Genomic DNA, 113,985 nt, shown 5'->3' on the forward strand with positions numbered 1-113,985 from the left:
CCGTCGGTCACTCCAGTCCGGGAGCCGAGGCGATCCGTCGGTCACTCCCCGGGAGTCGGAGGTCCGTCGGTCTCCCCCCTCGTGAGTCGAAGGTCCGTCGGTCACCCCTCGGGGGTCGAGGGGTCGGGCGGTGCGCCCCAGGGCATCTCCAGCACGGCCCGCAGTTCCGCGACGGACCGTTCGCCTATTCGCTCGGCCAGGACGCGCTCCAGGCTCTCCAGGACGCCCGTCGCCCGCTCATGGGCGCGCCGGCCCTTCGGTGTGCGGCGGATCAGCACCTGGCGCGCCGACGCGGGGTGCGGTGCCTGCTCCAGCAGGCCCATGGCGATCAGGGTGTGCGCGGTCTTGTGCGCGGTCTGCCGGGTGACCCCCATGCGCCGCGCCAGCTCGGACACCGTCGTGCCCCGCTCGTCCAGGGCGGCGAACAGCTGCAACTGGGTCGATGACACCTGCTCCGCTCCGGCCGCCTCCAGGGCCGCGAGCAGGGCGTCCTCCAACCATCTGCGTGCCTCGCCCAGCAGTTGCGGCAGGCTGCGGCGTCCGGCGTCCATGAGCTCCTCGGCATCGGAAGGGGAAGGGAAAACGTCAGCGAAGTCTTGCACATCCCCCGACTCGTATGTCAGCCTCACTGACATTCGAGCCGAATCGAGGAGACCCATGACCTTCGAGTACGCGACGCCCTACCGCCGTGCCTCGCAGATTCCCCCAGAGCCGGGCAAGCCGTACTTCATCGAGCGGGGCATGGGCGACCGTGCCCACCTGTTCACGGACCTGTTCACCGTCTACGCGGGCGGGGAGCAGACGGAGAACACGTTCAACTTCTTCACCTGTGAGGGCCCCAAGGGCGACATCATCCCGGCCCACTCCCACCCGGACACCTACGAGGTCTTCTTCATCACCGACGGCGCGGTGCGGCTGTTCGTGGAGGACCTGGAGGGCGAGCAGTACGAGAAGCTGCTGACGGCCGGCGACTTCGGTTTCGTCCCGAAGAACTGCCCGCACGCCTACCGCATCGAGCGCCACCACAGCCGGATCGTCGGTGTGGCCGCGGGCCCGGGCGGCACGTTCGAGCGGTTCTTCGAGAACCTCGGCACGCCCACCGAGGAGCTGGGCCTGCCCCAGAAGCCGTACGTCCCCGAGCCGCAGAAGTTCGGCACCGTGCCCCAGCGGTACGACGTGAACTTCCTCCCCGGCCACAAGTGGCGCACCCATGAGTCCTGAGCCGGACCTGCGGTCCCTGATCGCGGCGCCCCACCCCGACGAGGCCCCGCTGCCGCCCGCCGCGGTCCTCGCCGACGGCGTCCGCCTCCTGCGCGGGGTCCCCTACGCGGACGTGCCGGGTGTCCGCCCGCCGGAGCTGGACCTGTGGCTGCCGGCGGAACGCCCCGACGGGCGGCCCTCGCCCCTGGTGCTCTTCGTGCACGGCGGCGGCTGGCGCCGGGGCCGGCGCGAGGAGATGGGGTACCGGATGCGCCAGTGGGAGCCCGGCCCGTTCGCCAGGCTCGCCGCCGCCGGCCTGGCGGTCGCCTCCGTGGACTACCGGCTCAGCGGCGAGGCGGTCTTCCCCGCCCAGCTGGACGACCTGACCGGCGCCCTGCGCTGGCTCGTCCGGCGCGCCCCCGAACTCGGTACGGACACCGGCCGCACCGTGGTGTGGGGCGAGTCGGCCGGCGGGCACCTCGCCTCGATGCTCGCCCTGTCCGCGGACGCGCCGCCGGTGCACGGTGCCGTCGCCTGGTACGCGCCGAGCGACCTCACCCGGTACGGCGACGACCCCCGCACCCCCGAGGCGCTCCTGCTCGGCGGGGCCCCCGCCGACGTGCCCGACCGCGCGCGGGAGGCCAGTCCCGTCGCCCACGTCGGCCCGGACGCTCCGCCCTTCCTCCTGGTGCACGGCGAGAAGGACTCCATGGTCGACTGCGACCACAGCCGTCTGTTCGCCGCCCGCCTCGGTGAGGCAGGGGTCCCGGTGGAGCTGTGGACGGTCCCGGGCGCGGACCACGTCTGGTACGGGCTGTCCGACGACGAGGTCGAGGACGTCTTCGGCCGCACCCTGAGCTGGATCCAGCGGCTCGTCGGGTGAACCACGGCCCCGTCCACGCCCCGCCGGCGCCCGCCGGCACCGGGCGTGGACGGGGGACCACGACGCGCCCGCCCTCCCCCCGGAAGGCGCGGCGGGACCAGCCGGCCGCCGTCCGTGAGACGGGCGGAGCCGCGCAGCCGCCCGCGCGCGATTTCGTGCGGCTCCGTGCGGCTCCGCGCGACTCCGCGCGGGTCGGTCAGAGGCCGTAAGCCGCGGCGGGCAGCCCGCGCGGTGCCGACGGCATTCGCGTCCAGATCGTCTTACCGGTCGACGTGTAGCGCGTTCCCCAGTGATCGGTCATCTGCGCCACGAGGAACAGGCCCCTGCCCCCTTCGTCCTCCGTGGCGGCCCTGCGCAGGTGCGGGGAGGTGTGGCCACCGTCCGACACCTCGACGATCAGCCCCCGGTCCCTGATCAGCCGCAGGCGGACGGGGGTGCCGCCGTACCTGATCGCGTTGGTGACCAGTTCGCTGACGACGAGTTCGAGGACGGACGACGTCTCGTCCGGCAGGCCCCACCGGGCGAGCCGGTCCCGGGTCCATGACCGGGCTCGGGCCACCTCCTCCGAGTCGGCGGGGATGTCCCACGTCGCCACCAGGTCCTCGGCCAGCGCGTGAACGCGCACGAGCAGCAGTGCCGCGTCGTCCTCGGGCGACCGGGACAGCAGTGCACCGACGACACCCTCGCAGGCTTCTTCCAGAGAGCCGGACCCGACCTCGGCCAGCGTGTCGCACAGGGCACTGATGCCGGTGTCGATGTCCCGCCGCCGGCATTCGACGAGCCCGTTGGTGAAGAGAGCCGGCACGCTGCCCTCGGACAGGTCGAACTCGGTGCTCTCGAAGGGGAGGCCGCCCAGGCCCAGCGGTGGTCCGGAGGAAAGGTCCATGAACTCCGTGCGGCCGTCGGCCGTGACGAGTGCCGGGGGCGGATGACCTGCCCGCGCCATGACGCAGCGCCGGGAGACGGCGTCGTAGACGGCGTACAGGCAGGTCACGCGCAGCGCCCGGTCCTCGTCCGCGAGGTCCGCCGAGGGCGGTGCCCCGGCGCGGGCCACGAGGTCGTTGAGGCGGGCGAGCAGTTCGTCGGGCTCCAGGTCGAGTGCCGCCAGGGCGGCGACCGTGGTGCGCAGACGGCCCATGGTGGCCGCGGCCCCCAGACCGTGCCCCGCCACGTCCCCCACGACCAGTCCCACCCGGGCGCCGGAGAGCGGAATTACGTCGTACCAGTCCCCACCGACGCCGGCCGGTCCCGCCGCGGGCAGGTACGGTGCGCGATCTCCACCCCCGTCGGCCGGGGCAGACCGTGCGGCAGCAGGTCGCGTTGCAACGTCAGCGCGGTGGCGTGTTCGCGTGTGTAACGGCGCGCGTTGTCCAGGCACACCGCGGTGCGGGAGACCAGCTCCCCGGCGACCGCCATGTCATCGGTGTCGAAGGGATCGCGCGGCGCGGTCCGTACGAGGACGGCCACGCCGAGCACGACGCCCCGCGCCGTCAGCGGTACGACGAGCGCGCCGGTCGCGGGGTCGACGAGCGACGCGGCGCCCGACAGGCAGCGCAGGCGCGCGTCGTGCACGGCGTCCGCGACACCGCCTGCCGCCTCGTCGTGCGCGCGATGCGCCACTCGCCGCAGCTCCGGGGCGGTGCCGAGGCCGACGGAAGGCGGCTCCTGGCCGCTCAGCACGGGCTCCAGCACGTCCACGGTGATCGCGTCCGCGAACTCGGGAACGACCAGCCCCGCCAGGTCCTCGCCCGTACGCCGAACGTCCAGGGTCGTGCCGATGCCCCCGCTCGCCCGGCTCAGCAGGGACAGACGGCCCCGTGCCGCGTAGCGGTCGGTGATGTCGAGGCCGACCTCGCACACCCCGATCGTCCGTCCGGCGTCGTCGTGCAGACGGAAGTATCAGCCACAGGTCCCGGGGGAGCGGGCCGAGGCTGAGCGCGACCGGCAGGGCACGGCCGTCCCGGTGGCGTATCGACCGGATCCCGTACGCCCCGGTCGGGCCCGGTGCCTCCCGGCCGTCGACCGCGCGCGGCGTCGCTCGGGTGAGGTCCTCCCCGAGGACGTCGTCGGCGGTCCGCCCCAGCACCTCCTCCGGCCGGTACCCCAGAAGGGTCTCCGCTTCGGGGCTCCATCCGACGAACCGGAATCGGGCGTCCAGTACGGCCGTCGCCCGCCCGGTCAGGAGAGAGCCGGGTCCGAGACCGTGGGCAGGTCCTTGGCCGGGGCGGTGGGAGCTCGCGTGACCTGTCATCGCCGGCTCTCGAGTGTGATCGGAAGGCCCTCGACCAGTTCACTGTAATGCCGAGACGTCCGGTCTGCTCCGCGGACGGAGGTGGCCTCCTGGAACGGGCCGGTCACCAGCGCGTCGCCGTCCGCACGTCCGCCGTCCAGGAGGCCGCCCGGCCGGCCCGGAGTGCCCCACCGCCGGTGGCCGCGGACCGGCCACCGGCGGTTGCGGACCGGGCCGCCCGGCGGCCCGGGCGGCCCGTCAGCGGGGAACGGCGGCGGCGTCCGCCGGCGCGGTGTGCCGGGCGCCAGGGGCGGCGAGGGCCCCGGCGCCGAGGAGGGCGACCGCGGCCACGAGGGCCGTGCCGGACCAGCCGAGCGCGGAGAGCAGCGGGGCGGTGGCGGCCGTGCCCAGTGCGCCGACGGCGAAGTACAGCACCAGGTAGACGCCGGTGAGGCCGCCGGCGCGGTCGGGGTCGACGGCGACGATCCGGCTCTGGTTGGCCGCCTGGGCGGCGAAGCAGCCGGCGTCGAACAGGGCCAGCCCGAGCACGGTGACCACGGGGTGGTGCAGACCGGTGGCCAGCAGGGCCGTGCCGGCCGCCGCGACCGGCATCGACGCGGCCATGACCCGGTGCGGCGCGTACCGGTCGACCAGGCGCCCGGTGAACGGCAGCGCGACGAACCCCAGGAGTCCGGCCAGCCCGTACAGGCCGATGGCGGTGGCGTCGAGCGCGTAGGGCGGGCGCGCGAGCGCGAGGGCGAGGCCCACCCAGACGACGTTGAAGGCGAAGTACCACAGTCCGCCGGTGAGCACGGCGTGGCGCAGCGGGCGGTGACGGCGCAGCAGGGGAGCGAGTCCCGCGAGCGTCGCCAGGTAGCCGCCCCGCGCACGCGGGCGCTCGCGGGGCAGGAGCCGGACGGTGGCGAGCGCCCCGAGCAGGACGAGGCCGGCGAAGACCAGCAGCATGCGCCGCCAGCCGAGGAGGTCGGCGAGGGTGCCTCCGGCCCAGCGGCTCAGCAGGATGCCGGCGGACAGCCCGGTGGCGACGGTGGCCATGGCCGTGCCGCGCCGGCCGGGCGCGGCGTACCGGCCCGCGAGGGCACCGCACTGGGCCGCGACCCCGGCCGTCGCGCCGATGAGCAGGTAGGCGGTGAGCAGGACCGCGGCGTGCCGGGCGGTGGCGGCGAGGGTGAGGGCCCCGGCGAGGGCGCACAGCTGGACGCCGACCAGCCGGTGCGGGGCGACCCGGTCGGTGAGCGGCAGCAGCAGCGCGAACCCGGCCGTGCAGCCGAGGAGGGCGGCCGTCGGCACCAGCCCCGTCACCGCGGCCGACAGCCCGAGGTCGGCCGCCACGTCGGTCAGGGCGGGCTGGAGGGCGTAGTTGTTGGCGATCGCCGTCGCCGCCGTCGCGGCGAGCAGCAGGGTGCCGTGGCGGGGCAGGGCCTGGCCGCTCACGGCCGGTCGGCCTGCGCGCGGATGACCACGTACCGGCACTCGGCGTCGCCGTCGTTGGCGAAGGTGCACGGCGCGGGCTCGCCGAGTTCCACGGTGTCGCCGGGACCGAGCGCGTGCGCGGTGTCTCCCTCGTGGAAGGTCAGGCGGCCCTCCAGGACCCAGACGACCTGCCGGGCGAAGGCGAAGGAGGCCGCCGGGTAGGCCACGCGCGCCCCGGCGGGCAGCCGGATCTCCGCCGTCTCGGCGGGAAAGCCAGGGCCGGTGATCTGGCGCCGCCGGTAGCCGGTGCCGGGGTCGCGCCACTCGGCGGTGTCCTCGTGGCGGCGCACGCCCCCCGGCCCACCGGAGGCCGGCCGCGTCTCGCCCTCGGCGAGCGCCAGCAGGGAGGAGACGCTGAGCCGGAAGGCGGCGGACAGCTTGCCGAGCACGACGGCCGTGGGGCTGCTGTCGCCCCGCTCGATCCGGTTGATCATGGCCCGCGAGACACCGGAGGCCTCGGCCAGCTGGGTGAGGGTCCAGCCCCGCCGCTCCCGCTCGGCGCGGACACGGGCGGCGATCCGCTCCACCAGGGGATCTACTATGTTGGACATGGCGACAATATATGAGAAGGGCGAGGCGGTGCGGGTCCGCCGGGCGTCCGAAGCCGACGGTGAGGCCGTCCGCGCCATCCGCAACCACGCGGTGGCGACCTCCACGGCGCTGTGGACCCAGACCCAGCAGTCCCCGGCCGACGCGCGGGCCTGGCTCGCCCCTCACCTCGCGCGCGGCTCGGCGCTCGTGGCCGAGGCCGGCGGCCAGGTCGTCGGCTTCGCGGTCTACGGCCCCTGGCGCCCGCTCGACGGGTACCGCGACACCGTCGAGAACTCCGTCTACGTCCGTGCGGGCAGCCAGGGTCTGGGCATCGGCGGCGCGCTGCTGTCCGCGCTGATCGACGCGGCGCGCGACGCGGGCCACCACAGCATGATCGCCGGAATCGAGTCCGGCAACGCGCCGTCGGTCCGGCTGCACGAGCGGTTCGGCTTCACCGAGGTGGGCAGGGTGCCCGAGGCGGGCCGCAAGTTCGGGAAGTGGTTCGACCTCACGCTCATGCAACTGCTGCTGCGGGACTGAGGGCAGGGCTGTCCGCACCTCACGGGGGCTGGGGTACGGGGGCGTTCCGCCGGTCCGGGCGGCACGTACCATCGGGGCTACCCGTGAGTAAGTTCGTGCGTCCACCGGAGGAGCCCCGTGGCGGCCCGCATCTTCACCGTGACCCGCAGCATCCTGATCGACGTCCCGCCGCGGACGGCGTACGAGGCGGTCAGCCAACCGGCCGACATGGGCCGGTGGAGCCCGGAGAACCTCGGCACGTCGGAGCGGACGCCCAGGGAGCGGGCGGTGGCGGGGACCAGGTTCGAGGGCCGCAACAAACGGGGGCCGTTCCGCTGGACCACGCTGTGCACGGTGACGGCGGCCGACCCCGGGCGCCGGTTCGCGTTCCGGGTCCATGCCATCGGGCTGGACCGCCCCCGGCTGCGGGGACCGATCGCCACCTGGGAGTACCGGTTCGAGCCGGAGGGACAGGGGGTGCGGGTGACGGAGTCCTGGACGGACGACCGGCGGGCCTGGCCGACCGTGCTGGCCCACGCCTTCGACCGGGCGGTCACCGGCGGCCGCACCTTCGCCGACTTCCAGACCCGCAACATCGACGTCACCCTGCGCAACCTGAAGCGGGAACTCGAGGCGGCCGCCCGGCCGTGAGTCGGCCGTGAGGTGAACGGCGCGTCGGGCGGGCCCGCACCGGCTGGCGGGCCCGCACCGGCTGGACCGGCGCCGGTGGAGCGGCGGGCGGGCGCCCGTGGAGCGGCCGGTGGGCGGGCGCCCGTGGAGCGGCCGGTGGGTGCGGGTGGAGCGGCGGGCGGGCCGGTCAGCCGGTCAGCTTGGCGCGGACCGCGCCGGCGGTGGCCGCCGGACGGGCGGTGGCCCGCACCGACCGCCGCACCAGCCGGGCCTCGCGCCGGACCTCCCGCGCCGCGTGCCGTCCGCGCCACGCCAGGGACGGGTGGCCGGCGGTGTCAGCGGACGCGATCATCAGTCCGCCCAGCATCGAGGCGTTCTTCAGGAAGTGGATGCGCTGCTGGGCGCGCTCGTCGGCGTCCTCGATCTCCCAGAACCGGTGGGCCGCGAGGGTCGTGGGCACCAGGGTGGCGGCCAGGGCGAGCGCGGCCACCCGCGGGACGCGGCCGGTGGCGAGCAGCAGGCCTGCCGCCACCTGCGCCGCCCCGTTGAGCCGCACGACGTCCTCGGTGCGGTCGGGAAGCGCCGCCACCCGTTCGGTGACGGGCCGTACGACGGACTCGGCGGCCGGCGCAAGCTGCCCGGGCGCTCGCAGGGAGTGCAGGCCGCCCGAGACGAACATCGAGGCCAGCAGGGGGCGACCCAGCAGACGCAGCAGACTCATGGTCCTCTCCAGACAACGGTTGACCGGACACGGGACAGCGGCCCCCGGGTTCCCCGCCGGAGGGCGGCTCATGCGCAGGACGCGCCGTGCCCCGGCCGGCGATCGGACCGGACCCGCCGCGTGCTGACACGTCGGGGAGCCGTCATCAGGCCAGGGTGGGTGCCGGTCATCAGGACGGGTGGGTGTCGTCGCCAGGACACGGCGGGTGCCGTCGGCTGGGCTCGGCGGGTGCCGTCACCAGGACACGGCGGTGCCGTCGTCACCAGGACACGGCGGTGCCGTCGCCAGCAGGACACGGCGGTGCCGTCGCCGGCGGGACACGGCGGTGCCGTCGCCAGGACTCGGCGGGTGGCGTCAGATCGCGGCGTGTGCCGGGCGGGTCTCCCGGCCGCCGGGGTGGCGGTGGCGCCAGGTCCAGAAGACCGCGCACGACACCAGCGCCCATCCGGCCAGCACGAGGAACGGGAACGCGTGCTGGTACCCGGCGAAGTACACCGCCGTGTGCTGGGCGTTCACCGAGGCGCCGGGCGGCAGCCAGCGGCCGATCAGGCCCAGGGGTGAGGGGAGCAGGGGCCACGACACCGCACCGCCCGACGAGGGATTGCCCAGCAGGACCATCAGCCCCCAGGTCGGCAGCATCGCCCAGCGGCCCACCAGCGTGTTGAACATGGTGAAGACCATTCCGCTCGTGAACAGAGTGAACGCCAGGATCAGCCACGACTCGACGAACGGCAGGTCCAGCGCGCCCAGCAGCCAGTCCACGGTCGCGGCGATGGCGAACCCGCCCAGCAGCGCGTACAGGGCGGTGAAGGCGATGCGCTCGAACGGCGTGAGGGCCCGCGCGTGCACGCTCAGCTGGATCGCGCCGACGAAGCCGATGATCACGGCGGCGAGCGAGATGTAGAAGATCGCCAGCCCTCGCGGGTCGCCCTCCTGGAGGGGGTTGATGTCCTGGACGGTGACGGAGATCCCGGTCCGCCGGCCCACGGCGGGGGCCGTCTCGGCCAGCACCTCGGCGACCGAGGCCCCGGACGCCGCGGAGAGGTCGAGCGTCACCCGGTCGTCGTCCCGCACGTCGAGGATCGCGAAGACCCGTTGCTCCTCCACCGCCGTCCTGGCCTCGGCCGCCGTGTCGTAGACATGGACCTTCACCGCCGCGTTCAGCGACTCCTCCAGCCCGTCGAGGAACCGCCGGCCCACAGCGGCCTGCCCGTAGTCGCGGGTGACCGCGGTGGGGATGGAGCGCGGCGTCGGATCGGCCATGGAGTAGGTGTAGGAGCCGGCGAACAGGGCCGCGGCAGCCGTCAGGATCAGCACGAGCACCGCCGCGGGCAGCAGCGGTGACTCCTTGAGCCGGGCCCGCCGCTGCGCGGGCGTCGGTGACGTACCGTGACCGGGATGTGACGTATCGGACATACCGGTCACGTTAACCGTGCGGCACCCGCGGGTCACTCGGTCGCGGCGTGACCGATCCTCATCGCCTCGACCAGGCGCACCAGCGCCTTGAGGACCCACTCCCGGTCCTCCCCGAGACTCGCCAGCAGGGCGACCTCGGCGGCGAGCTGGCGGGGGAAGAGGTCGTCGACGGCCAGGGCGCCGGCCTCCGTGATGGTGACCAGGGCGGCACGGCGGTCGGCCGGGTGCGGCGTGCGGGTGACGAAGCCGCGTCTCTCCAGCTTGGCGAGGGTCTTGCTGACGCCCGCGCGGGACAGACCAAGGTCGGCGGCGAGGCGGCGGGCGATCAGCGGGTCGGTGGCATGGCGGAGCGGGACGAGCATGTCGACCTCGGGTGCCGTGAGGGGGGCACCCTCGTAGAGGGGCTCGACGGCTCGGTCGAGCAGGCCGGTGGCGCGTTTGAGGAGCGCCACCAGCTCCATCGGGGAGGTGTCCAGGTCCGGGTTGCCCCGGGCCCACTGGGTGCGGACTTCGGCAGGGGAGGGAGGCATGCGGCTCGGCCTTCCGGAATTGTTAACGGGTGAACTATCGGATACCTTTGTGGGCATGGTATCGCCGCCCTCGACCCGACAGCCCGCCTCGCACCGCTCCACGGAGGCCGACCCGACCGTCCCCGCTCCGCTGCCCCGGCGGGCCGCCGTCGCCCTGGTCGCCGTGCTGGGCGCCCTCACCGCGGTCGCCCCGCTCGCGACCGACATGTACGTCCCCGGCTTCCCCGCCATGGGGGAGGCGCTCGGTACGAGCTCGTCGGCGGTGCAGCTGACGATGACCGCCTTCCTGGCCGGCCTGGTCGTCGGCCAGTTGCTGATCGGCCCGCTGAGCGACGGGCTGGGGCGGCGCCGGCTGCTGCTGTCCGGAGCCGCCGGGTTCGTCCTCTTCTCCGTCGTCTGCGCCGTCGCGCCGGACGTCACCGTGCTCACCGGCGCCCGCTTCCTCCAGGGCGTGGCCGGAGCGGCCGGGATGGTACTGGCCCGGGCCGTGCTCACCGACCGTTTCCACGGTGCCGAACTCCCGCGCTACTTCGCGGTCCTCTCCCAGGTCATGGGCGTGGCCCCGGTCGCCGCTCCGGTCCTCGGCGGGGTGGTCCTCGGCCTCTCCACCTGGCGCGCCGTGTTCGCCGTGCTCGCCGTGCTGGGCGCCCTGCTGCTGTTCGCCGTGGTGCGCGCCGTCCCCGAGTCCCTGCCGCCGGAGCGGCGCCACGGCGGCGGCTTCACGAGCACCTTCCGCGCCATGGGCGCGCTGCTCGGCCGCCGCTCCTTCATGGGCTACGTCCTCGTCATCGCCTTCGTGTCGGCGGCGCTGTTCGCCTACATCAGCGGCTCCAGCTTCGTCTTCGAGAGCCTCCACGGGGTCTCCGCGACGACGTACTCCCTGATCTTCGCCACCAACGCGGTGGGCATGCTGCTCAGCGGTGCCGTCTTCTCCCGCCTTGCGGGAAGGCTGCGGCTCAACACCCTCCTCTCGGCCGGTGTCGGTGTCTGCCTGCTGGGCGCGCTGGCCCAGGTCCTGCTGGTCGTGACCGTCGGAGAGACCCTCGCCGGCACATGGATCACCCTGTTCGTGACCGCCGCCGGCATCGGCCTGGTCTTCCCGGCCGGCATGAGCATCGGCCAGGCGGTGGGCCGGTCGGCCCCGGGCGCGGCTTCCGCGCTCCTGGGCGGGCTCCAGTTCCTCTTCGGAGCGCTGGCCTCCCCCCTCGTCGGTCTGTTCGGGGAGCACAGCTCCCTCCCGATGGCACTGGTCATGCTGATCGCCGTGGCCGCCGCCGCGGCCGCCCTGGCCGGTCTCGCCCGGCCCTGGGAGGGGCACGGCGAACCGGACGACTCGGTGATCCGGGCCGCCGGCGGCCCGCGCCGGCACGCGGGCTGACCGACACGCGCGGACAGCGCCCCGGGACGACGGGGAGGGGCCTCCGTCCGGCCGCACGGCTGGGGAGCGGCACTCGTCGGCAGGCCCGTCGGCGAGTGCCGCTCCCCAGCCGCTGTGCGGGACGCTGACCGGGTGGGACGGGGACCGGGACAGGGACGGTGAAGAGGGCGCCCGGGCGACGGTGGCCCGTGCGCCGGTGGGCGGAGCCGCACACCGCGCGGGACCCGCTCGTGTCGTGGGCCGCGTTCGGTGATCCACTCGCCGGAGCCGGAGCCGGAGCCGGAGCCGGAGCCGGAGCCGGAGCCGGGGTGCAGGTCGGCGCCGAGTGCCTACGGGCGTCCGGTCCGTACGTACTGGTCGGGGACGGGCCTCCGCTCCTCCGGTGCAGCCGGCCGGGACGGGCGGGTGCCGGGGAGGGGACGAACGGCGTGGACGAGGGAGGAGAGCCGGAGAGAGCCGGAGAGGGAGCCGCCTTCGGAGCCGACCGGCCGCCGCGGGTGGCGCGATGCCGCCGCGGTGCCGCGGTGCCGCGTGCGGCTGCGGCTGCGGATGCTTCGGCGCGGCCGAGGTGCCGTGGAGCCTCAGCGGCTCCGGATGGCGGTGGTGGCGAAGAACCCGGTGGCGGCGGCGGTGATGAGGGCGCAGACGGAGAACAGAAGCGTGCGTCGCATGGAGAAACCTTTCCTGATGATGACGGATGGGTCCTGCACAACGTCGGTCGGGCCGAAGTCGGTGCGCCGGCCGGCCGACGCCACCCGGACGGACGCGACCGTGCGGGGACGGGTGCGCGTGCACGCGTGTTCGTCGGGCGGCCGTACGCCGGCGATCGCGTACGGGTGAATACGGGCTGATCGCCCCGACCCGGCGACGTGCTCCCGGCACTCTGCTGACCGGCGGTGGGGGAACGCGCGAGGCGGACGGAGGGCGCCGTGACGGTCATGAGGAGCACGTGTGACTGACGAACGGGCCGGCGGCGCTCCGGCCGGCCGGGCGGTCCCCGGTCCCCGCCCTGGCGCGGACGGCGAGGGCGGGGACGGCGAAGGCCGGGGCGGGCGGGCGAAGGCCCCGCGGCACGTCGCCTGCGTGATGGACGGCAACGGCCGCTGGGCGGCACAGCGATCCCTGCCCCGGACGTCGGGCCACCGCGCGGCGGAGAGGACGGTGATCGACGTCATCGAGGCGGCGCGCGCGGCCGGCGTGGAGTGGCTGACCTTGTACGCCTTCTCCACCGAGAACTGGCGCCGCCCCGGCCACGAGGTCGACTACCTGATGCGGCTGGTGCGCCGCGTGGTGCGCAAACACGCTCCGCTGCTGCACGCGCGGGGAATCCGCTGCCGCTTCCTGGGCGTCGCCGACCCCCGTATCCCGGCGCCGCTGACCCGGGACTTCGCGGACCTGGCGACCCTGACCGGCGGGAACCGGGGGATGACCCTGACCGTCGCGTTCGATCACGGCGGACGCGGTGACATCGTCGAGGCGGCACGCGCGCTCATCCGGCGCGGCGTGCCGGCCGACGACGTGACCGAGGACAGCTTCGCCGCCCACCTCCCCCTCCCCGACACACCGGACGTCGACCTCGTCATCCGGACCTCCGGTGAACAGCGCATCTCCAACTTCATGCTGTGGCACGTCGCCTACGCCGAATGGATCTTCCCGGAGGTCCTCTGGCCCGACTTCCGGGCGACGGACTTCCTGGAGTGTCTGCGGACCTACCAGCGGCGACGGCGCCGTTTCGGCGGCGTGGCGCCGCAGGTGAACCAGGAACCCCGACCGTGAACGGAGAGGCCATGACCGACCGCACGACGACCGGCGACCCCGACGACGACGCCACCCCCCGCAGCGAGTCCCCCCGCAGTGAGTCCCACAGCAATGAGTCCCACAGCAATGAGTCCCACGACGAGGGCTCCCGCGGCGCCGGTTTACCGCTGTTCGGCCCGGGCTCGCAGTTCCACGAGTTCTTCGACGACCCGCGCTGGGCGCTGGCGGTGGTCCGGGCGACGGTGCTGGAGGCCGCCCACCCGCAGGTCGGCGCGGCCCTGATGGACAGTTCGACGTTCGTGACGCATCCGTGGCGGCGGTTGCGCAACACCCTGCTCAGCCTCCAGCGCATGTTCGGCGCCGAGGAGGACGTCCGGCAGCGGGAGGCGGCACGGCTCAACCGGCTGCACGCCCGGCTGAACGGCGTCGACGAGCAGAACCGGCCCTACGACGCCCTGGACCCCGGGGCCCGCGCCTGGGTGGTGGCCACGCTCTTCGAAAGCACCGTCACCATGTGCCGGTTGAGCGGGCAGCCCCTCGAACAGGCCACCATGGAACGGCTCTACACCGAGTTCCGGGCGTTCCACGCGGCCCTCGGCGACGATCCCGGCCGACTGCCCGCCACCGTACGCGAGTTCTGGCCGTACTACGACCGGGTCGTCGAGGAGGAGCTGGAGAACACGGAGGCCCTGCGCATCATCCTCTACCGGCTCTTCGACCACCTCCCGGCGCCGCCCCTGCTGGGCAACCTGCCCACGCTCTGGGCGGCCGGCCGTGCGCTCGCCGGCCCCGTGATCGGCGCCATCACCGTGGCGTCCCTCCCGGAGTCCTTCCGCCGCCGGGCGGGGCTGCCCGAGATCCCCGGCGCCCGGACCCTCACCCAGGGCGCCTACCTGACGGTCGGCCTGGCGCGCTTCCTCCCCGACGGCTGGCTCCAGGTCCGAGCCGTGTCCGACCTGCTCTCGCTCTCGCCCGACAGCGACGATCCCCGGGCCAGGACCCTGGCGGCCCTGGGCGAGCGGATGAAACGGGCCGGCGCCCTGCTCAGGCTGATCACGCCCCTCACCGATCCCGCCGATCCCGCCGATCCGGCCGATCCGGCCGATCCCGCCGATCCGGCCGATCCCGCCGATCCGGCCGATCCGGCCGAGGACGGCGGACCCGCGCGGCGCACCGCCGAGGAGTTCTTCGACGAGGTGCTCGACCAGACCGGGGACGGCTACCTGGACTGGCCCGACCTGGCGGCCATGGCCCGCGAGATCTCCGGCCGCCTCGACCTGGACGAACCGGAGGAGACCAGGCTCTACGACGCGTACGCCGACTGGTGGCGGGAGCTCCAGGCGGCACTCGACGGCGACGGCGACGGCCGCGTCAGCCGCCACGAGTACGCGGCCGCCGTTCCGTCCCTCGCCGGTCCCGCCCTGATCAGGGTCGCCGAGGTCCTCTTCGACGTGACGGACGCGGACGGCAACCTGTCCATCGACGCCGACGAGTACCGCGCCCTGTTCCGTACCGCGTTCCGGCGCGAGATGACCGACGCCGACGGCACGTACGCGCGGGGCGCGTTCGTCCAGGACTTCCTCTCCTTCATGTCCGGCCGGCGGCGCTCGACCGATTACGACCCGCTGCTGGCCGAGGCCTGAACCCCGGTGCGGCCGGGCGCCCGGCCGCACCGACAGGATGCCGCCCTCCCGCGCGACGACGCGGAGGGCGGCTCGCATGGGCGGCTCCACAGCCGGCTCGGTGACCGGCTCGGTGACTGGCTTGGTGACCGGTTCGGTGACCGGCTTGGTGACCGGTTCGGCGGCGGCCGGCCCGGCGTCTCCGGTCCGTCGTGACGGCTTCCGACGGACCGTAACTCCTGTGTCGCCCCCCGCTTTTCACTCCCGACCCGACGAATGTGACCGCTCCCATTGCGGTGACCGGTCCGGTACGGCGACCCTCTCCTCGCACGATTTTCCGAATAACTGTTATCCAGGGCTTCCTTCGGGATCTCCCCCTGTGACGGACAGCACCGTTCGGCGTCGACGACAGGGAAGCTGCAATGAGTACACGGCACGAGGTGGGGACGGCGGCACTGGTGACCGCCGCCCGAGCGGGTGACACACAGGCCCAGGACGCCCTGGTCGGGATCCATCTGCCGCTGGTCTACAACGTCGTGGGCCGGGCCCTGAACGGGTCGGTGGACGTCGACGACGTGGTGCAGGACACCTTGCTGCGGGCCCTCGGCTCACTGCACGACCTCCGCGACCCGGCCAGCTTCCGGTCCTGGCTGGTGGCCATCACCATGAACCAGGTCCGGGTGTACTGGCGGGACCGGCAGTCCGCCCCGGGCCCCGTCGAGCAGGCCTTCGACGTCGCCGATCCGGGCGCGGACTTCGTGGACCTGACCATGGTGCAGCTCCAGTTGTCGGGCCAGCGCCAGGAGACCGCGAGGGCGACGCGCTGGCTGGAGCCCGACGACCGGGGGCTGCTGTCCCTGTGGTGGCTGGAGTGCGCGGGCGAGCTGAGCCGGACGGAGGTCGCCGCGGCCCTGGGGCTGTCCCCGCAGCACACGGCGGTCCGCGTGCAGCGGATGAAGGCCCAGTTGGAGGCGGCACGCGTGGTGGTGCGGGCACTCGACGCGCAGCCGCCGTGCGAGGAACTGCGCGGCGTGCTCGCCGACTGGGACGGAGTTCCCTCCTCGCTGTGGCGCAAGCGGACGGCCCGGCACGCTCGGGGCTGTGTCCGCTGCTCCGGTCTGTGGAACGGCTTGATGCCCGCGGAGGGGTTGCTGGCCGGCTTGGCGCTGGTGGCGGTCTCGCCCGCGCTGCTGGCGAGGTTCGGCTCCGGCTCCGGTTCCGTCGCGCTCGCCGCGACGGCTTCGGCGTCCCGGCTCGGGGACGACGGGTCCGGCGCCGACGACAGGTCCGGTGCCGACGACGAGTCCGGGGCCGGCGGTGCGGACGGCGCCGACGAGGCGGTGCGGCTGGGTGGCCACCGCGGCCCGGGCCGGCAGGGTCCGTCCCGCGGTGCGGCCCGCCGTCGGCGGCGCACCAGACGGCGCGTGATCGGCGCGGCCGTCGTGGTGGTGTGCGTGGCCGGCGGCGGCCTGTACCACGTCGTCACACGGCCGGAATCCGGGGCCGGGGGAACGACCGCGGCCCAGGTCGCCGACGATTCCCGGGTCACGGGACGGCCGACCCCCGACACCGCCCGGGAGAGCTCCGCGTCCGCTTCCCCGTCCCCATCCGCGTCCGCGTCCCCGACGTCGTCGCCGTCGGCATCGGCGTCGCGGAGCGCGAGTGCCTCCCCGAGTCCTCGCCCCTCCACTCGTACGACGGCTGCGAAGGAAGCGACGACGACGCAGCGGCCGGCGTCGAGCACACCGGAGGCCGAGACGGCCGCCACCGGCACCGCGGCCCAGGTGATCGCCCTGGTCAACGAGGAACGAGCGGCCGCCGGTTGCGACCCCGTCAGCGAGAACTCCAAGCTGCGCGCGGCCGCCCAGGGCCACTCCGACGACATGGCCGCCCGCGACTTCTTCGACCACACCAACCCCGACGGGGACGGTCCCGGCGAGCGGATCACGGCCGCGGGCTACCGATGGGCCACGTACGGGGAGAACATAGCCATGGGCCAGCAGACCGCCGAAGCGGTGATGACCTCCTGGATGAACAGCGAGGGCCACCGCGCGAACATCCTCAACTGCGCCTTCGAGGAGATAGGCGTGGGCATCCACGAGGACGGCGGTGGCCCGTGGTGGACCCAGGCCTTCGGCACCCGGCTCTGACGCGAGCGGACGGTCTCGCGCCCGGTAGGAGCACTTCGGTCAGCCATGTTGACTCCACTGCCTGGTGACTGCACATTACTTATCGGTAGAACCATGCGGTAACCGACCATCAGGCACTACAGGCACTACAGGCACTACAGGGACTACAGGCACTTCACGTACGTCACGCCCTTCCCGCATTCCTCTCACGGCCGCGCACGCGTGGGCTCCCGCGCACGCGCGGCCGTCGGCACCCTCCTCCGCTCCGAGCCGCCGAACCTCGTGACCAGTACGCCCGCAGGCGTCCCCATGGCCGGCCGTGTGCCCGCCCGCCCAGCGTCCGCACTCCCGAGAATCGAGAGCACATGCCGAAGCACGCTCCCCGTCATGTCATGATCGCGTCAGCAGCTGCCGCCGGCGCGCTGGCCCTCACCCTCACCGGCGCCCAGGCGCAAGCCGCCACGCCCCTGGACTACGTCGCCCTCGGCGACAGCTACAGCGCCGGTTCCGGTGTCCTCCCCATCGACACCTCCAACCTGCTCTGTCTGCGCTCCACGGTGAACTACCCCCACGTCATCGCCTCCAGAACGGGCGCCCACCTCAAGGACGTGACCTGCGGCGCCGCCGAGACCAAGCACTTCACCCAGGCCCAGTACCCGGGTGTCGCCCCCCAGGTGAACGCCCTCGACGCGGGCACCGACCTGGTGACGCTGACGATCGGGGGCAACGACAACGGCACCTTCATCAACGCCGTGACGGCCTGCGCCACCGCGGGCGTCCTCAGCGGGGGCAAGGGCAGCCCCTGCGAGGACGCCAACGGCACGACCTTCGACGACCAGATCGACACGAACACCTATCCCGCGCTCAAGGCCGCCCTCGCAAGCGTGCGCGCCAAGGCGCCGAACGCGCGCGTCGCGGTCCTGGGCTATCCGTGGATCATGCCGGCCACCGCCGCCCCCTCGTGCTTCGCCAAGCTGCCGGTCGCCTCCGGCGACGTGCCTTATCTGCGCGCCCTCCAGGACCACCTCAACGCGGTCGTCCAGCGGGCCGCCGAGGAGGCGGGCGCCGTCTACGTGGACTTCGCCCGGTCCTCCGACGGCCACGACGCCTGCGCCGCCGCCGGCACCCGGTGGATCGAACCCCTGCTCTTCGGCACCAGCGTCGTTCCCGTCCACCCCAACGCGTTCGGGGAGAAGCGCATGGCCGAGGAGGCGATCGCGGTCCTCGGTCTCGGCTGACCGGCGACCACCCGGCGGCCCGGTCCCGTCGTACGTCCCGGGCGCCCCGCGACGGCGCCCGGGACGGCGGGCCCGGCCGGCGCGCCGTGGTCAGTACACGGCCTCCGGCTTCTCGTAGGGCGTCCACCAGCTGGTCAGCCCCCACACGCCCAGGGCGAGCACCGCGACGCCGGCCACGGCCGCCGCCCACGGGCGCTCGCACCACCGCAGGGTCAGTAGCCAGGTGACGAGCGGCAGCAGGGCCCCGCCCAGGGCGATCAGGGGGAGGTCGACGTAGAGGACGCTCAGATCACGGTGCATGTCCTCGAACCCGCCGTCGATGTTGACCCGCGCCTTCGGCGCCCAGGCCAGCACCGCGACCGCGGCGCCCAGCGCCGCCAGCAGGACGGCGGCACATCCCTTGCTCTCTTCCCTCATGATCGTGTCTGACGCGCCGCCTCCCACCACGGTTCCCGACCGCTCTCCTGGCCCGACCCGGCGCGACCTGGGCCGGCCGGGCCGGCCGGAGGTGCTCACCGGGCCGGAGGGCCGCGACCCCGTCCCTCGCCGACGGCGGATCAGTCCTCGCCCAGGTACGCCCTGCGCACGCTGTCGTCGTGCAGCAGGTCCGCACCGGTGCCCGACAGGACGATCCGGCCGGTCTCCATGACATGGCCCTGGTCGGCGAGGGCGAGGGCGGCCCGGGCGTTCTGCTCGACGAGGAGGATCGTCGTCCCGGCCGCCTTCAGCTCCGCGACCGTGGCCATGATCTTCTTCATCATCAGCGGGGACAGGCCCATCGACGGCTCGTCGAGCATCAGCAAGCGCGGCCGGCACATCAGCGCCCGCCCCATGGCGAGCATCTGCTGCTCACCGCCCGAGAGCGTGCCCGCCGGCTGGTCCCGGCGCTCGCGCAGCCGCTCGAAGAGGGTGTGGACCCGCTCCAGGTCGTCCGCGACGGCGGGGTCGTTCTTGCGCAGGTAGGCGCCGAGCAGCAGGTTCTCCCCCACCGTCAGCCGGGGGAAGATGTGCCGCCCCTCGGGGGAGTGCGCCAGCCCGAGCGCCACGACGCGGTGCGCGGGCATGCCGGTCAGGTCCCGACCGGCGAACCGCACCCGCCCCGCCGAGGGCGTCAGCAGCCCGCTGAGGGTGTGCAACGTGGTGGTCTTCCCGGCGCCGTTGACGCCGATCAGCGTCACCACCTGGCCCTCCTCCACGGTGAAGGAGACGCCCTTGACGGCCTCCACCTTCCCGTAGGCGACCCGCAGGTCCTCCACTTCCAGCAGGGCGCTCATACGGTCCTCTCCCGGTCGGTGCCGACGGGGTCGGCGTTGTCGGGCGCGCCGAGATAGGCCTCCACGACCCGTGCGTCGGCCTGTACGTCCGCGGGGGCGCCCTCGGTGAGCTTGGCGCCCTGCACGAGGACCGCCACCCGGTCGCACAGGTTCATGATGAAGCGCATGTCGTGCTCGATGACCAGGACCGCGATGCCCAGGTCCCGGACGGCGCGCACCAGCGCCTCGGTCTCCCGGGTCTCCCGGGGGTTCATGCCCGCCGTGGGCTCGTCCAGCAGCAGCAGCTTCGGTTCGCTGGCCAGCGCCCGGGCGATCTCCAGCCGCCGCTGGGCGCCGTAGGGCAGGTTGCGGGCGAGCAGCGGGGCCTCGTCGGGCAGGCCGACGAACTCCAGCAGCTCCCGGGCGCGTTCGCGGGACTCCCGCTCCTCACGCCGGTAGCGCGGGCCCCGGCCGAGGGCGGCCAGGACACCGGCCCGGGTGCGGGTGTGGCGGCCGACGATCACGTTCTCCAGCGCCGACATGTTCGCGAACAGCCGGATGTTCTGGAAGGTACGGGCCACCCCGGCCCGGGTCACCCTGGCCGGCCTCGGCGGCAGGACGGCGCCGTCGAGCCGCACCTCGCCCTCGGTGGGGACGTACAGGCCGGTCAGACAGTTGAAGAAGGTGGTCTTGCCGGCGCCGTTGGGGCCGATCAGGCCGACGATCTCGTTCGGCCCGACGGTCAGTCCCACGCCGTCGACGGCGGTCAGGCCGCCGAACCGCATGGTGACCCCGCGGGCTTCCAGGACGGGTACGGGTGTGGCGGTCATACGGCGTTCGCCTCCGCTGCGGCCGACCGCGCCTCGGCGCGCGCCGCCTGTTCGTGGTGGAACTCCAGCTGGTGCCTGCGGTCGGGGACCAGCCCCTCGGGCCGGAACCGCATCATGAGGACCAGCGCCAGGCCGAACAGCATCATCTGGTACTTGCTGAAGAACTCGAACTTCGCCGGGATCAGATAGAGCAGGGCCGCGCCGACCAGCGGACCGGAGACCGTGCCCATGCCGCCGAGGACCACCGCGGCCAGCAGGAAGGCCGAGTTGGGCGGGGCGGTGTCGGCGAACTTGTAGTTGTCCGGCACGGCGTTGGTCTGCAGGTGTGCCATCACCGTGCCGGCCAGTCCGGCCAGCGAGGCGCCGAGACCGAAGGCGAGCAGCTTGTACCGGAAGCCCTCGATGCCCATCGCGGTGGCGGCCTTCTCGTCCTCGCGCAACGCGATCCAGGCCCGCCCGATCCGGGAGTCGCCCATCCGCGCGTAGACGAACACCACCAGCGCGACCACCGCCAGCAGCAGCACGTAGTAGTTGGCGAACCGGCCGAACTGGACGCCGAGGACGGTGTGCGGCTCACCCAGGTCGAAGCCGAACAGCCGCAGGTTCGGCACCGAGTTGATGCCGTTGGGGCCGCCTGTGACCAGCGGTCCGGACGTGCCGTCGAGGTTGTTGACGGTGATGCGGAAGATCTCGCCGAAGCCGAGGGTGACGATGGCGAGGTAGTCGCCGTGCAGCCGCAGCGTCGGAGCGCCGATGACCAGGCCCGCCACCAGCGAGACGGCCATGCCGAGCAACGCCGTCGCCCAGAACGGCCACGGCCCGACGTCGAGCGTGGAGAACGTCGACCCGGACACCAGGGCGGCGGTGTAGGCGCCGGTGCCGAGGAAGGCCACGTACCCCAGGTCGAGCAGCCCCACCAGGCCGACGACGATGTTCAGACCGAGCGCGACGGTCGCGAAGACGAGGATGTTGTCGGCGATCGCCGTGTACTGCTCGCCGGTCTGGGTGAAGGGGAAGACCAGCGCGGCGGCGAACGCGGCCACCGCGACGGCGGTGCGGTTGCGGGCGTTCATCGCCGTGATCCGGCGGGTCAGCCCGGCCGCGGCCAGGGCACGGGCGCCGAACCCGGCGGCCGGCAGGAACGCCAGGAAGTCCTGTGCCGACTCGGTCGTGATGCCGTACGCCAGCACGGACATCGCGGCCAGGAACACCACGGTGATGACGGCGACCTCGAGCGGCCGGGCCAGCGGACGGTCCGGACGCGGGTCCGGGGCGGTGTCGTCGGGCAGGGCGTGCGCGCCGGCCGCGAGGAGCAGCACGCCGACGCCGGCCAGCCAGTCGCCCGGTTCCAGGTTGACCGCTCCGCCGAGGGTGACGGCGATGGCGACCACGGTGACCCAGGTCGCGGTGAGCGCGGCCAGGGCGGCGGCGCGCAGCGCCCGCACCGCGCCGGCCGGCGCCACCCGCCGGGCGCCGGGCGCCCGCAGGACGGCGGCCGCGAACACCGCGGCGGCCACCCCGCACACCAGGGTGACGACCTGGCTGCCGCCGGGACACCCGGTGAGCGTCAGGTTGCCGGGGTAGGCGGAGGTCCAGGTCCAGGGCAGGAAGGGGGCCACGACCGTCAGGGCCGCGCCGAGCACGGTCAGCACCCGGGCGACGGGGACGGGGATGCGGAAGGGGACAGCGGGTGTCTGCTTCGTCGTCTTCATCGTCGTCGGCTCCTCACGCCCGGTCCGCCACGCGTTCGCCGAGCAGGCCCTGTGGTCGCACCAGCAGCACCAGGATCAGGATCACGAAGGCCCACACGTCCTTCCACACCGAGCCGCCGAACATGTCCAGCGCGGGCAGGTGCGGCAGCGCGCCGGAGGCCAGCGACTCGGCGACGCCGAGCACCACACCGCCGAGCATCGCGCCCTGGATGTTGCCGATGCCGCCCAGCACCGCGGCGGTGAAGCCCTTCAGGCCGGCGATGAAACCCATGTTGTAGGAGACCGTGCCGAGCCTGAGGCCCTGGGTCAGGCAGGCCACGGCGGCCAGCGCGGCCCCCACCGCGAACGCGATCACGATGATCCGGTCGGTGTCGATGCCCATCAGCCGCGCCGTCTTCGGGTCCTGCGCGGTCGCCTGCATCGCCCGCCCGGTGCGGGTCCGCCGGACGAACCAGGTCAGTCCGACCATCGCCGCCGCGGCCACCACGACCGTGAGGACCGCCGCGTACGACACGCTGACCGAGCCGATGTGCAGCGGTTCGCCGGGCAGTTGGGGGAAGGGCACGGGGGCGCTGACGCCCATCGACCTGCCGGGCCGGGTGAAGAAGTTGAACACGATCTGCTGGAGGAGGAGCGACAGGCCGATCGCGGTGATCAGCGGGGCGAGGCGGGGCGCGGTGCGCAGCGGCCGGTAGGCGAGCCGTTCGGCGGCCACCGCTGCGGAGACGGAGACGAGCACGCCGGCGAGCAGCATCACCGGCAGCGCCGCCCACAGCGGGATCTCGTGCAGCGCCGGTACCCACACGTAGACGAAGAGGGCGCCGAAACCGCCGAGCATGAAGATCTCGCCGTGCGCGAAGTTGATGATCTGGAGGATGCCGTAGACCATCGTGTAGCCCACGGCGATCAGGCCGTACATGGTGCCGAGGACGATGCCGTCGGTCAGCAGCTGGAGGAGGTCGGGGAGGGTCACCTCGGGCCCTTCGGTGGTGCGGCCGGGGAGGGCGGACCGGTTCCGGCCCGGTCGATCGGGCGGGCGCCGCGGGGCGCGGCCGGGCGGGTGCGGAACCGGTCCTCGGGTCAGGTCAGTCCTTGACGGTGACGACGTCGATGCCGTTGACCCACGTGCCGTCCTGGACGCCGTTGACGCTGATGACCTGGTTGACGCTGTCGCCGTACTCGTCGAAGCCGACCTTGCGGGTGGCGCCGTCGAAGGTGACGTCCTGGAGGGCGTCGACGACCTTCGGCCGCAGCTCCGTGACCTTGCCGGCCTTGCCGCCGTTCCCCTCCACCGCGGCCTTCACGGCCTGGACGAGCGCGGTGGTGGCGTCGTACACGTAGGCGCCGAAGACGCCGTAGGGCTGCTCGTAACCGGCCGCCTCGTAAGCGGAGATGAAGTCCTTCGCCGAGTCCAGCTTGTCGATCGGGGCCCCGTCGGAGTGCGCGTAGGTGCCGTTCGCGGCCGCGGCGCCGGCGATCGACACCAGCTCGTCGTCCTTCACCGCGTCGCCGCCGCCCAGCGGGCCGTCGAAGCCGGCCGCGACCAGCTGCTTCTTCAGCGAGCCGGCCTGCGGGTACTCGCCCCCGTAGAACACGCCCTGCGCGCCCGAGGACTTGACGCTGTTGACGACCGCGGCGTAGTCGGACTCGTCGGGGTTGAGCGACTGGTGGACGACGACCTTGCCGCCGAGCTTCTCGTACGCGTCGGTGAAGCTGTCCACGATGCCGACGCCGTAGGTCTTCTTGTCGTCGACCGTCGCCAGCTTCTCGACCTTCAGGTCGTCGAAGAAGTACTCCGCCATCACCGGGGCGGCGACCGCGTCGGTGCTGATGGTGCGGAAGTAGTTGTCGTACTCGCGCCGGGGGGCCGTCTCGTAGTCGGCGCCCTGGGTGAGCGCCGCGGCCGTGTTGGCGCCGGAGATCTGCGCCATCCCCGCGTCGCGCAGGGTGGACACCATGGCCGCGGAGACGGAGGAGTTGTAGGCGCCCACCACGCCGATCACGCTCTCGTCGGCGACGAACGCCGCCGCGTTCTGCTGGCCGATGTTCGGCGTCGCCTGGTCGTCCTTGGCGACCAGCTCGAACGTGACACCGGGCACGGTCTTGTCCTGATTGGCCTTCTTCACCGCCAGCTCCGCCGAGTTCTTCATGCCCAGGCCGACGGCTGCGAGGTCCTTCGACAGCGGCGCGTCGAACCCGATGGTGACGGTCGTGGTGCCGTCGCCGGACGCGCCGCCCCCGGTCCCCTCGTCACGGGAGCCGCAGGCGGCGAGCAGGAGCGCCGAGGCCAGGACGGACGCGGCGACGGCGACCGGACGACGGCGCCCGGCCCTTCGGGTGGTGCTGGTGGTGTGGGACGTACGGACGTGGTGCACAGGTTCCTCCCCGGACGGATCCGCATGCCGCAGCCGAGACGGGCCGCCGTACGGCGGGGCGGGCTGGGCTTCGCGCAGTGGCTGAAACCTAGATCCGCGGCGACGCCCCGCCGCTTGTCCTGGCGGCAGATTTCCGGGGCCGCCGATTGTCCGGCAGGACAACGGGCGGTAGCACCCGCGTCAGGTGGCAAGTCGGTTGCCATTGAAATGAGTTGACTGATCATCAGGGCCGGGTACGGGCGTCCTGGTACGTCGCCACCTCGCGGCCCGGGTCGTGCGCGACGACGTCCAGGATGCGGTCCGCCTCGGCGCGGGCGGCCGGGGCGTCGGCCAGCCGCCTCGGCGGGGACACCGCCGCCTGCACCGGGGTGCCCAGATGCCGGCGCAGCGTCGTGACGAGGTCGGTCGTCCAGCCCGCCGGAGTGGCCCGGCCGGCCGGGGCGGGAGCGTCCGCCGGGTGCGGCGCCGCGTCCGGCACCAGCACGTACAGACGGCCGTCCAGCCGGGTCGCCACCGCCGTGCGCCGGTGTGCGGCCGCGTGCAGCGCGATCGTGTCCACCGCACGGGTCCGGCGCAGCTCCGCCTCGGGGCCGCCGTCACCGGCGGGCTCGTTCAGCTCGACCGCGATGGCCGTGGCGCAGGTGCGGGCCGCGATGCCCAGGTGCCCGGCGAGCGACGTGGCCAGCAGCCGGCCCGCCAGCAGCCCCGCCGCCAGTTCCTGGCGCACCCCGCCGTCGGAGCCCGCGCCGCCCGGCTGCCGGATCAGCATCGGCGCGGCCAGCCGGGCCGCGCCGCGCAGCGCCTGCAACGCCCCCTCGGTGAGCGGTGCGCCGGCCTCCTGCACCCAGATCGTGCCCAGCAGGCGCCCGCCCGCCGTGATGCCGGCCGCGAGCCGCCGCCGTGTCCCCAGATCGGGCCGGGCCCCCACCTCCACGACCTCCTCGGTGCGCAGCCGCTGGTAGACCCCGGCCTCGTGGAGCACTTCCAGGTACGACGGCGGACAGGACTGCCCGAGGATGGACAGCCGCCGCACCTCGTCGACCTGGCCGTCGGAGCGGGAGTAGGCCAGGACCCGGTGCGCCGGATCCTCCACCGAGACCGCGCCGCCGGTCAGCGCAGCCAGGGTCTGCACCAGCGAGAACAGGTCCCCGTGCGCCTACGCCCGCCCCAGGCCCGGCGCCTGCCGCACGCTGTCCACGACGGTCCGCGCCACCGAGTCGACCCGCTCCCACCGCACGTCGTCCCGCACCCCCAGGAGCGCGGTCCCCGACTCGGCGGCCGCCTGCCGCAGCGCCTCCACCGCGTCCGCGTCCGTCCCGGCCCGTACGGCGACGGCGGTGGCCCCGACCGGGCCGCCGCGATCAACGGCCCCAGCGCCGCCCGGCCGCGCGCCCCGATGAGCAGCACCAGGCAGTCCCGGTGCTCCGGCTCCGGCTCGCCGTCCGGTTCGGCGATGACCACCCCGGCCACCACCCGGTCCAGGCCGTGCGGCGCGGCGAGCAGATCGGCCAGGGGCCCGGACAGGGCGGGCAGCACCTGGCCCAGCAGCACGGCGGAGCCGGCGGGGGAGACCGAGGGGGAGGGGCGCGGGGGCCGGGGGCCGACGGACATCGAAGGCGTTCTCCGAACTGAACGGGACAGGGTGTGCCCCGGAACCTAGGCCGCGCACGGTACGGCGGCCCTTGTCGGCTCGGACGAAACATGAGGGGAGCGGGTTGTGCGCACGGCCAAGGCGCGGTGCGCCACGGCACGGACCGCCCTCGTGGGCGGCGGGGTGGTTTCCGGCCGCGTCGGCGGTCGCGTCACGGCCGTTCACAGGTGTACTGCCGGTGTGCGTCCGGCCGGTGCCCTGTCCTGCCGACAGCGCGTCGGTTGGCCAGTCTGGTTGTTGAAGCCGTAGCCGCCGTCAAACCAGACGTCGAGGTCTGCGTGGTAGCCCGCTGCCTGCCTGCGGGCGGCCATGAACAGGCTGTCATTCAGGAGCGGTTCCGGGGTTCGGGACGAATCCGTCAGAGCTGGTCATGGACCTTTTTCCTTTCACGGCAAGGTCAGGTCTGCAGGACCGGAAAGGTGACGCCGGCCAGCCGTTCGCTCTCGCGCCACAGCCAGGCTCCCAGGTCGGGGTCGTCAGCCCCGGCGGGCAGCCGGACCGGCTTGGGCGTGCCGGAGGTCTGGTCGCGTCCGGCCGGGCCGAGGTAGGCCCCGCCGACGACCTCGGGGTGGGTCGCGGCATACAGGGACGGCCAGGCTGCGCCGTCGGGGGAGCCCATCAGTGTGCGGGAGGCGAGGGCCACGAGCAGGCGCCCCATTCGGCTGGTGGAGGTGTGGCGCTGCAGGTTGGTGACGGCCGAGCCCGGGTGGACGACTACAGCGCGGTGCGCACTGCCGACAAGGCGGCGGGCGAGTTCCTGGGTGAAGACGACGTTGGCCCGCTTGGACTTCGCGTACGCGCTCATCGGGCGGTAGCCGTGCTCGCTCATCAGATCTGCGAGATCACCGGAGCGCCAGGCGGCGGCGACGGCGCTGACCGTGACGACGCGGGCAGCCGCGGAGCGCTCAAGGGCCGGCATCAGGTGCGCTGTCAGCGCGAAATGGCCGAGGTGGTTGGTGCCCACCGTGAGTTCCAGTCCATCGCGGGTCAGTCGTCGCTCCGGGATGTCCATCACGCCGGCGTTGTTGACGAGGAGGTCGAGGGTCTCGCCCGCGGCGAGCGGGGCGGCCGCCTCACGGATCGCGGCAAGGTCGCCGAGGTCGAGTTCCACTGTCTCCAGGCGGGCACCGGGCACGTCCGCGCGCAGGCGGCGGGCGGCATCCGCCAGGGATTCAGGGCGCCGGCCCGCCAGCAGGACGCGGGCACCGTGCTCCGCCAGCACCTGGGCGGTGCGGTAGCCGATGCCGCTGTTGGCGCCGGTGATCAGTGCGGTCCGGCCCTTGAGATCCGGGATGTCGGCTGGGGTCCAGTGTGAGGTGACCATGAGCGGCCTTCCTGAATGAATGTTCATTTACTTCAGTCAGCATGCGGACGTCGATCCGAGTTGTCAAATGAACGTTCATTAGAAAGGCTGAGTGCATGGCAACACGTGACCCCGACCGCAAGCGCCGGCAGCTGATGGAAGCCGCTCTCGCCGAGTTCGCCGAGTTCGGCGTGGCAGGAGCCCGCGTGGACCGGCTCGCAAAACGGGCCGGCATCAGCCCTGGCCTGGTGTACTCCTTCGCCGCCGGCAAGGAGGGCCTGTTCGAGGCCGTCTACGAAGCGATCGCCGAGCAGACTGTGAACGCGGTCCCTGTCGACGCCGACGACCTGGCCGAATACGCCGGCCGCCTGCACGACGCCGGGCAGCAGCACCCCCAGGTCATGCGCTTCCTCACGTGGTACGCACTGGAAAGCGCTGAACGGCCGGCGCCCGACATCGTGGCCCGCTCGATGCAGGACAAGATCGCCTCTATCGAGGCCGCCCAGCAACGCGGCAGCGTCCGGCGGGACAAGCCGGCCGCGGAGATCCTGGCGCTCGTTCTGGCGCTCGCGAACATGTGGCAGCACCAGACGGAGGACGTCAACGTCCTGGTCCCACCCGCACGTCAGCGCGCAACGATCACTGATGCCGTACGCCGCCTCGTCGCCCCGGACTGTCCCGCTGATCGCTGAGGGCGTCACCGCAAGCCCTCGACGTCTCGCCCTTCCTGACTGCGCACGTGATGTTGCACAACTGGCCAGGTATCGCACCCACCGGCCGACTGAAGCGCTCAGTCACCAGTCCGGGCTCACAGGCTGTTCGGGGAGCAGCGCCTACAGGTCGAACTCCAAGTGCTCGATGTCCGTGAAACGCACCTCTTCCAGCTCCCCGGCACGGCGGCCGTCGTCCTGGAAGTACACCTCCTTGAGCGCCTCAGCGGCGATCTCCTTTCACCCTCGACGCGTACACGCCCAGGAGCCGGGCGAGGTCCGCCGGCGCCAGCTGCCCGGCCTCGCCCCAGTGGCGGGAGTCGAGCGCGTGCCAGGACGGGATGCACAGCTGCACGCAGTTGCGCTCCGAGCCCTGTCCTCGACGTCCGACGAGCCCCCGCCCCACTTCGGCGGTCGCTGGTGTCCTCCCGCGACTGCGCTCCGACAAATCGGTTGCCTGCCGGTGCTCAGCTTCACGATCTTGTCTTCATGCCATTGGATGAGGAACTGATCGAGCTCCGCCGGGAGATCCATCGCCGACCCGAACTCGCGGGCGAGGAGCGGGAGACAGCCGGGCTGGTCGCGGAGCAGTTGCGTGCGGCGGGGCTGGAAGTGACGACCGGCGTCGGCGGGCACGGGGTCGTCGCCGTGCTCGACGGTTCTGCGGACGGCCCGACGGTGGCGTACCGGGCGGACATGGACGCCGTGGACGTGACGAGGAATATCCTGCCGTTCCCGCTCTCGGGCCGGATGCATGACGAGGGCTTCGCCTCGCGCGTCCCTGGTGTCGCGCACCTGTGCGGGCACGACCTGCACACCGCGATCGGTGTCGGCGTGGCGAGGAAGCTGGCCCAGTGCTCCGAGCAGGTACGTGGGCGGGTGGTGTTCGTGTTCCAGCCGGCCGAGGAGCCCCTGCAGGGCGCACGCGCGATGCTGGACACGGGGCTGGTGCAGCGGCTCGCGCCGCGCGAGTTCTACGCACTGCACTGCAGCCCGTTCCCCACGGGCACCATCGCGGTGTCCCCGGGCCATGGGCTGCCCGGGCTCGACCAGATCCGGATCCTACTTCCGGGTGGCGAGGACGCGGCGGCCGCCGTCGCAGCCGAGGTCGCGGAACTCGGCACGGTCGGCTTCCCGCAGAACCTCGCCGAGTACCACGCGGGCTTCCATGCCCTGCTGGATCCCGAAGTGGCCGCGTACAAGCAAGAATCCGTGTCCGTCGCCACGTGGATCGAACCAGGGTCTGGCGGGCAGCCGGTCGTCGGCATCCTGCTGCGCGTCTGGCCGCAGGAACGACTGCCGGAAGTACGCGCGCAGGTCGAGCAGCTTGCGGTGGCCGCCGGCGGACACACCGAGTTCCAGGACGTCCCGTTCCCCGCCCTGGTGAACTCCGCGGAGCTCAGCACGGCGGCCGGCGACCACCTGAGCACGGCGATGGGGCCGGAGTCCGTCCTGTGGGCCCGTGCATCGTGGCCCTACAACTGTGAGGACTTCGCGCTGTTCCTCAACGAGGCTCCAGGCGCGCAGCTCTACCTCGGCGTCGCAGACGCCGATTCGGGGATCAACGGTGCGCCGCACTCTCCTGAGTTCGCGGCCGACGAGCGCGCGATCGGCCACGGTGTGCGCGCCATGAGCGGTCTCCTGACTCATCGGTTGGCGGCCCAGCCCACTGCTCCCCAGCATCGTTCCTGACGGAGTCGCCATGCCGCCGGGGCGCGGAAGAAGGGGACCTGCAGAAAGAGCCGCCCGGCGGCATCACCGTCGAGCCGGACGGCCACGGCCTCGGACGGTCGCGCGGTGGCTTGACCACCAAGCTCCATCTCGCCGCCGAGCAGGGCCGGCGGCCCATGTCCGTCGTGATCACCGCCGGACAGTGAGGCGACTCCCCGCAGTTCGAGCCCGTCCTGAACAAGGTCCGCGTCGCCCGCCGAGGTTCGGGGCGGCCGCGGGCCCGGCCTGACCGGGCTCGCGCCGACAAGGCGTACGCCTCCCGCAGGAACCGTGCCTACCTGCGCCGACGCGGCATCCGCTGCACCATCCCGGACAAGGCCGACCAGGCCCGCAACCGCACGAAGCATGGCCCGGGCGGCGGCCGGCCACCCAAGTCCGAGGCCGAGGACCACAAGGCCCGGCACGCGGTCGAGTGTGGCGTCAATCGCCTCAGAAGGCACCGTGCCGTCGCCACGAGACACGACAAGCGCTCGCGGTCCGCTACGAGGCGACCGTCCTTGTCGCGGCCCTCAACGAGTGGTTGTGACCAGCACATTCGATACACGCCCCAGGGCCACCGCGATCACCGCCGCCAGGCCGAAGACGGCGCACATCGCCCAGACCGCGGTGTAGCCGCCCTCGCTCGGCGTGGCCCCGCCGAGGGGCGTCGCCGAGGCCAGCAGGGAGGCGATGGCACCGCCCGCGACCGCGCCGCCGACGGTCTTGGCGTTGTTGTACAGCGCGGAGGCGACCCCCGTGCGGTCCACGGGCGTGGCCTCGACGATGACCGTGGGCATGGCGCCGAGCGCCGCGCCGGTGCCCGTACCGCACAGCAGCAGGGCGGCCACGACCTGCCAGAGCGCGTCGTGCAGGACCGCCAGGGCCACGAACCCGGCGGTGATCAGGGAGAACGCGGCGATCAGGGTGGGGCGGTAGCCGATGCGCCGGGCGATCAGGGCGGTGCAGCTGGAGGTGGCGAGAGCGGCGAGCGTGGCGGGCAGACCGACCAGGGAGATGGCCAGGGCGTGCAGACCGAAGCCGTAGCCGTCGGTGCCGGCGTCGGCGGCGAGGAAGGTGGCGTTCGGGGACTGGCTGCCGAAGTACAGGACGCCGAAGAAGAACGAGGTCAGGTAGAAGGGCGCCACGGCGCGTCCGCGCAGGGCCCGCAGGTCCACCAGCGGGTCCTCGGTGCGCAGTTCGACCCGTACCCAGACACCGGCCAGGACCGCGCAGGCCAGGAGCGGCAGCAGGACCTGCGCCGAGAGCCAGCCGCCGTGCTCGGCGCGCGACACCCCCGCGAGCAGGGTGACCAGCGCGGCGCCGAGCAGGCACGCGCCGGGCCAGTCGGGGCCGCCGGCCGTGCGCGGCACGCTCTCGGGGATGCGCCAGAACGCCACGGGCACGCACGCCAGCGCCAGGAGCGCGGGCACCAGCAGCACCAGCCGGAGGTCGGCCACGGCCTGGCTGATCGCGCCCATCGCGACGGCGCCGACGAGGCTGCCGAGGGTGAGGGCGCCGACCAGGCGGGCGATGGCGGCCCGGGCCTGCTCGACCGGGAGCCGGTTCCTGACGAGCGCGATCTCCAGCGGGAGCAGCGCGACGAGCGCTCCCTGGAGGACGCGCGCGAGCAGCAGGGCGGTGAAGTTCGGGGCCAGGGCGAGCAGCAGGGTGCCGGCCGCGACCGAGACGAGGGCGACGCGCAGCATCCGGCGGTGGCCGTGGAGGTCGCCGAGCCGGCCGAAGACCGGCACGAGGACCGCTCCGGAGAGCAGCTGCACGGAGATCACCCAGTTGACGGCGGAGTCGCCGACCCCGTGGTGGTCGCCGAGGTCGGGCAGCAGGGGGGCGATGCCGGTCTGCAGGAACCCGCTCATGAGCTCGAACAGGACGAGCAGCCCCACGACCGTCCGGGCGGAGGCCGCGGGCCCGGCGGGAGGGGCCGCCGCCGGTCCGCCCGGCGCGGCGGCGGTGTCGGTCACGCGCCCTCCCCGGCGGTGGTCGTGGCCGCGGCGGTGCCGGTGGCCGGCGGGGCGGGTAGCAGCGCGGTGGCACCGGGGGCGGCCGGGTCGGCGGCTGTCCCCGGCCGGTGCAGGGCCAGGCGCCGGGCGGCGAGGGTGGCCAGCAGCAGCGCCTGGTCGGGCAGTACGCCGTCGTCGTACACGGCCTGCGGTGAGTGGTTGACGGGCGCGGTGGCCGGGTCGCGGTCGGGCGGGCAGGCGCCGACGGCGAGGAAGGCGCCGGGGACCTGTTGCAGCACGAAGGAGAAGTCCTCCGACCCGGAGACGGGCCGGGGCGCTTCGAAGACGCGGGTCGGCCCGAACAGGTCGAGCGCCGTGCCGAGCGCGAACGCCGCCTCGGCGGGAGGGTTGACCGTGGCCGGGTACTGACGGCTGTAGTCGACGCGCACGTCGACGTCGTGGGCGGCGGCCACACCCCGCAGCGTGCGCTCCACCAGGGCCTGGACCTGGTCCCGGACGGCGTCCGAGTAGGTCCGTACGGTGGCGCTGAACTCGGCGGTGCCGGGCACCACGTTGCGGGCGGTGCCCGCGTGGAAGACGCCCACGGTGATCACGGCCGGGTCGTGCACGTCGATCTCGCGGGCGATCCGGGTCTGGAGCGCGGTGACCATGTCGCAGGCGGCGACGACCGGGTCACGGGTCAGATGCGGCATGGATCCGTGGCCGCCGCGGCCGGTGACGGTGACGTCGAAGGTGTCGCTGGCGGCCAGCAGGGTGCCGGGGCGGGTGGCGACGATGCCCTTGGGGACCTGGGTGGAGAACACGTGCAGGCCGTAGGCCGCGACGACGCGGGAGCCGGCCGCGTCCAGGACCCCCTCCTCGATCATGATCCGGGCCCCGCCGTCGCCCTCCTCGCCGGGCTGGAACATGAAGACCACGTCGCCCGCCAGCTCCTCGCGGTGCGCGGCCAGCAGGCGGGCCGCACCGACGAGCCCGGCGGTGTGCAGGTCGTGACCGCAGGCGTGCATGACCCCGGGGTTCTCGGAGGCGTACGGCAGACCGGTGTCCTCGGTGACCGGCAGCGCGTCCATGTCGGCGCGCAGCAGTACGGCGGGACCGGGCCGCCCGCCGCGCAGGACGGCCGTGACGGAAGTCAGTCCCCGGCCGGTCGTGATCTCCAGGGGCAGGCCTTCCAGGGCTTCGAGGACCCTGCCCTGCGTACGGGGAAGGTCGAGGCCGAGTTCGGGGTCACGGTGCAGCCGGCGGCGCAGTTCGGTCAGCTCGTCGGCGAGGGCGGTGGCGTCAGCATGCTGGAACATGGCGTGTATCGTGCGCTCACCGCCCGCACGCTCGGCCGGCAACGCAGTGATGAGGCAATTCACCAAGATCATTCGCAGGAATCGGCCGTGGCCGGTTCATGGGCCGCTCCGGCCCGGCGTGAGAAGGGGGACGGTGTGCTCGACGAGATCGACTACCTGCTGATCACCGCCCTCCAGCACGAGCCCCGGGCCGACTGGCAGCGGATCGGCGCCCTGCTGGACGTGGACGCCACGACGGCGGCGCGGCGCTGGGCCCGGCTCACCGACGCGGGACTGGCCTGGCTCGGCTGCCATCCGTCCCCGGCCGCCACGGGAGAGCTGATCGTGGCGTTCATCGAGGTCGACTGCGAGCCCGGCCGGCTGCACACGGTCTGCGAGCACTTGGTGGACGACGCAGCCCTGTTCAACATCGAACACGCCACGGGCTCCCGCGACCTCCTGCTGACGGCGGTGTTCCGCAGCCAGACCCAACTGGCCCGCTACGTCGGCTTCCGCCTCGGAGCACTGCCGGGCATCGCCGCGACCCGCACCCAGATCGCGACCGCCCTGCACACCGAGGGCAGCCGATGGCGTCTGGACCGGCTGAAGGAGAGCGGCAGACCGGACGGCCCGCGGGCCCGCCCCGCCGCCCCCGCCGCGACCCTCGGCCCGGCCGACCTCGACCTCGTCCTGCTGCTCGGGGAGGACTGCCGGCAGAGCGTCAGCCGCCTCGCCGAACGAAGCGGCCTGAGCGCCGCCACCGTACGGCGGCGGCTGGCGAGGCTGGAGGCGGCGAACGCCATCGCGTACCGCTGCGAGGCGGCGCGCTCGGTCTCGGGCTGGCCGGTGAGCGCCACCCTGTGGGGCGCCGTCCCGGCTGCCGAGACGGCGCGCGTCACGGCGCAGCTCTCCGGGATGCGGGAGACACGTCTGTGCGCCACGCTGACCGGTCCGCACAATCTGCTGTTCACCGTGTGGCTGCGGTCGGTGGGCGACATCCAGCCGTTCGAGGCGGCGCTCGTGCAGCGCTTCCCCGACCTCACCGTCGCCGACCGGGCGGTCACCCTGTGGCGGCTCAAGCACGCCGGGCACATCCTCGACCCGGAGGGGCGGCGGCTGCGGACCGTCCCGTTCACCGGGATGTGGAACGACGGCGACACGAGCGTCGCCGAGAAGGCGCTGCTGGACCGGTTGCGCACGGCGGGCGGCGGCACACCGGTCTGACACCCGGGGGCCGCCCGGCACCGCCCGGCACCGACCGGCGCGAGCCACACCCGGCGCGACGCGGCCGCCGCACCGCGCGGACCGGGTGGAGCGGACCGGCAGGAGCGGACCGGGAGGAGAGCGGACCGGGTGGAGTGGACCGGGTGGAGCGGAGAGGGAGGAGAGCGGACCGGGAGGACCGGACCGGGTGGAGCGGAGAGGGAGGAGCGGACCGGGAGGAGCGGACCGGTCAGGAATCGAGAAGCAGCCGGAGTCGCGCCCCACCTAGCATGACCGCGGACGGAACCGGGCGAGCCGGGGCGAGGCCGCGACGACGGCCCCGCCCGACAGAGGGAGAAGACCACGATGAGCAAGGCCACGACGGCGAACCAGCAGTCGCCCGCGCCGCACGCCGCCGACAGCCACGAACTGATCCGCGTCCACGGGGCCCGTGAGAACAACCTCAAGGACGTCGACGTCGAGATCCCCAAACGCCGGCTGACGGTGTTCACCGGTGTCTCCGGCTCGGGCAAGAGCTCGCTGGTGTTCGACACGATCGCCGCCGAGTCCCAGCGGCTGATCAACGAGACCTACAGCGCCTTCGTCCAGGGCTTCATGCCCACGCCGGCGCGGCCCGAGGTCGACGTCCTCGAAGGGCTGACGACCGCGATCATCGTCGACCAGCAGCGGCTGGGCGCCGACCCCCGCTCCACGGTCGGCACCGTCACCGACGCCAACGCGATGCTGCGCATCCTCTTCAGCCGGCTCGGCACGCCGCACATCGGCCCGCCCGGCGCGTACTCCTTCAACGTCGCCTCGGTCTCCGCGAGCGGTGGGTACACGGTCGACCGCGGATCCGAGAAGACCCGGACCGAGAAGGTGACCTTCAGCCGGACCGGCGGCATGTGCACGCACTGCGAAGGCCGGGGAACGGTCACCGACATCGACCTCACCCAGCTCTTCGACGACTCCAAGTCGCTCTCCGAGGACCCGTTCACCATCCCCACCTACACCGGGGACGGCTGGGTGGTGCGGGTCATCACCGAGTCGGGCTTCTTCGACCGGCGCAAGCCGATCCGCGAGTACACCAAGAGGGAGCGGCACGACTTCCTCTACCGCGAGCCGACCAAGGTGAAGATCAACGGCGTCAACCTCACCTACGAGGGGCTGATCCCCAAGCTCCAGAAGTCGATGCTCTCCAAGGACCGGGAGGCGATGCAGCCGCACATCCGGGCGTTCGTGGACCGGGCGGTGACCTTCGCCGACTGTCCCGAGTGCGACGGCACCCGGCTGAGCGAACTCGCCCGCTCGTCGCGGATCGGGGAGCTCAACATCGCCGACGCCTGCGCCCTCCAGATCAGCGACCTGGCCGACTGGGTCCGCGGCCTGTCGGATCCGTCGGTGGCGCCGCTGCTCACGGCGCTCCAGCACACCCTCGACTCGTTCACGGAGATCGGCCTCGGCTACCTCTCGCTGGACCGGCCGTCGGGCACGCTGTCGGGCGGCGAGGCACAGCGGGTGAAGATGATCCGCCACCTCGGGTCCTCGCTCACCGACGTCACCTACGTCTTCGACGAGCCCACCATCGGCTTGCACCCGCACGACATCCAGCGGATGAACGGCCTGCTGCTGCGCCTGCGGGACAAGGGGAACACGGTGCTCGTCGTGGAGCACAAGCCGGAGGCGATCGCGATCGCCGACCACGTGGTGGACCTCGGGCCCGGGGCGGGTACGGCGGGCGGCACCGTCTGTTTCGAGGGCACCGTCGAAGGGCTGCGGGCGAGCGGCACGGTCACCGGCCGCCACCTCGACGACCGGGCGGCGCTGAAGAAGACGGTGCGCGAGCCCACCGGCGCACTGGAGATCCGCGGCGCGTCGACGCACAACCTGCGCGACGTCGACGTCGACATCCCGCTCGGCGTGCTGTGCGTGGTCACGGGCGTGGCCGGCTCGGGCAAGAGCTCGCTCGTCCGCGGCTCCGTGCCGGCCTCGGCGGGCGTGGTCTCGGTGGACCAGGCCCCGATCCGCGGCTCGCGCCGCTCCAACCCGGCGACGTACACCGGGCTCCTCGACCCGATCCGCAAGGCGTTCGCCAAGGCCAACGGCGTGAAGCCGGCGCTGTTCAGCGCCAACTCCGAGGGAGCCTGCCCGAACTGCAACGGCGCGGGCGTCATCTACACCGACCTGGCGATGATGGCCGGCGTCGCCACCACCTGCGAGGAGTGCGACGGGAGGCGGTTCCAGGCCTCGGTGCTGGAGTACCGCCTCGGCGGCCGTGACATCAGCGAGGTGCTGGCGATGCCGGTGACGGAGGCGGAGGAGTTCTTCGCCACCGGCGAGGCGCGTACTCCGGCCGCGCACCGCGTCCTCGAACGGCTCGCCGACGTCGGGCTCGGCTACCTCACCCTCGGCCAGCCGCTCACCACGCTGTCCGGCGGCGAGCGGCAGCGGCTCAAGCTGGCCACGCACATGGGTGAGAAGGGCGGCATCTACGTCCTCGACGAGCCGACCACCGGCCTCCACCTCGCCGACGTCGAGCAGTTGCTCGGACTGCTGGACCGGCTGGTCGACTCGGGCAAGTCGGTCATCGTCATCGAACACCACCAGGCGGTCATGGCACACGCGGACTGGATCATCGACCTCGGTCCCGGCGCCGGCCACGACGGCGGCCGGATCGTCTTCGAGGGCGCCCCCGCCGACCTCGTCGCCGCCCGCTCCACCCTCACCGGCGAGCACCTCGCGGCCTACGTGGGCGCCTGACCGGGGCACCCGCGACGGTAGGCGACAGCCGCCCCCGACGGCTGGGCGACAGCCGCCCCCGACGGCTGGGCGACAGCCGCCCCCGACGGCTGGGGGACAGGCGTCCGCGACGGCTGGGGGACAGGCCCCGCGACGGTGGGAGAGCAGGGTGGCCGCGGCCCTGCTGCCCCACCGTCGTGTGTGGCAGGATCGCGTGGGTGACCAGCAGACCCGCCGCGGCTCCGCACCTGCGCACCCTCGCGCTGCTGCGCCGCGTCCGCGACCGCATCGACCGGGAGTACGCGCAGCCGCTGGACGTCGAGGCACTGGCCCGCGGCGTGAACATGTCGGCGGGCCATCTCAGCCGCGAGTTCCGCCTCGCCTACGGGGAATCGCCGTACTCCTACCTGATGACGCGCCGGATCGAGCGGGCGATGGCGTTGCTGCGCCGGGGCGAACTCAGCGTCACCGAGGTCTGCTTCGCGGTCGGCTGCGCGTCGCTGGGCACCTTCAGCACGCGCTTCAGCGAACTGGTCGGCATGTCCCCCAGCGCCTACCGGCGCCTGGCGGCGAGCGGGACGGAAGGGATCCCGTCGTGCGTGGCGAAGCAGGTGACCAGACCGGTCAGGAACCGTGAGGCGCGGTCGTCGGACCGCGCCTGAACGGGACCGCCCCGGACGCGGTGGTGGGCCGGTCTCCCCGCCGGGCGGCGCCGGCGGGGAGGGCAGGTGGCGTCAGGCCGTGAAGTAGTGGCCCTCCTCGAGGTCCGTCACGAGGCCGGGACGGACCGGCTGCCATCCCGTCCGCTGCCGGGTCAGGGCGCTGGACGCGGGGAGGTCGATTCCGGCGAAGTGGCGGAGCCGGCCGAAGTGCGCGTCGGCCTCGTCGCCGGACAGGCCGACCACCGGGAGGTCCAGGTGGCGTCCGATGACGGTGGCGATGTCACGGAAGGGGACGCCCTCGTCGGCGACGGCGTGCAGCCGGCTGCCGGCGGGCGCGGTCTCCAGGGCCAGCCGGAACAGGGGAGCGGCGTCGAGCCGGTGCACCGCGGGCCAGCGGTTGGCGCCGTCACCGACGTAGGCCGAGGCCCCCGTGCCCAGGTGTCGGGGAAGAGGCGCCGGCCGGCGCTGCGTCTCCGGGCGAAGGCCTCGCCCCGGTCGTCCAGGATCACCGCGCCGACGGTCCGGAGCTCCCCGTCCGCGGGTACGGGTACGTCGACACCCGCGTCCACCGTGACCGGCTGATCGTCTCCCGGCATGGGCGTCGGACGGGACGGCACCGGCACGGGGCGGAACGCGATCAAGGGGCCCGGCTGCTGCCGGACCCCTTCACATCCTGGGCGTCCTGTCGCGGGACGGGAGCCGAACCCGGGCTCTCGTGGGTGAGAGCCCCGGGCCCGGGATCCCTGTCAGCCGCGGACGATGTTCTCGGCCTGGGGGCCCTTCTGGCCCTGGGTCACGTCGAAGGTGACCGCCTCCCCCTCTACCAGCTCCCGGTAGCCGTTGCCGGAGATGTTGGAGTAGTGCGCGAAGACGTCCGGCCCCCCGCCGTCCTGGGCGATGAATCCGAAGCCCTTCTCGGCGTTGAACCACTTCACGGTGCCGCTGGCCATGCTGTTGTGTCCTTCGTTCTCGCCGGTCACCCGGCTGGAGTGGAATGTGGGAGCCTTCCACGAGCATGGGCGGCGTCCCAGAACCCTTCCTACCCCACAGGTCGCCGAATTATCCGATCTTTCTGCGCGAGGTCTTCTTCGTGTTGCGCGGGCCGTACGCCGGTCGGCGCACGACCGACGCCGGCACCCTCGTGCGGCGCCCGCCCCGGGGGTCAGTCGCCCCCGCCGCCTCCGCAGGAGGAGCCACCCCCGCAGGACCAGCCGCCCCCGCACCCGCCCCCGTCGCCTCCCCCGTCGCCTCCCCGGGACCGTCCCCGCGACGACCCGCCGCCCCGGCCCGTCCGTGCCGCCGCCGCGCACACCGCGAGCACGACGATCCCCACGACGATCAGGTATTCCATGGTCTCCACCCCGTCACTGTCCGTTCGCCGGTGCGGGGGGCATGCCCGGCGGGGCAGGTGCGCCAAGCACGTCTTGAGCAACTCCAGAGGTTCAGTCCCGGCGATCGGCGACGGCACCGGTGACGCAGGCGCTCGCGATCAGCAGGGCCACTGCGACGGCCGCGCACCCCGCCGTCGAGGACAGCAGGTCGGGGGCGTCCGGCGAGTACGACAGCAGGCGGATCAGCCGGTTGATCGGAGGGAGGCCCCGGGGGAAGCTGAGGACCGACATGAGCACCAGGGCCGCGACGAGCGAGTAGCCGGTGCGGCGCATCACCAGGCGGGAGACGACCAGACCGATCGCCACGCCGGTGCTCGCACCCGTCAGCTGGGCCAGCACGCCGACCAGGATGTCTTCCGTGGTGACCGCGTGGTCGCCCAACACCGTCGGCAGGAACAGCAGCAGGCCGGCCACGAGCAGGCTCGTGGCCAGGGCCACCAGCACGGTCGCGACGAGCACCGGAGTGGACCGGCCGGCGTGGACCACCGCGATGACGCGCCGCACGGGCTCCTCGGCGTTGACCAGCGCGACGGTCAGCCAGGTCGAGGTGACGAAGAGCACCCCCGCGACGGGCCCGTAGATCGCCACCACCGGCACCGACTCGGAACTTCCGGTGAAGACGAACGCCGCGGCGACGAAGAGGAACAGCGGCGGGACGTAGCGCTGGGAATGCAGCATGACCGCCATCGTGTAGCGGAACAGCGCGATCACGGAGTACCGCCGTGGACCGTGGCCCGAGGGATGCTCACCGGTCCCGCCTCGATCAGGGACCATCCGTCGCGCAGCGCGGCCAGGACCAGGTCGTCGGCATGGGCGCTGGTGGCATGGATCGTGGCGTACGCGCCGTCCGTGTGCGCGGTGACCACGCCGGTGAAGGCGTGCCAGTCCGCGGTGCGGGGAATCCCGTACGCGTCGACGGGTGCCTTGAACACGATCCGGGTCCTGCTCGGCCGCGCCGCACGCGCGGAAGCCTCGTCGAGGGTCACCCTCCCCCCGGCGACACGGTGGATCCGTGTGGCGTTCGCCCGGACCACCGACTCGCGGTGGTCGGTGAACACGACGGTGCCGCCCGCTCCGGTCGTCTCTCTCATGATCTCCGCCAGGACGCCGTGCGCCGAGCTGTCCAGCCCGGACCAGGGCTCGTCCAGGACGAGCAGGTGCGGTGGAACCATCAGCGCCTGTGCCAGGGCGACCTTCTGCGCGTTTCCCTTGGACAACGTGCCGAGAGGCGTGTCGTCGCCGCCGACGAGCGCGAGCCGCTCCAGCAACTCTTCCGCGCGTCGGCTCGCCGCCGCGCTCCGCAGGCCGCTGACACGTCCCATGTGGGTCAGGTAGCCGTGCGCCGACATCCGCTCGTCGGGCGGGAACCGGTCGGGCACGTAGCCGACCCGGGCAGGCCGGTCCAGTATCCGACCCGTGGTCGGCCGCGTCACACCGACCAGGATCCGCAGGAGCGTCGACTTCCCCGACCCGTTGCCGCCGCTGAACGCGATCAGCTCGCCGGGCGGCAGGTCCACGTCCACGTCGGTGAGAACCCACGTCTGCCGTCGGTAGCGTTTGCCGACGCCGCGCAGCCTCACGCCCGTCATCTCCCCTCGCCGGCGCCGTGGGCAGGTCCCCGCACAGGAAGCTGAGCGGTGGCCGCACGGTGGTGCGGCTCAGTCAACCACGGGTGATCGAACGACAGGGCTGGTTCCCGGTGGCGCCCGTCAGGTCGCCGTACGGCGCGCCGTGTTGCGGCCACGGCGGGGGGCGGGCGCCGGGGCGTCCGCGGAGGCCCTCGCCGCTGCGCCACGTCAATTCCCTTACGGACACGGGTCGTTGGTGTACACCCGACACGACAATTCCTATCCTGCACACAGGTTGCTGCCAGGCTCCCTTTAATCATCGACGAAATTGTCGACGATGTGAACGACACCAACCATGGACACAAGCCCCGCACCCCGGGAACCCACCGCTCACGCCGGTGGTTCATGAACAAGGCCCTGCTCGCCGGCGGCGTCTCCGCCGTCGCGGTCATGGGCGGCTACGCCGCCACCACGGCCGGCGCCGAGACGACGTCGACGACCGACGCGACGGCGAGCGCGTCGCCCTCGGGCCCGCCGGCCGGCGGCGGCTTCGGCCAGACGATCGCCTACGACGACTTCGTCGGCGTCACCACGGACGGAACCGTCCTGGACGACCTGTACGCGATCCACTCCACCGGCGTCTCCACCACCCCGGTGATCCGCGCCGCGCAGGCCTTCGTCGACTCGCTCACCGACGACCAGAAGTCGGCCACGCTCTTCGATGTCGACGCCGACCAGTGGCTGGACTGGACCAACGTCGACTCCAACGACCGCGAGGGCGTCGCCCTGCGCGACCTCACCGAGAAGCAGTACGCGCTCGCCCTGAAGCTGCTGAAGTCCTCGCTGTCGGCCCGCGGCCTCAAGCAGGCCAACAGCATCCGCAAGCTCAACCACTTCCTCGGCGAGTACTCGGGCGACACCTCCAAGGCGCTCAACGAGGACGCCTACTGGTTCACCGTCATGGGCACCCCGTCGGCGAAGGACGCCTGGGGCTTCCAGTTCGAGGGCCACCACCTCGTCATCAACTACTTCGTCCTGGGCGACCAGGTCGTGATGACCCCGACCTTCATGGGCTCCGAGCCGACGAAGATCACCTACGACGGTGTGGACTACCACCTCTTCCGCGAGGAGACCGCCGCCGGCCTCAAGCTGCTGCGCTCGCTGGACAGCACTCAGCTCGCCACCGCGGTCTCCACCGCCGCGAAGACCGGTACCGACCTGATCGCCGGAGCCGGCCAGGACAACGCCGTCATCCCGTACGCGGGCCTCAAGGGCTCCGAGCTCGACCGCAAGCAGCAGCAGCTGCTGCTCGACCTGGTCGAGGTCTACGTCGGCTACCAGGACGAGGGCCATGCGCGGGTGCGGCTGCGGGAGATCGAGAAGCACCTCGACGACACGTACTTCTACTGGATCGGCGAGTACGAGGACGACTCGGCGTTCTACTACCGCGTCCACAGCCCGGTCGTGCTGATCGAGTACGACGCCGAGTCCCCGCTCGCGTACCACGAGGACGAGGACGGCAGTTCGGCCTCGGCCACGCCGTCCGCCTCCGCCTCCGCTTCCCCCTCCACCTCGGCGAGCCCGGGCGGCGCCCCCGGCGGTGGCGGTCCCGGCGGAACCCCCACCCAGCAGCACATCCACACCATCATCCGCACCCCCAACGGCAACGACTACGGCGTGGACCTGCTCAAGCTCCACCTGGCGACCGACCACTGACGGTCGCTCCGCCGCCCGCGTCACCTCGGGCGCCCCGGCTCAGGCCGGGGCGCCCGTCGGCGTCCGGCCGGGCGTGCCGCCCCCCGGCCCCTCACCCGCCGAGGTTCTCCTGGCGCAGGAGCCGCGGTGCGCAGACATGGCCGTCGCGGAGAACCGAGGCCTCCACGAGCACGGCGACATCAGCCCCCAGGGAACGGCCGTCACCGCTTTCCACGAGCCAACGGGCGGCGGCCACGGTGCCGTAGGTCGACCAGCCCCCGACCAGTACGACCCGCTTGGCCGGGTTGAGGGGGTTCGGTGCCCTGACGACGTAGCCACTGACCCGGCTCACATCGCCGTCCGTGACCTCACCGGTGCAGGCGGTGTCTCCCCAGGTGATGGCGTCCCCGCGCAAGTGGATGGGCAGCGCCTCCGCCCGCGTAGCGCCATGTGCGACGTGCGGGCAGTCGGCGGACCGCCGGCCAGTGGACCATGCCCATGACAGCAGTGAGTGCGGCGGCCACCACCGCGCTGAAGATCTGCGAGCCCACGGCTTCCGCGACGGCGTCCATGGTGCGTCCCCCTTCGCCCGGCTGACCCTTGACCGGCGCGGGGCGTCCCGAGCCGTCACCATTGGATCACGGCGGGCGGTAACGTCACCCGTATGACGGCCGAGGGCGGGGCGGGAGACGGTGAAGTGCTGACCGGCGGCATGGTGAACGCGGGTGCGGTGTTCCGCCGCGGCGGCCTGGTGGACCGCCCGGCGCCGTGTACCGCGCGCGCCCTCCACGCCCACCTCCGGGCGCTCGAGGAGCACGGCTTTGACGCGGCTCCGAGGCCGGTCCGGCTCACCCCGGACGGCCGTGAACAGCTGACCTACGTCCCGGGCGACGTCCCGCTGCCGCCATTTCCGCGCTGGGCGATGACCGAAGGCGCGCTGAGGTCGGTGGGCGGTCTGCTGCGGCGGCTGCACGAGGCCTGCGCGGCCGTCGCGGTCGACACCTCCGCCGCATGGCCCCGGGCACTGGCCGACCCGGAGGGAGGGACGATGCTGTGCCACAACGACGTGTGCCCGGACAACGTGGTGTTCCGCGACGGCCGTGCCGTGGCCCTCATCGACTTCGACCTGGCGGCGCCCGGCCGGCCCCTGTGGGACGTCGCCATGGCCGCCCGCTACTGGGTCCCCCTGCTCGACCCCGTGTCCGCGGCGGCCCTCTACCCCGCCGGGCTGCACGCCCCGACACGGCTGCGGATCCTCGCCGACAGCTACGGCCTCTCCCGGCACGAGCGCGCCGAACTGCCCGCGGTCGTCGAACAGGCGACCGCGTCCTGCCGGGCCTTCGTCGCCGACCGCGTGGCCGACGGCGATCCCGTCTACACCCGGACGCTGGCCGAGCGCGGTGGCTGGCGTCGGTGGGACCGAGTGCAGGAGTGGCTCGGGGACCACCGCGACGGGTTCACGGCCGCTCTGCTGGACTGACCGTTCGCCCGTACGGTGTGGGGCCGGTCAGCAGGCGGCCGAGTGGCTGCCCAGGCGGACCGGGGCGTCGGTGCGGGACGTGATGTCCTCGACCGTGACGCCCGGAGCCGTCTCGACCAGGGCGAGGCCGTCGTCGGTGACGTCCAGGACACCCAGGTCGGTGATGACGCGGTGCACGCACCGCTCGCCCGTGAGCGGCAGGGTGCAGTCCTTCAGGATCTTCGGGCTGCCGTCCTTGGCGGTGTGCTCCATCAGGACGATGACCCGGCGTGCGCCGTGCACGAGGTCCATGGCACCGCCCATGCCCTTGACCATCTTCCCCGGGATCATCCAGTTGGCCAGGTCGCCGGCGGCCGACACCTGCATGGCGCCGAGGACCGCGGTGTCGATGTGGCCGCCGCGGATCATGCCGAAGGAGAGCGCGGAGTCGAAGAAGCTCGCCCCGGGCAGGACGGTCACGGTCTCCTTGCCGGCGTTGATCAGGTCCGGGTCGACCTGATCCTCCGTCGGGTACGGGCCGGTGCCCAGGATGCCGTTCTCGGAGTGCAGCACCACGTGCACCCCGGGCGGGAGGTGGCCGGGGATCAGGGTCGGCAGGCCGATGCCCAGGTTGACGTAGGAGCCGTCGGTGAGCTCGGCGGCGGCGCGGGCCGCCATCTGGTCGCGGGTCCAGGCCATCAGGAACGCACCGTCCCTCGGGTCGAAGATGTCGAAGATGTCGAAGACGCGGAAACAGTGAGGCGCTCGATCCGCTTGTCGGCGGCCTCTTCGGCGCTGAGCCGGACGACCCTCTGCACGTAGATGCCGGGCAGGTGCACCTCGTCGGGGCGCAGCTCGCCCGGCTCGACGAGTTCCTCGACCTCGGCGACGGTGATCCGGCCGGCCATCGCGGCGAGCGGGTTGAGGTTGGCGGCCGCGAGGCGGAAGCACAGGTTGCCGTGGCGGTCGCCGCGCCAGGCCCGTACGAGGGCGAAGTCGGTGGTGATGCCCTCCTCCAGTACATGCGGGCGGCCCGCGAAGTCGCGGGTCTCCTTGGCCGGGGAGGCCACGGCGACGGAGCCGTCGGCGGCGTAGCGCCAGGGCAGGCCGCCGTTCGCGACCTGGGTGCCGACGCCGGCCGGGGTGTAGAAGGCGGGGATGCCGGCGCCGCCGGCGCGCAGGCGTTCGGCGAGCGTGCCCTGGGGGGTGAGCTCGACCTCCAGTTCGCCGGAGAGGTACTGGCGGGCGAACTCCTTGTTCTCGCCCACGTAGGAGCCGGTGACCCGGGCGATGCGGCCGGCGGCGAGCAGGACGCCGAGGCCGCGGCCGTCCACGCCGCAGTTGTTGGAGACGACCCGCAGACCGGTCGCCCCCTGGGTGTGCAGGGCACGGATCAGTGCCTCGGGTACGCCGCTGAGGCCGAAGCCGCCGACGGCCAGTGACGCGCCGTCGGGGATGTCGGCGACGGCCTCGGCGGCGCTGCCGCGGACCTTGTTCACAGGGGGAGTCCTTTCAGGTGGTGGCGCCGGGCAGCACGGCGGACCAGCCGCCGTCCACGACGAGGTTGGCGCCCGTGATGTACGCGGCCTCGTCGCAGGCCAGGAACACGGCCGCGTTGACGACGTCGTCGGCCGCGCCGAGCCGCCCCAGCGGGATGTGCCGGGCGATGGAGCGCATCGGGTGGTCGTCGGCGAGAAGGTTGCCGCGGGAGCCGTCGGTGTCGATCATTCCGGGGCTCACGCAGTTGACCCGGATGCCGTGCGGGGCACCCTCCGCGGCCAGCTGGCGGGTCAGCGCGATCACCGCGCCCTTGGAGGCGCTGTGCGCGGTGCGCGCGTTGGTGAGCGAGCCGGTCAGCCCGGCCGTCGAGCCGATGGTGAGGACGCAGCCGCGGGCGGCGACCAGGTGCGGCCAGGCCGCGCGCACGGTCAGCCAGACCGAGTCCAGCTCGGCGCGCATCGTGAACGCGAAGTCCGCGTACGGCTGGCTGTCGATCGCCCCGAAGCGGACGGCGCCGGCGTTGGCGTAGACGATGTCGACACCGCCGAACGCGTCGACGGCCTCCGCCACCCAGGAGCGGACACAGTCCTCGTCGGTGACGTCCAGCGGGTGAGGGGTGAGGGCGGTGCCGCCCTCGCGGGCGATGAGCCGCTGGGTCTCGACGGCCTCCTCGTGCAGCAGGTCGCCGCCGACGACGAGCGCGCCCTCGGCCGCGAACCGCAGGGCCGCCGCCCGGCCCTGGCCGCGCGCGGTGCCGGAGATCAGTGCGACCTTCCCTTCGAGCCGCTTCATCCGGTCACCTCCGCGCGCAGGGCGTCGGAGACGGACTTGACGCCGCCGTGCGCGGTGAGCCCGCCGTCCACCGGGATCTCGGCGCCGGTGACGAAGGACGCCTCGTCGGACAGCAGGAAGACGACCAGGCCGGTGACCTCGTCGACGGTGCCGGTGCGGCCCAGCGGGGTCTCGCGGACGTTGGCCTCGCGGAAGGCCGGGGCGGCGGAAGCGGTCATGTCGGTCTCGATGTAGCCGGGGTGGACGGTGTTGACGCGGATGCCGCGCGGGCCGAGCTCCAGGGCAGCGGTCCGGGACAGGCCGCGCAGCGCCCACTTGCTGGTCGTGTAGGCGATCGGGTAGTGGGCGGTGAGGGCGGCGGAGGAGCCCACGTTCACCACGGAGGCGCCGGCGGGCATGAGGGGCGCGAGGTGCTGGATGCCCAGCAGGGGGCCGGTGACGTTGACCGCGTGGACGCGCGCCATGTCCTCGGGGCGCACGTCGCCGAGGCGGGCGCGCCAGGTGACGCCCGCGTTGTTCACCAGGCCGTGCACCTCCCCGTACGCCTCGCGCAGGTCGGCCGCGAGGTCGGCCCAGTCCTGCTCGCTGGTGACGTCGAGCCGGCGGCAGCCGTCCCCGGGGTCGACGTCGGTGGCGATGACGCGGGCGCCCTCCCGGGTGAGCGCCTCCGCCTCGGCGGCGCCCTGGCCGCGGGCCGCGCCGGTGACCACCACGACCTTGCCCAGGAGCCGCCCCGGGTGCGGGGCGGTCACGGCCGCTCCCGCGAGCGGCGCCGGCCGGCCGGCAGCGGCACGGGCTGGATGCCGGGGACGACGGTGTTGGTGAGCGTGCCGATGCCCTCGACGGTGAGGGTGACGGTGTCGCCGGGCTTCAGCGGCGGCGGTGACTGCTCGCCGCGCAGGCCCCACAGCTCGGCGAGGCAGCCGCCGTTGCCGCAGGTGCCGGAGCCGAGCACGTCACCCGGCACGACGCGGGTGCCGCGCGAGGCGTAGGCGACCATCTCCTCGAAGGTCCAGCTCATGTTGGACAGCAGGTCCTCGCCGACCACCTCGCCGTTGATCTCGGCGGTCAGCGCCAGGCGCAGGAAGCCGTCGGCGTCCCGGTGCGGTTCCAGCTCGTCGGCCGTGACCAGGTAGGGGCCGAGGGTGGTGGCGGTGTCCTTGCCCTTGCAGGGGCCGAGGCCGACCTTCATCTCGGCGGACTGGAGGTCGCGGGCGGACCAGTCGTTGAAGACGGTGTAGCCGACGATGTGGTCCCGGGCCGCCTCGGGCGTCAGGTCGCGGCCCTCGCGGCCGATGACGACGCCCACCTCGAGCTCGAAGTCGAGCACCGACGACCCGGGCGGCACCGGGATGTCGTCGAGGTGGCCGTAGACGGCGTGCGGGTTGGTGAAGTAGAAGGTCGGCGCCGCGTACCACTGGTCGGGCACTCCTGAGGCGCCGTCGACGGAGCGGCGTACCCCTTCGACGTGTTCCTCGAAGGTGACGAAGTCCCTGACCGAGACGGGCTGGAGGGGCGGCAGCAGCCGCACCTGGGAGACGTGCGGACCCGGCGGCACGTCGAGGGCCGCCGCGCCGGCGGCGAGCAGTCCGGGCAGCCCGTCGGTCTCCGCGAGCAGCGCGGTGAGGGACTGCACGCCGGGCAGCGGGAGGAGCGTGCCGTCCTCCTCGACGACGGCCACGCGGCGGCGCTGCCGGTGCTCGTAGGCGGCGAAACGCATGGTGCGGCTCCTGGGAGGGGGAGGGGTGACGGAAGGCTTGCGGACCGGGGGCGCGGCGGGCAGTCAGGGCATGGCAGGACGTGCCGCGCCCCCGGAGTCGGCGGGGAGGATCAGACCGGCGGGGCGACGAACACGCCGCGGTCGGGGTCGTTGAAGGACTCCTTGGCGACGAGTTCGTTCATCGGGTTCGCCGTGCCCCACTGGTCGGTGACCTCGGGCTGGGAGAAGTCGTAGACGTGGGGGTGCCAGGTGTCCTCGTCGAGGAGCTCCAGCTCGGTGGTGTACTCGACGGTGTTGCCGTGCGGGTCGAGGAAGTACGTGAAGGTGTTGTCCCCGGCCATGTGCCGGCCGGGGCCCCAGATCTTCTGGAACCCGGCGCGGATGACACGGCCGGAGCCGCGCATGTACTCGTCGATGCCGCGCATCTCGAATGAGATGTGGTGCAGCGAGGTGTGCGGGCCCTTGGCCAGCGCCATCGAGTGGTGCTGGTTGCTGATCCGCATGAAGTGCATGACCTCGCCCATGTGGGGCGAGCTGAGGGTGTCCGAGAGGGCGAAGCCGAGGTGGCGCTCGTACCACTCGCGGGTCCGGTTCAGGTCGGGCGAGTTGAGGACGACGTGCGACAGCTTGACCGGGATCGACTCCTTCTCCTCTATCTTGCGGTGCTGCCGCACCTCCACGTCGGCGGAGACCTCGATGGTGCGTCCGTCGACGTCGAAGAAGCGGAAGCCGTAGCCGCCGCCGGGGGTGTCGATCTTGCCGGGCTGCGAGATCAGCTGCACGCCGCCGGCCAGCAGCCGCTCGGCGAGCGTGTCGACGTCGGCGGCGGACGCGGCGCCGTAGGAGACGAGGTCGAGGCGCTTCTCGTCGGCCTTGCGCAGCCGGACGACGTACTGCTCGGGGGAGCCCTCGGCGGCCAGGAAGGAGACACCGGAGTCCTCGGCGACCTTGGTCAGGCCCCAGACGCCGGCGTAGAAGTCCAGCTGTTTGTCGTAGTCGGGCACGGCGAGGTCGACGTGCCGCAGGTGGGTGAGCAGGCGCATGGTGTCAGTCCTTCCGGAGGAGGGCGGCCGCGTTGCCGCCCCGTACGGCCTCGACATCGGCGTCGGACAGCCGCGCGGCGCGCAGGGCGCCGACCGGGTCCTCGCTGCCCATGTCGAAGGGGAAGTCGGAGCCGAGGAGCACCCGGTCGGCCCCGGCGGCGCGGACCAGTTCCCGCAGCACGTGCGGGTCGTGGACCAGGGAGTCGAAGTACAGGCGCTTCAGGTAGCTGCTGGGCAGGTGGGCGCAGCCCGCGCCCGCGTCGGAGCGGGCCGACCAGGCGTGGTCGGAGCGGCCGATGTGGGTGGGCAGGTAGCCGCCGCCGTGCGCGGCGATCAGCTTCAGCCCCGGATGCCGGTCCAGGACGCCCGAGAAGATCAGATGGGAGAGGGCGACGGCGTTCTCGGTGGGCTGGCCGACGGTGTTGGACAGGTACCACCGGTCCAGGCGCTCGTCGAGCGTGCAGCCGAACGGGTGCAGGAACAGGATCGCCCCGGTCTCCTCCGCCCGCGCCCACAACGGCTCGTAGGCGGGGTCGGACAGCTCACGGCCCGGGGCGTGGCTGGAGATCTCCACGCCCAGCAGCCCCTGCTCCAGGGCGTGGTCCAGGGCCGCGACCGCGAGGTCGGGGTGCTGGAGCGGCACCAGGCCGAGCCCGCGCAGCCGGTCGGGTGCGGCGGCGCAGTGCGCGGCCGTGGCCTCGTTGGCCAGCCGGTACACCTTCTCGGCCGTGTCCTCGTCCGCCCAGTAGTGGTAGTGCGACGGGGAGGGGCTGACCAGCTGCACGTCCACGCCCTGCGCGTCCATCGACGCCAGGCGCACGGCGACGTCGGTCAGCTTCGGGATGCGCGCGCCCACCATGGGGCCGTTGACGGCGAGGGCGGCGGGGCCGTTGCGGCGGGCGTCCAGCGCCTTGGCCTCGGCGTGGCCGGGCAGGCCCGCCACGAGCGCCTCGATCTCGGGCAGCAGGACGTGGGCGTGCACGTCCACGGTCGGCGTGGTCACGGCAGCTCCCGGAGCATCGTCATGGTGCGGGCCATCAGGCCCGGGACATCGGCGTCGCGCACTCCGTCCAGCTGCCACTGCCCGATCTGCACGGACGCCTCGACGACCGGCCGGACGCGGTTGATCCGCCGCTCGTAGAACGCCTGGAGCAGCGCGTCGTCCCAGGTGTCGGCGCCGGTCAGCAGCTGCGCCAGCACCCACGCGTCCTCCAGGGACAGCGCGGCGCCCTGGGCGAGGGTGGGCGGGCAGCAGTGGGCGGCGTCACCGATCAGCACGACGCGGCCGCGGTGCCAGGACCCCCCGACCAGCATCCGGTCGAACCAGGTGTAGTTGACCTGCGCGGGATCGGTGATGTGCTCGGTGATCTCCGGCCAGACACCGCCGTACGCGGAGGCCAGGCGGCGCATCTCGTCGGCGTAGGACTCCGCCGGTATGGCCGCCCGGTCGCGGTTGGCCTCGACGACGTACGCGTAGATCGTGGTCTCGCTGGTGGGGCAGTAGCCGGCGATGTAGGCGGGGCCGCCGTAGGCGAGGTCGGTGCGGGTCACCCCGGCCGGGCGGGGCGCGGCGATGCGCCAGATGGCCATCCCGGTCGGCTCGGGCCGGTCCGGGACGCCGATGGCGGCGCGGGTGGCGGAGCCGAGGCCGTCGGCCGCGATCACCAGGTCGTACCGGCCCTCGGTGCCGTCGGTGAAGCGCACGCTCACACCGTCGGCGTCCTGGTCCAGGGACTCGGCCCGGGTGCCCAGCCGCACCCGGGCGCCGCTGTCCCGGACGGCGTCGATGAGGATGCGCTGGAGCTGCGGGCGCTGCATGCCGACGGTGGCGGGCAGGTCGTCGCCGCCGGTGCGCAGGTCGTCCTGGACGTGCAGGACGGTCCCGTCGGGGGCGGTGATGCCGACCGAGCCGAAGCCGAAGCCGGACGCCTCGACCTGCTTCCACACGCCCAGTTCGCGCAGGACCCGCAGGGCGTTGCCCTGGAGGGTGATGCCGGAGCCGGCGGTGGCGTTCCAGTCGTCCTTCGCCTCGACGAGGTCCACCGTCAGGCCGGCCCGGCGCAGCAGGATCGTCACGGCGTTGCCGGCCGCGCCACCGCCGATCACCAGGACCGTACGGGCATTGCTCATGGGGAACTCCCTTGCTCCTCTGGTTACTTGACGGCGATCGGGTTGACGGGGGAGCCGACGGCGCCGGTGATGGGCAGGGGCGCGGCGGTCAGCCAGAAGTCGTACCGGCCGTCGGCCGCGCAGTCCTCGGCCAGCGCCTCCAGGTCCCACATCTCACCGATGAGCAGCCCGGTGTTGGGGATGACGACCTGGTGCAGCGGCTGGAAGGCGTGCTCGAACTCGTTGGGCCGCACCTCGAAGCCCCAGGTGTCGGTGGCGATCGCGGCGATCTCGGTGCCGTGCAGCCAGCCGGCCGTGGTGAAGGACAGGCCGGGCGCGGGACCGCCCGCGTAGTCGCCCCAGCCGTCGCGGCGGACGCGGGCGAGCTGACCGGTGCGCACCAGCACGATGTCGCCCCGGCCGACGGTCACCCCGTGCGCCTCGGCGGTCGCCGTCAGGTGCTCCTCGGTGACCGGGAAGCCGTCCGGCAGCTCACCGTCCTCGCCGATCACGCGGCCCACGTCGAGCAGCACACCGCGTCCGGCGACGTGCGGGGCCATGTGCTCGATGCCCGTGACCAGGTCGCCGTCGGAGGTGACGACCTTCTCGGCCGGACGCCCGTTCCACGCCTTTCCGTGGTCGAAGATGTGCCCGAGCCCGTCCCACTGGGTGGAGCACTGCAACGGCATCGCGATCACGTCGTCGGCGCCGCCGATGCCGTGCGGGAAGCCCTGGTTGCCGAGGGCGGCGTCGGTGCCGGTGTCCAGCATGGTGTGCACCGGGTTGGTGCGCCGGCGCCAGCCCTTCTGCGGGCCGTCCATGTCGAACCGCTGGGAGAGGGAGAAGCTCACCCCGCGCCGGATCAGGGCCGCGCCCTCGCGCCGCTTGGCCTCGTCGAGGAAGTTGAGGGTGCCGAGCACGTCGTCCTCGCCCCAGCGGCCCCAGTTGGAGTACGCCTTCGCGGCGCTCGCGATCGCGCCCTCGGGGTCGTGGCGGTCCAGGGTCACGACGTCTCCTCCGCCCGACAGCGGGTGCGCTGGACGCCGAGCCCGGTGATCGAGCTCTCCATGACGTCGCCGTCGCGCAGCAGCCGGCCCCAGTGCATGCCGTTGCCGGCCGGGGAGCCGGTCAGCACCAGGTCGCCGGGGAGCAGACGGGCGGTCTGGGAGGCGTACGCCACCATGCGCGCCACGTCGAAGATCATGTCCTTGGTGGACTCGTCCTGCATGGTCTCGCCGTTCAGCTTCAGCACCAGCCGCAGGTCGTTCGGTTCGGCGATCGACTCGGTCGGCACGATCCAGGGGCCGAGCGGGGTGAAGCCGGGGGCGTTCTTGCTGCGCAGCCAGTCGGTGCCGATCTGCGGCATGTCCCGGCGGAAGACGGTGGCGCGGTCGGTCAGGTCGTTGGCGATGGTGTACCCGGCGACGTACTCCAGCGCCTCCTCCACGGACACCCGGTGGGCGGGCCGGCCGATCACGGCCGCCAGCTCCAGCTCCCAGTCCGGCTGCTCGGTCCAGGCCGGCAGCACGACGTCGTCGCCCGGACCCGTGATCGCGCTCGGCAGGCCGATGAACACGTACGGCAGGTCCTCCGCCGCCCGGCGGTCCATGATCTCCGCCGCCTCGGCGCGCCGTTCGCCCTCGGGCCGGTCGTCGCCGGGGGCGCGGTGGGCCACGTGCAGGTCGATGACGTGCTGCCGGTAGTTGGCGCCCGACTGGAACACCTGGCGCGGCTCGACCGGCGCGTGCACCCGCAGCCCGGCGAGCGGGGTGCGGGGGAGCGAGGTGTCGGCCGCCAGCGCGCGCAGTCGCGGCAGGGTCGTCTCCCAGTCGTCCAGCAGATCCCGGACGGTCAGCGATTCCCCGCCGAAGGGGGTGCGGAGATCGAGCGCCTGGCCGTCCGGGGTGACGAGGGCGGGGAAGGCGGGCCCGTCCGGGGCCGAGAGAGTGCCGAGGGCGAACGGGCCGGCGAAGAGCGCGGACGCGGCTTCAGGTTTCACGAACATGTCCTCCTGATTGCGGTGTGACTAATCTGGACCCCGCACCCGCAATCGGGGAAATAGATTGTGTGGATGATCGGCATCCAGCGCGTTTATCCCTCCCCGGTCGGCGCCGTACCGCAAGGGGAGTCCCGTGAACCTGGCCCGCCTGGACCTCAACCTCGTCGTCGCGCTGCGCGCCCTCCTGGAGGAGCGCAACGTCACCCGCGCCGGACAGCGCGTCGGCCTCAGCCAGCCCGCCATGAGCGCCGCCCTCGCCCGCCTCCGCCGCCACTTCGACGACGATCTGCTCGCCCGCGTCGGCGGCCACTACGAACTCACCGCCCTCGGCCAGGTCCTCCTGGACCGCACCTCCACCGCCTACGACGTGCTGGAACGCCTCTTCGCCAGCCAGGCCGACTTCGACCCGGCCAGCGAGCGGCGCGAGTTCAGGCTGGTCGCGTCGGACTACGCCGTCGCCGTCTTCGGGACCGAACTCGCCCGCGTCGTGCACGAGGAGGCCCCGGGCATCCGGCTCCGCTTTACCCACACCCCGCCGACCGTCGTCGACGACACCGCCACCCTGCTCAGCGCCTGCGACGGTCTGCTGATGCCGCACGGGGTCGTCAGCGACTTCCCGGCCACCGACCTCTACGACGACCGCTGGGTCTTCCTCGTCGCGGACGACCATCCCAGCGTCGACGACCGGCTCACCCGCCAGGACCTGGCGCGGCTGCCGTGGGTCACCTACCAGCGCACCTACGACGCCCCTGCCGTACGCCAGCTCGGCATGCTCGGCATCGAGCCGCGCGTGGAGGTCTCCGTCAGCAGCTTCCAGCTGCTGCCCCTGCTGGTCGCCGGCACCCGGCGGATCGCCCTGGTGCAGGCACGCCTGGCCCGGCTGTTGGCGCCGGTCGCCGCCGTCCGCGTCGTGGAGCCGCCCTACGAGGCGGTCCCGCTGCGGGAAGCCCTGTGGTGGCACCCGGTCCACACGCACGACGCCGCCCACATCTGGCTGCGCGACACGGCCGCGCGGGTGGGGGCGCGGCTGCCTCGGGAGGGGGAGGAGTGAGGGAAGGCGGCTGAGGGGGGCGGCTGAGGGGGTGCGGGTGAGGGGGGCGGGTGAGGCGGGCGGCTGAGCGGGGCGGTTGAGGGGAAGGCTGAGCGGGTCGGCTGGGAGAGACGGCTGATCGGGGTGGCCAAGGGGGGCGGCTGAGCGGGGCGGGCGCCAGGTCGTGGGGCGGGCAGCACATCGTCCGATCACGGCTGGGGCGGGCAGCACATCGTCCGATCACGGCGACGACGGGGCCATCCACCCGCTGGATCGACGGCATCGGCAACTCGGATCACGCGAGGGCTGGGCAGGCCGCGTCCGCGCCCGCATAGTCGTGGCACGTCACCGCGCCCGTACGCCGAGGTCCGAAGGGCCGTCGCTCCCTCCCCGCCCCCGGTCCCCGCGCCGCGCCACTCTCCCGCACCGCGCCCTGGAGTGCTGCCATGCCCGCATCCGCCGCCCCGCCCGCCCACGACCAGGGTGACTCCCCGGCCGTCCGCAGCCGGCTGCCCACCATGCTGTTGATGGCCGGCAGCTGCCTGCCGATCCTCGGCGCGGTCCTGATCGCCCCCGTCCTGCCCCGCCTCCAGGACCACTTCGCCCACGTCCCCGGCGGCGCGGCCCTCGTCCCGCTCGTCCTCACCGTCCCGGCGCTCGCCCTGGCCGTGCTCGCGCCGTTCGCCGGCGTCCTCGTCGACCGGCTCGGCCGCAAGCGCCTGCTCGTCGCGGCCACCGTCCTGTACGCCCTGTTCGGCACCGCGCCGCTGTGGATCGACTCGCTGTACGGCATCGTGCTCAGCCGCGTCCTGGTGGGCGTCGCCGAAGCGGCCGTCATGACCTGCTGCACCACACTGATCGGCGACTACTGGACCGGACGCGAACGCGACCGGCTCCTCGCCCTGCAGACCATGTGCGCGTCGGTGTCCGCCACGGCCTTCCTCGTGCTCGGCGGAGCCCTGGGGTCCACCGGCTGGCGCACGCCCTTCTGGCTGTACGCGGTCGGCCTGCTGCTCGCCCCCGCCATGGCCCGGGCGCTGCCGGCCCCCGCACCCGCCGCACCGCGTCCGGCGGCCGTCCCCCGGCCCTTCCCCGCCCGGCGCATGGCGGGCATCTGCCTGCTGACCGTCTTCGGCGGGGTCGTCTTCTACGCCGTGCCCGTCGAGATGTCCTTCCTCCTCGACGACCTGGGCGTGACCTCCACCGGCGTCATCGGGGCCGTCACGGCGCTCGCCAGTGCCGCCACCGTCCTCGGCTCGGTGCTCTTCACCCGGCTCACCGACCGGTCCGGCCGCCGCCTGCCCGCCCTCTTCCTGCTGTGCGCCGCCGGTTTCCTGCTGATGGGCACGGCCGGCCAGCCCGCCCTGCTGGTCGCCGGTGCCGTTGTGAACTGCGTCGGCACGGGGCTGCTCCTGCCGTCGCTGCTGACGCTGGCGATGTCCCGGCTGGACTTCGCCGACCGGGGGCGCGGGACCGGGCTGTGGACGGCGGCGTTCTTCCTCGGCGAGTTCCTCTGCCCGCTGGCCCTCCTCGCCGGCGAGGGCGCCGTGGGCGATCTGGCCTCCTCCGTCGGCCTGCTCGGTCTGCTCACCCTGCTGGTCTCCGCCGCGCTGCTGCCCGTCACCCGCCGGGCGGCCGAGGTGCCGCCCGCGCAGGTTCCCGAGGGGCCGTGACCCGGCTTCCCGGGCAGGTTCAGAGGGGCTGTGACTCGGCGGGCCGCCCCGCCCACCCGAGCTCGCCCCGCCCACCCGAGCCGCCCCGCCCACCCGTTCCGGCCCGGTGGTGGCACGACTGCCCGCGGCCGTTCCGGCCCGGTGGCACGGCTGCCCGCGGCTGCGGGCGCGGGCGCGGGCGACGGCGGGTGGACGGACCGGGGCGGGCGGGGGGCCGGTGATCATCTGTGACGCGGGCCATACGGTGGATGCCTAGCGAACACTAGGCATTGGGGGACATCATCGACACCCGCCGTCGTCGTGCGCCCGGGTGCGGCGCCCCGGTCGAGAAGCCGAGAGACTCCCGTGAAACTCCCCGTCCAGCCGGTCGTCCCCGGCTTCCATCCCGATCCCAGCGTCTGCCGCGTCGGGGACGACTACTACCTGGCCTGCTCCAGCTTCGAGTACGCCCCGGGCGTGCCCATCCACCACTCGACCGATCTGCGGACGTGGCGCCGGATCGGCCATGTGCTGGACCGCCCCGCGCAGTTGCCGCTGGAGGGGGTGGACCCCTCGGCCGGCATCCTGGCGCCGACCCTGCGCCACCACGCGGGCCGCTACTGGATGGTGACCACCCTGCTGTCCGCCGGCCCCCGGGTCTTCCTGGTCACCGCCGACGACCCGGCCGGCCCCTGGTCGGACCCGGTCTGGATCCCGGAGGCCCGGGGCATCGACCCCGACCTCGCCTGGGACGACGACGGGACCTGCCTGCTCACCTGGACCCGCTTCGGCGAAGGGATCGTGCAGGCCGCACTCGATCCGCGGACCGGTGAACTGCTCGGCGAGCCCCGCCGGCTGTGGCAGGGGACGGGCGGGAAGTTCCCCGAGGGCCCCCACCTCCATCGCGTCGGCGCGTACTGGTACCTGCTGCTCGCCGAGGGAGGGACCGAACGCGGACACGCCGTCACCATCGCCCGCGCGCCCTCACCGGCCGGGCCCTTCGAGGCGTGTCCGCACAACCCCCTCCTCACCGCGCGGGGGACCGGCGCTCCCGTCCAGAGCACCGGTCACGCCGATCTCGTCGAGCGGCCCGACGGCACCTGGGCGATGGTCTACCTCGGCACGCGGCCGCGGGGCAGCAGCCCCGAGTGGCACGTCCTGGGACGCGAGACCTTCGCGGCGGAGGTGAGCTGGAGCGACGGCTGGCCCGCCGTGGCGGGGCCGATCGAGCCCGACGCGCCCGCGGAGGCCGTCGAGGACCTGCCGGACGGGACACTGCCGCCGGCGTGGGTGGCGCCCGGAGCCTTCCCGGACGCGCTGCTCAACTGGAGCGACCGGGGCTGGCGGCTCAGCGCGGCGGACGGACCCGCCTTCGTGGGCCGCCGCCAGGAGCACCTCCACATGCGGGCGCGGGCCGTGGTCGCCCCGCCCGGGGAACGACCGGAGGAGGCGGCAGGGGCCGGGGGACTGGAACTGCGCATCGACCCCCGGCACGCCGTCCGCATCGAGGTGCGGGGCTCGCGCGTGCGCGCGCTCGCCCTGATCGGCGGGGCGAGCGTGTTCCTGGGCGAGACCGCCGCCACGCCGGAGACGGTGCTGGAACTGCGCGCCGAGCCGCACAGCGCCGCCTCTCCCTTCGGGGTCGCCATGGGACCCGACGAAGTCGTGGCCGGAGTGTCCGGACCCGAGAGTTTCCGCGAACTCGGCCGCCTCGACGGCCGGTACCTGTCGACCGAGGTCGCCGCGGGCATGACGGGCCGGATGATCGGGCTGGTGTGCTCGGAGGGCGACATGCTGTTCCGGTCGTTCACCTACAGCGGCGCGGACGACCCGAAGGCGCTGTTCGAGGACTGACACCCGGCGGCTCACGCCCGACCGAACGGGTCCGTGTGCGGGGCGACATGACGCTCCGTCATGCTGGGGGACGGGGTGCGGACGGATCGCACCCCCGGTCTCCTGACAGGCGTGAGGACGGGCAAGCGCGTGGACGTCACTGAACGAGAGCTGACCGACCCGTGGCAGGGCGTACTCCTCACCCCCGCGCGCGGCACCGATGCCGGCGTTCTGGTCCTGGGCGGATCCAGCGGGCGCGTCGAACGGGAACGGGCGCGCCTGCTCGCCCGGCAGGGGGTCGCCGCGCTGGCGATCCGCTGGTTCGGCGGGCCGGGGCAGCCCCCGGGGATCTGCGAGGTCCCCTTGGAGACCTTCACCGCCGCCGTCGACCTCCTCCGATGTGCCGGAGCGCGACGCATCGGCATCCTCGGCGCCTCCAAGGGGGCCGAGGCGGCTCTGCTCACGGCGGTGCACGACCCGCGCGTGGACGTGGTCGTCGCGGTGTCGCCCACCTCCCGGGTGTGGTGCAACATCGGTCCCGGCCGCGACGGAGCGCAGCGCCCGTACCGCTCGTCCTGGACGTGGCGGGACCGGCCGCTGCCCTTCGTCCCGCTGGACGACTCCTGGCATCCCGACGAGCCGGACGGCGTCCCCGTCGCGATCCGCGGCTGGTACGAACGCAGCGAACGGACGTTCGCCTCCCTGCTTCCGGCGGCCGAGATCCCCGTGGAGGCGGCCCGGGCCGAGCTGGTGCTGGTCGCGGGCGGCGACGACGCGATGTGGCCGTCGCTGCCCTTCGCCGAACACCTGGCACGACGACGGCGCGCGGCCGGGTCCGCCGTGCGTCTGGTGGCCCGGGACGACGCCGGTCACCGCCCGCGCTTCCCCGGCGAGGGCCCCGCACCGGCGTCCCCGAGCTTCCGGTACGGAGGCACGCGCGAAGCCGACGCACTCCTCGGCGAGGCCGCCTGGCCCCATGTCCTCGACGCGCTGGGCGGCGGACGCTCGACCGTCCCTTCCGGCCGCCCGCGGACCAGCCCGTAAGACGCCCTCGCCGCCCGCGGACCAGCCGGTAAGACGCCCTTGCCGCCCGCGGACCCGCCCGTCGGACGGTCTCGCCGCCCGCGGACCAGCCCGTCGGACGGTCTCGCCGCCCACGGCACCCGCACCCCGCGCGGGTCCGGCCGACGGCTGCTGCTGCCGGCCGGCACCGGTCGGGTCCTGGACGGCGGACGGGACGGGGGCAAGCCCGGGACGGATGCGAGCCCGGGGCGGATGCGAGCCCGGGGCGGATGCGAGCCCGGGGCGGATGCGAGCCCGGGGCGGATGCGAGCCCGGGACGGATGCGAGCCCGGGGCGGATGCGAGCCCGGGGCGGATGCGAGCCCCGGGGCGGATCCAAGCCGGCCTTAACCACCGGCTGGGCGTTCAGCCGCTGTTCGCCGTTGCCGATGGGCTGGAACGGATGCGAGCCGCCGCCGTCACCGGCCCGGCCCAGACGGCTGAGGGGACGGAGCCGCGCCCCGGCCTGGCCCCGGCTGGGCCTGGCTCGGCTCGGCCTGCCCCCGGCCTGGCCCCGGCTGGGCCGGCCCCCGCTCGGCCTGCCCCAGCCTGGCTCGGCCTGCCCCGGCACACGGCACGGCCTGCCCCAGCCTGGCTCGGCCTGCCCCAGCCTGGCTCGGCCTGCCCCAGCCTGGCTCGGTCTGCCCCGGCACGGCTCGGCCTGCCCCGGCCCGTGGAGTATTCCGTGGCCGGCCGAGGCCGGTGCCTGACACGCTCTCACCATGACCCCCGAGTCCCGCACGGTGTCCGGCACCTCCTGGCTGGGCGAGCCGATCGACGCCCGCCCCCTCTTCGGTCCTGAAATGGCGGCGCTCCTCGAGACCTTGCGCGGCCTGCGCCCCGAGGACTGGGGGAGGACCGCGGTCCCGGGCTGGACCGTCCATGACCTCGCCGCCCACCTCCTCGGCGACTACGACGGACGCCTCGGCCGCACCCCCGGCGGACACCGGCACGCACGCAGGCCGGGGGAGACGCTCGCGGCGTTCGTCCACCGCACCAACCAGGCGTGGGTCGACCTGCACGCCCACGACAGTCCCGCCTCGCTCGTCGACGCGCTGGAGGTGTCCGGGGCCCGTGTCGCCCGTCGGTTCGCCGCCGCCGACCTCGATGCACCCGCCCTGGGCGTGTCGTGGGCGGGAGCCGATCCCGCGCCGGGATGGCTGGACACCGCCCGGGAGTTCACCGAGTACTGGACGCACCGCCAGCAGATCCGCCATGCCGTCGGCCGCGACACCGACCAGGAACCCCACGCGCTGTCGACGGTCGTGGACACCTTCATGCGGGCCCTGCCCCACACCCTGCGGCATACGACAGCACCCGTGGGGACCCGGCTCCGCGTGACCGTCGACGGGCCGGCCGGCGGCAGGTGGACCGTCACCGCCACCCCGCAAGGCTGGTCCCTGGCCGAACCTCCGGCCGGCCCGCCGGCCGCATCGGTGCTGCTGGACACGGAGACCGCCTGGCGGCTGTGCACACGCGGCATCGATCCCGCCACCGCCCTGGCACGAGGTCGCGTCGAGGGAGAGCGCCGGCTCGCCGAAGCCGCGTGCCGGATCGTGTCGATCGTCCGCTGAGCACCCTCTCCGCGCCCGAGGCCGGACCGTTCACCGCAGGTTCCACCTACCGCAGGTTCCACCTACCGGAGGCCCACCCACCGGAGGCCCACCCACCGGAGGCCCACCCACAGGAGGCCCACGGACAGGAGGCCCGCCGACGGGAGACCCGCGGACAGGAGGCCCGCGCGCCCACAGCAGGCCCGCCCCCGGCAGGCCCGCGGACGCACAAGCGCCCCCCTCCACGGCGACGGTGCGTGGAGGAGGGCGGGGGAGAGGGCGTCGAGCGGGAGGTGGGGCCGGGTTCTCGGGCGGGCGGCCCCGGCCCCGCCGCTGTCAGGTGGCCGGGGCCGGGGTCCGTCCGGTTCAGGCGGGCCGGGTCGCCTCCGCCTCGGCCCGGCCGTCGTCGTCCTCGGACGTCTCCTTCAGGGGCGGAATGAACAGGGAGAGCAGCAGGGCCACCACGGTGACCAGGGCGCCGAGCCAGAACACCCAGGAGTACCCGGTGTCGTGGTAGAAGGCCGTGCCGTCGACGACGGTGCTGTCGGCGGCGAGGGCGGCGTACGCGCCGGCGGTGACGATGGCGCCGAACAGGCTGATGAGCATGTTGAGCATGCCGCTGCCCAGACCCTGCTCGTCACGCGAGACCACGCCGACCACGAGTGCGGGCGCACCCGCGACGACCACGCCGGCTCCGAGGTTGGCGACGCAGGAGGTGAGGATGAGTTCGAGTTCGTTGCCGTGGTAGAAGCCCACGAGCGTGTAGCCGACGGCCATCACGACCAGGCCGGCGCACCACACCTTGCGGGTGTCGAAGAAGCGCAGGTAGCGGCTGACGAGCAGGCCGGTGCCGAACATCACCAGGTTCCAGCTCACGCTGACGACGGCGTTGTGCTGGGCCGTCCAGCCCAGGCCGGCGGAGACACCGGGGATGTGCGGGTAGAGGGCGAGCAGGATGGCGAGGCCGGGCATCGTGAAGGCGACCGTCTGGGCGAGGCCGCCCGCGGTGAGCGCCAGGGCCACCGGGCGACGGCGCAGGACCCGCAGGTCCAGGATGGGGTGGGCGCTGGACCGCTCGACGAACAGGAAGACGACCAGGGCCACGACGCCCGCGCCGAGCCAGCCCAGGGTCCGCGCGTCCGACCAGCCCCAGCTCTGTCCCTGACCGGTGGCGTAGACCACCGCGGTCAGGCCGCCGCCGAGGACCACGCCGCCCAGCCAGTCGAAGCCCGAGTCGAAGGCGTGCCGCGGCGTCTCCGGGACCAGCAGCGCGACCAGCGCGAAGGCGGCCGCGGTGGCGGCGGCGAGGAACCACAGAGCGCCGCGGTACCCCCAGGTGTCGACCAGCCAGCCCGCCAGGAACGGCGAGACGAGGGCCACCAGGCCGACGCTGCTCCCCATGATGCCGCTGGCCGACTTGACCAGCCGGGGCGGGAAGACGTCCCGCACCGCGGCGAACGACAGGGCGCCGAAGGGGCCGTAGAAACCGGCGATCGCCCGGCCCGCCAGCACCAGCCAGAAGCTTCCGGCCAGGGCGGCGAGGGCCTCGCCGAGAGCGCCCAGCGCCGTCATGGCGAGCATGACGCGCCGCTTGCCGTACAGGTCTCCCAGCTTGATCACGAAAGGCGTGAGCAGCGTGGACACCAGGGTCAGCGTCAGTCCGAACCACGCCACCTGGGTGGTGTGGAAGGTCTGGGCGACCCCCGCCATGGCGTTGGCGCCGAGGATCCCGCCCGCGGCCAGCAACTGGGTCGGCCAGGCGAGTGCGATCAGCAGCAGGACGAGGCGGGGGGTCCACCGCCCGTCCGCCCGTGCGCCGGGCGCGAGGTCGAGTTGCGGGCTTGATGACGTCGGCGTCATGCCAGCCCTCCTTTCACGGAGGTGCCGAAGGAGTGGGAGGCGCGGTGGGGGGTGACGCGGAAGAGTGGCCTGCTGTTTACACGGCTCTTACGGGGAGGTGACAGCGTGGCAATACGTCGTTCGCGTGACGTCGATGATGACCTGAACACCTAGTGCTCGCTAGGTATCCAGCTTATGACCCACGTCACATAGGGGAGCGACAGGTGGCCGGGCGCCGGCCGCCGCCGTTCCCGCCGCCGGTACCGTTCTCCCATGGCGACACCCAGGGGGCCGCGCGGCGGCTACACGACGGGCCGGGCGCGGCGCACGCAGATCCTGGAGGCGGCGTTGCTGCGCTTCGGGCAGGACGGCTACCGCAAGACCTCCCTCGCGCGCGTCGCCCGGGACGCCGAGATCACCGACGCCGGGCTGCTGCACCACTTCCGCGACAAGCAGCAGCTCCTGCTCGCGGTCGTCGAGTACTGGCACGAGCGGGCGGACGTGCGGTGGGAGCGGGTCTCGGACTCCGTCCGGGACGCCTTCCGCTGCCACCTGGAGGACACCGCCGAGACGCTCGCCATGCCCGGCATGGTCGAACTGGCCGTCGTGATCGGTGCCGAGTCCACCGCGCCCGACCATCCGGCCCACGAGCACTTCACGGGCTGGCAGGAGAAGGGGGTCAGGGAACTCGCCGACCGGCTGCGGGCCGGCAGCCGCAGCGGCGAACTGCGGGCCGACCTGGACCACGAGGGCATCGCCCGCGAGTGTGCGGCCCTGGATGCGGGCCTCCAGCAGCAGTGGCTGGCCGGCGGGCGTTCCTTCGACGTCATCGCCATCATGCGTGACCATCTCGACCGCCTCATGTGCTCCATCTCCTCCGACGGGCGGGGGTTGTAGGGCGGGGGCTTCGGGTGCCGCGAGCCGTCGCGGGGGCGGGTGCGCGGACGTATGTGGCATGAGCATGACGTACAGGGCAAGTGGAGTGACGCACCTCACACCCGTGAACGCCTAGTTTTCACTAGGTATTGGTCGCATGATCGAGGCTGCTCATCCAGGCGCCGAGAAAGGCCGTCATGCACCACCACTGGACCGCCCGGGTCGTCAGCCCCCGCCCGACCGGCACCCCCTCCGCCACGGCGGCCCGCCCGGCCGCCCTGCTGCGCGGGGAGTTCACCGCGCGCGCGGCCGTACGGTCGGCACGGCTCCTGGTCACGGCTCTCGGCGTGTACGAGATGCAGATCAACGGAGCCGTCGTCGGCGACCACGTCCTCGCCCCCGGCTGGACGAGCTACCGCCACCGCCACCGCTACCAGTCCTTCGACGTCACCGCCCTGCTCCGCGACGGCCGCAACGCCTGGGGCGCCCATCTGGCCGACGGCTGGTACCGGGGCCTGCTCGGCTTCAACGGCGGCACCCGGGACATCTACGGCGACCGCACCGGCCTCCTGGCCGAACTGCGCATCGAGTACGCCGACGGCACCTGCGAGACCGTCACCACCGGGGAGGACTGGAGCTGGGCCCCCGGCCCCGTCCTCGCCGCCGGACTGTACGAGGGCGAGGAGCACGACGCCCGCCACGAGCGGACGGGATTCTCCGAGCCCGGCTTCGACGACCCGGCCTGGGAGCCCGTCGACATCCTCGATTTCGACACCTCCGTGCTCTTCCCGGCCGACAGCCCGCCGGTGCGCCGCACCGAGTACGTCACCCCCGTCGCCGTCACCACCTCACCGACCGGCCGCACGATCCTCGATTTCGGCCAGAACCTCGTCGGCCGGCTCCGCATCCGCGTCCGCGGCGAGGCCGGCCGCACGATCACCCTCCGGCACGCCGAGGTGCTCCAGGACGGCGACCTGTGCGTCCGTCCGCTGCGGCACGCCACCGCCACCGACCGCTACACCCTGAGCGGCGCCCCGGACGGCGAGGAGTGGGAGCCCCGCTTCACCTTCCACGGCTTCCGCTACGCCGACGTCGAGGGCTGGCCCGGCGACCTCGACCCCGCCGACGTCACCGCCGTCGTCCTCCACAGCGACCTGCGCCGCACGGGCACGTTCTCCTGCTCCGACGCCTCCCTGAACCGGCTGCACGAGAACGTCGTGTGGGGCATGCGCGGCAACTTCGTCGACGTCCCCACCGACTGCCCGCAGCGCGACGAGCGGCTCGGCTGGACCGGCGACGTCCAGGTCTTCGCCCCCACCGCGTCCTTCCTCTACGACGTCCGCGACTTCCTGCGCTCCTGGCTGCGCGACCTGGCCGCCGACCAGGGCACCGACGAACGGCGCGTCCCCCCGGTGTTCAGCCCCGACATCCCGGTGATCACCCCCGTGCCGATCCCGCCCGGCAACCCGCCGATGGCCGGCTGGTGCGACGCGGCCGTCATCGTCCCCTGGGTGCTGTACGAGCGCTACGCCGACACCGAGGTGCTGCGCACCCAGTACCCCTCCATGCGGGCCTGGGTCGACGCCGTCGACCGCATCGCCGGCCCCGGCCACGTCTGGGGCGAGGGCTTCCAGTTCGGCGACTGGCTGGACCCGACCGCGCCCGCCGACGACCCCGGCCGGGCCATGACGTCGTCCGCCCTGGTCGCCACGGCGTACTTCGCCCACTCCGCGCGGCTGCTGGCCCGTACCGCCGAGGTGCTGGACGACAAGGACAGCTCCGCGCACTACGACGCCCTGGCCGACGCGGTCCGCGACGCCTTCCGCGACCGCTTCCACGCCGGCGGCGGACGCCTGACGGAGGAGACGCAGACCGCCTACGCCCTCGCGCTCTGCTTCCGCCTCCTACAGGATGACGCCGAGCGCGCCGAGGCCGGACACCGCCTCGCCGCCCTGGTGGCCGGCCGCGGCCACCGCGTCGGCACCGGATTCCTCGGCACACCCCTGGTGTGCGACGCGCTGACCGACACCGGACACGTCGACACCGCCTACCGGCTGCTGACGCAGCGGGAGTGCCCGTCGTGGCTGTACCAGGTCGACATGGGCGCCACCACCGTCTGGGAACGCTGGGACAGCATGCTCCCCGACGGCGACGTCAACCCCGGCGAGATGACCTCCTTCAACCACTACGCGCTCGGCGCGGTCGCCGACTGGATGCACCGCACCGTCGCCGGCCTGGCCCCCGCCGGGCCGGGCTACCGCCGCCTCCTGGTGCGGCCCCGCCCCGGCGGCGGCCTCACCTGGGCCCGCGCCGAGCACGACACGCCGTACGGGCGGGCCGAGACCAGCTGGCGCGTCGAGGGAGGGCGGCTGCTGGTGGACGTACTCGTACCGCCGGCCGTCACCGCCCTGGTCGACCTGCCCGGCGCGGAACCCGTCGAGGCCGGGCCCGGCCGGCACGCCTTCCACTGCCCCCTGCCGGCCGCGCCGGAGCGACCGGCCCGCCCCACCTCCTCCCCCTCGGCGCACACCTCCCGGGAGCAGCGGTGACCCTCCCCCACCAGGACCCCCGGCACGACGTCGCACGGCGCGTGGCCGACCTGCTGCCCCGGACGACTTCCTCGGCGGTGTCCACCCTGCCCCGCTCGATGGCAGAGGTCGAGGCCGGACGCCCGGACGCGCCCCGGGACGGCGCCGACCCCCTCTACCCCTTCGGGCACGGCCTGGACTACGCTGCCGACGTCTGACCGGCCCGACGCCGCCGCGCGCCGCACCCGCGCCCCGCGCTCATGGCCCGGACCCGGGCCGCGCACAGGCGTCTCCCAGCGGGTCCCGCCATGATCGGCTCATGTCTGCTGTCTGCGGGGCCCGCGAGGACGCGGTCCGTGTCCTCATCGTCGACGACGAGCCCGAACTCACCGAGTTGCTCTCCTGGGCGGTCACCGAAGCGGGCTGGCGGCCCTTCCGCGCGGAGGACGGACACAGCGCACTTACCCTCGCGCGCGGCTGCGCCCCGCACGCCGTCGTCCTCGACTGGATGCTGCCCGACCTCGACGGCGTGCAGGTGCTGCGACGCCTGCGGTACGAGAACGCACGGCTGCCCGTCCTCATGCTCACCGCCCGCGACGCCCTGGAACACCGTATCGACGCGCTGTCCGCGGGCGCCGACGACTACGTGACCAAACCCTTCTCCCTGGAGGAGGTCATGCTGCGGCTGCGCGGACTGCTGCGCCGCTCCGGCGTGGAGGAGACGGCGGCGGACGAACCGGTGCGGGTGCTCGGCGATCTCGTGCTCGCCGAGAAGACCCGCCAGGTGCAGCGCGGCGGGACACCCGTCTCGCTGACCGCCAAGGAGTTCGACCTGCTCCGCTTCCTGATGAGCCACCCGCGCCAGGTCCTCAGCAAGGCCCAGATCCTCGACCACGTCTGGAACAGCTCCTTCGACAAGGAGGGCAACCTCGTCGAGGTCTACGTCTACGGTCTGCGCGGGAAGATCGACAAGGGGCGGGCCCCGATGATCCACACCGTGCGCGGCGCCGGCTACGTCATCAGGGCGGCGGGGGACGGCGCATGAGACCGCGCCGGACGCGTGGCCTGCCCGTCGCCGCCGGCCTGCGCGGGCTGTCCCTGCGCGCCCGCCTGGTGCTCTTCACCACCTCGACCCTGGTGGTCGTGTGCACCGCCATGGCGGTGGCCACGGTCCTGGTCCAACGTCACCAGCTCGTCGCGGACATGGACGCACGCGTCCGCGAGGCGGTGGCGCGTATGCAGGGCTACGTCCAGTACGGGGCGCCGGACGCCACGGATCTCGGTTTCCTCAACGAGCACGGCCACCGGACCGGCACCGTCGGGGCCCGGATGGCCGACGGCGAGATCACCGCCGCCGAGGTGGTGACCCCGGACGGCCGGCACAGGGCCCTGACCGCCGCCCAGCGCGACGCCCTGGCCGGCCTCGCCGTCGGCGGTTCGCCGCGCACCCGCACGCTCCCCGGCCTCGGCGTCTACCGGGTGACCGCGGTCCAGGGCGACGGCGGGGCCGCCGTCGTGGCCGGACTCCCCATGGACGGCGTCCAGGAGACGCTGAGCTCCCTAGTCGTCACCGAGGCGGTGATCGCCTCCGTGGGACTGGCCGGCGCGGCCTGCGTCTGCGCGGTCGGCATACGCCGCCAGCTGCGCCCGCTCGGCCGGGTCGCCGCCACCGCCGTCGAGGTCGCCCGCGCCCCGCTCAGCCGCGGCGAGATCACCCAGCTCACCCGCGTCGCCGCCGCGGACACCGACAGCCGGACCGAGGCCGGACGCGTGGGCGCCGCGCTCAACCACCTCATCGACCGCGTCGAGTCCTCCCTGTCCGAGCGCCAGCGCAGCGAGGACCGCATGCGCCGCTTCCTCGCCGACGCCAGCCACGAACTGCGCACCCCCCTCGCCTCCATCGCCGGGTACGCCGAGCTGATGGGCCGCGGCGCCGCGCAGGTCGAACCGCACGTGGTGTGGCGCCGGATCTCCGCCCAGTCGACGCGGATGACCGGCCTCGTCGAGGACCTGCTGCTGCTCGCCCGGCTCGACGAGGGACGGCCCCTGGAAAAGGCCGAGGTGAACCTCACGACCCTGGTCGCCGAGGCCGTGTGGGACGCACAGGCCGCCGGTGGCGGCCACCTCTGGGAACTGGCGCTGCGCCTCGACGAACCGGCCACCGTGACCGGCGACGCGGCCAGGCTCCACCAGGTCGTGGCCAACCTGCTGGCCAACGCCCGCGCGCACACCCCGCCCGGCACGACCGTCACCGTCGCCGTCGAGGCGACGGACACGCACTGCGTGATCCGGGTGCGCGACGACGGCCCCGGCATCCCGCCCGCCCTCCTTCCGTCGGTCTTCGAACGCTTCACCCGCGCGGACGCCTCCCGCTCCCGCGTCACCGGCCAGGGAGGCGGGAGCGGACTGGGCCTGGCCATCGCCGCGGCGATCGCGCAGGCGCACGCGGGGCGCATCGACGTGGAGAGCGAGCCGGGGCGGACGGAGTTCGCCGTCACGCTGCCCCGCGCGACCGCGCCGCCCCACGTCCCGCCGGCCTCCCCGGCACCCGCGACACCGGCCACGGCCCCTTGAGCCCGCGCACGGCCCGCTGAGCCGGCGGACGGCCCGTTGAGCCGGCGGACCGCGCCCGCGGCCGCGTACGGTCGCCCGTGGGTCCGCGGCGTCCTCGTGCCGCGCACGGTCACCTCCGCGTCCCCGACGGTCCTCGTGCCGCGCACGGTCACCTCCGCGTCCCCGACGGTCCTCGTGCCGCGCACGGTCACCTCCGCGTCCCCGACGGCCCCCGTGCCGCGCACGGTCACCTCCGGGTCCGCGGCGTCCTCGTGCCGCGCACGGCCCTCGCGCCCGCGCAGAGTCCCCTGCTTCCGCCTACGTGCGCCTCCGCCCCCCTACGTGCGCCTCCGCCCCCCGCGCCCGCCTCCGTCCCTTGTGCCGGCGCACGGCCGCAAATCCTCAGCACCTCCACATAGTCCCAGGTCAGTTGGGCCGTGCAGGATCGTCGTACGCCGTTTCCCGCCCCCGCGCCGCACGTGGTTCAGCGGGGACTCAGTTCGGTGCAGCAGGGTGATCCGCCAGGGAGCCCACACCGGGTGGGCCCATGGACGAAGGGAGCCGGCGACGATGACCGAGCTCGACACCGGGGACGCCGCGGCACGGGAGACCGGGACGGAGGCCGGCCGGCACGCCCACGCGAGCCGCCGCAACTTCATGCGCAAGGTCTTCTTCGCGTCCGGCGCCACCGCGGTCGCGACGATGGGCGGCGCGGGAGCGTGGGCGGCGCTCGCCGACGACACCACCGACGCCACCGCGAGCGCGGTCCCGAGCGGTGCCCCCAGCGGCGGCCCGGGCGGCGGTGCGGGCGGCCCCGGCAACATGACGATCACCGAGGACTTCTTCGGCCTGACGACCGACGGCAAGCGGATCGACGACCTGTTCACGATCCACTCCACCGGCGTCGACACCGCCCCCGTCATCACCGCCGCGAACGCGTTCCTGGCCGGTCTCACCGACGACCAGAAGACCTCCACCCAGTTCACCGTCCACTCCACCGAGTGGCGGATGTGGAGCAACGTCGACTCCTACGAACGCCAGGGCGTCTCCCTCGCCGACCTGACCGACACCCAGAAGGCCCTGGGCACGGCTCTCCTCAAGGCCGCGCTGAGCGCCGACGGCCTGGAGACCACGGAGAAGATCCGCAAGATCAACCAGGCGGCCGGCGAGGCGATCGGCAACACGAACTCCTTCAACGAGGACGCCTACTACTGGACCGTGATGGGCACCCCGTCGGACAGCGAGCCCTGGGGCTTCCAGTTCGACGGCCACCACCTGGTCGTGAACTACTTCGTCCTCGGCGACCAGGTCGTCATGAGCCCCTGCTTCTGGGGCTCCGAGCCGACCTCGATGGAGATCGACGGCGAGACCGTCACCGTGTGCCACGAGGAGGTCGTCGCCGGCCTCGCCTTCATCAACTCCCTCACCACGGCGCAGCAGGCGGTCGCCATCGAGTCCTCGACCAAGTCGAACGAGTCGATGAAGGCGGGCGCCTTCTCCGACAACGCGGTGCAGGAGTACACGGGTCTGCGCGGCAACGCCCTCGACGCCGCCCAGAAGACCAAGCTCCTCGGCATCGTCGAGGCCTTCGTCGGACGCGCCAAGGCCGACGCGGCCAAGGTGCGGATGGCCGAGGTCCGCAAGCACCTCGACGACACCTACGTCACCTGGGCCGGGGGCACCGGCGACGACGACGCCTTCTACGTCCGCGTGCACAGCCCCGTGGTCTGGGTGGAGGTCGACTGCCAGGCCCCGGGCCCGCTGGCCGGCGCCTACGGCGCGCAGCAGGGCGACGGAGCGACCCAGAAGCACGTCCACTCCGTCATCCGCACCCCGAACGGCAACGACTACGGCAGGGAGCTGCTGCGCCAGCACTACCTGACCTCGCCGCACCACCGGTGACCGGCTGACGGCGGGCGGCGGTGCGCCACGCCCGGCGACCTCGACGACGGCTGATCCCCGGACCGGGCACCCGGTCCGGGGATCAGCCGTCGTACGTGTGGCGCGCGGCGGGCCCGTGACGCGGGACGGGCCCGCCGCGCGCGGGCGGCCTACCCGGCGTCCGCCGCGAGGGCGCCGGTGAAGGTATGCAGGCCCGGACCGGCGGTGACCTGCCCGGAGCCGGGCACGTGGACCTCGGCCTCCGTGCCCGGGGGGACCTGCACGGTGAGCGTGAAGCGGTCGCCGTGGCGCTGCCACTCGGACCGGACCGTGCCGTGCGGGCAGTCGTGGCGGGCCGCCGCCGAGGTGAGCCCGCCCCCCGGCCGCGGGGCGATGACGAACCGGCGGTATCCGGCGGCGTCCGCGTCGGGGGCGTCCGGCAGGCGGATGCCGGCGACGTACTGGTGCAGGAAGGAGATCACCGCCCCCTTGCTGTAGTGGTTGTACGACATCTTGGGGCGCCCCTGCTCGTCGGTGCCCTGCCAGTCCTCCCAGATGGTGGTCGCCCCCTTGTCGATCATGGCGAGCCAGGAGGGCGAGGAGTCCTGGAGGAGCAGCTCGTAGGCGAGGCCGAGATGGCCGTGGTCGGCGAGCGCCGGCAACAGGAGTCCGGTGCTGAGGAAGCCGGTCGTCAGGTGGGTGCCGGCGGCGCGGACCAGCGCGGCGAGCCGGTCCGCCGCGGAGGCGCGCAGGTCCTCGGGGAGCAGGCCGAAGGCGAGGGCGCGCACGAGGGTGGCCTGGGTGTCGGGGGTGACGGTGCCGTCGGCGGTGACGTACTCGCCCTGCCAGGCGGCGCGGGCGCCCTCGGCGAGGCGCCGGTAGCGGGCCTCGTCCTCCCGGTGGCCGAGCAGGGCGGCGGTGCGGGCGAGCAGACCGGCGGAGCGGTGCAGGTAGGCGGTGGCCACGTCGCCGCGGTCGCGTGAGGGGTCCAGGTCCGGGGCGACGCCGGGTTCGAGCCACTCACCGAAGTGGAAGCCGGTGTCCCACAGGAACTCCTCGTGCGGCGCCGGCCGCGGGCGCGAGGTGGCCCGGTCGGGGTGGCGGCGGGTCGCGGCCTGCCCGGCGGCGTAGTCGACCCAGGCGCGCATGGACGGGTACTGCTCGCGCAGCACGTCCAGGTCGCCGTAGGCGCGGTACATCTCCCACGGGACGATGACGGCGGCGTCGCCCCAGCCGGCCGAGCCGGTGGTACCCCCCTCGAAGGAGGCGCGGCGGGCGGCCTCGTCGGCGGGGTCGGGCACGTAGTTGGGCACCCGGCCGTCGGCCCACTGGTCGGCGGCCAGGTCGAGCAGCCACTTCGCGGTGAATCCGGCGACGTCGTACAGGAAGGCGGCGGTCGGCACGAACACCTGCCAGTCGCCGGTCCAGGCGGCGCGCTCGCGCTGCGGGCAGTCCGTGGGCACGTCGCAGACGTTGCCGCGCAGGCTCCACAGGGCCGCCTCGTGCAGCCGGTCGACGCGTGCGTCGCTGCTGGAGAACCAGCCGGTGCGGGTCAGGTCGCTGTGGACGACGACGCCGGTGACGTCGTCGGCGGTCAGCGGGCCGGGGTGGCCCTCCACGCGGACGTAGCGGAAGCCGTGGGTGGTGTGGCGGGGCTCGAACACCTCACCCGGGCGGCCGGCGGAGACGACGGTGTCGACCTGTCCGGCCGGGAGGGGGCGGTGGGTGGCGAAGTCGAAGGCGCGAATGTTGTGGGTGGTGACGTCGCCGTGTTCGTCGAGGGCCTCGCCGTGCGTCAGGGTGAGGGCGGTGCCGGCCGGACCGAGGCCGGTCAGCCGGACCCAGCCGTTGATGTTCTGGCCCAGGTCCACCACATGGTGCCCGGGGCGCAGCTCGGTCACCGAGACCGGCCGGATCTCCTCGACCCGGCGCACCGGCGGCGCGGTGGGGCCGGTCAGTCGGGTGAAGTCGGCGTACAGCCCGCCGTCGGCGCTCTGCGCCTTGTCCCACAGGCCGTCGTCGAAGCCGGGTTCGGTCCAGCGCGGGTCGTGCGCGCGCAGGTCGGTGCTCTGGCCGTCCATCAGGTCGGCGACGACGGCGCTCTCGGCGGTGCGCCAGTCGGGGCCGGTGCCGAGCGTCGTGGCGGTGCCGTCGGTGTGCGTCACCACGAGCTGGGCGAGCAGGGCGGTGCGGGTGCCGAAGCCGTCCGCCTCGCGGAGGAAGCCGTGCCGGCCGCGGAACCAGCCGTCGGACAGCACGGCCCCGAGCGCGTTGCCGCCGGCGGTGAGCAGGTCGGTCACGTCGTAGGTCTGCACCTGGAGGCGGGACCGGTAGGCGGTGAAGCCGGGGGTGAGCTCCTCGTCGCCGACGCGGTGGCCGTTGAGGAACAGCTCGTAGACGCCGTGGGCGGTGGCGTACAGGCGGGCCGAGCGCACCGCGCCGGGGAGCGCGAAGTCGTGGCGGAGGAGGTGGGCCGGGCGGTGGCCGGCCGGGGCGGGCGCCGTCTCCACGGGCTCGATCCAGCGCGCCCGCCAGTCATCCGGTTCCAGCAGACCGGTCTCCCACCAGGACGGTTCCGACCAGTCGCTCTCGCCCAGGTCGGTCCACACCTTCACCCGCCAGTCGGTGCGGGTGGCGGAGGCCGGCGCCGGACCGCCGTAGCGGACGGAGGCGGTGTCGGGGGAGGCGATCCGCCCCGAGTCCCAGTCGCCCGCCCGGACGCGGTAGGCGAGCTGGCGGGTGGCGCCTTGCGGCAGCCGCCAAGACAGGCGGGGCCTGCGCACGTGCGTACCGAGGGGGCGGCTGAGGTGTTCCACCCGCAGGCGAGTGGGACGGGGCGAGGGCACGGTCGTTCCTTCCGGTCCGGTGTGGGGGTCAGGCGGTGGCCGGGGCGGCTGCTTCGGAGACGGCCTCTCCGGTGGGGCGCCGCAGCCGGGGGATGGCGAGGGAGACCAGCAGGCCGAGCCCGACGACGGCGGCCATGGCGAGGTAGGCGTTGGTGTACGCCTGGTCCTGGTAGAAGGCGGTGCCCTGCACCACGGTGGCGTCGGCCGCGAGCACCGTGTACAGCATCTGGCTGGCGAGGGTCAGGAAGACCTGGGTCAGCAGCGAGGACATGCCGTTCGCCGCCGCCTGCTCCTCGGGGGAGACCACGGAGACGATCATGGCCTGCTGGCCGGACATCAGGATGCCGCCGCCCAGCCCCATCACCACTCCGGTGAGCACGATCTGCGGGGCGTCGCGGTGGTAGAGGGCGGCCAGCACCATGCCGCCGGCGAGCAGGGCGAGTCCGAGGTACCAGACCGTGCGGGGGCTGACCTTGCGGACCGCGTGGCCGACGCCGACGCCCGCGGCGAAGGTGATCAGTCCGGCGGGGATGCCGACGACGGCGTTGTGGGTCGTGGTCCAGCCCAGTCCGTCGGAGACGTGGGGGATCGCCGGGAACAGGGCGAGGAAGATCAGGATGGACTGCGAGGCGAAGAAGGCGGCCTGCGGCACGGAGGAGCCGATGAGGACGGTGGCCACCGGACGGCGCCGGAGCATGCGCAGGTCCAGGATCGGCGTGGTCACCTTCAGTTCCCAGACGGCGAAGGCGGCGAGCGCGACCGCCCCGGCGGCCAGTGCCAGGAGGAACCCGGTGGAGGACCATCCCCAGTCCCCGCCCTGCCCGAGGGCGAAGACCACGAGGGCCAGACCACCGCCGAGCAGCACGGCGCCCGGCCAGTCGAGCTTCCCGGCGGCGGCCCGGCGCGGGGTCTCCGGCACGGACAGCAGCAGCAGCATGGCGGCCACGGTCGAGCCGACCAGGAACCACAGGGCGCCGCGCCAGCCGAGGGCGTCCAGAAGCCAGCCGGACAGCAGGGGCGTCAGCAGGCTGAGCACGCCGACCGATCCGGCCACGGTGCCCAGGGCGACGGCCACCTTGCGCGGCGGGAAGAGGTCACGGACCGCGGCCAGCACCAGAACGGCGACCGGGCCGTACATGCCGCCGATGACGCGGCCGGCGACCATCACCGGGTAGGTCGGGGCGACGACGGTGATCACGTCGCCCACGAGTCCGGCCGCCGCCAGCGCGAGCATGACGCGCCGCTTGCCGTACGTCTCGCCGAGGCGCACGGCGAACGGGGTCACGGCGATGGTGGCCAGCGTGAACGCCAGGCTGAACCAGGCGATCTGCGTGGTGTGGAAGTGCTGGGCGATCTGCGGCTGGGCGTTGGCGGCGACGATCCCCGCCACCACCAGGAGCTGACCGGGCCAGATCAGCGCGGCGAGCCGGCGCAGTTCGGGTGCGCTCCACCGTGCGGTGTCGGTACCGGACGGCGCGGTGGCGGTGCTGGTGGCGGTGCTGGTGCCGCTGCCGGACGGCGGGGTGCCGACGGGGGCGGTACCGGCCGCGCCGGTCTCGGCCGAGCCGGTCTCGGCGGCCGGGAGGACGGACGTCGGTGGCTGCGCCGAGTCGGGCGAAGTGTTCATGATCGCTCCGGGGGGAGGTCGGCGCTTCGTTACGCCGAGGTGTCCGGATGATGATGCGAAGCAAAAACCGAGTGCACTAGGTTTTTGGCCGGTGATCCATGTCACACGCACTTCGCGGAGGTGTGCCCCCCCGGCCCTTCCGAAGGCTCCACGGCTGGCTACGGTGAGGTCCATGAGCAGCAGAACCCGAGCCCCGCGCGGCAGCTACTCGGTCGGTATCGCCCGGCGTCAGAGGATCGTGGAGGCGGCCGCGGAGCGGTTCGCCCAGGAGGGCTACCATCGCACCGCGCTGTCCCGCATCGCCGAGGACGTCGGTATCACCGAAGGCGGCCTGCTGCATCACTTCCGCAGCAAGAAGCATTTGCTCCTGGCCGTGATGGAGCACCGCTTCACCACGGCGGCGGAATGGTGGGCGCGCCTGCCCGGCGAGACGACCGGCCCCGACGTGCTGCGCGCCATGGTGGGGGCCACCGAACGCCATGTCGCTGAGCCGGGGCTCATCGAACTGTTCGTGCTGACCTCGGCCGAGGCCGCCGACCCGACCAGCGCCGCCCACACCCTCTTCGCGGAGCGCTACCAGCGCGCCGTCGAGGAACTCGCCCACCACCTCCGGCTCGGCGTGGAGCGCGGCACCCTGCGGGCGGACACCGACTGCACCGCCGTCGCCCGCGAATGCATCGCGGTCAGCGACGGACTGCAGTTGCAGTGGGTCATCGCCAAGGGGGCCCTGGACCTGGCGGGGGCGGTACGCCTGCACGCCGACCGCATCGCCCGCACCATCACCCCCGACGGCCACGGCCTGTGAGCGCGACGGCCCCGGTGCCTGTGCGGCTCCGGGGCCGTCGGCGGCACGGGGACCGTCGTGGGCTCGTGCGCCGGGCGACCGTATACGAGTGATCGGGGGCGGGGGCGGGGGCCGGCCGACCGCCGTCCCCGCGTGCCTGGGCCCCTGAGGGGGATGCCGGTGGGCCGGGTGCGCGGGCCGTGCGGCCGGCCGCCGGGGCTCGGGCGGGCGGCGCGTGCCGTTCCGCCGCCCGGCCGAGACGGTCCTCGATGCTTCGACACCCCGGTCGCCCCACCTCCTTCGGCGGCGACCGTCGCGGCTACCCCGGTCGCCCCACCTCTTTCGGCGGCGACCGCCGGGACTCACGGTCCAGCAGATGGGCGGAGAGGCCCACCATGTCGCCGGGCGGCCGGCCACCGTGCACGGCGGTGTCGACGGCGACCAGGGCGGCCATGTGGACGGCCAGGGTCAGGCCGAAGTCGGGGTGGTCCAGGCTGCCGGGCGGGGTGAGACGGGCCGGGTCGGTGACGCCGTAGGCGGTGGCGAAGGCATCGCGGGCGACGGTGAACATCCGGCGCCGTGACCCCGGTCCGGACGGCAGCGGCTCCAGGCGCCGCTCGTCGGTGGCGGCCCGCGTCCGGCTGAGCGCGGCGCGCAGCGGGGGCCAGCCGTCGGTGGTCCTCGCCAGCAGCAGCACCCGTGTGAGCACCGGCTGTCGGAGCAGCGCGTTGCTGAACAGCCAGGTGAGGTGGGAGAGCGGCCAGCGGTCCGCGTAGTCGACGATCACCAGCACACCGGGGGCGTCCTCCGGCACCCGCAGGTCCCGGTGCCGGCCGGAGGAGCGGTGCACCGCGTCGTGGCCGACCGCGTGGACGACGGTCCAGCCCGCCTGCGCGCTGCGCCGCGAGAACTCGTCCGCCAGCCGCGTCTTGCCCTGACCGCCGGGCGCGTGCAGCCACCGGACGGCCGCCGAGGCGTCGGGCCGGTCGCGCCACCGGGCCAGTCCGGCCAGTTCGCGGTCCCGGCCGGTGAAGGGCACGGTGTGGAACCGGGCGTCCAGCAGACGACTCGGCTGGTCGCGCAGCCGTCGGACGTCCTCCTCGACCGGCGCGGTGTACGCGGTCAGCGCGTAGACCGGGCCGCGGTCCTGGAAGACGTGGACGTCGGCGCCGAGCGCGGCGTACGCGAAGCCGCTCCCGAAGATCCGCTGCCGGGGCTCGCCGGCCGGTGACGACGCGGCTGTTCCGTCGCCCGGCTCCGTCACCGACGTTCGCCGGGGCCGGAGCCGGCATCGGGACCGGGGCTGGGGCTGGGGCTGGCATGGGGACCAGGGCTGGGGTCGGCATGGGGGCCGGGGCCGGGGCCGGGGCCGGCATGGGACCAGGGTCGGCCCCGCGGCCGGGGTGCGGGCCGCGGCCGGGGTGCGGGCCGGGGCCGGGGTGCGGCTCGGATGCCGGCTCCCGGTCGTCGGGGGCGGGCACCGGCAGGGGGGCCGGGGCGTGTTCGGGGCCGGTGGGGTGCACATGGACGTCGCCGCCCAGCGAGGCGTAGACCCGGCCGTTGTCGTGCGCGGTGTTGGTCTGCGTCCACCGCGGGGACGCGCCGGTCCCCGCTGCCCGCGCTTCGGCGACCAGTTCGCCCAGGGCCCGCTGGGCATCGGCCTGGTGGGCCAGCAGCGCCTCCCACTGCAGGCGCCACACCGGGAGCAGGGCCGCACGGACCCGCTCGTCGTCCTCCGCCCCCGCCACGAGGGCGTTGTTGCCGTCGAGCTGCGCGGCGACGGCCCGCTGCTCGTCCGGATCGCGGTGGAACAGGGCGATCACCCGGTCGCGCGTGGCCTGCCAGGCGTCGGTCGCCATGGCCCCCACCACGGCGGTACCGCCGGCCAGGGCGAGCGCCGCCGCCGCTGCTTCCAGCATCGCGTCTCCTTGTCACTGTCCGGTGAGGCTCGTCACCTGTCCGGTGAGGCCATGACCTGAGGTGATGACCGTAGCGACCAAGACGCGGTGTGTCCCGGGATTCGACCGGCAGGACCTCGCTCACGACGGCGCACGGCGGCAACACCGCCCGGCCGCGCCGTCCAGGCGCGTCGTCCCGCCTCTCCGCGGGGCGTAGCGCCCCTCCCGGCCGGGTCCCGGCACCCCGTCCGACCCACGCGGGTACCCGCCCCTGCACGGCGCCCCGCCCCCTGTACGGCGCCCCGCCCCCTGTACGGCGCCCCGCCCCCTGCACGGCGCCCCGCCCCCCTGTACGGCGTCGGAATGCCCCGGCCGCCGCGGCCCACGCCGTCCGGACAGGCCGGCCGGGTGCGCGTCCGTACCGGTCACCGCACGTGCCGGGGCCCCGTCCCGCGCTCCCGGCACGACGCCGCGACGCGCCTGCTCGCATGCCGGCAGTACGTCCTGGGCGACGGCCGGACACGATCCCGCGGAGCCGGCCTCCCGCCTTCCACCTCCCGCCGTCCACCTCCCGCCGTCACGGCACGCGGTGTCTCCCCGTCAGGGCCGGATGCCGTCGCAGGCGATGGGCAGGTGCCGGGGCCCGCGCAGGACGGCGTTCTGCCGGTACGGCGGCGGGTCCTCCAGCAGGCGGGGGTTCTCCAGTCTTCGGGCCAGCTCCGCCAGGGCGAACTGGGCCTCCAGCCGGGCGAGCGGCGCGCCGAAGCAGCTGTGGATGCCGCTGCCCAGGCCGAGGTGCTGGATGTCCCCGCGATCGGGGTCGAAGCGGTCCGGGTGCTCGAAGCGCTGCGGGTCGCGGTTACCGGAGGCCAGCACCAGCCAGAGGGAGGCGCCCTTGGGGATGGTCACGCCGCGCACCTCGACGTCGGCGAGGGGGGTGCGCTGCGGCACCAGCTGCACCGGCGGCTCGAAGCGCAGCAGCTCCTCGACGACGGGCACGGCGAGCCGCGGGTCCGCGCGCAGCCGCTCCAGGACGCCGGGGTTGCGCAGCAGTGTCAGCATGCCGTTGGTGACCAGGTTGACGGTGGTCTCGTGCCCCGCGATCAACAGCAGTGCCGCGGTGCTGAGCAGTTCCATCGTGGTCATCGTGCCGTCCGGGCCCTGGGCCGTGGCCAGCTGGGAGAGCATGTCGTCGCCGGGCTTCTTGCGGCGCTCCTCGATCAGTCCGGACAGGTACATGCCCAGTTGCATACGGGCGTCGTGCGACTCCCTGCCCCGCTGCGTGGGATCGGCGTCCGGGTCGGGGTCCAGGCTCGCGGCGATGGTGTCCGCCCAGGTGTGGAAGCGCGCCTCGTCCTCGCGCGGCACCCCGAGCAGCCGGCAGATCACCGTCACCGGGAACGGGTAGGAGAACTGCTCCACCAGGTCGATCCGGCCGGGGTCGCCGATGCCGTCGATGAGACCGGTGACGATGTCGTGGAGCTCGGCACGCATCCCGTCGATGCGGTGGGGGGAGTGCGGCGGCCCGAAGGGCCGGTTGGTCATGCGCCGCAGCCGGTCGTGTTCCGGCGGGTCGAGCCGCAGGAAGCTGGGCGGCAGGGCGCTCTGCTCCTCCTGGGCCGACTCGGCCAGAGGATCGTGGGAGGTCGACGCGAGATTGCGGGCGTCGGAGCTGATGCGCGGGTCGTGCAGCAGGCTGCGGATCTCGTAGTAGGTGCTGACGACGTACGGCCCGTCCTCCTCGTGGTGGACCGGCGTCTTCCGCAGCTCCTCGTAGAGCGGGTACGGATCGGCGCGGTTCGCGTGGTCAAGGATCTGGTGCAGCAGTGATGGCGTCATGGCGGGTCCTCGGGGCCGGGCGGGTCAGTGCGCGGGCGTGAACGTCAGCCGGCGGTCGGCGGGCGCGTATCCGCTGAGCGTCACGGTGGGCCCGTGGCTGGGGACCGACGGGTCGGGAAAGTCGGAGTCCACCGGGCGCTGCCCTTCCGGGTGCCGGTCGACCGTGGGGAACGACGGCGGGAACGGCGCCGTCGTCTCGATCAGCTCCTGGTAGAACGGCAGCCACCGGGCATGGTCGAAGGCGACCGCGCCGATGACGCGCCCCTGGTACCCGTAGACGCCGAGGAACCGGTGGGCCTCGAGCGAGCCCTGCGGGACGACGATCTCCGTCCCCAGCGCGGGTACGCCCACCGACTTGATGTTCACGCCGAACTGAGAGGACCAGAAGGCCGGCACCCACATGTGCGGGAGGCGGTCGAAGGACGCGCTGAGCATGTTGTGCGCGGCGATCTCCGCCTGGGCCACGGCGTTGCCCCAGTGCTCCAGGGACAGGAACTGGTAGCCGAACAAGGGGTGCGGGGAGCGGGCGACGTCACCCGCGACGTAGATGTCGTCGGTGACGATGCCGCGGATGTCGAAGGCACGGCAGCCGGCGTCGCAGGCGATGCCGCGGGGGCCCGCCCCGAGCCCCGACCCGGTGAGCCACTCGGTGTTCCGGGTGGCGCCCAGCGAGACGACCACCACGTCCGTCTCGACGGTGGAGCCGTCCGACAGGTGCGCGGCACGCACCCGCCCCGAGGCGTCGCCCTCCAGGGCGGTCACCATCACCCCGCACCGCAGGTCCACGCCGTGCTCGCGCTGGAGCTCGGCGGCGACCGCGCCGACCACCCCGCCGAGCGCGCCGACCAGGGGCGCCGCGCCGCGCTCGGCGACGGTCACGGCGAGGCCGCGCTCGCGGCAGGCGGAGGCGATCTCCGAGCCGGTGAACCCGGCGCCGATGACGAGGACCCGCCGGGGGCCGTCGGCGAGCCGCCGGGTGAGCTCCGCGCTGTCGTCCCGGGTCCGCAAGCCGAACACCCCGTCGAGTTCCGCCTCGGCCTCCCGCGGCCACGGGCGCGCCCGCACGCCGGTCGCGATCAGCAGCCGGTCGTAGGGCACCTCGTCGCCGTCGGCCAGCCGCACCCGGCGGGCGGCCATGTCCAGGCCGGTGGCCGCGACGCCCAGCCGCCACGTCGCGTCCAGGGCCCGGCGCCGGGGCAGCGCGGTGCGGTCGGCGGCCGCCCTGCCCAGCAGCACCTGCTTGGACAGCGGAGGCCGGTCGTACGGCTCGTGGGGCTCGTCACCGATCATCGTCAGGGACCCGGTGAAGCCCTTGGCGCGCAGGGTCTCCGCGGCCCGCAGCCCCGCCAGCGAGGCGCCGACGACGACGATGCGGCCCTCGCGCTTCAGGCTCTCCAGGGACGCGTCCGCGTTCACCGGGCACCGCCCCGGCCGGTCACTGCCCCGGCCGGCGCGTCCAGCGCGTCGACGAGGATGGCCTGGACGGGGCAGGCCGCGGCGGCCTGTGCCACCTTCTCGCGCTGCGCCTCGTCGGGTTCGGGGCGGTAGAGAAGTCCCTCCTCGCCGTGCATGGTGAAGACGTCGGGCGCCAGGAACGCGCACTGCGCGTACCCCTGGCAGCGGTTCAAGTCGACGGCAATCCTGACCACGGGACCGGTCCTCTCCGACGGCCCCCTGCGACCGTCTGCGACCATCCTGGGCGTCCGTGGCGGATGCGGCGACGAGAGGGAGCCCGTCGGAGTGAACGCCGCGCCCGTCATCCGGGGCCCGGCCGCCGCGCGCCGGCGGGCCGCCGCCCCCACAGGATGTGCAGGCCGACGACCAGTGCCCAGCCCGGGAAGACCAGCTCCGACCAGGGCAGGTCCGCACCCGCCACGAGCAGCGTCAGGCCCGCGAGCAGGCTGAGGACGACCAGCGGGCGGGGGAAGACCCCGAGGCGGCGGCCGATGGCCGAGGAGGTGAGGATGAACACCGCCGCCATCCGCATCGCGTACGTGGTCAGCAGGGCGTAGGCGTAGTGGCGGCCGAACGGCGCGTGCTGCCCGCTCTCGTCGAGCGCGGTCGCCGCCGCGGCGGCACTGCCGAACAGGGTGGCGACGAAGACCAGGCCGCTGCCCAGGAACACCGTGGCCACGAACCGGTCCTCTCCGGCGCCGGCCTGTTCGCGCAGGGCTCCCATGAACCACAGGAAGGCGATCCCGGCGAACGGGAGCAGCGCCAGCGCCGTCCGCACGGCGCTCCGCTGCCCGGCGTCGACGGTGAGGTCGTCCGCGCCGGCCCCGGCGGGCAGGGCGATGCGCACCAGTACGATCGCCGTGGCCATCAGGACGGCGAACACCACCCCGGCGATCCCGACCGCCCGGGGCGTCCGGAGGTGCTCGTGCTTCTGCCTCATGGTCCCTCGCTCTCCTGTCCGCACCGTTCTGGTCCAGACAGCAGCAATCGGGCACCGCGCGCCACCGGGGCCGTCCGGCCGCCCGGCCGCCCCGCGCGGGGGTCGTGCGGGGCCCTGTGAGGCGGTGCGTACCTTGCCTGTGCCGCCCGCCCGGCGCAGGCTGAGGGTATGGGTGCTCATGAGGGCCCGACGCTCATCACGTCCGTGCAGCGCGCCTTTCGCCTGCTGGAGGCCGTGGGCGCGCACGAGAACGGCGCGCCGGCGAAACAGCTGGCGCGGGAGACGGGCCTGCCGCTGGCCACCGCCTACCACCTGCTGCGGACGCTGGTGCACGACGGATACATCCGCAAGCTGGACGACGGCGGCTTCGTCCTGGGCGACAAGCTCCAGGCGCTGCACAGCAACGGCCGCGGACAGGCGCTGCTCAGCCGCGTCCGCCCCACGCTCGCCGCGCTCCGGGACGAACTGGCGACCGCCGCCTACCTCACCTTCTACGAGGAGGGCGAGATCCGGGTCGCCGAGATCGTCGACGGCCCCCGGGCACCCAGGGTCGACCTGTGGGTGGGGTTCGAGGACGCCGGGCACGCCACCGCGCTGGGCAAGGCCGTGCTCCGCGAGATGGACGAGGACTCCCGCAAGGAGTACCTCTCGCGCCACCACCTCGCCGACCTCACCCCGCGGACCGTCACCAGCCTTCCGGAACTGCTCCGGCGGCTCGACCTCTCCCCCCTGGCCCCGGCCGTCACGGACATGGAGGAGTACGCCGTCGGCACCGTCTGCGTGGCCGTGCCCGTCTACAGCGGCACCACGCTCGGGTCGCTCGGCGTCTCCCTGCCGGTGGACCGGCTGCCCCGTCTCGACGAGGTCCGGGCCCGGCTGCTGCCCATCGCGAGCCGCGTGACCAGGAGCCTGTCGCTCACTATCTGAAAAACCACCGCTTGTGGCGCCAGGGCCGGACCCCGTTTCCTGTATTAAGTACGACATATCAGTGCTCGTTTACAGGTGAGGACCCCGGACGGAACATGAGTCAGGCGCAAGACCATGGTGACGCCCACCGGCCGATACGGCCGTCCAGCGATCGAGCGGTCCGCCCCCGGGCGGGGGCGTGGCGGAAGGGCGCCGCACAGCTGGCCGCCGGCACGCCCGTGCTGCCCGTTCTGATCATCTCCGTCGTCGTGCTCGTCGACTTCGTCGGCGGAGCGGGCATGATCTGGCTTCCCCTGCTCACGGCCGGACCGGCGCTGGCCGCCGTCACCAACGGGCCCCGCGGAGTGCTCTGCGTCGGTCTCCTCGCCGCGGCGCTGAGCACCGCGCACGGAAGCGTCAACGGCGTCCCGCACCGGCAGATCCTGGCCGTCCTGTCCGCCGTGGTGGCCGTCACCCTGGCGAGTGCCCTGGCCAGCACGTTGCGCGGACGCCGGGAGCGGGTGCTCGCGGACGTCCGCTCCGTCGCGGAGGCCGCCCAGCACGCCCTCCTCGCCCCGGTACCGGAGACGGTCGGCCCGTTCCGGGTGGCCGTCCGCTACAGCGCCGCGGCGGCGGAGGCCCGGATCGGCGGCGATCTCTACGCGCTGGTGCCCACCCCGTACGGGGTCCGACTGATCGTCGGCGATGTGCGCGGCAAGGGGCTGCCGGCGGTGGGGACCGCCGCGCTCGTGCTGGGCGTCTTCCGCGAGGCCGCCTACGACGAGCCCGACCTCCTCGCCGTCGTCGGCAGGATCGAACGGAGCCTGGCGCGCAACCTGGGCAGCGACGACTTCGTCACCGCCGTCGTCGCCGGATACCCGCGGACGGGGGAGCTGGAGGTGGTCAACTGCGGACACGCCCCTCCGCTGCTGGTCCGCGCCTCCGGCGACGTCGTGCCGGTCGAGTCCGCCCGTCCGGCGCCGCCGCTGGGCCTGCGCGCCCTGTCCGGACAGGTCCCCAGCCTCCAGGTGCTGCCCTTCGCCGAAGGGGAGCAGTTGCTGCTCTACACCGACGGGGTCACCGAGGCCCGCGACCACGGCCGTGCGTTCTACCCGCTCGCCGAAGGGCTGGCGCGCCACGTGTCCGACGAGCCGGCGCGCACCCTCACCGCGCTCCACGACGAACTGCTGACCCACGTGGGCGGCCGGCTGCACGACGACGCGGCGCTGCTGCTCCTGCGCAAGCCGCCCCTTCCGGAGCCCGCCGCGTCCGTACGGGCCGTCCCCGCGTCGGCGTCCGACGCCGGCCGGAGCCCCGCCCCCGTCGCGACCAGGTCCCCGTCGCCGTCCCCGTCCGCCGTACCGCCCGCTCCGGGCACGGGCGGGGCCTGGGAGGCCCGCGGTGGAACGGCGTCGGAGCGTCCGGCCGGACAGGCCGGCACCGCTGAGGCGCAGGTGCGCCGGGCCTCGCAGGCCGCACCGGAGCGCGTGCGGTCCGTCGTGCCGCGCGTGCCGTACCGCCAGGTCCGTCGTGCCGCGCGTGCCGTACCGCCAGGCACAGATGCGTCGTGCCGCGCATGCGCGGCACCGGAGCGCGGCCGGTCCTTCGTACCTGGCGCGCTCACAGGGAGACGAGTTCGGCCCACCGGGTGACGCCACCGGGGTGGGCGTGCATGCCGTGCCGGGTCGCCAGCGCGTGGACGATCGTCTCGCCCCGGCCGTGCTCGTCCGGATCGACCTCCGTGCACGCCGGCCCGGCGGCAGGTATCGGTCCCCCGTCGGTGACCTCGACGCGCAGGGTGCCGAGCCCGCCGCCGTGGAACCACGACAGCCGCAGCTCCGCCGGGGGCAGGGCGTGGACGAGCGCGTTGGTGAGCAGCTCCGACACCACCAGGAGTGCTTCGTCGGCCGTCTCCGGGGAGACCCCCCAGTGGGCGAGGACCACCCCCGCGTGCTGCCGCACGGCCGAGACCGCCCCGGTGACGGGCGGCAGTCGCCAGACGTGCTCGACGTCCTCCCGCAGCATCCTGTTGAGCTCTACCGCCATGTGCCGTCCTCCGGTGAGCGCTGTCGGCCGAAACTGGCCTCGACGCGCTGTGCCGGGCCTCGAATGCACCGTAGGGAGCGAGAAGGAGACCGGTCAATGAACAGCGGTCGTCATTGCCGAACGCCCGCCTCCGGTCCGGTGGTGGGACGCCCGCCGCCACGACCGGCGTACGCCGCGCGGCGGTAATAAGCTCGCATCATGGCCGGACCGGTCCAGTCGATCGAACGGGCGGCGGCGATCCTGCGTCTGCTCGCGGGCGGCCCCCGCCGGCTCGGGCTCGGCGAGGTGGCGGCCTCCCTCGGCCTGGCGAAGGGCACCGCCCACGGCATCCTGCGCACCCTCCAGCACGTCGACTTCGTGGAGCAGGACGCCGCGACCGGTAAGTACCAGCTCGGAGCCGCCCTGCTGCACCTGGGCACCAGCTACCTGGACGTCAACGAACTGCGGTCGCGCTCCATCAACTGGGCCGACGCCCTGGCCGCCCGCAGCGGGGAAGCGGTGCGCCTGGGCACCCCCCTGGAGGGCCGGGTGCTCGTCGTCCACCATGTGTTCCGGCCCGACGACACGCTCCAGACGCTGGACGTGGGCTCGCTGCTGCCGCTGCACGCCTCCTCGCTCGGCAAGGTGCTGCTGGCCTTCGGCACCGCACCCCTGGAGCCGGCCGTGGACCTCGGCCTGGAGGCGTACACCCGGCACACGCTGGTCGTCCCGGAACAGCTCACCCGGGCGCTCGCCGAGATCCGCGAACTCGGCTGGGCGGGCGAGGTCCAGGAGATGAGCATGGGGGAGGCCGGCATCGCCGCGCCGATCCGCGGGCACGGCGGCCTCGTCGTGGGCGCCGTCGGGCTGTCCGGCCCGGTCGAGCGGATCTGCGACAGCCAGGGCCGCCCGCGGCCGAGCCTGGTCACCCTGCTGCGCGAGGCCGCCCGGGCGATCTCCCGGGACCTGGGTGCCGCTCGCTGGTGACCCCACCGCCTGTCGGCACGTCGGAAGGCAGACCGATCATGGTTGAACGGTATGTAATGTCCATCGACCAGGGCACCAACTCCACCCGGTGCATCCTGTTCGACCACCACGGCCGGCTGGTGTCCGTCGCCCAGCGGGAGCACCAGCAGCACTTCCCCCGGCCCGGATGGGTCGAGCACGACGCCGCCGAGATCTGGCGCAACGTACGGCGCGTGGTGCCCGAGGCGCTGACCGACGGCGGTGTCGACGCCGAGGAGGTCGCCGCCGTCGGGCTCGCCAACCAGCGGGAGACGACGGTGCTGTGGGACCGGCGGACCGGAGCCCCGCTGGGCAGGGCGATCGTCTGGCAGGACACCCGTACGGCACCCCTCGTCGACGACCTGCGACGCCACCCCGGGGACGGCTTCTTCCTCGACCGGTGCGCCCTGCCCCCCTCCACCTACTTCTCGGCGCTGCGCCTGCGCTGGCTGTTCGACCACGACCCCGCACTGGCCCGGCGCGCCGAGGACGGCGAGGTGCTGTGCGGCACGATGGAGAGCTGGCTGATCTGGAACCTCACCGGCGGCGCGGACGGCGGCCTGCACATCACCGACGCCACCAACGCGAGCCGCACCATGCTGATGAACATCCGCACGCTCGACTGGGACGAGGACCTCCTGGCGTTCTTCGGGGTCCCCCGTCCCATGCTGCCCGCGATCCGGCCGTCCGCCGAGACCTACGGCGTCGCCCGCTCGGTCCTCCCCGGAGTCCGCATCACGGCCGCCCTCGGCGACCAGCAGGCCGCCCTCTTCGGCCAGACCTGCTTCTCCCCGGGCGAGGCGAAGTGCACGTACGGGACGGGCGGCTTCCTGCTGCTGAACACCGGCACCGACGTCGTACGGTCCCGGCACGGGCTCCTCACGACCGTCGCGTACAAGATCGGGGACCAGCCCCAGGCCTACGCCCTGGAGGGGTCGATCGCCGTCACCGGGGCGCTGGTCCAGTGGTTCCGTGACCGCCTGGGACTGATCAGCAGCGCGCCGGAGATCGAGACCCTCGCGCGCACGGTCGAGGACAACGGCGGCTGCTACATCGTCCCCGCCTTCTCCGGCCTGTTCGCACCCCGCTGGCGCAGCGACGCGCGGGGAGTCATCGTCGGCCTCACCTCGTACATCACCAAGGGGCACCTGGCGCGGGCCGTCCTGGAGGCCACCGGCTGGCAGACGCGGGAGGTCGTCGACGCCATGAACGCCGACTTCCCGGTCCCTCTGAAGCGGCTCAAGGTCGACGGCGGCATGACGGCGGACAACCTGCTCATGCAGTTCGTGGCCGACGTGCTCGACGTGCCCGTGGTGCGGCCCATGGTCGCCGAGACGGTCTCCCTCGGCGCCGCCTACGCGGCCGGGCTGGCCGCCGGCTACTGGACCGACCTGGAGGTGCTGCGCCGCAACTGGCACCGAGCCGGCCAGTGGCTGCCCGACATGGCCCCCGAACGACGGGAGGCGGAGTACGACAACTGGCAGCGGGCCGTCGAGCGGTCGATCGGGTGGATCAGACCGGCCTAGGGCGTATGGCGGAAGCGGCGTCGGCCGGCACCTCCGGACACGTGGTGCCGCCCCGGCGGTCCGCCGGTGTCGGGCACCGTCGCAGTGCCCCCGTCCGGATAGTGTGGGGCGGACAGCACGTCTCACCCGGTGGTTAGGTCGTACGTTGGACGCTCACCAGACGACGCGCCAGGAGCCGGAGCCGCCCCTGAGGGCGGTCGGGTACGCGGGCGTACTGCGCGAGCTGCTGCCGATCGCACTGTGGCGGGAGGACGCGGACGGGCTCGTCGTGGAGTGGGCGCTGGCCGCCCGGGACCTGCTGGGGCACCGGCCCGAGGACGTACTGGGCCGGCCCGCGTCGGCCCTGCTCGTCCCCGAGGGCGACCGGGAACTCGCCGACCGGCTCGGCCGCCGCGTCCGCGCCGGGGAGACCGTCGGCGGGACGCTGTCCGTGCGCCACCGGGACGGCCACCAGGTGACGATGGAGATGTGGATCCTCCCGGCCGCCGACGCGCGGGGACGGACCGGGACCCTGCTGATCGCCGTGGAGACCTCCCAGGTCCTGCGCATGCGCGACTCGCTGGCGGCCCTGGAGAGCCTCTTCAGCCAGTCGCCCATCGGCCTGGCCACCCTCGGCACCGACCTGCGCTTCCTGCGCGTCAACGACGCTCTCGCCGGGATGAGCGGCATCTCCGTCGCCGCACACCTGGGCAGACGGCTGACGGAGATCGTACCCGGCGCCGATGCCGCCGCGATGGAGGCGACGATGCGGGAGGTCCTGGAGCGGGGCACCGCCGTCGTCGACGTCCGCCGCACCGGTCGTCTCTCGGCCGACCCCGACCGCGACCGCACCTGGTCGTGCTCCTACGCCCCGCTCTTCGACGGCGCCGGCCGCACCCTGGGGCTGATCGCCTCCCTCAGCGACATCACGGAGAGCCGGCGCGCCGAGATCGACGCCGAGCGCGCCAGGCGCCGCTTCGCCCTCCTGGCGGAGGCCGGCACCCGCATCGGCACCACCCTGGACCTGCGGCGGACCGCCGAGGAGATCGTGCAGATGCTGGTGCCCCAGCTCGCCGACTCCGCCGACGTGCAGCTCCTCGAGGAGGTCATCGGCCCCGACGAGTCCGCCGCCTCCTCCCACGGCGTGGTCCGGCGCATGGCCGCCCGGTTCCCCGACCCCGCCGCCCCGACGGCGAGGCTCCAGCCGGGCATGACGTCCCGGATCCCGCGCGGCTCCCTGTACGAGCGGGTCATCGCCGACGGACGTCCCACGAACCTGTACCGCTCGGACGTCCCGGCGCTGGTCACCGACCCGCGCGCCGACCAGCTGCGCGCCTACCTCGTGACGCTCGGCTCCGCGAGGCTGATCCCCCTGGTGGCGCGGGGCAGGGTGCTCGGCGCGGTCATCGTGACCCGGCTGCGCAGCCGTGAGCCCTTCGACGAGCAGGACTGCGTGCTCATCGACGAACTGACGGCCCGCGCCGCCCTGAACATCGACAACGCCCTCCTGTACACCCGCCGGCACGCGGCCGCCCTCACCCTGCAGCGCAGCCTCACCAACAGCGCCCTGCCCGAAGTCCCCGGCCTCGACCTGACCGGGCGTTACCTGCCCGCCAGCCGGGAAGACGTCGGCGGCGACTGGTTCGACGTCATCCCGCTGCCCGGGGGCAGGACCGGACTGGTCATCGGGGACGTCATGGGGCACGGCATCCGCGCCGCGGCGGCCATGGGGCAACTGCGCACGGCGGTGCGCACGCTCGCCCGGCACGACATCCATCCGGCACGCATGCTGGGCTCGCTGGACGCCGTCGTGGCCGACATGGGGGTGGACGAGATGGCGACCTGCGTCTACGCCGTCCACGATCCCGCGTCCGGCGGCTGCCTGGTCGCCCGAGCCGGCCACCCCCCACCGGCCGTGGTGGCCCCGGACGGGGCGGTCACCTTCCTCGACGGCCCGCCGGGCACCCCGCTGGGGACCGGGGTGCAGGAGTTCCGCACCGAAGAGGTCCCGCTGCCCCCGGGCAGCCTGCTGGTCCTGTACACGGACGGACTCGTCGAGGCCCGTGACCGGGACCTCGACCAGGGGCTCGACCGGCTCGCGCACGCCCTGCGGACCCCCGCGCCGTCCCTGTCGGCACTCTGCGACGGCGTCCTCGGCCTGATGCTGCCCCACCCCGCACCGGACGACGTCGCGGTGCTCATGGCCAGGCCGAGGGACCCCGCGCCGGGCGACCCGCGGTGACCCCTTCCGCGCGACGCGCCCACTGACCCCGTCTTCCGCGCGGGTCGACGGCGACGGGCCTCCCGGCCTTTTCCGTCGGGCGGCCCGCCCTCTCGACGCGTGGCGCCGAGCTGGGCCCCGGCCCCGCACGCGGACGCCGCGTGCCCTGCCGCCGCGCACCTGGCGGCGGACCGTGCACCGCGGCGGACCCTCGCGACGTAGGGCAGCGGCGTCGGGTGCCGGACGGGCACCCCTCCCCGGGGCGCGCGGCCGGGGCCGGCGGCCGGTCAGTCCCGGACGACGTCCGTCCGGGGAGCCGCGTGCCGGGCCGCCCGCTCGTACGGCGGCAGCGGCGAAGGCACGGCCACCGGGTCACGGACGTCACGCGGCGCCCCGGCGCGGCCGCGGTGGAGCACCGTGCCCAGCCAGCCCAGCAGGAAGCCGAGCGGGATGGTGACGGCTCCGGTGGTGGCCAGGGGCAGCCAGTTGATGTCATGTCCGGGCAGGACGGCGTCGGGTGTGCCGGAGACGAGGCTCGTGGCGGGGAAGAGGAGCAGCACGCCCGTCGTGCCGCCGATCAGGGTCCACAGCAGTCCCGTCCGGTCGTAGCGGGCCCAGAACAGGGAGTAGAGCAGCGCGGGCGCGATCACCGATGCGCCCAGGGACATGGACAGCATGCTCAGCGCGTGCAGGCTGCGGTGCTGGACGGGGATGGCGAGCGCGACGGCCACGACCCCCACGCCCAGCGCGGCGGCGCGCGCGGTCCGTATCTCCCGGCGCGGTGTGGCGGGGGTGCCGTCCCGCGGGGCGAACACGTCGTGCGCGAGCGTGCCCGCGCAGGCCAGGATCATCCCGGCGACGGAGGCGAGCAGCGTCAGGAACAGCGCCGTCGTCACACCGGTGAGGAGCAGGGCCTCCACCAGCGTGGTGCCCCGGCCCAGCGCCGCACGGGCGGCCAGCAGATAGGCGGTGTCGCCCTGGGGGTCGGCGGCCCGGATCGCCGGGCCGCCCACGAGCGCCGCGGCGCCGAACGCGAACACCACGATGATCAGGACCGACAGGGTGACCAGGGAGACCGCCCACGCCATGGACCGGCGGACCTGGCGCGCGCTGCGGGCGCCGTACAGCCGCATGGTGATGTGGGGCAGGCAGGCCGCGCCGAGCGCGAGCGTCACGGTGGTCGCGACCATGTCCAGGCGGGGATGGGGCCCGGTGGCGAACTGGAGCCCGGGTCGCAGGTAGGCCTCCGGGGCGACGGAACGCCTCGCCGCGGCGTCCAGCAGGGCGCCGGCGTCGTAGTCGAAGCGGCGCAGCAGCAGCACGCTCACGACCAGACCGGAGCCGATCAGCGCGACCATCTTGAGGATCTGCACCAAGGCGGTGCCCTGCATGCCCCCGATGGCCGCGTAGCTGATCATCAGCAGACCGAGGGCGACGATGCACCCGGTGCCGGCCACGGACCCTTCGAACCCGAGCAGGAAGGCCACCAGATCTCCGCAGGCGGCCAACTGGACCAGCATCAGGGGCAGGAGGGCGATGACGGTGACGACGGCCGTCGTGACGCGCGGGGAGCGGCCCGGCATGCGGCGGGCGAGGGTGTCCCCCATCGTGAAGCGTCCGCTGCCGCGCAGGGGTTCGGCCAGGACGGCCATCAGCAGGGCGAGGGAGACCGAGGTCGCCAGGGCGAGGACGATGCCGTCGTACCCCGCGAGGGCGATGACGCCCCCCGTGCCGAGGACGGTGGCCGCCGAGATGTAGTCACCGGCGATCGCCAGGCCGTTGCGCAGGGGGGAGAACCGTCCGTAGCCGGTGTAGAACTCCTCCAGGCTCTCGCTGTCCGGGCCGGAGATCACGCACAGCATGAGCGTCACGGTGACGATCGCGGTGAACGCCATGAGCGCGAGGCTCTGGAGGGAGGTTCCGCCGGTGTTCACCGCGGCTCACCGCCGCGGCCCGCGTCGTCCGCCGGCACCGGCGGGGCATCGCCCCCGCGACGGGCGGCGCGCTCGAACCACCACAGGACGCCCGCCATGAAGGGCAGTTGCGCCAGACCCGCCAGCACGCCCACGGGCGGCCCGTCACCGGTGACGGGCCGGGACATCGGACCGGGCGCCCAGGCCGACAGCAGCAGGAACGCGAGGAACGTCCCGCCCGTCAGCACGGCCGCCGTACGACGGAATCCGCGCAAGGCGGCGTACGGGGGTCCCGTGGGACGCCGGCCGGTATCCGCGTACCGCCCGGTGGGGGCTGCTCTCCAGACCATGCTCGGCTCTCTCGTGGCGTCGTTCGGGAGTGTCCGGCCCGCAGGGGAGGGCCTGGGCAGGGGAAGCCGCGCTCTCCCGGGCGTCCTGGCCGACGACCGCGTCACCGGACGGTGACCGCTGGTGAGTCTGGGGCATGGGGGAGGGCGACGGCGCCTCGAACACGGCACCGCGTGCCCCGGGAACAGTCCCGCGTGGGCAGATCTGTGCCCTCGCACAACGGCGCCCCGCCGGGCGGGGCGGGGGAGCGGGCGGGGGGATGGGGCGGGCCGCCGCACTGCGCCATCCGTGTACAGCAATCACCAAAGTGGCGGTGTGTCGCTCCCGCACGACGTCACCTCCGGCTGCGGGCAGCCAGGATGGCGGCTGACGCACGCACGGCGCGGACGAGCCGCGATCATGGGAGAAGCACGCTTTGAGCATCGTCAACGAACCTCAGGGTGCCGCGGCACCAGGGTCCCACTACGAGGACGAGCTGCCGGTCCGGCGCCAACGACGCGGCGAGGTCGTCATCAAGTGGCTCAGCACCACGGACCACAAGACGATCGGCACGCTGTACCTCTCGACGTCGTTCGTGTTCTTCCTCATCGGCGGCGTGATGGCGCTGGTCATCCGCGCCGAGCTGGCCCGGCCGGGCATCCAGATCGTCTCCAACGAGCAGTACAACCAGGCGTTCACGATGCACGGCACCGTGATGCTGCTGATGTTCGCCACCCCGCTGTTCGCCGGCTTCACCAACTGGATCATGCCGCTCCAGATCGGCGCGCCCGACGTGGCGTTTCCGCGGCTGAACATCTTCGCCTACTGGCTGTACCTGTTCGGCTCGCTGGTCGCCGTCGGCGGCTTCCTCACCCCGCAGGGTGCCGCCGACTTCGGCTGGTTCGCCTACTCCCCGCTGTCGGACGCGGTCCGTACTCCCAACGTCGGCGCGGACCTGTGGATCATGGGCTTGGCCTTCTCCGGCTTCGGCACGATCCTCGGCGCGGTCAACTTCATCACCACGATCATCTGCATGCGCGCCCCCGGCATGACCATGTTCCGCATGCCGATCTTCGTGTGGAACGTCCTGCTGACCAGTGTCCTGGTCCTGCTGGCCTTCCCGGTCCTCGCGGCCGCGCTGTTCGCCCTGGAGGCGGACCGCAAGTTCGGCGCCCACGTCTTCGACGCGGCCAACGGCGGCCCCCTGCTGTGGCAGCACCTCTTCTGGTTCTTCGGACACCCGGAGGTGTACATCATCGCCCTGCCGTTCTTCGGCATCATCACGGAAGTCATCCCGGTCTTCGCCCGCAAGCCGATCTTCGGCTACATGGGCCTGGTCGCCGCGACCATCGCGATCGCCGGCCTCTCCGTGACCGTGTGGGCCCACCACATGTACGTCACCGGCGGTGTGCTGCTGCCGTTCTTCGCCTTCATGACGTTCCTCATCGCCGTCCCGACCGGGGTGAAGTTCTTCAACTGGATCGGCACGATGTGGAAGGGCTCGCTGTCCTTCGAGACTCCGATGCTGTGGGCCGCGGGCTTCCTGGTGACGTTCCTCTTCGGCGGGCTGACCGGGGTGATCCTGGCGTCGCCGCCGATGGACTTCCACGTCTCCGACTCGTACTTCGTGGTGGCGCACTTCCACTACGTCGTCTTCGGCACCGTCGTCTTCGCGATGTTCGCCGGCTTCCACTTCTGGTGGCCGAAGTTCACCGGCAAGCTCCTCGACGAGCGCCTCGGCAAGATCACCTTCTGGACGCTGTTCGTCGGCTTCCACGGCACCTTCCTGGTCCAGCACTGGCTGGGCGCCGAGGGCATGCCCCGCCGGTACGCCGACTACCTGGCCGCCGACGGCTTCACCGCCCTGAACACGATCTCCACGATCTCCTCCTTCCTGCTCGGCCTGTCGATGCTCCCCTTCCTGTACAACGTCTGGCGGACCGCCAAGTACGGCAAGCCGGTCGGCGTCGACGACCCCTGGGGCTACGGCCGCTCCCTGGAGTGGGCGACCACGTGCCCGCCGCCGCGGCACAACTTCCACGCCCTGCCGCGCATCCGCAGCGAATCCCCGGCCTTCGACCTGCACCACCCCGACATGGCGCTGGCCGAGGCCGAAGCCCAGCAGGTCCGCTGACGAACGACGAGGGGACGCAGGTGAGCGAGCCGTCGTACCGGCAGGCCGGGGGCACCGGTCTCGGCGAAGAGGTCGAGGGGTATCTCCTGTGGCAGGCCACGATCGCGGAGGCGGAACGACGAGCACGCGAGTTCGTCCGCCCCCTGGAGTGGACCACCACCGCACAGCGCATCGAGATCGAGCAGCGCTACGTCACCGACCGGCTCGACCGCGCCCGCGAGGACCTGGAGAGGATCGCCAACCGGTGCGTGTCCCTGCGCGGTGAGTACGAGCGGCGCTACCGGACGCTGCGGCTGCGCTGCGTGGGCTGGACGGTCGCCGCGAGCGCCTGCTGCGCCGCCACCGGCGCCCTGACCCTGCTGTGGCCCCACTGACGCGTGCGCGGGCCGCCGCCGGGCCTCGGGGCCCGGCGTGCCGTCGGGCAGCGTGAGCTGCGTCGACACCGACGCGTACGCACCGACGGTGAGTCGACCGATCCTCGCGCGGCCGCCGCCGTGGGAGGCGTTGTCGGTGGGGTCTGTCAGGATGTGCCGCATGCCGAACCGCCAGGAGTTCGTAGAAGCAGCGCGCGCCCGTGACGTCCCGCAGGAGGCCGTCGACGAGATCCTGCGGTGCCTGCGGCCGTGCGTCCTCGTGAACAAGGACGGGAAGGGCGAGCCCGCGGGCTGGTGGCACGGGGAGGACGAGACGGCGATCGTCCTCGACTGCGCCGCCCTGCCGGGCGACCACCTGGACCTCGGCCTGGGAATCTCCACCACCGGGTCCCTGCTGCTGGACCACGGATTCACCCCCCGCTGGAGGCCGGCGACTCCCACCCGCGACACCGGCCGGGGGCAACAGCGGCGGGAGGAGGACAGCGGTGTCCTCCACGCCCGTGCCGCGTGGACGTACGCCGAGTGGTGGTCGAGCTCCGGGGACGCCCTGCATCCCGGGGACGGGCACCCCGCCCTCGACGAGGCGATCGCGGAGTACGAGCGGCACCTCGGGCCCGTGGAGGTGGTGGACCCCTCGCTCGTCCCGGCCGACCTGTGCCTGCAACTCGGCGGATCACTGCTCCGTATGCCGCAGGACCCCCCGGAACTCGCCCTGATCGGCCTCGACGACGACTGGAACTGGGAGTTCACCGAAGAGGTGCGGCGGAAGGCGTCCGCCTGGAAGCTCTTCGCCCAGCTGCACCTGCCCTGCGACCTGGAGTCCTACTGGCTCGTCCACGAGGACGACAGGACCGTGGAACGCTGGGACCGGGTCGTCTGGACGGAACAGGGCGACTGACTCCGTGGTGCGCACCCCCACAGGGCTCTGCACCACGGAGTCAGCCCGAAGCCCTCCCGTCACCGGGGATGCTGCTCTCGGCCGCCCCGCGGGGCGGCCTGCCCGACCGTCTACGCGGCGAAGGCCGCACCCCGCATCGCGTGGCCCGGTGCCGTCGGCTCCAGCCGACAGCGCCTGCTTCAGGACCACCGCGTCCCCGGCCGAGACGATCCGTGCGGTCGTCGTCGTCCCGGGGAAGTACCAGCGCCGGCTGCCCGCCGAGGTGACGGTCACCGTGGTGCTGAGCCGGCCGGCGCTGCCCGCCTTCACGGTCTTGACCGTGCCGTAGTGGGCGGATCCGGCCTTCCGGTACTGGAGCTTGACGACTGCCCGGCGAACCCGTGGTACTTGAGGTCCTCCCAGTCAGCCCGCGACAGCTTGCCGGTGACCGTGAGCTTCGCGCCCTCGGCGACCGGCTCGGGGGTGGCGTCCGTGGTGAGCTTCGCGGCTCGCTTGATTAGCGGCGTCGCGCCCCAGCCTCTTCATCCCGTTCACCGTGAAGATCACCCGGCAGTGCGGGGCGTGCGCCTTGATCTCTCTCGCGGCGGCGAGCGCGGCCTCGGACTGCGGGCGCACCCGGACCCGGGTGCTGATCTTCTCGGCGAAGATCTTGTCCCGCGGGATGCCGTGTCCGGCGAGCGCGTCGAGCTGCGACTGGAGTTCCTGGGTGAGGCTGGAGCACCTCGCACAGCCGATGCGGATGTCAGCGGTCGGGGTGCCCGGGTCGATGGGCGCGGGCGCTGGAGTGCCGGGCCGCCACGTCTGGCCGGGGCCGCGGTCGGCGGGTGTCGGTACGCGCAGGAGTTCCGCAAGCCGGGGCACCTTGGTGAAGCGCCCGGTGTGACAGGTGCCGGCGACCGCGCCGGAGCGCGAGCGGCAGGGTGAGCCTGGCGATGCGTGACAGCGTGGGCATTCGTGGCGCTCGACGTCGTCCGCTTCGGACCCGAGTGCGGATTGAGGGTCCGTCATGACCCCGGACACTGTCACAAACATGTCTCAGAACGGGCCTGAGCCCACTTGGGCAACTCGCGGGAGGTCGCACGGACGGGTGGGCGTGCATGGCGGCTCCCTGGTGGGTGGAGGGCGGCGGGCCGGCCGGACGCCCGTGCCGGACGGGCGGGCTGTTCCGGCGTCCGGCCTCCGCGAGCGCGCCCGGGGCTTCAGGACTGGTGGTTCACGCGGTCCCCGGCGCCCGGTGGCCGGACCAGACTCCGACGACCGTTGTCATCCATCCCCACGGAGGTGCCGATGTCCGGCCCCGTCAGAAGAAGGGCGGCCACCTGCCGCCGCACGTGGTCGTCGATCCGACGGTCGGTGGTGCGGTCGGTGGCCGTCGCGGGCGTTCTGCTGCTGTCGGCCGCCGGCCTGGCCGTCACACAGGCCGCGGCCGCCGACGCGTCCGTCGTCACGACCCGGTACGGGCAGGTGCAGGGGAAGGCGGGCGGGACCGCCACCTCCTACCTCGGCATCCCGTACGCCGCTCCACCGGTCGGCTCCCTGCGGTGGAAGCCGCCCGCACCCCCGGCGCGCTGGTGGGGGGTCCGGGACGCCACCACCCCGGGCGCCCCCTGCGTGCAGCGCATCCAGTCCAGCCCCTGGGGCAACCTAGCGGGCCCCGGCACACCCAGTGAGGACTGCCTGTACCTGAACGTCCACACCCCCGCGCAGCGGTCCCTCCACGAGCGACCGGTGATGGTGTGGATCCACGGGGGCGGGTTCACCGTCGGCTCCGGCACGTTCTACGACGGCGGCAACCTGGCCGCCGAGGGCGACGTGGTCGTCGTCACCCTCAACTACCGGCTGGGCGCCTTCGGCTACTTCGCCCACCCGGACCTGGCCCAGGAGTCGCCGCAGGGAACGTCCGGCAACTACGGACTGCTCGACCAGCAGGCCGCCCTGCGCTGGGTGCGGGACAACATCGCGGCGTTCGGCGGCGACCCCGGCAACGTGACGATCTTCGGCGAGTCCGCGGGAGGCGGCAGCGTCTGCCACCACCTGGTCTCGCCCCGCACGACCGGCCTGTTCGACCGGGCCATCGCCCAGTCCGGCTGCGGTTTCCCCCTGCCCACCCAGGAGTCGCAGCAGAACAACGGGGAGACCTGGGCGGACTCCCTGGGCTGCGCGGACGCCGCCTGTCTGCGCGCCAAGAGCGCGGACGAACTGCTCACCGCCTCGGCCGCGCCCACCGCCCGCTGGACCCCCAACGTCGACGGAAAGGTCCTCCCCCTCCAGGTGCCGGACGCCCTGGAGAGCGGACGCTTCCACCACGTTCCCGTCCTCCAGGGCACCACCGCCGACGAGGGCCGGCTCACGGTGGCGACCACCTACGACCTGGCCGGCCGGCAGCTCACCGCCGCGGGCTACCCGGTCGCGGTCCGCGCGCTCCACGGCGAACGGGCCGACGAGATCCTGGCCCGCTATCCGCTGTCGGACCACGGCACCCCCGCCGAGGCCCTGGGCGCGGTGCTCACGGACTCCCAGTTCGCTTGCCTCCAGTCCCGCACCGCACGCCTGATGGCCGGACACACCCGGTCCTACCAGTACGAGTTCGCGGACCGCCAGGCCATGGACTACCTGAACCTGCCGATCAGCTTCCCGATCGGCGCTCCCCACGGCTCGGAGATCCGGTACGTCTTCGGCGGCGTCACGGGCACCCCGGCCCAACACGCCCTGTCGGACAGCATGCTCGCCTACTGGACCACCTTCGCCAGGACCGGCGTCCCGTACGCCCTGAACGCGCCACGCTGGGACCTCTTCCCGCAGGTGCAGGTCCTCGCCCCGGAGGCGATCACCTCGGTGGACACCTTCCCCGAGGACCACCAGTGCGACCTGTGGAACGGGGCGGCCCCCTGACGGCCCGTACCCACGGCCCGTACGACACTCGGCTGAGGCAGGCACACGTCCGCGGCGGGCGCTGAGGCCGACCTCCGCCGCACACGCCGGGGCCGTGCATGCACGGGCGGGCAGTTGGGCCGTGAGGGTGCTGACGTTGACGTGGCACCGCCGCACGCACCACGGTCAACGCGCTCGGCGTGGACGTGCTGCGCACGACGGGAGCCGTCGCACGCATCGTGGGCCGCCCCGAGGCCGAGGCGGCAGGCTACACCGCGGACGCCGACGCCCTCGTCGCGAGGATGAACGCCACGCTGCGCACAGCCGACGGAACGTACGGCGACGGCCTGCTGGCCGACGGCACCCAGAGCGGTCACGCCGGGCAGCACGCCTCGTCGTACGCCCTCGCCTTCGGGGTCGTGCCCGCCGCCGAACGCGCGGACCTGGCGGCCAGGGTGGGGGACCTGGGCATGCGGCAGGGACCGATGACCGCCCACTGGCTGCTGCGCGGCCTCGCCAACGGGGGCGACTTCGCGGCCGTCCGCGCTCTGCTGACCGACGCCGAGGACAACGGCTGGGCCCGCATCCTGGCCCGCGGTGGCACCGTCACCTGGGAATCCTGGAACGACGACGGGGACAGCCTCTCCCACGGCTGGGGCGCGCAGGCGGCCGTCGACGTCCAGGAGTCGGTGCTGGGCATCGAGACCACTTTCAGCACCCTCGCCACCGGTCACTGACCGCGCCCGCGCCCGGCACCGAGACGTCCGACGGCTCGGTGCCGGGACCGCCGCCACTCATGGGGCCGGCTCGCGCAGCATGAAGACGTCCACCGGATCCTCGGCCTCGACGGTGAACCCGTGCCGCTCGTACAGCCGTCGGGCCGGGCTGCCCCGCAGCACGTTCAGCCGGACGGGGACACCGTCGCGGTCGCAGCGCTCCAGCAGCCCGCGCAGCACACCCGAACCGATACCGCCGCCCTGGAGACGGGGGGCCAGGTAGAAGTGCTCCAGCCAGTGGGAATCCGCGGCCGGTCGCAGCGCCACACAGCCGGCGAACGCGCCGCCGACCTCGATCACCCAGGTGTGGGCCGGGTCGAACCCGTCGCGCAGCCGCTGCCGCACCCGGCGCGCGTCGTACCGCCCGAGCCGTTCCAGATCCGCCCGCAGCACCGTCGCCCGCAACTCGGCCACCGCTTCGACGTCCGACGCCGACGCGGGCCGAACACCCCACGCCACCATGATCGTCACACTACCGTGCCGCCCGGCGTTCCGGTGGGCGGCCCGTCAGCCGGTTCAGAGGCCTGCGACCTTGGACGTGGCCGTCAGTTCGTAGACCAGGGTGACGGTGCGGTGGCCGCCGGGCGGGAGGGGGAGGTCCCAGCGGGCGATGCCGTCGGCGTCGACGGCGTCGGGTGCCGGGGAGCAGGCTTCCTCGCGGAGGCGTACCTGCACCGCCGCGACCTCGGAGACCGGGATCCGCTCCCGCAGGGTGATCACCCGGTCGTCGTGCTCCTCCGGGCCGGAGAAGCGGGACAGGTCCAGCCGGACCGTGCGGGTGAGCACGGTCCGTTGGGTGAGGCCGGCGGTGTCGCGGGTCTCCTCGGTGTGGCGGACCACCCGGTGGTCGTCGCAGCTGCCGAAGGCGAGTTCCACGGGGGCGCCGGGGGCGGTGAAGGCCAGCGTGCCGCGTCCGCTGAATCCGCTGCCCCGGACGAGGTCCACGGGCCCGGCGAGCAGGGCGTGGCCGGACCGGTTGTCGAACCGCGCCGTCCGCGTGACCAGCGGGGACAGCTCGGGCGAGCAGGCGTACTCGCTGCGCGCGGCCGTGGTGAAGGAGGAGAGCGGCACACGGTGGGCGCGGCCGTCCGCGGGCACGGAGACCGGCGCGGGGGAGTGCAGCACCCGTGCCTCGCCGCCGTCGTCCACGCTCGGCAGGCCGAGCACTGGGGCCGGGCCCAGGTCCGTGATCTCCTCCTCGCGCAGCTCGACGTCGACCGTGCGGCGCTCCTCGGGGGACCGGTCCTCCAGCGTCAGCCGGTCCTGGTCCAGCCGCGGCGGGTCGGTGGCCAGCGACGAGCGGGCCGTCGACAGCGTCAGCCGTACGTCCGACCAGTCCTCGCCGGTGCGCTGCCAGAGCATCGCGTCGGTCTCCAGCGTCAGGGAGTCCCCGTCGAGGACGGCCCGGTAGGCGGGCCGCCACAGCGCACAGGGCGTGAGGTGGGTCAGACGCAGCCCGACCGGTCCGGCGGCCGCGGTCTGAACGGTCAGCTCGACGTGGCCGACCAGCTCGGCGGGCTCCTCCTCGCTGAGGTCGATGGCCTTCCGTACCTCGGCGAGTTCGACGGCGACGGCGGCCAGCCGGGCCTCCACGGCGCGCAGTCGCTCGCCGTGGGTGTCGCGCTCGGCGTCCACCCGGTCCAGTTCGCGGGCCCAGCGGGCCCCGTCGCTCTCGCCGGAGCCGGCGCCCTCGCCGATCTCCCGCAGCAGATCGGCGGCGAGCCGGCCCAGCGCGTCGAGGCGGGCGCGCAGCCGGTCCCGCCGCTGTTCCAGGGCGATCCGCTCCTCTTCGAGCGCCGCCGCCCGGTGGCGCAGGGCGGAGTCGTCCTCGGTGGGCGGCAGCGGCCCGCGCGGCGTCCAGGCACGGACGATCCGCACGTCGAGCACGGTCGCCGGATGGTCGGCGGTCAGCTCGGCATGGACGGTGCGGTCGACGGCCAGCGCGCTGACCGGCCCGAGACGCAGCCGCTGGACGCCGGCCGCGAGGTCGAGCACGACGGCGCGCTCCACGTGGGCGCGGTCCTCCAGGCAGGTGACGGCGGTGACGGGGAGGGCGATCGGCTTCGGGGCCGTGGACATGGGGTGCGTCAGCTCCTGCGGTTGCCGCCGACCAGGGCCTTGCCGGCCGGGATACGGATCTCGTAGCCGCCGTCGAGGGCGGCGGTGCCGCCGGCGGGCAGCTCCACCCGCCAGACTCGGGTGCCCGGCGCGTGGTGCTCCGGCCCCGGGGCGTCCCCGGGTGCCGTCCAGTCGGACCGTTCCTCGATCCGCACGTCCGGTTCGGAGGTGACCGGCACCCGTTCGCGGACCTCGACGGTGACGGGCCCCGCGAGCCGGTTGGCCAGCTCCACGTGGACCCGGTGGTCCAGCACGGTGGTGTTGTTGCGCAGGCCCGAGGTCGACTCGTGCAGGTTCGTGCGGCGGGTGACCCGGATGCCCTCGGCCGGCCCGAGCCCCACCCGGCACACACCGCCGGGGGCCAGCGTGGGCAGTGCGGCGGTGAGCAGGAAGTCGTCGTCGACGGTGACCTCCACCGGGCCGGCCAGCAGGGCCTGGCCGGTGGCGTTGGAGAGCACCAGCGTCGCGTACACGGTCTGTTCCACGGACGGCACGCAGAGGTACTCGGTGCGCAGACCGACCGGGATCTCGCCGACGGTGACGGTGTGCCAGGTGCCGTCCGACGGGATGTCGGCGCGCGCGACGGCGTCGAAGCGGTGGTCGAAGGAACCCGCCGACTCGCGGGGCCGCACGGCGTGCCCGGGCAGCGGCAGCGCGGCCACCGACGCGGCGCGGCGGCGGTACTCGGCCGCCACCGGGTCGAAGGGGGAGTCGGGGAACAGCCGGCCCCGGCGACCGCCCTGCTCGTCGGGGCCGCTCAGGAGGAGGGCGGTGTAGTCGAGCTCGGCGCCGCTCGGCTGCGGCGGACCGGCCGCCGGTGCCGGTGCGGCAGGCGGGGGCGGCGCGGCCCCGAGGGGAGCCGCGGGTGCCATCGCGGCGGGAGCCGCGAACGGGCCGCCGCCGGCGCGCGCCTTGCCGGCCCGGTGGGGCCGGAGCGGCGGCGGGGGCGCCGCGAGGTCGGGCGCCTCCGCGGCGAAGGGCGCCGGCGGGGCGCCGAGCACGCCGCCGGGCACCGGGAACGCGCCGGCCGGCCCGCCGTGGCCCTGCGGTGCCGACGGCGCGGGCGGTGGCGGCGGCGGAACGGGAGCGGACGCGGGGCCGCCCGCGGCGGCCACGGGCACGGGAGCGGCACCGGCCACGACGGCGTCGCGCGCGGCGGCCGTCGCGGGGCGGGGGCCCGCCGCGTCGTACCCGGCGAACAGGTCGGCGAGCCCCGCCGGCGGCTCACGCCAGCCCGACGACGCGGGGGTGGGCTGGCGGCGCCCGATCCGGACCGAGCGGAGCCTCGGCAGGTCGGTGGCGCGCCGCAGGTCGGCGGTGGCCAGGGCGACGCGGACGCCGGTCCAGTCCTCGCCGGTGCGCTGGGCGACCGAGGCGCGCAGCACCAGACGGCCGCCGCTGTCGCCCCGGCGGTGGAAGAGGCGGTAGGCTGGCACCCAGACGGCACCCGGCACCCCGTACTCCAGCTCCAGCTCCACCTCCGCGCCCTCGGCGCCGTCGAGGGCCAGGACGGCGGAGACCGTGGTCTCCACAGGGGCCGACGGTGCGGCGGTGGAGGCGCGGGCCAGCCGGTCCAGGGCGACGGTCAGCTCGTGCTCGACGCGGCGCAGCGCCTCCTCCCGTTCGACGAGCCGGCCGTGCAGTCCCGTCAGCCGCTCGTCGACGAAGTCGGCCAGCTCCAGCCACGCGTCGACGGGGGTCCGGCGGTGCGGGTCGTCCTTGCGGCGGGGCGGTGGCACCGGCTGGAGGGCCCTGACCTCCTCGATCAGGCTCAGCTGCCGGTCCCGGCGGCCCCGCGCCGCCGCGCACTCCTCCCGCAGCCGCTCCACCTCGCGCCGCAACCCGTCGGGCACGCCGGTGTCGTACGGTTCCGCCTCCACCTCGATGCGGGCCTCGGTGACGCGTACCCCGGGGGTGCCCAGGGCGCGGGCCCGCAGGGAGCCCGGGTCCAGCGAGCGGGGCAGTCCCGTCACGCGCACCCGGCCGTCCGCGGGCACGCCGCCGCGGGCCAGGCGGCGGCAGACCGCGCCCTGCGCGTACACCACGACCGCATCGAGGGCCGAATCCCACCTCTGTGCCGCCTCGGCCGCCGCCATGTGCTCCACCCCCGCCGTGTCCGTGCTGACCGAAGCCTACGCCCGGACGGTCCGCGCGTCCGCGCCGATTCCCGATCTTCCCGCCGTGGCGGGGCGGCCGGGCGCCGCGCGGTCGTGATGCCGCCGTGGACGGTGGTGCCGTGTCGTCAGCCGAGCAGGAAGACGTCCAGTTCCACGCTGTCGGGCCGGCGTTCCCCCGTCGCGACGAAGAGGCGCTCGTTGATCCAGGCCAGCCTGGGGGCGGCGGTGGTCAGGCGCGGGAAGCTGCGGAAGTAGATGCGCTCCGGCGCCACCTCCTCGCCCCGTACGACGGCCGCGATGTCCTCGGCGCTGCCCGAGCGGATGCCGGTGTTGTGCACCGCGATCCGCTCGCCCCGGTCCGTCTCCAGGGCGTACTGGGCGTCGAGTTCGGTCAGGGTGGCGGTGCGCAGGACCTGGTGGTCGGCCCCGCCCCGCAGGACGGTGCCGTGCACGTCCGGCCCGTCGAAGCGGCCGCCGGTCAGGGGCACCAGCCGGCGGTGGCCGTCGGGCGCCTCACCGAGGTCGTGCGGGACGTCGACGCGCACCGACAGGTGGGCGAAGAAGGTGAGGGGCGGGGCCGCGGGGGGCTCGGGTGCCATGGCGTCGCCGTCCTTTCGGTTGACGCGGTCGGCGAAGCCCTCGGGCAGGTCCTCGGGGCCCACCGCGACGACGCTCTCGTCGTTCTCGCCGACGTGTTCTAACAGGGTGATGCGGGCGAACTCCGGGACGACGTGGATCGGGTAGGTGGGGCCGGCGTCCCGGTGGGCGCGCATCTCGTCCAGGTGGTCGTTCTGGTACAGCACGGTCTTGCTGCCATCTTGCCGGACTGGGGGGTCTGCTGGGGCCGCTGCGGCGCGCCGTCCTGCGCGCCACCCGCAACGCCGAGGGGCTGCCGGACCTGCCGGAGGCGCAGATCGGCTGCTGCGGGCGCTGTCCTCCTCGGCCGAGGGCCTCCGTCCCGGCGCGGCCGCCGCACGGCTGCGGGTGGCGCCGTCCACCGTCAGCAACCTCGTCCGGACGATGTCCGCCGCGCGGCTGGTGGGGCGGGTCCGGCCCGAGCACGACCGGCGGACCGTGGTGCTCACCGCGTCGAGCCGGGCGCTGGAACTGCTGGAGCGTCACGACCGTGCCAGCACCGCGGCCCTCGTCCGGGTCGTCCGGGAACTGTCCGACGCCGACCGGCCGGCGCTGGACCGGGCGCTGCCCGCCCTCGACCGGCTGGTCGCCGCGCTGGAGGCGGCGGACGGCACCGGCGGTGACGCGTCCGCGGGGTGAGCGGGTGACGGCCCGCCGTGGTCCGTCCGGCCCCGGTGGAGCGGCCCGGCCGGCCCCACGGACGTGCCGAGTTCCGGCGGGGCGACGGCCCGCTCGTCGGGGCGTCCACGCCATGGGGGCCGAAAATCCGGTGAACCTGCACACGGCCCTCCCACGGTCCGGGGGGACTTCCGGCAGACGGCGCGAAGGGGGCACGGCCGGCGCGGCGGGCCGGCGATCGCCGGCCGGTCGGCCGCGCGAGGGGGGTGTGGAGGGCGGCGGGACGGGAGACCGTGTGAAGAACACGGCCTCCGCGGGCACCGCGGAACCACACGCGTGAAGCCCGCCGCCGGGAGCGGCCGGTCCGGCGTGCCGGCCGCTGGCCCCTCGCTCCACGGGCGTGTTTTGATCCTCCGCGTCGTGCAGGGCGCCGCGAACGGTTCCGGACCGTGGGACCGGGCGCGCCTGGCACGGGTCAAGCCGTCTGAAGGGAAAACACGCGTGGAAAACCTCGCCTCTCGGATCGAATCCGCCGAGCTGTCCGACTCCGCCCTGGACAACGTCTCCGGGGGCCTCGGGCTCGGCGCGCTCGCTGGAGTGCACCTGGAGACGCCCGTCGCGGACGTCTGCGCCGACGTCCTGGCCGTCGCCTCGGTGGACGGGGTCGTGTCGGCCGCGAGCGTGCACGTCGCCGCTCTGTGACGACAGCGGGAAAGTAGTCAGGAGCCCCGGATCAGGCGATCCGGGGCTCCCGGCCGTGCGGCCCGCGTCCGGTCGCGGTGTCCGTCGGCGGCGCGCCTACCTGAACCTGGCCAGAGCCTCCTCCCAGAAGTCCGAGGGGTACGCGAGGGTGCCGGCGGAGATCGCCTCCGTGACCATGTGGTCGACGCCGGGGAGCACGGTGTAGGTGTGCTCGATGCCGTACCGCGTCAGCAGCTTGCTGAAGTTCTCCGTGATCTTCTTGCCGTCCTTGTCGTAGAGCCAGTCGCCGTCGCCGACGAGGAGGCGGACCCCGACCCCCGCGGCCTTGATGGCGCGGGCGTTGTGCTCGACGTAGTGGTGGGGCCGTACGGAGTCGAAGTAGGCGGCCGAGGCCGGGTCGTCGAGCGGGCCGAAGGTGTTGGTCACGTACTGCTTCATGGGCTCGTCCTCGAAGTCGATGACGGCGCCCGCGAGGCTGGAGGCGTGGCCGAACGTCCCGGGGAACTTGAAGGCCAGGCGCAGTGCGCCGAAACCGCCGGCCGACCAGCCCTCGACGCCCCGGCCCTCCCGGGTGGCGACGGTCCGGTAGGTCGCGTCGACGTGCGGGACCAGGTCCTTGACGATCACGTCCTCCACGGGGCCGCTCAGGACGCCGTCGGCCGCCTCGTTGGCGTTCACGTACCAGCCGATCGGCAGGCCCTGGGCGCACACGACGATGGTCGGCGGGAGCTTGCCCGCCTTGATCAGGCCGTCGACCTGCACCATCAGCCAGTTCTTCGCCTCGCGCTGGTTGCCGTTGCCGCCGTGCAGGAAGGAGATCACCGGGAAGCGTCTGCGCGGTGACCTCGTGTACGCGTCGGGCAGGTAGACGGCGTAACTGACGTAGGTGCCCTGGCCGCGGGAGGGCGTCGGGAAGACGCGGTACGCGCCGAGTTCGCTGGTGTCGACGCAGGGGTCGACCCAGGCGACGTCCGGGGTGCTCATGGTGATCGGTTCGTGGTCGGCGTCGTAGCTCCCGCCGATGTGGGACGCGAAGTACTCGACGATCCGTCTGGTGTTCGCGGGGGTGATGAGGGCCCGGTAGTCCGCGTCCTTCCGTGCCGCGATCGTCAGGTCGGGTACGTCCGCCGTGCCGCCGTCGCTGACGGCGATGCTCGCGACGTAGCCGGTGCCGGTGGCCGTGAGGACGCCGATGCCGTCCGTGTCGAGGATCAGGTCGTCGGCGTGCGCCTTCAGATACTCGATCAGGAGCCTGACGTCCTTCTCCCGCGACGCCCGGGAGGCGTACGTGGCGCTGACGACCGCGTATCCGTAGGCCAGGTAACTGGCGATCGGCGTGGGGAACTTGCTGTCCACGTTGGTGTGGTTGCGGCCGGCGACGTACTCCTCCAGGCCGTACTCGGGGACCCAGACGACCACCGGCGTGGGCGTGGTGGGCGGGGTCGCCGGGGTCTCCATGCCGACGTCGGCCGGTTTGACGGTGCCCTGGTAGAAGTCGAACCTCAGGTCCGCGCCGCTGGCGACGGCGTAGGAGACGTTCTGGGTGAAGGTCAGACCGCTGATCACCAGGTCGGTGTCGGTGTCGGTGTCGGTGTCGGTGTCCGTGGCGGTGGCACCGTCGTCGGCCCCGGTGTCGAACCACCGCCGCCGTTCCTGGTCTGGGCGCGCAACATGGAACTCGCCCACTGGGTCGAGAACCTCGGCGCCTACTGCCGCAACCGGTCCCGGTTCCCGCAGCGGCTGCGCGAGCTGAGCGTCCTGATCGCCGCCCGCCACTTCGACAGCCAGGCCGCCTGGAACGCCCACATCCAGCAGGCGGTCGAGGAAGGCGTCCCGGCCGAGTGCCTGGACCGCCTCGCGCGGGGCGAGGACCCCGCCTTCGAGGCCGAGGACGAGCGCGTCTTCCACGCCTTCGCCCACGAGATGCTCCACGACCACTTCGTCACCGACGAGACCTGCGCCGCCGCCCTGGCGCTCTTCGGCGAGGACGGCGTACTGGACCTGATCGGCTGCGTCGGCAGCTTCAGCATGTCCGCGATGATGCTCAACACCTTCCACGTCCCGATCCGGCCGCACCTGCCCCGGCCGTTCCCCGACGTCGACGGCTTCCGGCGGGTCCCCGCGGACGGCTGACCCCGCCCGCGGAACGCACCCGCGCCACCGACGGCCCGAATCGACATCGAAAGGGTGTGGCCCGATGCCGCATACCCCCTGCACTTGCTCGACGGACTCCTCGACCAGGACGGCATGGAGACCGCGGCGCACCGGTTCGTCCTCGGCGGCCCCTTCGGGGCGGAGCCGCCCGCCACCTCGGCCGAGCGGCTCACCCACTTCGCCGACGCCGGCGGGCTGCTCGTCGAGACCTCCCACAGCTACGCCGGCGGACAGGCCGAGGCGGCGGTCGGCGCGTGGCTGCGCGCCCAGCCCGGCAGGCTCGGGGTGGTCACCGAGGTCGGCCACGACACGACCGGGGCGGACCTCCCGCTCAGCCGCGCCACCGTGCACGCACACGTACGGGCCGCGCTGGCCGGCCTCGGCGTCGAGGCCATCGACGTCCTCCTCTACCACTGCGACGACCCCGCCCGGCCGGTCGCCGAACTCGCGGACACCCTGGTGAGCCTGGTCGAGGCCGGCCACGTCCGCCGCGTCGGGGTCTCCAACTGGCGGGCGCCGCGGCTGGCCGAACTCGCCGTCGAACTCGCCGGGCGGGGGCACACCCCCGTCGCCGGCTACCAGTTCAGCCTCGCCGAACCCGACCCGGCGCTGCTGGGCGGCAGCCTCCACGCCGACGCCGCCGTGCTCGACGTCGTCCGCGCGCACCGGCTGCCCCTGTTCGGCTGGTCCTCCCAGGCCCGCGGCTACTTCGCGCGCACCGGGGGGCGGGAGCTCGACGGCCGGCCGGACCCGTACGACACCGAGGACAACCGTGCCCGCCGGCGCCGCTGCCGGGACCTGGCGGAACGGCTCGGCTCCCGGCCCGAGACGGTGGCCCTGGCCTGGACCCTGCACCACCCCGGGATCTGGCCGTCGATCGGCCCGAGAACGACCGGGCAGACCGACTGCTCGCTCCAGGCGCGCCGCCTCACCCTGACCGGCGACCAGGTCCACTGGCTCCGGCACGGCCGGTGAACGCCGAGCGCCCGCCCGGGGCCGCACCACCGCCGCCGCGCACCGGCCGCCGGATCTCCGCGAAGGCCGCCGTCGGCGGGGTGTTCGTCGCCGCGAACTTCATGGCGATCACGGACACTACGATCGTCAACGTGGCCCTCCCGGCCATCGGCCGCGACCTCGCCGTGGACGCCTCCGGCCTCAGCTCCGTCAACGTCGGCTACCTGGTGGCCCTGGCCGTCTTCATCCCCGTCTCCGGCTGGCTCGGCAACCGCTTCGGCACCCGGCGCACCGCGCTCGCCGCGCTGCTGCTGTTCACCGTGGCCTCCGGTCTGTGCGCCACGGCCGGCTCCCTCGCGGCGCTCACCGGCTACCGCGTCCTCCAGGGCGTCGGCGGCGGACTGCTCGCCCCCGTCGGCATGACCATGACTCTGCGGGCCTTCCCCGTGGCCGAACGGCTGCGCGCGCAGCGCTACGTCATGCTGCCGACCGCCGTCGCCCCCGCCCTCGGACCGGTGCTGGGCGGCTGGCTCGTGGACACCGCCACCTGGCACTGGGTCTTCCTCGTCAACCTGCCCGTCGGAGTGCTCGCGCTGCTCTTCGGTCTGTGCTGCCTGCCCGACTTCCCCGGCCCGGGCGCGCCCCGCTTCGACCTCCCCGGATTCGTCCTGGCGGGCGGCGGGCTCGCGGCGGTCCTGTACGCCCTGACGGCCGCCCCGGACCGGGGCTGGGGGAGCGGACCGGTGCTGGTCCCGCTGGTGGGCGGGGTCCTTGCGCTCGCCGTGACGGTGCCCTGGGAACTGCGCGCCCGGCACCCCATGATCGATCTGCGGGTCGCCGGTGACCAGCTCTTCCGCAGGACCCAGCTGGTCCTGCTCCCCACCGGCGCCGCCTTCATGGGCGCCCTGTACCTGTACCCCCAGTTCCTCCAGACCGGTCTGGGGCACGACGCCCTGCACTCGGGCCTGGCCACCTTCCCGGAGGCGCTCGGCATGCTGACCTCCTCACAGGTCGTCCCCCGGCTCCACGACACGGTCGGCCCCCGCCGGCTGATGGTCGCGGGCGGCGCCGGGGCCGCGTCGGTCATGGCCTTCATGGCGACCTTCACGCAGACCACGCCCGCCTTCGTGCCGTACCCGTCGATGTACCTGCTCGGTCTCAGCGTCGGCCTGCTCTTCGCGAGCGCCCAGAACGCCGCCTTCGTCACGGTCCCGCCCGCCCGGACGGCCGACGCCACCACGCTGCTGAGCATGCAGCGGCAGACCGCCGCGGCCTTCTGCGTGGCCCTGGCCGGAACGCTCTCGGCGGCCCTCGGCGCCGACGGCACCCTCGCCTTCCGCGCCGGCTTCCTGACCCTGGCCGCGCTGTGCCTGGTCGCCTCGCTCCTGGCGCTGCGCGTCAGCGACCGCCGGGTCCGGGACGGGTACCGCGCGGCCGGCCCGCACCCCGCTCCCGAGGAGCCCGCACGCCTGGGACCGGTAGGTGGCCCGTGACGCCCCCCGGCCCGGCCCGCGGTCCTGAACGCCCCGCTCACAGCGGGGCGTTCAGGGCACTCAGCCGCCCTGGGCACTCAGCCGCTCAGGACGTTCGGCCGCTCAGGACGTTCGGCCGCTCAGGGCGCCCAGGGCACCGCGAGCACCCAACTGCTGTCGGCGGTCAGGGTCTGCGGGCGGTCGAAGCCGCCCACCGCACCGTTCCCGGAGGCGATGTACACCTCCGACGCGTGGTGCCGCAGGTAGGAGCCGGGGAAGTTGAGCGACTCGAAGGTGACGCCGGTCCCGCCGAGCCCGGGACGGGCGCAGAACGTGGCGTCCTCGCGGAACAGCGCCGATCCGTCGTCGGAGGCGAGGCGCACGCGGCTGTCGGCGTGCCGCAGGTACCGGCCGGGGTAGTTCACGGACTCGAACGAGTAGCAGGACGAGTCGGCGAGCCCGCGCCGCAGCGTGTACGTCGCGTCCTGCTTGAGCAGATCGCTGCTGCCCGCGTCGACGACCTCGGTGAAGGCCAGGCTGTCGGCGTGCCGAAGGTAGCGGTCCGTGTGCCCCCAGGTGGTGACCCGCAACGACTGCCGCACATCCGTGGGCAGCAGCACGGAGCTGCGCCACAGCGCCGGCTCGCCGACGTTCCAGGTGGCGTCGGCGGCGAAGGACGACGCGGTGTCCCAGGCGTTCGGGCCGCCGCTGCGGGCGAGGTACACGGCGTCGGCGTAGTGCCGCAGGTACCGGCCGGGGTAGTTCAGCGACTCGAACGACGTGCCGCCCGCGGCGAGGCCGGACCGGCTGCACCAGGTGGCGTCCTCGCGGAACAGCGCCGATCCGTCGTCGGCGGCGAGCCGCACCCGGCTGTCGGCGTGCCGCAGGTACCGGCCGGGGTGGTTCACCGACTCGAACGAGAAGCAGCGCGGGTCGGCCAGCCCGGTGACGGTGCGGAAGGAGGCGTCCTGGCGGGCCACGTCGCCGGAGGCGGTGCTCAGCACGTCGGTGCGGGCGGCGGAGTCCGCGTGCCGCAGGTAGCGGTCGGTGTGGCCGGTGGTGGTCACCCTGAACGACCGGACGTGCCCGAGGGTGAGGGGGACCGGGGCGTTGAGGTTGCGCGAGGCGGCGATGAGCGCGCTGTGCGCGGCGCGCAGTTGCCCGGTGTCGACCTTCTGCACGCGCCGGTCGTAGGTGAGCAGGCCGTTGTACTCGCCCTCGACGTCGGTGATCTCGGTGTAGACGTAGGCGGACAGGCCCTTGGTGGTCATCAGCCGCTGCACGTCGCGGACCATGCCGGTGTAGCGGTCGTTGAGCTGCTCCGGGCCGGCGACCTGCTCGTAGGCGAAGAACCGGCCGTCGGGGCTGTACTCGTGGCCGGGCGTGCGCAGACCGATGCCGCCGAACTCGCCGAGGACGGAGACCCGGGTGGCCGAGGGGCGGGGTGCGTCGGGCCCGGTGTAGACGTGCCAGTCGATGATGTCGCCGGTGCCCGGATCCCCCTTCGAGGCACAGCAGTTGTAGCCGCTGTGCGGGTTCATCAGCCGGGTCGGGTCGCGGTTCTCCAGGTCGGTGGTGACACGGCGGGTGGCGGCGAGGTCCCACTCGCCCCAGCCCTCGTTGAACGGGACGTAGGCGACGACGGCCGGGGAGAACCGGTGCTCGTCGACGATCTCGCGGGCCTCGGTCTCCAGTTGGGCGGTCTGTGCCGGGGTGCGGTCCGCGTCGGACGTGGGGGTGGAGGGGATGTCCTGCCACACCAGCAGTCCGAGCCGGTCGGCGTGGTAGTACCAGCGGGCGGGCTCGACCTTGATGTGCTTGCGCACCATGTTGAAGCCGAGTTCCTTGTGCTTCCGCAGGTCGGACGCGAGGGCCGCGTCGGTGGGTGCGGTGTACAGGCCGTCCGGCCAGAAGCCCTGGTCGAGGGTGCCTATCTGGAAGACGAACTCACCGTTCAGGGTGGGGCGCAGCACCCCGTCGACCACCTTCGTGCCGATCTCCCGCATGCCGAAGTAGCTGGTGACGGTGTCGACGGCGGCGCCGGAGGCATCGCGCAGGGTGACGCGCAGGTCGTACAGGAACGGGTCGTCCGGCGACCAGAGGCGGGCGTTCGGCACCGGGACGGAGAACTCGGTGAAGCCGCCGGTGGCCCGGCCCACCACCTGGGAGCCGGACATCGCCTCGGCCAGGACGGTGTGGCCGCCGACGTCGCCGCGGGTGAGGACCCGTACCCGTGCCGTGCCGGCCGACAGGTCCGGTACGACGTCGACGGAGGAGACCGAGGACGCGGCGGTGGGCTCCATCCAGACGGTCTGCCAGATGCCCGAGGTCGGCGTGTAGAAGATGCCGCCGGGACTGTTCACCTGCTTGCCGACGGGCTGCTTCTCGCCGCGTCCGTCGGTCGGGTCGTAGACACGCACGACCAGCTCGTTCGCCCCGCCGTTGAGCTGGGGTGTGATGTCGGCCTCGAACCGGTCGTAGCCGCCCCGGTGGGTGGCGACCTGGGTGCCGTTGACCCAGACCGTGGCCTCGTGGTCGACGGCCCCGAAGTGCAGCTGCACCCGTCTGCCGCTCCAGCTCTGCGGGACGGTGAAGGAGCGCTTGTAGAACATCAGGTCCCGGTTGTCGTTGCGCATGATGCCGGAGAGCGCGGACTCCACCGGGTAAGGCACCAGGATGCGTTCGGGCAGGGTCTGGCCGAGCGGCGGCGCCGCGTAGCGGTCGACGTCGCCCGCGCTGTCGGCGGGCGGGTTGAGGAACTCCCACTCCCCGTTGAGCGACTGCCATTCCGGCCGTGTCATCTGCGGCCGTGGGTACTCCGGTAAGGGGTCGACGGTGGACACCTGGTCGGTCCACGGAGTCGTCAACGGCGGTGTCTTGGGCACGACAGCGGCGGAGGCGGTGCCGGTGAGGGCGAGGCCTCCCGCCAGGGTCAGCAGGATCGCCAGACAGGCGATGATCCGTCGCATCCATCTCCTCCAGGGCGGGACGGTGCGCGGAACCCGGCGCGCCGCACGGTCGGCGGCCCTGGCGGCGTGCGGGAGTCCGTGCGGGATCGGGGCGAGCGGCGCGCGACGCGGGGTCACCGACCCCGCACCTCGGTCCCGCCCTTCTGGCCTGGACCAAGGCGTGGGGGAACCTAGCACGGAACACACTCCGACGGAATCACTCAGCAACCCCCGACTCCCCACGCCGGCCGCGGTCCCGGCGGGCCCGCCGCAGGGCCCGCCGCAGGGCCCGCCGTGCCCGACGGAGCTACGGCTTCTCCTCGGCGTGACGGGGTGTCCGTAGCGCGCCGGGTGCGCCCGCGGCGACGACGCGGGCGCCGAGTCGTCAGGCGGGCTGGACGGTGATGGTGCAGAGGCGCTTGGTGGCCCGGGTCAGGGCTACGTACAAGTCCCTTTCCCCACCGGGGCGGGCCGTGATGATGTCCTCGGGGTTCATGACGACGACCCCGTCGAACTCCAGGCCGCGTGCTTCGGATGCCGGCACGATGCGTGCCTGGTGGGCGAGGCCCCGGGCCGTCAGCTCGCTCACCCTGGTGTCCGCGCAGATCACTCCCAGAAGCTCGCCCGGGTGCGCGGTGCTCTGGGCGTGGAGTTCCTGAAGGACGGCGGTGACCAACCCGTCCGGAGGTGTGGTCACGGTGCGAGGGCTTTCACCGCTGCGCAGTGACCGTGTGGGCTTCCGGCCCGGAGCGATCCGCGTGAGCAGGTCCCGGACGCTCTCCAGGATCTCCTGCGTGGTGCGGTAGCTGACGGTCAGGTCGTGCAGTCTGAACCGCGGTCCGACGTGGGGGCTCAGTGCTTCCTTCCAGTCGCGTGCTGTCGCGACCGGGCCTGCCTGGGCGAAGTCACCCACCAGCGTCATCGCCCTTGCCGGGCAGCGGCGGACGATCATCCGCCACTGCATGGCGGTCAGTTCCTGCGCCTCGTCGACGACGACATGCCCGTACGTCCGCTCGGGTGGGCCGTCGACCAGGCTCGCCGCCTCGTCCAGCAACGGCACATCGGCGTCGGTCCACGGGTGGTCCGGACCGCGCAGCAGAAGGGACCGCTCCTGCGCGGTCAGGCGGGGCAGGTGCTCGGCGAGAGCGCCGGCGTCCGTCAGGAGCGCCTTCACGAGGTCACCGGGTGCCAGTCGCGGCCACAACACCTCGACCGCTCGGTCGACGCCGGTGTCGTCGAGGAGATCGGCTCGGACGGCGTCCAGGTCCAGCTCGTGGGCCGGCCCTGAGTCGGCCGCACCTTCGGCACGGCGCTGGGCGACTCCCGTGAACCGGTCGAGGTCGATGCCCGTCATCCTTTCGGTATCGGCGTCGATCCGCTCCAGGAGGTCGCCCATGTCTCGTTGCACCGCGTCGGTGACGGCGTCGACCAAGAGCTCCTTGAACACCTGGCGCGCGGGGTTGTGCCCCGGTGCGGCTGCCACGGCGGCGTCGCGTGCCGTGGCGACTTCCTCGCCGGACAGGTGAACCAGTTCCTGTCCGACCCGCACGGTGAAGTCACCGGCGGGTGCTTGGTGGGCGCGCAGCAGCCCGGCCAGGGCGTCGGCGAGGTCGGAGCCGCCCTTGAGGCGCGCGGTGTCGAACGGGTCCACCGTGTCCGTGTCCGTGTCCGTGTCCGTGGACACTCCGGCCAGTTCCCGGCAGGTCGCCAGAATGACGTCGTTCTCTCCGAGCGAGGGAAGGACCTGGGAGATGTAGTCGAGGAACCGGGCGTTCGGGCCCACCACCAGGACACCCTCTTCCGCGGCGCGCGGGAACGCGTACAGGACGTAGGCCGCCCGGTGCAGGGCGACCACCGTCTTGCCGGTGCCGGGCCCGCCCTGCACCACGGTCACCCCGCGGTGGGCGGAGCGGACGATCTCGTCCTGCTCGGCCTGCAGCGTCGCGACGGCCGCGTGCATCCTGCCCGTACGCCGCGCCGACAGAGCCTCGGTCAACGGGCCGTCCCCCACGACGTCCTCGTCGGTCGGGGCGGTCCCGTCCAGCAGTTCGTCGCTCACCGAGACGACCGTGCGCTCCGCGAGGCGCAGGTGCCGGCGCCGCCGCAGGTCCATCGGGTGGACCGGTGTCGCCTCGTAGAAGGGCCGCGCCGCGTTCG

At 73.6% G+C, this 113,985-nt stretch carries 95 protein-coding genes and 9 pseudogenes (1 of these 104 cut by a window edge); 45 read left to right on the forward strand and 59 right to left on the reverse strand.

What is annotated here, in order from left to right:
• Positions 1-101 precede the first annotated feature (101 nt).
• Complete coding sequence (locus ACIP67_RS01985) at positions 102-551, reverse strand: MarR family winged helix-turn-helix transcriptional regulator (RefSeq protein WP_401685906.1); 450 nt, start codon at positions 549-551, stop codon at positions 102-104.
• A 106-nt stretch (positions 552-657) separates the two neighbouring features.
• On the opposite strand from ACIP67_RS01985, the gene ACIP67_RS01990 reads away from it, so the two are divergent.
• Both ACIP67_RS01990 and ACIP67_RS01995 read left to right on the forward strand, forming a co-directional pair.
• Positions 658-1,221, forward strand: a complete 564-nt coding sequence (locus ACIP67_RS01990; RefSeq protein WP_389518804.1) for a quercetin 2,3-dioxygenase — start codon at positions 658-660, stop codon at positions 1,219-1,221.
• Positions 1,211-2,083 carry an alpha/beta hydrolase fold domain-containing protein gene (locus tag ACIP67_RS01995; protein ID WP_401685910.1) on the forward strand — a complete coding sequence of 291 codons (873 nt, stop codon included), beginning with the start codon at positions 1,211-1,213 and terminating at the stop codon, positions 2,081-2,083. Before ACIP67_RS01990 ends, ACIP67_RS01995 begins: the two co-directional genes overlap by 11 nt.
• 196 nt (positions 2,084-2,279) lie before the next feature.
• Here ACIP67_RS01995 and ACIP67_RS02000 read toward each other — a convergent pair whose 3' ends face one another.
• From ACIP67_RS02000 to ACIP67_RS02020, 5 genes and pseudogenes are all read right to left on the reverse strand, one after another.
• Positions 2,280-3,275 carry a SpoIIE family protein phosphatase gene (locus ACIP67_RS02000; protein WP_401685913.1) on the reverse strand — a complete coding sequence of 332 codons (996 nt, stop codon included), beginning with the start codon at positions 3,273-3,275 and terminating at the stop codon, positions 2,280-2,282.
• 20 nt (positions 3,276-3,295) lie between these two features.
• Positions 3,296-3,943 carry a hypothetical protein gene (locus ACIP67_RS02005; protein ID WP_401685915.1) on the reverse strand — a complete coding sequence of 216 codons (648 nt, stop codon included), beginning with the start codon at positions 3,941-3,943 and terminating at the stop codon, positions 3,296-3,298.
• A 67-nt stretch (positions 3,944-4,010) separates the two neighbouring features.
• Positions 4,011-4,334 (reverse strand): annotated as a pseudogene (locus ACIP67_RS02010) (PAS domain S-box protein); the annotation flags it as partial.
• Positions 4,335-4,571: 237 nt separating this feature from the next.
• Complete coding sequence (locus ACIP67_RS02015; RefSeq protein ID WP_401685918.1) at positions 4,572-5,768, reverse strand: MFS transporter; 1,197 nt, start codon at positions 5,766-5,768, stop codon at positions 4,572-4,574.
• Positions 5,765-6,358, reverse strand: a complete 594-nt coding sequence (locus tag ACIP67_RS02020; RefSeq protein WP_401685921.1) for a helix-turn-helix domain-containing protein — start codon at positions 6,356-6,358, stop codon at positions 5,765-5,767. The genes ACIP67_RS02015 and ACIP67_RS02020 overlap by 4 nt, the downstream gene beginning before the upstream one ends.
• Between ACIP67_RS02020 and ACIP67_RS02025 the strand changes: the two genes are divergently transcribed.
• Together ACIP67_RS02025 and ACIP67_RS02030 are read left to right on the forward strand one after the other, a co-directional pair.
• On the forward strand, positions 6,357-6,878 hold the full coding sequence (locus ACIP67_RS02025) for a GNAT family N-acetyltransferase (protein ID WP_401685923.1): 522 nt from the start codon (positions 6,357-6,359) through the stop codon (positions 6,876-6,878). The two genes, ACIP67_RS02020 and ACIP67_RS02025, sit on opposite strands and share 2 nt — an antisense overlap.
• Positions 6,879-6,995: 117 nt before the next feature.
• Positions 6,996-7,508 (forward strand): SRPBCC family protein, encoded by a 513-nt coding sequence (locus ACIP67_RS02030; RefSeq protein WP_401685926.1) that lies wholly within the window; start codon positions 6,996-6,998, stop codon positions 7,506-7,508.
• Between the two features lie 166 nt (positions 7,509-7,674).
• On the opposite strand, the gene ACIP67_RS02035 is transcribed toward ACIP67_RS02030, so the two are convergent.
• From ACIP67_RS02035 to ACIP67_RS02045, 3 genes are all read right to left on the reverse strand, one after another.
• Positions 7,675-8,208 carry a DoxX family membrane protein gene (locus tag ACIP67_RS02035; protein ID WP_401685928.1) on the reverse strand — a complete coding sequence of 178 codons (534 nt, stop codon included), beginning with the start codon at positions 8,206-8,208 and terminating at the stop codon, positions 7,675-7,677.
• 354 nt (positions 8,209-8,562) lie between these two features.
• Positions 8,563-9,624 carry an ABC transporter permease gene (locus ACIP67_RS02040; protein ID WP_401685931.1) on the reverse strand — a complete coding sequence of 354 codons (1,062 nt, stop codon included), beginning with the start codon at positions 9,622-9,624 and terminating at the stop codon, positions 8,563-8,565.
• 32 nt (positions 9,625-9,656) lie between these two features.
• Positions 9,657-10,154: a MarR family winged helix-turn-helix transcriptional regulator gene (locus ACIP67_RS02045; protein ID WP_401685934.1), complete on the reverse strand. Its 498-nt coding sequence runs from the start codon at positions 10,152-10,154 to the stop codon at positions 9,657-9,659.
• 55 nt (positions 10,155-10,209) lie between these two features.
• On the opposite strand from ACIP67_RS02045, the gene ACIP67_RS02050 reads away from it, so the two are divergent.
• From ACIP67_RS02050 to ACIP67_RS02070, 5 genes are all read left to right on the forward strand, one after another.
• Positions 10,210-11,532, forward strand: coding sequence for a multidrug effflux MFS transporter (locus ACIP67_RS02050; RefSeq protein ID WP_401685936.1), 1,323 nt, complete (start codon positions 10,210-10,212; stop codon positions 11,530-11,532).
• A 951-nt stretch (positions 11,533-12,483) separates the two neighbouring features.
• On the forward strand, positions 12,484-13,308 hold the full coding sequence (gene uppS, locus ACIP67_RS02055; protein WP_401685939.1) for a polyprenyl diphosphate synthase: 825 nt from the start codon (positions 12,484-12,486) through the stop codon (positions 13,306-13,308).
• An 11-nt stretch (positions 13,309-13,319) separates the two neighbouring features.
• Positions 13,320-14,933: an oxygenase MpaB family protein gene (locus tag ACIP67_RS02060; RefSeq protein WP_401685942.1), complete on the forward strand. Its 1,614-nt coding sequence runs from the start codon at positions 13,320-13,322 to the stop codon at positions 14,931-14,933.
• A 401-nt stretch (positions 14,934-15,334) separates the two neighbouring features.
• Positions 15,335-17,062, forward strand: a complete 1,728-nt coding sequence (locus tag ACIP67_RS02065; protein ID WP_401685945.1) for a sigma-70 family RNA polymerase sigma factor — start codon at positions 15,335-15,337, stop codon at positions 17,060-17,062.
• Between the two features lie 344 nt (positions 17,063-17,406).
• Positions 17,407-18,279 carry an SGNH/GDSL hydrolase family protein gene (locus ACIP67_RS02070; protein WP_401685947.1) on the forward strand — a complete coding sequence of 291 codons (873 nt, stop codon included), beginning with the start codon at positions 17,407-17,409 and terminating at the stop codon, positions 18,277-18,279.
• A gap of 90 nt (positions 18,280-18,369) precedes the next feature.
• Here the strand turns inward: ACIP67_RS02070 and ACIP67_RS02075 are convergent, their stop codons facing one another.
• The 9 genes from ACIP67_RS02075 to ACIP67_RS02115 all read right to left on the reverse strand — a co-directional run bounded on the left by ACIP67_RS02075 (position 18,370) and on the right by ACIP67_RS02115 (position 27,424).
• Positions 18,370-18,696, reverse strand: a complete 327-nt coding sequence (locus ACIP67_RS02075) for a hypothetical protein (RefSeq protein WP_401685950.1) — start codon at positions 18,694-18,696, stop codon at positions 18,370-18,372.
• A gap of 140 nt (positions 18,697-18,836) precedes the next feature.
• The gene (locus ACIP67_RS02080) at positions 18,837-19,553 is read right to left on the reverse strand and encodes an ABC transporter ATP-binding protein (RefSeq protein WP_401685953.1); all 717 of its coding nucleotides are present in this window, start codon (positions 19,551-19,553) and stop codon (positions 18,837-18,839) included.
• Positions 19,550-20,362 (reverse strand): ABC transporter ATP-binding protein, encoded by an 813-nt coding sequence (locus tag ACIP67_RS02085; protein WP_401685956.1) that lies wholly within the window; start codon positions 20,360-20,362, stop codon positions 19,550-19,552. Before ACIP67_RS02085 ends, ACIP67_RS02080 begins: the two co-directional genes overlap by 4 nt.
• Positions 20,359-22,074, reverse strand: a complete 1,716-nt coding sequence (locus ACIP67_RS02090) for a branched-chain amino acid ABC transporter permease (RefSeq protein ID WP_401685959.1) — start codon at positions 22,072-22,074, stop codon at positions 20,359-20,361. The genes ACIP67_RS02085 and ACIP67_RS02090 overlap by 4 nt, the downstream gene beginning before the upstream one ends.
• Before the next feature lie 13 nt (positions 22,075-22,087).
• On the reverse strand, positions 22,088-23,047 hold the full coding sequence (locus ACIP67_RS02095; RefSeq protein ID WP_401685962.1) for a branched-chain amino acid ABC transporter permease: 960 nt from the start codon (positions 23,045-23,047) through the stop codon (positions 22,088-22,090).
• 112 nt (positions 23,048-23,159) lie between these two features.
• A complete protein-coding gene (locus ACIP67_RS02100) occupies positions 23,160-24,449 on the reverse strand; it encodes a branched-chain amino acid ABC transporter substrate-binding protein (protein WP_401685965.1) in 1,290 nt (429 codons plus the stop codon).
• A gap of 223 nt (positions 24,450-24,672) precedes the next feature.
• Positions 24,673-25,581 carry a hypothetical protein gene (locus tag ACIP67_RS02105; protein ID WP_401685968.1) on the reverse strand — a complete coding sequence of 303 codons (909 nt, stop codon included), beginning with the start codon at positions 25,579-25,581 and terminating at the stop codon, positions 24,673-24,675.
• A gap of 24 nt (positions 25,582-25,605) precedes the next feature.
• The gene (locus ACIP67_RS02110; RefSeq protein ID WP_401685971.1) at positions 25,606-25,749 is read right to left on the reverse strand and encodes a hypothetical protein; all 144 of its coding nucleotides are present in this window, start codon (positions 25,747-25,749) and stop codon (positions 25,606-25,608) included.
• 748 nt (positions 25,750-26,497) lie between these two features.
• A complete protein-coding gene (locus ACIP67_RS02115; protein ID WP_401685974.1) occupies positions 26,498-27,424 on the reverse strand; it encodes an oxidoreductase in 927 nt (308 codons plus the stop codon).
• A gap of 95 nt (positions 27,425-27,519) precedes the next feature.
• On the opposite strand from ACIP67_RS02115, the gene ACIP67_RS02120 reads away from it, so the two are divergent.
• The gene (locus tag ACIP67_RS02120) at positions 27,520-28,095 is read left to right on the forward strand and encodes a TetR family transcriptional regulator (protein WP_401685977.1); all 576 of its coding nucleotides are present in this window, start codon (positions 27,520-27,522) and stop codon (positions 28,093-28,095) included.
• A 141-nt stretch (positions 28,096-28,236) separates the two neighbouring features.
• Here the strand turns inward: ACIP67_RS02120 and ACIP67_RS02125 are convergent.
• Both ACIP67_RS02125 and ACIP67_RS02130 read right to left on the reverse strand, forming a co-directional pair.
• A pseudogene (locus tag ACIP67_RS02125) lies at positions 28,237-28,353 on the reverse strand (XRE family transcriptional regulator); the annotation flags it as partial.
• On the reverse strand, positions 28,337-28,468 hold the full coding sequence (locus ACIP67_RS02130; protein ID WP_401686819.1) for a hypothetical protein: 132 nt from the start codon (positions 28,466-28,468) through the stop codon (positions 28,337-28,339). The gene ACIP67_RS02130 and the pseudogene ACIP67_RS02125, both read right to left, overlap by 17 nt.
• 65 nt (positions 28,469-28,533) lie before the next feature.
• On the opposite strand from ACIP67_RS02130, the gene ACIP67_RS02135 reads away from it, so the two are divergent.
• Positions 28,534-29,805 (forward strand): M20 family metallopeptidase, encoded by a 1,272-nt coding sequence (locus tag ACIP67_RS02135; protein ID WP_401685980.1) that lies wholly within the window; start codon positions 28,534-28,536, stop codon positions 29,803-29,805.
• Between the two features lie 548 nt (positions 29,806-30,353).
• Here ACIP67_RS02135 and ACIP67_RS02140 read toward each other — a convergent pair.
• Positions 30,354-31,802, reverse strand: a complete 1,449-nt coding sequence (locus ACIP67_RS02140) for an MFS transporter (protein WP_401685983.1) — start codon at positions 31,800-31,802, stop codon at positions 30,354-30,356.
• Complete coding sequence (locus ACIP67_RS02145) at positions 31,799-33,100, reverse strand: M20 family metallopeptidase (RefSeq protein WP_401685985.1); 1,302 nt, start codon at positions 33,098-33,100, stop codon at positions 31,799-31,801. The genes ACIP67_RS02140 and ACIP67_RS02145 overlap by 4 nt, the downstream gene beginning before the upstream one ends.
• A gap of 87 nt (positions 33,101-33,187) precedes the next feature.
• On the opposite strand from ACIP67_RS02145, the gene ACIP67_RS02150 reads away from it, so the two are divergent.
• The 3 genes from ACIP67_RS02150 (at position 33,188) to ACIP67_RS02160 (ending at position 37,683) form a co-directional block, all read left to right on the forward strand.
• Positions 33,188-34,303 (forward strand): Lrp/AsnC family transcriptional regulator, encoded by a 1,116-nt coding sequence (locus tag ACIP67_RS02150; protein WP_401685988.1) that lies wholly within the window; start codon positions 33,188-33,190, stop codon positions 34,301-34,303.
• 345 nt (positions 34,304-34,648) lie between these two features.
• Positions 34,649-37,042 carry an ATP-binding cassette domain-containing protein gene (locus ACIP67_RS02155; protein ID WP_401685991.1) on the forward strand — a complete coding sequence of 798 codons (2,394 nt, stop codon included), beginning with the start codon at positions 34,649-34,651 and terminating at the stop codon, positions 37,040-37,042.
• 197 nt (positions 37,043-37,239) lie between these two features.
• Positions 37,240-37,683: a helix-turn-helix transcriptional regulator gene (locus tag ACIP67_RS02160; RefSeq protein ID WP_401685993.1), complete on the forward strand. Its 444-nt coding sequence runs from the start codon at positions 37,240-37,242 to the stop codon at positions 37,681-37,683.
• Between the two features lie 72 nt (positions 37,684-37,755).
• Here ACIP67_RS02160 and ACIP67_RS02165 read toward each other — a convergent pair.
• The 4 genes and pseudogenes from ACIP67_RS02165 to ACIP67_RS02180 form a co-directional block, all read right to left on the reverse strand.
• Positions 37,756-38,112: pseudogene (locus tag ACIP67_RS02165) on the reverse strand (3-beta hydroxysteroid dehydrogenase); the annotation flags it as partial.
• Positions 38,113-38,429: 317 nt separating this feature from the next.
• Positions 38,430-38,633, reverse strand: a complete 204-nt coding sequence (locus ACIP67_RS02170; protein WP_073499692.1) for a cold-shock protein — start codon at positions 38,631-38,633, stop codon at positions 38,430-38,432.
• Positions 38,634-39,125: 492 nt separating this feature from the next.
• A complete protein-coding gene (locus ACIP67_RS02175; RefSeq protein WP_401685996.1) occupies positions 39,126-39,752 on the reverse strand; it encodes a hypothetical protein in 627 nt (208 codons plus the stop codon).
• Between the two features lie 29 nt (positions 39,753-39,781).
• Complete coding sequence (locus tag ACIP67_RS02180; RefSeq protein WP_401685999.1) at positions 39,782-40,663, reverse strand: ATP-binding cassette domain-containing protein; 882 nt, start codon at positions 40,661-40,663, stop codon at positions 39,782-39,784.
• Positions 40,664-40,981: 318 nt separating this feature from the next.
• Here ACIP67_RS02180 and ACIP67_RS02185 point away from each other — a divergent pair, with 318 nt between their 5' ends.
• The gene (locus ACIP67_RS02185; RefSeq protein WP_401686001.1) at positions 40,982-42,358 is read left to right on the forward strand and encodes a DUF3500 domain-containing protein; all 1,377 of its coding nucleotides are present in this window, start codon (positions 40,982-40,984) and stop codon (positions 42,356-42,358) included.
• A gap of 91 nt (positions 42,359-42,449) precedes the next feature.
• Here ACIP67_RS02185 and ACIP67_RS02190 read toward each other — a convergent pair whose 3' ends face one another.
• Positions 42,450-42,689 (reverse strand): hypothetical protein, encoded by a 240-nt coding sequence (locus ACIP67_RS02190; RefSeq protein WP_401686003.1) that lies wholly within the window; start codon positions 42,687-42,689, stop codon positions 42,450-42,452.
• 312 nt (positions 42,690-43,001) lie between these two features.
• On the opposite strand from ACIP67_RS02190, the gene ACIP67_RS02195 reads away from it, so the two are divergent.
• On the forward strand, positions 43,002-43,817 hold the full coding sequence (locus ACIP67_RS02195) for a phosphotransferase (RefSeq protein ID WP_401686006.1): 816 nt from the start codon (positions 43,002-43,004) through the stop codon (positions 43,815-43,817).
• A gap of 27 nt (positions 43,818-43,844) precedes the next feature.
• On the opposite strand, the gene ACIP67_RS02200 is transcribed toward ACIP67_RS02195, so the two are convergent.
• From ACIP67_RS02200 to ACIP67_RS02245, 10 genes are all read right to left on the reverse strand, one after another.
• Positions 43,845-44,495, reverse strand: coding sequence for a CoA transferase subunit B (locus ACIP67_RS02200; protein ID WP_389518773.1), 651 nt, complete (start codon positions 44,493-44,495; stop codon positions 43,845-43,847).
• Entirely contained in the window at positions 44,495-45,295 is an 801-nt protein-coding gene (locus ACIP67_RS02205; RefSeq protein ID WP_401686009.1) for a CoA transferase subunit A, read from the reverse strand. The genes ACIP67_RS02200 and ACIP67_RS02205 overlap by 1 nt, the downstream gene beginning before the upstream one ends.
• 13 nt (positions 45,296-45,308) lie before the next feature.
• The gene (locus ACIP67_RS02210) at positions 45,309-46,088 is read right to left on the reverse strand and encodes an SDR family NAD(P)-dependent oxidoreductase (protein ID WP_401686012.1); all 780 of its coding nucleotides are present in this window, start codon (positions 46,086-46,088) and stop codon (positions 45,309-45,311) included.
• A complete protein-coding gene (locus ACIP67_RS02215; RefSeq protein ID WP_401686015.1) occupies positions 46,085-46,840 on the reverse strand; it encodes an SDR family NAD(P)-dependent oxidoreductase in 756 nt (251 codons plus the stop codon). The genes ACIP67_RS02210 and ACIP67_RS02215 overlap by 4 nt, the downstream gene beginning before the upstream one ends.
• Positions 46,837-47,808, reverse strand: coding sequence for a fumarylacetoacetate hydrolase family protein (locus ACIP67_RS02220; RefSeq protein ID WP_401686018.1), 972 nt, complete (start codon positions 47,806-47,808; stop codon positions 46,837-46,839). Before ACIP67_RS02220 ends, ACIP67_RS02215 begins: the two co-directional genes overlap by 4 nt.
• A 110-nt stretch (positions 47,809-47,918) precedes the next feature.
• On the reverse strand, positions 47,919-48,851 hold the full coding sequence (locus tag ACIP67_RS02225; protein WP_401686021.1) for a VOC family protein: 933 nt from the start codon (positions 48,849-48,851) through the stop codon (positions 47,919-47,921).
• A gap of 4 nt (positions 48,852-48,855) precedes the next feature.
• Positions 48,856-49,854: an amidohydrolase family protein gene (locus ACIP67_RS02230; protein WP_401686024.1), complete on the reverse strand. Its 999-nt coding sequence runs from the start codon at positions 49,852-49,854 to the stop codon at positions 48,856-48,858.
• Positions 49,851-50,981 carry an FAD-dependent oxidoreductase gene (locus tag ACIP67_RS02235; RefSeq protein ID WP_401686027.1) on the reverse strand — a complete coding sequence of 377 codons (1,131 nt, stop codon included), beginning with the start codon at positions 50,979-50,981 and terminating at the stop codon, positions 49,851-49,853. The genes ACIP67_RS02230 and ACIP67_RS02235 overlap by 4 nt, the downstream gene beginning before the upstream one ends.
• Positions 50,982-51,004: 23 nt before the next feature.
• On the reverse strand, positions 51,005-51,967 hold the full coding sequence (locus ACIP67_RS02240) for a cyclase family protein (protein ID WP_401686029.1): 963 nt from the start codon (positions 51,965-51,967) through the stop codon (positions 51,005-51,007).
• Entirely contained in the window at positions 51,964-52,965 is a 1,002-nt protein-coding gene (locus ACIP67_RS02245) for a fumarylacetoacetate hydrolase family protein (protein WP_401686032.1), read from the reverse strand. Before ACIP67_RS02245 ends, ACIP67_RS02240 begins: the two co-directional genes overlap by 4 nt.
• 127 nt (positions 52,966-53,092) lie before the next feature.
• Here ACIP67_RS02245 and ACIP67_RS02250 point away from each other — a divergent pair, with 127 nt between their 5' ends.
• From ACIP67_RS02250 to ACIP67_RS02270, 5 genes are all read left to right on the forward strand, one after another.
• Positions 53,093-54,010 (forward strand): LysR family transcriptional regulator, encoded by a 918-nt coding sequence (locus ACIP67_RS02250; RefSeq protein ID WP_401686034.1) that lies wholly within the window; start codon positions 53,093-53,095, stop codon positions 54,008-54,010.
• A gap of 425 nt (positions 54,011-54,435) precedes the next feature.
• Positions 54,436-55,662, forward strand: a complete 1,227-nt coding sequence (locus ACIP67_RS02255; RefSeq protein WP_401686036.1) for an MFS transporter — start codon at positions 54,436-54,438, stop codon at positions 55,660-55,662.
• 345 nt (positions 55,663-56,007) lie between these two features.
• Positions 56,008-57,495 carry a family 43 glycosylhydrolase gene (locus tag ACIP67_RS02260; RefSeq protein ID WP_401686039.1) on the forward strand — a complete coding sequence of 496 codons (1,488 nt, stop codon included), beginning with the start codon at positions 56,008-56,010 and terminating at the stop codon, positions 57,493-57,495.
• Between the two features lie 129 nt (positions 57,496-57,624).
• The gene (locus ACIP67_RS02265; protein ID WP_401686042.1) at positions 57,625-58,518 is read left to right on the forward strand and encodes an acyl-CoA thioester hydrolase/BAAT C-terminal domain-containing protein; all 894 of its coding nucleotides are present in this window, start codon (positions 57,625-57,627) and stop codon (positions 58,516-58,518) included.
• 739 nt (positions 58,519-59,257) lie between these two features.
• A complete protein-coding gene (locus ACIP67_RS02270) occupies positions 59,258-60,109 on the forward strand; it encodes a maleylpyruvate isomerase family mycothiol-dependent enzyme (RefSeq protein WP_401686044.1) in 852 nt (283 codons plus the stop codon).
• Between the two features lie 345 nt (positions 60,110-60,454).
• On the opposite strand, the gene ACIP67_RS02275 is transcribed toward ACIP67_RS02270, so the two are convergent.
• Positions 60,455-61,948 carry an MFS transporter gene (locus ACIP67_RS02275; RefSeq protein ID WP_401686047.1) on the reverse strand — a complete coding sequence of 498 codons (1,494 nt, stop codon included), beginning with the start codon at positions 61,946-61,948 and terminating at the stop codon, positions 60,455-60,457.
• A 252-nt stretch (positions 61,949-62,200) separates the two neighbouring features.
• Here ACIP67_RS02275 and ACIP67_RS02280 point away from each other — a divergent pair, with 252 nt between their 5' ends.
• The 6 genes from ACIP67_RS02280 to ACIP67_RS02305 all read left to right on the forward strand — a co-directional run bounded on the left by ACIP67_RS02280 (position 62,201) and on the right by ACIP67_RS02305 (position 69,786).
• Positions 62,201-62,824, forward strand: a complete 624-nt coding sequence (locus ACIP67_RS02280) for a TetR/AcrR family transcriptional regulator (RefSeq protein ID WP_401686049.1) — start codon at positions 62,201-62,203, stop codon at positions 62,822-62,824.
• A gap of 176 nt (positions 62,825-63,000) precedes the next feature.
• Positions 63,001-65,352 carry a family 78 glycoside hydrolase catalytic domain gene (locus tag ACIP67_RS02285; RefSeq protein ID WP_401686052.1) on the forward strand — a complete coding sequence of 784 codons (2,352 nt, stop codon included), beginning with the start codon at positions 63,001-63,003 and terminating at the stop codon, positions 65,350-65,352.
• A complete protein-coding gene (locus ACIP67_RS02290; protein WP_401686055.1) occupies positions 65,349-65,549 on the forward strand; it encodes a hypothetical protein in 201 nt (66 codons plus the stop codon). Before ACIP67_RS02285 ends, ACIP67_RS02290 begins: the two co-directional genes overlap by 4 nt.
• Positions 65,550-65,650: 101 nt before the next feature.
• On the forward strand, positions 65,651-66,376 hold the full coding sequence (locus ACIP67_RS02295; protein WP_401686058.1) for a response regulator transcription factor: 726 nt from the start codon (positions 65,651-65,653) through the stop codon (positions 66,374-66,376).
• The gene (locus ACIP67_RS02300) at positions 66,373-67,905 is read left to right on the forward strand and encodes a sensor histidine kinase (protein ID WP_401686061.1); all 1,533 of its coding nucleotides are present in this window, start codon (positions 66,373-66,375) and stop codon (positions 67,903-67,905) included. Before ACIP67_RS02295 ends, ACIP67_RS02300 begins: the two co-directional genes overlap by 4 nt.
• Positions 67,906-68,454: 549 nt before the next feature.
• The gene (locus tag ACIP67_RS02305; protein WP_401686064.1) at positions 68,455-69,786 is read left to right on the forward strand and encodes a DUF3500 domain-containing protein; all 1,332 of its coding nucleotides are present in this window, start codon (positions 68,455-68,457) and stop codon (positions 69,784-69,786) included.
• A gap of 149 nt (positions 69,787-69,935) precedes the next feature.
• Here ACIP67_RS02305 and ACIP67_RS02310 read toward each other — a convergent pair whose 3' ends face one another.
• Together ACIP67_RS02310 and ACIP67_RS02315 are read right to left on the reverse strand one after the other, a co-directional pair.
• Positions 69,936-72,611 carry a family 78 glycoside hydrolase catalytic domain gene (locus ACIP67_RS02310; RefSeq protein ID WP_401686067.1) on the reverse strand — a complete coding sequence of 892 codons (2,676 nt, stop codon included), beginning with the start codon at positions 72,609-72,611 and terminating at the stop codon, positions 69,936-69,938.
• A 28-nt stretch (positions 72,612-72,639) separates the two neighbouring features.
• On the reverse strand, positions 72,640-74,238 hold the full coding sequence (locus ACIP67_RS02315; protein ID WP_401686069.1) for an MFS transporter: 1,599 nt from the start codon (positions 74,236-74,238) through the stop codon (positions 72,640-72,642).
• A 172-nt stretch (positions 74,239-74,410) separates the two neighbouring features.
• On the opposite strand from ACIP67_RS02315, the gene ACIP67_RS02320 reads away from it, so the two are divergent.
• On the forward strand, positions 74,411-75,043 hold the full coding sequence (locus ACIP67_RS02320; RefSeq protein WP_401686072.1) for a TetR/AcrR family transcriptional regulator: 633 nt from the start codon (positions 74,411-74,413) through the stop codon (positions 75,041-75,043).
• A gap of 298 nt (positions 75,044-75,341) precedes the next feature.
• On the opposite strand, the gene ACIP67_RS02325 is transcribed toward ACIP67_RS02320, so the two are convergent.
• The gene (locus ACIP67_RS02325) at positions 75,342-76,286 is read right to left on the reverse strand and encodes a hypothetical protein (protein ID WP_401686074.1); all 945 of its coding nucleotides are present in this window, start codon (positions 76,284-76,286) and stop codon (positions 75,342-75,344) included.
• A gap of 259 nt (positions 76,287-76,545) precedes the next feature.
• On the opposite strand from ACIP67_RS02325, the gene ACIP67_RS02330 reads away from it, so the two are divergent.
• Positions 76,546-77,001 carry a hypothetical protein gene (locus ACIP67_RS02330; RefSeq protein WP_401686077.1) on the forward strand — a complete coding sequence of 152 codons (456 nt, stop codon included), beginning with the start codon at positions 76,546-76,548 and terminating at the stop codon, positions 76,999-77,001.
• Positions 77,002-77,520: 519 nt separating this feature from the next.
• Here the strand turns inward: ACIP67_RS02330 and ACIP67_RS02335 are convergent.
• From ACIP67_RS02335 to ACIP67_RS02350, 4 genes are all read right to left on the reverse strand, one after another.
• On the reverse strand, positions 77,521-78,759 hold the full coding sequence (locus ACIP67_RS02335) for a cytochrome P450 (RefSeq protein WP_401686080.1): 1,239 nt from the start codon (positions 78,757-78,759) through the stop codon (positions 77,521-77,523).
• 24 nt (positions 78,760-78,783) lie between these two features.
• A complete protein-coding gene (locus ACIP67_RS02340; RefSeq protein WP_401686083.1) occupies positions 78,784-80,175 on the reverse strand; it encodes an NAD(P)/FAD-dependent oxidoreductase in 1,392 nt (463 codons plus the stop codon).
• On the reverse strand, positions 80,172-80,453 hold the full coding sequence (locus ACIP67_RS02345) for a ferredoxin (protein WP_401686086.1): 282 nt from the start codon (positions 80,451-80,453) through the stop codon (positions 80,172-80,174). The genes ACIP67_RS02340 and ACIP67_RS02345 overlap by 4 nt, the downstream gene beginning before the upstream one ends.
• Before the next feature lie 62 nt (positions 80,454-80,515).
• Positions 80,516-81,154, reverse strand: coding sequence for a hypothetical protein (locus ACIP67_RS02350; protein ID WP_401686089.1), 639 nt, complete (start codon positions 81,152-81,154; stop codon positions 80,516-80,518).
• Positions 81,155-81,322: 168 nt separating this feature from the next.
• Here ACIP67_RS02350 and ACIP67_RS02355 point away from each other — a divergent pair, with 168 nt between their 5' ends.
• Together ACIP67_RS02355 and ACIP67_RS02360 are read left to right on the forward strand one after the other, a co-directional pair.
• A complete protein-coding gene (locus tag ACIP67_RS02355) occupies positions 81,323-82,081 on the forward strand; it encodes an IclR family transcriptional regulator (protein ID WP_401686092.1) in 759 nt (252 codons plus the stop codon).
• Positions 82,082-82,176: 95 nt separating this feature from the next.
• Positions 82,177-83,331, forward strand: a pseudogene (locus ACIP67_RS02360) (PP2C family protein-serine/threonine phosphatase); the annotation flags it as partial.
• A 349-nt stretch (positions 83,332-83,680) separates the two neighbouring features.
• Here the strand turns inward: ACIP67_RS02360 and ACIP67_RS02365 are convergent.
• A complete protein-coding gene (locus tag ACIP67_RS02365) occupies positions 83,681-84,106 on the reverse strand; it encodes an ATP-binding protein (RefSeq protein WP_401686095.1) in 426 nt (141 codons plus the stop codon).
• A gap of 198 nt (positions 84,107-84,304) precedes the next feature.
• Between ACIP67_RS02365 and ACIP67_RS02370 the strand changes: the two genes are divergently transcribed.
• From ACIP67_RS02370 to ACIP67_RS02380, 3 genes are all read left to right on the forward strand, one after another.
• Positions 84,305-85,072: an IclR family transcriptional regulator gene (locus ACIP67_RS02370; RefSeq protein ID WP_385075981.1), complete on the forward strand. Its 768-nt coding sequence runs from the start codon at positions 84,305-84,307 to the stop codon at positions 85,070-85,072.
• A 38-nt stretch (positions 85,073-85,110) separates the two neighbouring features.
• Positions 85,111-86,616 carry a glycerol kinase GlpK gene (glpK, locus tag ACIP67_RS02375; protein WP_401686099.1) on the forward strand — a complete coding sequence of 502 codons (1,506 nt, stop codon included), beginning with the start codon at positions 85,111-85,113 and terminating at the stop codon, positions 86,614-86,616.
• A gap of 145 nt (positions 86,617-86,761) precedes the next feature.
• Positions 86,762-88,837: a SpoIIE family protein phosphatase gene (locus ACIP67_RS02380; protein WP_401686102.1), complete on the forward strand. Its 2,076-nt coding sequence runs from the start codon at positions 86,762-86,764 to the stop codon at positions 88,835-88,837.
• Positions 88,838-89,103: 266 nt separating this feature from the next.
• Here ACIP67_RS02380 and ACIP67_RS02385 read toward each other — a convergent pair whose 3' ends face one another.
• Positions 89,104-90,711: a cation acetate symporter gene (locus tag ACIP67_RS02385; RefSeq protein WP_401686773.1), complete on the reverse strand. Its 1,608-nt coding sequence runs from the start codon at positions 90,709-90,711 to the stop codon at positions 89,104-89,106.
• Between the two features lie 35 nt (positions 90,712-90,746).
• Positions 90,747-91,079 carry a DUF485 domain-containing protein gene (locus tag ACIP67_RS02390; RefSeq protein ID WP_401686105.1) on the reverse strand — a complete coding sequence of 111 codons (333 nt, stop codon included), beginning with the start codon at positions 91,077-91,079 and terminating at the stop codon, positions 90,747-90,749.
• A gap of 413 nt (positions 91,080-91,492) precedes the next feature.
• Between ACIP67_RS02390 and ctaD the strand changes: the two genes are divergently transcribed.
• From ctaD to ACIP67_RS02405, 3 genes are all read left to right on the forward strand, one after another.
• Complete coding sequence (ctaD, locus tag ACIP67_RS02395) at positions 91,493-93,190, forward strand: cytochrome c oxidase subunit I (RefSeq protein ID WP_401686107.1); 1,698 nt, start codon at positions 91,493-91,495, stop codon at positions 93,188-93,190.
• Positions 93,191-93,210: 20 nt separating this feature from the next.
• Complete coding sequence (locus ACIP67_RS02400; protein ID WP_401686109.1) at positions 93,211-93,564, forward strand: cytochrome C oxidase subunit I; 354 nt, start codon at positions 93,211-93,213, stop codon at positions 93,562-93,564.
• A 160-nt stretch (positions 93,565-93,724) separates the two neighbouring features.
• On the forward strand, positions 93,725-94,462 hold the full coding sequence (locus ACIP67_RS02405; protein WP_401686111.1) for a hypothetical protein: 738 nt from the start codon (positions 93,725-93,727) through the stop codon (positions 94,460-94,462).
• Positions 94,463-94,639: 177 nt separating this feature from the next.
• Here the strand turns inward: ACIP67_RS02405 and ACIP67_RS02410 are convergent.
• A pseudogene (locus ACIP67_RS02410) lies at positions 94,640-94,959 on the reverse strand (hypothetical protein); the annotation flags it as partial.
• Positions 94,865-95,323 carry a hypothetical protein gene (locus ACIP67_RS02415; protein ID WP_401686114.1) on the reverse strand — a complete coding sequence of 153 codons (459 nt, stop codon included), beginning with the start codon at positions 95,321-95,323 and terminating at the stop codon, positions 94,865-94,867. The gene ACIP67_RS02415 and the pseudogene ACIP67_RS02410, both read right to left, overlap by 95 nt.
• A gap of 426 nt (positions 95,324-95,749) precedes the next feature.
• On the opposite strand from ACIP67_RS02415, the gene ACIP67_RS02420 reads away from it, so the two are divergent.
• Positions 95,750-97,354: a carboxylesterase/lipase family protein gene (locus ACIP67_RS02420; RefSeq protein ID WP_401686117.1), complete on the forward strand. Its 1,605-nt coding sequence runs from the start codon at positions 95,750-95,752 to the stop codon at positions 97,352-97,354.
• A gap of 158 nt (positions 97,355-97,512) precedes the next feature.
• Positions 97,513-98,070, forward strand: a pseudogene (locus tag ACIP67_RS02425) (hypothetical protein); the annotation flags it as partial.
• 57 nt (positions 98,071-98,127) lie between these two features.
• On the opposite strand, the gene ACIP67_RS02430 reads toward ACIP67_RS02425, so the two are convergent.
• The 5 genes and pseudogenes from ACIP67_RS02430 to ACIP67_RS02450 all read right to left on the reverse strand — a co-directional run.
• Positions 98,128-98,571 carry a GNAT family N-acetyltransferase gene (locus ACIP67_RS02430; protein ID WP_401686120.1) on the reverse strand — a complete coding sequence of 148 codons (444 nt, stop codon included), beginning with the start codon at positions 98,569-98,571 and terminating at the stop codon, positions 98,128-98,130.
• Positions 98,572-98,625: 54 nt separating this feature from the next.
• Positions 98,626-100,188, reverse strand: a complete 1,563-nt coding sequence (locus ACIP67_RS02435; protein WP_401686123.1) for a mucoidy inhibitor MuiA family protein — start codon at positions 100,186-100,188, stop codon at positions 98,626-98,628.
• Positions 100,189-100,196: 8 nt separating this feature from the next.
• Complete coding sequence (locus tag ACIP67_RS02440) at positions 100,197-102,323, reverse strand: DUF4139 domain-containing protein (RefSeq protein ID WP_401686125.1); 2,127 nt, start codon at positions 102,321-102,323, stop codon at positions 100,197-100,199.
• 146 nt (positions 102,324-102,469) lie between these two features.
• Positions 102,470-102,943, reverse strand: coding sequence for a DUF3237 domain-containing protein (locus ACIP67_RS02445; protein ID WP_401686776.1), 474 nt, complete (start codon positions 102,941-102,943; stop codon positions 102,470-102,472).
• Positions 102,944-102,961: 18 nt separating this feature from the next.
• Positions 102,962-103,171, reverse strand: a pseudogene (locus tag ACIP67_RS02450) (phenolic acid decarboxylase); the annotation flags it as partial.
• Between ACIP67_RS02450 and ACIP67_RS02455 the strand changes: the two are divergent.
• The 3 genes and pseudogenes from ACIP67_RS02455 to ACIP67_RS02465 all read left to right on the forward strand — a co-directional run.
• Positions 103,089-103,355: pseudogene (locus ACIP67_RS02455) on the forward strand (hypothetical protein); the annotation flags it as partial. The pseudogenes ACIP67_RS02450 and ACIP67_RS02455 overlap by 83 nt on opposite strands.
• 9 nt (positions 103,356-103,364) lie before the next feature.
• A complete protein-coding gene (locus ACIP67_RS02460) occupies positions 103,365-103,619 on the forward strand; it encodes a hypothetical protein (protein ID WP_401686821.1) in 255 nt (84 codons plus the stop codon).
• A 480-nt stretch (positions 103,620-104,099) separates the two neighbouring features.
• On the forward strand, positions 104,100-104,300 hold the full coding sequence (locus ACIP67_RS02465) for a hypothetical protein (protein WP_401686127.1): 201 nt from the start codon (positions 104,100-104,102) through the stop codon (positions 104,298-104,300).
• 96 nt (positions 104,301-104,396) lie between these two features.
• Here the strand turns inward: ACIP67_RS02465 and ACIP67_RS02470 are convergent, their stop codons facing one another.
• The gene (locus ACIP67_RS02470) at positions 104,397-105,986 is read right to left on the reverse strand and encodes an alpha/beta hydrolase-fold protein (RefSeq protein WP_401686129.1); all 1,590 of its coding nucleotides are present in this window, start codon (positions 105,984-105,986) and stop codon (positions 104,397-104,399) included.
• Here ACIP67_RS02470 and ACIP67_RS02475 point away from each other — a divergent pair.
• From ACIP67_RS02475 to ACIP67_RS02485, 3 genes are all read left to right on the forward strand, one after another.
• Positions 105,972-106,433, forward strand: a complete 462-nt coding sequence (locus ACIP67_RS02475; protein WP_401686132.1) for a carboxymuconolactone decarboxylase family protein — start codon at positions 105,972-105,974, stop codon at positions 106,431-106,433. The two genes, ACIP67_RS02470 and ACIP67_RS02475, sit on opposite strands and share 15 nt — an antisense overlap.
• An 84-nt stretch (positions 106,434-106,517) precedes the next feature.
• Positions 106,518-107,429, forward strand: coding sequence for an aldo/keto reductase (locus tag ACIP67_RS02480; RefSeq protein WP_401686135.1), 912 nt, complete (start codon positions 106,518-106,520; stop codon positions 107,427-107,429).
• Positions 107,426-108,901, forward strand: a complete 1,476-nt coding sequence (locus tag ACIP67_RS02485) for a DHA2 family efflux MFS transporter permease subunit (protein ID WP_401686138.1) — start codon at positions 107,426-107,428, stop codon at positions 108,899-108,901. Before ACIP67_RS02480 ends, ACIP67_RS02485 begins: the two co-directional genes overlap by 4 nt.
• 119 nt (positions 108,902-109,020) lie before the next feature.
• Here the strand turns inward: ACIP67_RS02485 and ACIP67_RS02490 are convergent, their stop codons facing one another.
• From ACIP67_RS02490 to ACIP67_RS02500, 3 genes and pseudogenes are all read right to left on the reverse strand, one after another.
• Entirely contained in the window at positions 109,021-109,500 is a 480-nt protein-coding gene (locus tag ACIP67_RS02490; RefSeq protein WP_401686779.1) for an AbfB domain-containing protein, read from the reverse strand.
• Positions 109,501-109,518: 18 nt separating this feature from the next.
• Positions 109,519-111,849 (reverse strand): annotated as a pseudogene (locus ACIP67_RS02495) (AbfB domain-containing protein); the annotation flags it as partial.
• 364 nt (positions 111,850-112,213) lie between these two features.
• Positions 112,214-113,985 carry the 3' portion of a HelD family protein gene (locus tag ACIP67_RS02500; protein WP_401686141.1) on the reverse strand. It continues 211 nt past the right edge of the window, so only the last 1,772 of its 1,983 coding nucleotides appear in the window; its start codon lies off the right edge, out of view; its stop codon occupies positions 112,214-112,216.

The sequence above is a fragment of the Streptomyces sp. NPDC088812 genome (genome assembly GCF_044750285.1).
GTDB lineage: Bacteria > Actinomycetota > Actinomycetes > Streptomycetales > Streptomycetaceae > Streptomyces.

Excerpts from the sequence above, each read along its gene's own strand:
- ACIP67_RS01985 (WP_401685906.1), bottom strand. The coding sequence starts at position 551 with ATGGACGCCGGACGCCGCAGCCTGCCGCAACTGCTGGGCGAGGCACGC.
- ACIP67_RS01990 (WP_389518804.1), top strand. The coding sequence starts at position 658 with ATGACCTTCGAGTACGCGACGCCCTACCGCCGTGCCTCGCAGATTCCC.
- ACIP67_RS01995 (WP_401685910.1), top strand. The coding sequence starts at position 1,211 with ATGAGTCCTGAGCCGGACCTGCGGTCCCTGATCGCGGCGCCCCACCCC.
- ACIP67_RS02025 (WP_401685923.1), top strand. The coding sequence starts at position 6,357 with ATGGCGACAATATATGAGAAGGGCGAGGCGGTGCGGGTCCGCCGGGCG.
- ACIP67_RS02020 (WP_401685921.1), bottom strand. The coding sequence starts at position 6,358 with ATGTCCAACATAGTAGATCCCCTGGTGGAGCGGATCGCCGCCCGTGTC.
- ACIP67_RS02035 (WP_401685928.1), bottom strand. The coding sequence starts at position 8,208 with ATGAGTCTGCTGCGTCTGCTGGGTCGCCCCCTGCTGGCCTCGATGTTC.
- ACIP67_RS02040 (WP_401685931.1), bottom strand. The coding sequence starts at position 9,624 with ATGTCCGATACGTCACATCCCGGTCACGGTACGTCACCGACGCCCGCG.
- ACIP67_RS02045 (WP_401685934.1), bottom strand. The coding sequence starts at position 10,154 with ATGCCTCCCTCCCCTGCCGAAGTCCGCACCCAGTGGGCCCGGGGCAAC.
- ACIP67_RS02050 (WP_401685936.1), top strand. The coding sequence starts at position 10,210 with ATGGTATCGCCGCCCTCGACCCGACAGCCCGCCTCGCACCGCTCCACG.
- ACIP67_RS02060 (WP_401685942.1), top strand. The coding sequence starts at position 13,320 with ATGACCGACCGCACGACGACCGGCGACCCCGACGACGACGCCACCCCC.
- ACIP67_RS02065 (WP_401685945.1), top strand. The coding sequence starts at position 15,335 with ATGAGTACACGGCACGAGGTGGGGACGGCGGCACTGGTGACCGCCGCC.
- ACIP67_RS02070 (WP_401685947.1), top strand. The coding sequence starts at position 17,407 with ATGCCGAAGCACGCTCCCCGTCATGTCATGATCGCGTCAGCAGCTGCC.
- ACIP67_RS02075 (WP_401685950.1), bottom strand. The coding sequence starts at position 18,696 with ATGAGGGAAGAGAGCAAGGGATGTGCCGCCGTCCTGCTGGCGGCGCTG.
- ACIP67_RS02080 (WP_401685953.1), bottom strand. The coding sequence starts at position 19,553 with ATGAGCGCCCTGCTGGAAGTGGAGGACCTGCGGGTCGCCTACGGGAAG.
- ACIP67_RS02085 (WP_401685956.1), bottom strand. The coding sequence starts at position 20,362 with ATGACCGCCACACCCGTACCCGTCCTGGAAGCCCGCGGGGTCACCATG.
- ACIP67_RS02090 (WP_401685959.1), bottom strand. The coding sequence starts at position 22,074 with ATGAAGACGACGAAGCAGACACCCGCTGTCCCCTTCCGCATCCCCGTC.
- ACIP67_RS02115 (WP_401685974.1), bottom strand. The coding sequence starts at position 27,424 with ATGGTCACCTCACACTGGACCCCAGCCGACATCCCGGATCTCAAGGGC.
- ACIP67_RS02120 (WP_401685977.1), top strand. The coding sequence starts at position 27,520 with ATGGCAACACGTGACCCCGACCGCAAGCGCCGGCAGCTGATGGAAGCC.
- ACIP67_RS02145 (WP_401685985.1), bottom strand. The coding sequence starts at position 33,100 with ATGTTCCAGCATGCTGACGCCACCGCCCTCGCCGACGAGCTGACCGAA.
- ACIP67_RS02155 (WP_401685991.1), top strand. The coding sequence starts at position 34,649 with ATGAGCAAGGCCACGACGGCGAACCAGCAGTCGCCCGCGCCGCACGCC.
- ACIP67_RS02170 (WP_073499692.1), bottom strand. The coding sequence starts at position 38,633 with ATGGCCAGCGGCACCGTGAAGTGGTTCAACGCCGAGAAGGGCTTCGGA.
- ACIP67_RS02175 (WP_401685996.1), bottom strand. The coding sequence starts at position 39,752 with ATGCTGCATTCCCAGCGCTACGTCCCGCCGCTGTTCCTCTTCGTCGCC.
- ACIP67_RS02180 (WP_401685999.1), bottom strand. The coding sequence starts at position 40,663 with ATGACGGGCGTGAGGCTGCGCGGCGTCGGCAAACGCTACCGACGGCAG.
- ACIP67_RS02195 (WP_401686006.1), top strand. The coding sequence starts at position 43,002 with ATGACGGCCGAGGGCGGGGCGGGAGACGGTGAAGTGCTGACCGGCGGC.
- ACIP67_RS02200 (WP_389518773.1), bottom strand. The coding sequence starts at position 44,495 with ATGGCCTGGACCCGCGACCAGATGGCGGCCCGCGCCGCCGCCGAGCTC.
- ACIP67_RS02210 (WP_401686012.1), bottom strand. The coding sequence starts at position 46,088 with ATGAAGCGGCTCGAAGGGAAGGTCGCACTGATCTCCGGCACCGCGCGC.
- ACIP67_RS02220 (WP_401686018.1), bottom strand. The coding sequence starts at position 47,808 with ATGCGTTTCGCCGCCTACGAGCACCGGCAGCGCCGCCGCGTGGCCGTC.
- ACIP67_RS02225 (WP_401686021.1), bottom strand. The coding sequence starts at position 48,851 with ATGCGCCTGCTCACCCACCTGCGGCACGTCGACCTCGCCGTGCCCGAC.
- ACIP67_RS02235 (WP_401686027.1), bottom strand. The coding sequence starts at position 50,981 with ATGAGCAATGCCCGTACGGTCCTGGTGATCGGCGGTGGCGCGGCCGGC.
- ACIP67_RS02245 (WP_401686032.1), bottom strand. The coding sequence starts at position 52,965 with ATGTTCGTGAAACCTGAAGCCGCGTCCGCGCTCTTCGCCGGCCCGTTC.
- ACIP67_RS02255 (WP_401686036.1), top strand. The coding sequence starts at position 54,436 with ATGCCCGCATCCGCCGCCCCGCCCGCCCACGACCAGGGTGACTCCCCG.
- ACIP67_RS02270 (WP_401686044.1), top strand. The coding sequence starts at position 59,258 with ATGACCCCCGAGTCCCGCACGGTGTCCGGCACCTCCTGGCTGGGCGAG.
- ACIP67_RS02275 (WP_401686047.1), bottom strand. The coding sequence starts at position 61,948 with ATGACGCCGACGTCATCAAGCCCGCAACTCGACCTCGCGCCCGGCGCA.
- ACIP67_RS02280 (WP_401686049.1), top strand. The coding sequence starts at position 62,201 with ATGGCGACACCCAGGGGGCCGCGCGGCGGCTACACGACGGGCCGGGCG.
- ACIP67_RS02285 (WP_401686052.1), top strand. The coding sequence starts at position 63,001 with ATGCACCACCACTGGACCGCCCGGGTCGTCAGCCCCCGCCCGACCGGC.
- ACIP67_RS02295 (WP_401686058.1), top strand. The coding sequence starts at position 65,651 with ATGTCTGCTGTCTGCGGGGCCCGCGAGGACGCGGTCCGTGTCCTCATC.
- ACIP67_RS02300 (WP_401686061.1), top strand. The coding sequence starts at position 66,373 with ATGAGACCGCGCCGGACGCGTGGCCTGCCCGTCGCCGCCGGCCTGCGC.
- ACIP67_RS02305 (WP_401686064.1), top strand. The coding sequence starts at position 68,455 with ATGACCGAGCTCGACACCGGGGACGCCGCGGCACGGGAGACCGGGACG.
- ACIP67_RS02315 (WP_401686069.1), bottom strand. The coding sequence starts at position 74,238 with ATGAACACTTCGCCCGACTCGGCGCAGCCACCGACGTCCGTCCTCCCG.
- ACIP67_RS02320 (WP_401686072.1), top strand. The coding sequence starts at position 74,411 with ATGAGCAGCAGAACCCGAGCCCCGCGCGGCAGCTACTCGGTCGGTATC.
- ACIP67_RS02330 (WP_401686077.1), top strand. The coding sequence starts at position 76,546 with ATGGACGTCGCCGCCCAGCGAGGCGTAGACCCGGCCGTTGTCGTGCGC.
- ACIP67_RS02335 (WP_401686080.1), bottom strand. The coding sequence starts at position 78,759 with ATGACGCCATCACTGCTGCACCAGATCCTTGACCACGCGAACCGCGCC.
- ACIP67_RS02345 (WP_401686086.1), bottom strand. The coding sequence starts at position 80,453 with ATGGTCGCAGACGGTCGCAGGGGGCCGTCGGAGAGGACCGGTCCCGTG.
- ACIP67_RS02350 (WP_401686089.1), bottom strand. The coding sequence starts at position 81,154 with ATGAGGCAGAAGCACGAGCACCTCCGGACGCCCCGGGCGGTCGGGATC.
- ACIP67_RS02355 (WP_401686092.1), top strand. The coding sequence starts at position 81,323 with ATGGGTGCTCATGAGGGCCCGACGCTCATCACGTCCGTGCAGCGCGCC.
- ACIP67_RS02365 (WP_401686095.1), bottom strand. The coding sequence starts at position 84,106 with ATGGCGGTAGAGCTCAACAGGATGCTGCGGGAGGACGTCGAGCACGTC.
- ACIP67_RS02370 (WP_385075981.1), top strand. The coding sequence starts at position 84,305 with ATGGCCGGACCGGTCCAGTCGATCGAACGGGCGGCGGCGATCCTGCGT.
- glpK (WP_401686099.1), top strand. The coding sequence starts at position 85,111 with ATGGTTGAACGGTATGTAATGTCCATCGACCAGGGCACCAACTCCACC.
- ACIP67_RS02385 (WP_401686773.1), bottom strand. The coding sequence starts at position 90,711 with ATGGCGTTCACCGCGATCGTCACCGTGACGCTCATGCTGTGCGTGATC.
- ACIP67_RS02390 (WP_401686105.1), bottom strand. The coding sequence starts at position 91,079 with ATGGTCTGGAGAGCAGCCCCCACCGGGCGGTACGCGGATACCGGCCGG.
- ACIP67_RS02405 (WP_401686111.1), top strand. The coding sequence starts at position 93,725 with ATGCCGAACCGCCAGGAGTTCGTAGAAGCAGCGCGCGCCCGTGACGTC.
- ACIP67_RS02420 (WP_401686117.1), top strand. The coding sequence starts at position 95,750 with ATGTCCGGCCCCGTCAGAAGAAGGGCGGCCACCTGCCGCCGCACGTGG.
- ACIP67_RS02430 (WP_401686120.1), bottom strand. The coding sequence starts at position 98,571 with ATGGTGGCGTGGGGTGTTCGGCCCGCGTCGGCGTCGGACGTCGAAGCG.
- ACIP67_RS02435 (WP_401686123.1), bottom strand. The coding sequence starts at position 100,188 with ATGTCCACGGCCCCGAAGCCGATCGCCCTCCCCGTCACCGCCGTCACC.
- ACIP67_RS02440 (WP_401686125.1), bottom strand. The coding sequence starts at position 102,323 with ATGGCGGCGGCCGAGGCGGCACAGAGGTGGGATTCGGCCCTCGATGCG.
- ACIP67_RS02445 (WP_401686776.1), bottom strand. The coding sequence starts at position 102,943 with ATGGCACCCGAGCCCCCCGCGGCCCCGCCCCTCACCTTCTTCGCCCAC.
- ACIP67_RS02460 (WP_401686821.1), top strand. The coding sequence starts at position 103,365 with ATGTCCGCCGCGCGGCTGGTGGGGCGGGTCCGGCCCGAGCACGACCGG.
- ACIP67_RS02475 (WP_401686132.1), top strand. The coding sequence starts at position 105,972 with ATGGAACTCGCCCACTGGGTCGAGAACCTCGGCGCCTACTGCCGCAAC.